This is a genomic window from Bowmanella yangjiangensis (assembly GCF_017255015.1).
Classification (GTDB): domain Bacteria; phylum Pseudomonadota; class Gammaproteobacteria; order Enterobacterales; family Alteromonadaceae; genus Bowmanella; species Bowmanella yangjiangensis.
In genome coordinates this window covers 1-113,816 of the sequence record NZ_JAFKCS010000006.1, presented here as the reverse complement: position 1 = coordinate 113,816, position 113,816 = coordinate 1, and the positions used below count along the sequence as shown (strand labels likewise).

The window sequence follows — 113,816 nt, the reverse complement described above, 5'->3', positions numbered from 1 at the left end:
TCATTCGCCAGCAGGATATTCTGTGCTTTCGCAACAGCATGCAAAATTGGCGTACGGCCTTGTTCGTCTTTATATACGCCAACACCCAGGTCAACCTTCTTAGGGTTGGTTTCCTGTTTGAACGCGGCGGACAGGCCAAGGATAGGATCGGCAGGTAACTGCTCAAGCACTTCTAACATGGTTTCCCTCAACTAATTTGTGTGCAGATGGTTTAGTGCGCAAAAGGCGTCCTATTATGACAGCAGTACGACAAATTTCGAGTGCCGTTTTATATCATTGTTGTTATAGATATTCGTCTACAGGAAAATGCTGGTTGACAGTATTGTAAAGCTCTCCTGACGGCAGAAAACTGCGCTCATGCCAACTAATTTGATTGTGCTTGTTTATCATAAGCAGAGTAGAGGTGCGGGTGCCGTATTCCTCGCTACAAATAAAGATAGAAGATAAGCGCTTTTCCCATTCTTTGGATACGCCGGTATCCGGCAGGCAAGCCTCATCTGCTGGGGTTTCGTCGCGCAGTATGTTGAACAGCATCTCAATGTCGGTGCTGCCTAGATGGCAATAGTTGGTGAGTGCCGCAACACCTTTACTGGTCTTGGGCCAGGGACTATGAATATCCGCATTCGAGAGGCCATAGACGCCGTTTTCCAATAGAGTTAGCTGGTCGGTATGGTTGTTGTATACCGACAGCGAGTGCCAATGGCCAAACAACAGGTTATAGCCGTTGTAATTATTTCTATACTGACGTAGCCATTTGGCGTAATCAGTGGCTGAGGAACCTGCCAGATAGTCGCTAACTAAGTGACCGCGGCTGGGTTTGTCGGCAACAAAGGTTGAAGGGCTGCGAATATTGGTCAGGGCGGCAATTTGTCCGCGGCGGTTAATGCCCATCCAGGTGCCGCCCCCTTGTATATCTCGTCCCGCTAAAATATCCGGCTGATCCTGCCAAAAACCAGATGCTGATGTTGGGCGACGATGAAATTCATCCCGATTGGCAGCAATCAGCAGCGGATATTCCGGATGCAGTCTCACTGCCACGAACAGGATACACATGCCAGTCCTTAGTCTTTACTGCGGCTGGCAGCGGTTTTCTGATAGGTGCTGGCCAGCCCTTCTACAAATGCTTCGGTGGATACCCCATCATTTATGGCATAGCTGTAGGGTAGCAATACAAATTGATAGTTAGGGCGGGGCGAGAAATCAGCTTGCTTGATCTCCTGCCAGCCCATCAGACAGGCAATAAGCAAAAAAGTACAGCCCAGCGCGATTCGATTACGCCTATAGGTTGGTTGGTGGAAGGCAATCAATAACGTTAACCAAAGTAGGCTAAAGAACAGTACGCCCATCACTGTCAGTTCAACACCATTCCAGGCGGCAAATTGGGCGAAGTTGAATTTCAGCCACTGACTTACCAAAGACAGCCCCATACCGACTAAGACCACTAACAGTAATATTGAATACTGACTGGCCAGTCGGGCATCTTGCTTTTGTAGCCTGGAAAGTAATCCAAATAGCAAAGGCCAGACGGATAGGATCAGTAATTCGCTGACAAGCCGGGGCAGCATCTTGCCCACATCAAACTCGACAAAGGTGTGCAGGTAGGTTTGGTAAGTGAGGGCCAAGGCGTAAACAAAGGCCAGTAACAGCGTGAAACGCCAATGTGACAATATGGTCAGGCGTGATTCGATAACGCTGAGTCTCAGTGCTGGCTCTACTTGTTCGGCACTATCAAAAATACGCAGGCGGGTTTTACCCAACACCACAACATCATCTTTGCTTAGTTCTGCCTGTTGCTGTTGTTTGCCGTTGACGTGTATGCCGTTTAGCGACTGGCTGTCGCGAATATAAATGCGGCCTTCTGTATCTTGTTCTATAACGGCGTGTTCGGCGCCCACATAGGGGTCATCCAGACGGATGTCGTTATCATAACCACGGCCAATGCTGACCGAAGGCTGGGCAAAACGGTAGTGTTTTACCTGACGGTTGTTGCCGCCGAGCTTTTCAATGATTATTGCCATGCCATAGCCTCCACGAAACGATGGGTGAACGCCTGGCTCATTTGCTGAGTCACGCCTGCCAGGGTAAAGTGGCTAATCAAGCCTTGTTGGGCCTGGCCGTAACTGGCGCCAAGGATCAGTACATCAAAAAGCTGATCAAAATCTTTGTAGGCGCGGGTGCAGAACACAAATCTGAGTTTCATGCTCTGGGCATTAGTGACGCGCTGTTGCTGACACTGATAGTTGGTGATGTTTTCCTTGCCTGCATTATTACCCGGACCGGCACTTTGCATACCTTGTTCGTATAAGTTGTAGAACGCGGTGGAAGACAGCTTGTTGGAGGTTAGCCACTCGTATTCCAGTTCAAGCGTGCCGGTGCGCAAGCGCTGGTTCAAAAAAATTTCCTCGTCAAGGCGACAGCGCTTTTGCACAGTCAGGTAACGGGCGTTCTTATCATTGGCGTTGGAGTCGCCCCAGCAGGGTAAAAAGTCCACGACCTCACCCGCGACTTTGGCCTGTCCAAGGGACGCCATTGGCCATGGTGCTTGGATAAAGGGAGAGAGCAAACGTTCTTGATTGACGATTAACTGGCGTTGAATTTCATCCAGAAAACTATCCGGCAATCTATCTTGCGCGCGTTTTACCAAAGCCTGCAAAGGCGCCAGAGGCACCAGGAAACCAATCTGGTTTCCGGCCGTAGCAACGTTGACACCAACCACCTGGCCGGACGCATTCACTGTGGGGCCGCCACTCATACCAGGGTTGATTGAACCGGTAAAATGAATTTTCTGATTGAAGCTGCTTTTCTTCAGGCCATTGTAGGTGCCGGGTACCACTATCATCCCCAAATCATGGGGATTACCCAGTGAGAAAATATTGTCACCCTGCGCTGGCAGGTTGGCCGCTAAAGGGAAAAATTCAGTTCCATCGGACTCCCGGCGCACCAGGGCGAGGTCGTTTACCACATCAATATGCTGAAGTGTCAGTGGACCAGTTTCACCTGTGTGGGTTAAATATTCGATACGGTATTTTTCGCGATAAAAAACTGAATCTGAAATGACATGGTAATTGGTGACGATCAGACCATCGGCGCTAACCTGAAAACCAGAGCCTATGGAGGACTTGTTACCAGACTCCACTTCAATCATGCGAATTTGAAACAGTGCGGGTTGATAATGGCCAAAAACATCTTTGGCATTTTCTTCTGCCAATAGCGGCATGCTTGCCACTGAACCAAGCAGGGATATCAGCATCCCTATTATGAACGTCAACTTCATTGTCACACCAAAATGTCATCAATAAGGTCATTCTGCCTGAGCAAACAAGGCTTTGCCATGCTTTCTCTTGTTTGAATTTGTGCAAATACGCTCGACAAGCAGTAGGAGGTCGGAGAACATTAGGTACATTGAAGTTAAACACGTGAATTTATGCAATCTTCACTGAATATGCCGCTAATTGGCGATAAAGTGCCCAGAATAGGCAGCCGCTTTACTTTTTGGCTTGGCTGTAAAGTCTTGGCCATGAAAGGTTGGAAAATGGAAGGGGAGTTTCCCAACCTGAACAAAATGGTGGCCTGTGTGGCTCCGCATACTTCTAATTGGGATTTCGTTGTGGGTCTGGCGACTGCTTTTGCGCTTAGATTGCGGGTTTCCTTTTTAGGTAAACATTCTTTGTTTAAAGGCCCGTTGGGCTGGTGGATGCGAAAAATAGGCGGCATCCCAGTTGAGCGCAGTGCACCCCAGGGCTTAGTTCAGCAAGTGGCAGATGTATTTGCCCGTCAGGATATGGTGTTGGGCGTGGCACCCGAAGGTACACGCAAGAAAGTTGAAAATTGGAAATCCGGATTTTTGCATATCGCCCGTGCTGCCAATGTTCCAGTGCTGCTTATATACTTGGATTATAAAAAGAAAGTAATTGGATTTGGTCCTTTGATGGAAATCGGCGATGATATAGCCGTAGAGATGGCTAAAATCAGAGAGTTTTACGCTGGCGTCGCAGCCAAGTATCCTGAATTGGCATAACAGTTCGTACAGGGAACGCTTAACCTTAGGCAGCGGTCCCATTGGGCAATGATGAGGTGATTTTTGGATTTTAAAGGTTTTACCACCAGACTGGTACACGCTGACCGACTGCTTAACCACCCTGAAGACGGGGCTGTGCATCAGCCTGCCACTAAGTCTGTGCTGTTCGAATATAAACAAGTAGAAGATTTGGTTGATGTGTTTCAAGGCCGCAACCCCGGGCATGCATACTCACGTCAATCATCTGCTTCAATCAACGCGCTGCAGAATATGCTGACGCAGTTGGAAAACGGTGTAGGCGCACTGACTTTTGCCTCGGGTATGGCAGCGATTACTACGACCATGCTGGCTTTGTTTAAGCAGGGCGATCATCTTATTTTCAGCCAGTTTTTATTTGGCAACACCAACAGTTTTGCCAATACCTTGCGTGGTTTCGGCATTGAGGTCACCTTAGTAGATACCACTAAGGCGGGCAATGTGGCGGCCGCTATTCGGGAGAATACCCGCGCGGTGTACCTGGAGACTATTGCCAATCCGGTGACGCAGGTTGCCGATCTCGCCGCCATTGGCGATTTATGCGAAAAGCATGGTTTGTTGTATCTGGTGGATAACACTATGACCCCGGCCAATTTGTTTGATGCGAAGTCAGTAAAGGCGTCCATGTTACTGGGGTCACTGACTAAGTACATTGCCGGACATGGTCATGTTTTGGGTGGTGCGGTGATTGATACCGGGTTGTTCGATTGGCAGGCGTTTCCTAATATTAATGATTCTTACAAGTCACAGCCAAGCCATCTTTGGGGGTTACTGCAAATCAAAAAGAAGGGGCTGCGTGATATGGGCGGCTGCCTGACCCCTGACTCGGCACATTTGATTTCGGTCGGTATGGAAACCCTGGCGCTGCGAATGGACAAAATTTGTAAAAACGCCTTAACCCTGGCAACCTACCTGGCCAGTCATGCCAAGGTGGAAAAGGTCTATTATCCAGGCTTAAGTGACCATCCTCAGCATGCTTTGGCCAGTGAGTTTTTCAGCCAGTATGGCGGTATTTTAAGCTTGGATCTCAAAGATGGCGCAGACTGTTTCGCGTTTTTGAATGATCTTAAGCTGGTGCTAAATGCCACGCACTTAGGTGATACCAGAACACTGGCTATTCCTGTCGCCCACACGATTTATTTTGAAATGGGCGCTGAACAGCGTGCCAAAGCGGACATCAGTGACAATATGATTCGTCTGAGTGTCGGTATTGAAGATATTGACGACATTATCGCTGATTTTGATCAGGCGCTGGATAAGATCTAAAGGGTCGAGGTTGAGTAAGGGCGCGTATTTACGCGCCTTTTTTGTTTGAAAAGGCGAACCGGAGACAATCCAGGCCGGAGTTAATTCATGCAATTTGTGCCATGTGTTAACCTTATTTTTTAGTTAGCCGGGGAAAACGCCATGAATGAAGTGATCGGCATTATGCTGTTGGGTGGGGCGTTACTGGTTTTCAGCATTCTTGCCAGTGTCCTGTCAAATCGCCTGGGAGCGCCACTGCTGCTGGTATTCTTGTGTATAGGTATGCTGGCAGGAGAAGACGGCATATTGGGGGTAGAGTTCGACAACCCCCAGCTTAGTTTCTTTATTGGCTCTCTGGCGCTAGCCATTATTTTGTTTGATGGCGGCATGCGTACCCACAAGGAACGATTTCGGGTAGCACTATGGCCGGCTATTAGTTTATCCACCCTGGGTGTTGCCCTCACCTGTACGATCACCGCGGCCGGGGCGGTCTGGTTGTTCGAACTACCCTGGCCGACAGCGCTGCTGATTGGTGCATTGCTCAGTTCAACCGATGCCGCCGCCGTGTTTGGCATTTTTCAATCTCGCGGTGTGACCCTTAAACAGCGAGTGGCGTCGACATTGGAAATTGAATCCGGTACCAACGATCCCATGGCTGTTATTTTGACCATGACCCTGACAACGGCCCTGGCCACTGGCGCTTCTCTGGACCTGCTGAGCCTTGGCACAGATGTGTTATGGCAGTTAGTGATTGGACTGATTGCCGGTTGGTTGGGCGGGCAAGCCTTTATCCAATTGGTCAGGCGTATTCCGCTGGATTTTACTTTTGTACCACTGCTGGCTGCTGCCAGTGCCATTCTGGTGTTTTCCTTAACCGCCAAAGCGAACGCCAGCGGCTTTCTGGCGGTGTATTTAATGGGCTATCTCATCGGTAATGCGCGGTTGCCTCAGATTGTGCATATATTACAGGTTCAGGACGGCCTGACCTGGCTGGGGCAAATACTGATGTTCCTGATCCTGGGGTTATTGGTCACGCCTTCACATTTGATGGATAACGCCGCGTTATCGCTATCCATCGCGCTGATATTGATTTTTGTCGCCAGGCCTATTGCTACCTTGGTGTGCCTGTTACCTTTTGCCTTTCCGTGGCGCGAACAGCTATTTATCAGTTGGGTTGGGCTGCGCGGCGCCGTACCTATCATCCTGGCCTTGTATCCCTGGCTATCCGGACTCGAAGATCAGGCCTTGTATTTCGATGTGGCGTTTTTCGTGGTGTTGATTTCCTTGTTGGTACAAGGCTGGACAATGACACCATTGGCGAGATGGCTGGGGTTGGAAGTACCGCCTACGCCAGAGCCAACGCAGCGTTTGCCACTGGAAACCCTGCCAAGTGGTGACCCGCTGGAAGTCTGGGCCTTTCCCATCAACAAGGACAGCCTGGCGTTCGAACATCGCTGGGAGGAGCTGAGTTTTACTCACCAGCCCTGTTTTGTCGGCATTATCCGCAACCATGCATGGATTCAGGCTGAGCATACCCAACAATTTGTTGAAGGCGATTGCGTGCTGGTGATGGGGCGCGCTGCGGATATGGACAGTGTCAGTCGCGTGCTGGCCAGCAGCGACAAAGCCAGGCAGTTACAGGAAAGTGACTTCTTCGGTGCATTCAGCTTGCATGCCAGCCTGTCACTTGGTGAAGTGGCGCAGTTCTATCCATTAGGTGAGCTGACACAAGAGAAAGCCGCCTTGAGTCTGTCGGACTTCTTTGCCCGTAAGTTTCACCGCCGTGTGGTGGTTGGAGACTACCTGCATGTGGGAAGTGTGACACTGACAGTGCGACAGGTGGATAGCAACGGCAATATTGAGAGTGTGGGTATAAAAGAAAGCTAAGTTAAGGGGCGGCCAGAATAGGCCACCCCTTGAGCTTTAAGGTTGGCTGTCATCCAACAACAAAACCTGTGGTGGTAAGCCGCCCCCGGTTGCATCTAGTGCAACAGCGGTAAAGGCTTGCCCAGCCATTAGGTCTAACGCCAGTGGTCCGATGGCAGGTTCTTTACTACCTGCTGGCGTGACTGTCACGTAGTAGCGACCTTCTGCGAGTTCTACATAGCCAGTGTTCGCCAACTCAGGGGAACTGAAGGGAATATCCGAGAAGGCGGCAGACGCGTTGCTGATGTCATCACTGTCTGTTACATAGATATCAACACGTCCGGCATTGGGTGATGCATGCACAATGCGCACTTTAGCGGCGGTGGCTAGAGGTCTTGGGGTATCCACTAATACACCTAAGGCAATATTAGCCAGATTATTGTGAGCAATGGCAGTGTAAATTGCACCTTGCTCCAACATCAGGGGGGCATCATCAATAACCACAACACTGTTGTCTGCGTCCGCAGCGACATCAATCAGATAGTCACCATCGGCTAAGGGGAGATAACCTGATTGCTGCAGAAATGCAACGCCGTCAAGCCCAGGGGCAGCAGGCGTAGAATTATTGTTCACTAAAACATCCACAGCAGGGCCGTCTGCTACGCCGTGCACAACACGAAGATGCGCGCCAGCATCAGCATCCCAAATCAAACTTGAAGATTCTGCCGTTGACAGTAATAAGGTCACGGGGGAGGTACCTGCACCGACATTATCCGTTGCAGTGACCATAGCATCCAAGCCATCAGACAGGGACACTGTGCCGGAGTCAAACACCACATCCTGGCTGCCTGCAGGGGTAATTCTTACCTGATAGTCACCGGCTGATACTTCAACTTGTGCGGTATGCTCTTTAAACGACAGCGTTGCTAACGCTTGCGCGCTGCTGAGGTCATCGCCAGGTGCCGTGACATAGATGTCCACCATAGGGGCATTTGCCGCCCCGTGTACGATCTGTACTCTGGCATTGCCTGCTGTTACCTGGCTGAAGTCGTTTTCAATTATCAACGGCTCGATGGTAGCAACTGTGCCTACGGCCAAAATATCGTAGGTCTTATCTCCTGCAAAAGTCAGCTCTGCTGGCCCGATTACCGGAGTTTGGGTGTTCATCGGCAGTTGTGCATCGACTTGAATGGTGTATTTGCCTTCGTCCAGGGTAATCCAAGGGGAAGACACCTGATAATCGACATTTTCCAACTCCGCCAGTATGCTGTCATTCGCAAGTATATTAACCTTCGGCGCATCAGATACCGCATGGGTAATACGCACGTATGAACTGACTGGTGCGGGTGGTTCAGGTTCTGGTGTTGGGGCTGGCGTGGTTGAATTATCATCATCAAGCCAACATCCCGATAGTGCTGCAGTCATCATTGAGATCGTCAAGAGCTTTGTGATCCCTTGCATGGTTTTTTCCTCATTGTTGTTTAGGCAAATTCAACTACGGGCAAAAGTCTGCAGGGGATCACATCCCCTTAACATTAGTCTTTTCTTTCACTTTATTAGAATGTTTTAGCGTATTTATTGCGATTTTCTTTCGTAATGATGAGGTCGATAATTAGCTCGTGTTCTAAATTAACTGACTGGAGAACGAGCCATGAAAAAGCTGTTATTAATCAATACAAGTCTTAACGGTAAGCAAGGTCATTCCTGGCAACTGGCTGAAAAGTTCGTTGACCAGTTAGCGGCCTCCGCCGATATCAATGTTACGCTGCGGGATCTGGATAGCTTAAACCTGCCTCATCTGAGCAGCAGCGAAATGGCGGCCTGGATGACTCCTGCTGATGAGCGTTCGGAGCAACAGAAGGAATTGGCTGCGATTTCAGATGAGTTGGTGGCAGAGATTAAGGCCCATGACATTATTGTGATTGGCATGCCCATGTACAATTTTGGTGTTCCTTCGGTGTTCAAATCCTGGATTGACAGGGTGGCTCGCGCTGGCGTGACGTTCCGCTACACGGAGAATGGTCCGGTCGGATTGTTGGAAAATAAAAAAGTGTATGTGGTGGCAGCACGAGGCGGCCTGTATCAGGGCACGCCGAAAGACAGCCAGACTCAATATCTGAAAGATGTACTGGCATTTTTAGGTATGTCAGACGTTGAATTTGTTTATGCAGAAGGCCTGAACATGGGGCCTGACGCGGCGAATAAAGGTTTTGCACAAGCCGATGAAAAAATTTCTGAACTTATTGAAAAAATGGTTGCCTGAATAAGTGCAGTGAGTGAGAGCCGAGCTCTTACAAATGTGTGTTCCTAGTTGAGTGTGCTCTTTATGCCCCGCCCTCGAGCGGGGCTTTTTTATGCCCGCGAGTTACCGTATCCGCTACCCATTGATTTTCTCACTATCAGCATATCTATGCTAAACCTTGATAGTCCGGGCTTATTTTTAGCCTTGGATAAGGCATGGAGGGAAGTTGGCTATGCCTTTTGTTATCAATGCGCACCGTCGGCAGATGCCGCGCATTGATACAACCATAATCAAGGGAGCACAGTATGAAAAAGAGCACAATCAGCATGGCCGTGGCGACCATGTTTGGCATCTTACCTGTTTCTCAACTCACCGCACAGGAGCAGGGGGCTGAGCAGGTCGAGAAAATAGCCATAGTGGGCAGTCGAGTGTCGGGGCGTTCGGCAGAAGAGTTACCGGTGCCTGTCGATATATTAGACGCAGAAGCCCTGCAGAACACCGGGCAAACCGAAGTGGGCAGAATGTTGCAGGCGGTCGCTCCATCCTTTAATTTCTCCAGTTCCTCCATCAGCGATGGTACCGATGCCTTAAGGCCTGCCACGTTAAGAGGCTTGGGACCCGACCAGACACTGGTGCTGATAAACGGCAAGCGTCGTCACCAGGCGTCGCTTATTCATATTAATACCTCAGTGGGTCGTGGTACTGCAGGGACTGATATGAATGCGATTCCCGCTGCTGCCATCAAACGCATTGAAGTTCTGCGCGATGGTGCGGCCGCACAATATGGTTCAGATGCCATTGCCGGGGTAATTAATCTGGTACTTAAGGACAGTGCCGAACAGGGCAGCGCGGGGCTCTCGTATGGCGAGTATTCAGAAGGTGATGGTGAGACCATTAACCTGGATCTGAATAAAGGCCTGGCACTGGGGGATGATGGCTACTTGAATTTAACCTTTAACTACCGGGATCGTGGGCATACCAACCGGGCCGGACTGCACGGCTCCTGCCAGTTCCCTGGCTGCACAACGTTGGCGGACGGCACCTTGTTGGCGGGGGATCCCAGAGAACTGACCGCACCACGCGATACCTTCAGGATTGGTGACGCAGATTCTCGGCAAATTGCCTTAACCCTAAATACGGGTTATCAGTTGGGAGAAGGGGAGTTATATGCTTTCTTAACCTATTCTACCCGTGACAACGAGTCGGCTGCGTTTTTCCGTCATAATGCCAATGCAGATGGAAATACCCCACTGCAAGACGGCGATGCCACTATTCAGATGGGATTCCTGCCCAAAATAAATTCGCAGATTGATGATCTGTCTTACAACCTGGGTTACAAGGTGGATTTTTCCAACCAGGCTAGTTTGGATTTGTCCTATACCTGGGGGGAGAACCGCATTGACTATGAGACCAGTGACTCAATCAATGCGTCTTACGCCAACACCCTGCGTTATGAGCAGGGCATGAGCGCTGAGGAAATTCGTTCCAGTATTCCCCGTGAGGCAGATGCTTATGGTCTGGAACTGTCTCTGCAGACCCTGAACCTCGATTACAGCAAAGAATTTGACGACTTCTCGTTGGCATTGGGAGCGGAAGTGCGTGAAGACGGCTACAAAATTCTGCCCGGTGAAGAATACGCCTATCGTGATTACGATACGGTAAATGGTGTGAGTATCTACAGTGGTTTGAGTGGTGGTTTGGGTAGCGAAGATGCCGGTGGCGGTATTCAGGGCTTCCCAGGTATTGCACCGGCCTCATCGGTAGATGAAACCCGCAATGTTATGTCGTTTTATGTGGATGTCGAAACTGACCTGAGCGAAAACTTACGTGTCACAGGTGCACTGCGCTACGATGACTACGACGGTTTTGGCCATACCACCAACTATAAGCTTGCCGCTAACTGGTTTGTTACCGACAATCTGAGTTTACGTGGTGCGGTAAGTTCCGGCTTTCGCGCTCCGTCCATGCAGCAGTTGTATTTCAACAATATCGGTACCCAGTTTGTCGTAAACAGTCAGGGAGTGTTGGTGGCTCAGGAAGTGGGCACGTTCAGAAACGACAGTAATCTGGCGCAAGCCATCGGGATCCCAGAATTGACCGAGGAGAAGTCCCAGAACTGGAGTGTTGGGGCCATTGTTAAGCTGTTTGATGAGATCAGCGTAACGCTGGATTACTACGCCATCGATATTGATGACCGCATAGTCATCAGTAACCGCTTAGGCAAAGGGCTGTCGTCTACTCTGGATGCGGCTTTGGATGCATCGGGCGCCGGTGCCGGCCAGTTCTTTTTAAATGGCGCAGATACCGAAACCCGCGGGCTGGATATTGTCAGTACCTGGAATACCGATCTGGCCGGTGGTGATTTGGACTTAACCCTGGCGGCTAACTTTACGGATACCGATGTTGTTCGGCTGTTTACCCCGCAAGGCAGTGGGCTGGAAACTGTCTCTGTGGATCAGGTGTTTTCCGAGCAGGATATTTCCATCATTGAGGAGTGGCAACCTGATAGCCGGATCAGTCTCAGTGGTTTATACCGCCAGGATAACTGGGATATGACCCTGGCATTTAACCGCTATGGTGAATACACAGTGACGGACGGCGGCAGCCAAACCTATGGTGCAGAAGTGTTAACCGATGTGCGGTTGCGTTATCACCTGAGTGACGATTTTAGTATCAGTTTGGGCGCCAACAACCTGTTCGATGTGACCCCGGATGAAAACCAAATCGGTAACTCCCGCGGCGGCACTATTGTGGACGGGCAGGGCAATGTGGTGGTATCCAGCCCCGGTATTTTTAAATACTCGCGTCGTTCGGCGCCGTTTGGTTTCAATGGTGCCTACTATTATCTGGGCTTGGAATACCGGATGTAGCGAAAGGCTTCCCCGGTCAGATTCTGACCGGGGAATGGCTGTTATTCACCAGCCAGGGTTTTTTCCAGGGTCTGAATAAAATCTTTGTCCTGAGGTTTGGTTCTTGAACCGTAAGACTCTACGACATCCCCTTTGCTGTTGACTAAGTACTTATAAAAATTCCACTTTGGCGTAGTGCCGGATTTTTTCGCCAGCATCCGATACAAAGGATCGGCATCATCGCCACGTACCGCAATCGGCTCAAACATAGGGAATTTAACCCCGTAGGTTAATTCGCACAGCTCGGCGGTTTTCGCTTCATCGTTATCTTCCTGATTAAAATCATGAGAAGGGAAGCCCATCACCACCAGGCCCTTGTCTTTGTAATCGGCATACAGCTTTTCCAGGCCTTCAAACTGCGGGGTGAAACCGCAATAACTGGCGGTATTCACAATCAGTAAGGTCTTACCCTGGTAGGCCTGACACAAGTTGACCTCTTCCTGAGAGTTCAGTTTGCGCTTAACAAATTTGAGCAAATCAGGGCATTGGTCGGCCATGGCACTGCCGGCTACCAAACTGAATAACAAAGCAATCAAACGCGTTTTCATGGTGATCCTTATCGAAATGAGATATTAAAATCTGTTGTATAACAAGAACTGATAATACGCCATCGTCTTTCAGTCAGATCATTTATCGTAGCGATAAACGGCACTTTAGGATTTAATAATCGGTTTATTACCCCAGGCAAAACGGGAACACTATAACAATGCACAAGACGACAAAACGTTATCTGGTGCTGCTTATGTGCGCAGGCTTAAGCGCATGCAGTACCACCTCACAAACATCTTCAGGTCCTGCAGTACAGAACAAACCGCTGCCGCAGCCGGTTCAGGCCGAAGCGGCGCTGGCTGCCCAGGGTGACAAAATCAGCCTCGAACAAATCATGGCAGATCCAGATTGGATGGGACGCTTCCCGCAGGACCCGTTCTGGGGGCTGGATAGTCAGAGCATACGTTATGCCCGTAAGCGTGAAGGCAGCCCAGTGATGGACTTGTGGCAAACCTCTGTTCAGCAAGGTGGCAACGGTGCTTTACTGCCGCTGGGTGAGCGTCACCTGACGGACAATGGTGAGCGCATTTTTAATGCTGATGCCAGTAAGGCGGCTTGGTTATTTGAAGGAAACTTGTTCGTTAAAGACCTATCCAGTGGCAAGGTGACACAGCTTACTCGCTCCAGCGAGCGCGTCAGCCGCCCGATGTTTATGAATAACGGTAGCCTGGCTTATCAAGCAGGCAATGCCTTGCTGGCAATTGATCTTAGCAGTGGTTTAACCCGCCAACTGGCCAGTTGGAAGTTTGCCGACAAGCCTAAAGCTGTTGAAGCGCCGAAAGACTATCTGGCTAAAAAACAGTTGGAATTGATCCAGTACGTAAATAAAGAACGTGCGGATCGTCAGGCCAAGTTTGACCACAAACAAGCGCTGATGGCTGAAAATGCCAGCTTAACCCCTGAGCCATTCTACCTGCCAGCTAACTATCGCACGGTGGAAGCTAGCCTGTCGCCAGATGGCAAAAGCTTGGTACTGGCCATAGAAAAAGATGAGCCGGGTCGTGATGATAACGACATTATGCCCAACTACATTGGCGAAGACGGTCGGATTAAATCTGAAGCCGTGCGGCGTATGGTGGTGGATGCAAAGCCTCGCGCCCAGGAACTGTGGTTACTGGATTTAAGCAAAGGTACCCAGGTGGCCCTGAGCTATCAAACCCTACCTGGCTACAATGACGATGTACTGGCCGAGGTAAAAGCCGAAAATGCCAAGGCTAAGGGCGAGAAATACGAAACAAACCGCCTGCCGCGGGATATTGGTCTGATTACCGACTGGTACTGGAGCGAAAGCGCTATCAAGTGGCACAGCAGTGGTAAGCAAGTGGCTGTGATGCTCAAAGCCTGGGACAATAAAGACCGCTGGATTGCCACTGTAGATCTGGCCAAAGGTAAACTGGTGAATCAGCACCGTTTGCACGACAAGGCCTGGGTAAACTACCGTTTCAACAGCTTTGGTTGGCTGAACCACAGTGAAACTTTGTATTTTCTGTCTGAGCAGTCGGGCTATGCGCAGTTGTATCGTCAGGAATTGGGCGGCAAAGAGTTGGCCCTGACCTATGGCGACTATGAAGTCGACAAGCTGACGCTGACCCGTGATGACAAGTTCATCTACTTCAGAGCCAACATCAAGCATCCTGGTATTTACGAAATTTACCGGGTGAATCTGCAAAGCGGCGATATTGAAGCCCTCACCGATATGGGTGGTGATAATGAATATGTGCTTAGCCCGGATGAGCAAAAACTGCTGCTAACCCACAGCCAGGTGACTCGTCCGCCTGAGTTATATGTGCAGGAGGCGCAGGTCGCGGCCAAGCCGGTGAAACTGACCGATACTGTCAGCGCAGCCTTTAAAGCCATGCCCTGGGTTGCACCCAAAGTGGTGCCGGTACCGTCCAGCCATTCTCAATTGCCGGTGTATGCCAAGGTTTACTTACCCGAGGATTACCAGCAGGGTCAGAAACGCAAAGCGGTAATCTTTAACCATGGCGCCGGTTATCTGCAAAACGCCCATTTGGGGTGGTCAGGTTATTTCCGTGAATTTATGTTCCACAGCATGCTGGTGCAGCAAGGCTATGTGGTCATGGATATGGACTATCGTGCTTCCGCGGGCTACGGCCGTGACTGGCGCACCGCCATTTACCGTCAGATGGGGACCCCGGAAATTCAGGATCTTCAAGACGGGGTTAACTGGTTAGGTGCCAATGCCAACGTAGATACCAAGCGTATCTGTACCTATGGCGGCTCTTATGGCGGCTTTATGACCTTTATGGCGCTGTTTACCAACCCTGAGCTGTTCCAATGTGGTGCGGCGCTGCGTCCGGTGACTGATTGGGCTTATTACAACACGCCTTACACCGCCAATATTCTGAACACCCCGCAAGTAGACGATCTGGCCTATAAGCGCAGCTCGCCAATCTATTATGCAGAAGGCTTGAATAAGCCACTGCTGATTAACGCACCTATGGTGGATAACAACGTGTTCTTTGTTGATGTGGTGCGCCTGGTGCAGCGTTTGATTGAACTGGAGAAAACCGATTTTGAAACCGCTATCTACCCGGTTGAGTCGCACGGTTTTCGTCAGCCCAGCTCCTGGCTGGATGAGTATCGTCGTATCTATAAGTTGTTTGAGGACAACCTCAACTAACAGCTGTGTCACTTAAAGAAAAGCCCCGTTGGTCGGGGCTTTTCTTTTGGCTTTCGCTACAGTAATTTAGCTGCGGTTGTTTGCGCGGCAAAGGAGCCAGAATATGAAAATCGCCTTGATTGGGTTAGGAGATATCGCCCAAAAAGCCTATTTGCCGCTGTTGCAGGAATGGCCCGAAGTGGACTGGCTGCTGTGCAGTCGCAACCCTGAGGTACTAAAGCGGCTGACCAGGCAGTACGGGGTTGCCGAGGCGTGCATGGACTACCGCCAGTTACCGGCTGTGGATGCGGTAATGATCCACAGTGCCACGTCCAGCCATTTTGATATTGCCCGCTACTTTCTGGCTCGCAAAGTGGCGGTATTTGTGGATAAACCGCTATGTGACAATTATGCCGATTGCGAAAGTCTGCATGAATTGGCTGCGAAGCAGGGCACATCGTTGTTTGTTGGCTTTAACCGCCGCTATTTACCCATAGTGCAGCAGGAAGCCGGCAGCCCACTGACTGAGCTGCAAAACTTGCAGTCTCTGCGCTGGGAAAAGCACAGGCATAACCTGCCCGGTGATACGCGCACTTTTGTGTTTGACGATTTTATTCACGCGCTGGATGGGGTAAACCTATACGGCAACGTTAATCCGGATGATATTCAACTGCAAAGTCAGTTTCAGGGCCTGCAACTGAGCCGTTTACGTTGTCAGTGGCGAGTTGGCGAACGCGATTTTGAAGCCAGCATGGACCGGCGCTTTGGCATGACCTGCGAGCGTATCCAGCTTTGTCAGGACAACCATACGCTGGAATTTGACAGTTTTACCTCGGGGAGAACCTTGTCAAACAACCGCGCATTGCAATTCAATCTGGCAGATTGGACCCCCATGTTACACAGCAAGGGTTTTTACGCCATGCTGGCGCACTGGTTGTCTGTGGTAGAGCAGGGCAAGCTGGACGATGCCAGTATTGCCCGTAATCTCAACAGCCATTTGTTGTGCGAAGAAATCTGCCGTCGTCTGGGCGCCTGAAGGTCAGCTTGCTCAGTCTTGCGTAGCAAACTGAGCAAAGACTTCTGCACCCGTCATATTGTGTGTCTGGTTGGCAAAGCTATAGTAATGCGGTTTTTCATCAATAAAGATTTGATGATCCAGGATTAGCCCCTCCAAGTCGCCAAACAAACCCGCCGAGACGATATGCTGATTGTTTTGCTTTAACCGGTAAAACAGCGCACTGCCGCACTTTTTGCAAAAGGCGCGTTCCCCCCAATCAGACGAATCAAAGCGCTCGACAAATTGCTTGCCGCTGATTGTCAGATCCGTGCCGCCATCAACGGCCAGAAAAGGGCCGCCCACCCATTGCCTGCACATACTGCAATGGCATACACCCACTTTATTTTCTACTTCGCCACTTAGTGTCACTGCGCCGCAAAGGCAGCGGCCGTCTGCATGAATTTTCATTTCATTTTTCCTTATGTGAAAAATGCCGAAACAGCGCAGGGAAGGCCAGTACAGTCCCTGTTGCGGCACCGAATAAATGGGCATCAATGGCGACATTCGCGCCGATCAGCTCAGCTACCTCAGCACTGGGGCCGACCCATTGCTCATAAAGTACTTTGACCCATAAACCGAGGAGGAGTAGCCAACCTGATTTTATACCATGGCGGATATCCATGGCGGCTCCCCAGGCAAACAGCCCATGCAGCACGCCGGATAATCCCACGTACCAGATTAACTGCACTGAAAACAGATACAAGCCCAGACTGCAGCCCAGGCCGCAAATCAGCATAAACATCAGGTAGCTGCGGTACTGATAATACTGGCCATGCAGCGCCCAGAGTAACAAGACGCCGGCGCTATTTAGCAGCAGGTGGTTGAAATTGGTGTGCAGCAGATGGCCGGTGAGCAAACGCCACCACTGTCCATCTTGAATCAGTAGTCGGTCATACTGCAGATATTCCTGGCTCCAAGGCTCCAGGCCATATAGCAGGCCAGCCAGCAGCAGGATCAGCAGCGGCCCGGCATAGTGCTGGAAGTGAAGCGGTAATCTTGGCATAAGGTATTACATCCTCCGTATTGCGACTATGATACCGTGCCGGGGAGCGAAGAGGTACGCTAATTGGCGCTGGCTGCGATTTGTACAAGTGCCCGTATTGCGATAAGAAAATCAGCCAGAAACTGGCCCGGGAGGCGCGGGGACTGGTAAAGTGGCGAAAACGTCTGGAGAAAGTAATGTCTTTTATCGAAGTGTTGTACGAACAGCATGTGCTGAAGATTCAGTTAAATCGTGCTGATAAGAAAAATGCCCTGTCAACGCAGATGTATGGGCAATTGGCGCAGGCGCTTGAAGACGTGAAAGAAAACCCAGCGGTTAGAGCAGTGTTGCTGTGCGCGGCCGGCAGTGATTTTACTGCCGGTAATGACCTGGCCGATTTTGCCGATTTTTCTGGTCGCGACATGCTAAAAGACACCGAGCGTTTTATGCATGCTTTACTGGAGTGCCCATTACCTGTGGTGGCACAAGTGCAAGGTATGGCGGTGGGGATAGGTACCACCTTATTGCTGCACTGTGATTTAGTTTATTGCTCACCCGACAGCCGCTTTGCCTTACCCTTTATCAACCTGGGCTTAGTACCAGAGTACGCCTCCAGCTATTTGTTACCCAAGCGGGTCGGTTACGCCAAAGCGGCCGAATGGCTGATGCTGGGGGACGCCTTTGGCGCCGAAGATGCCAAACGTCATGGCTTGGTAAATCAGATTGTGGACACGCCGCTATTGGCTGAGGAAGTCAATAAGGTGCTGGCCAAGCTGGTAGCTAAACCCCGTCAGGCGCTGGCGTTGACCAAGCAATTGATGAGAGGGGACATCGACGAGACCCGTCGGCAAATGGGTAAGGAGCTGGCCTGCTTTATTCAGCAACTGGATTCACCAGCAGCCAAGGAAGCTTTTGCGGCATTTTTGCAAAAGCGTAAGCCTGATCCGGCCATTTTTAACTAGCCACACAAGAAGACGAGCGGCTTTGTCAGGCCCAGGGGCCTGCTGGCATAATTAGCGTGATTTGCGCATTGAGGGGAATTGATTTGTATAAAGCGGCGTTATTATTGGGATGGTGTTTATTGGCCTGGCCCGCTGTGGCACAGGACAAAGTAAGAGAAGACCGAGAGCCTGAAGCTGCCACCGGATTTGCCAATAAAACGGCCGTCAGTGGTGAGAAGTTTATGGTCAGTGCGGCCAATCCTTATGCCGCCTGGGCCGGAAAAAAGGTACTGATGCAAGGTGGTACGGCCATTGACGCCGCCATTGCTGTACAAGCCATGCTGACCTTGGTTGAGCCACAATCGTCCGGCATTGGTGGTGGTGCCTTTATGCTGTACTGGGATAACAAAAAACAAGTTCTTTACAGCTATGACGGGCGCGAAACCGCGCCGCGAGACACTAATGCTGCGCACTTTATCAAAGACGGCAAGCCTATTCCCTGGCGCGAAGCCATTGTGGGAGGCCGCGCCGTGGGGGTTCCCGGCGTACTGCGAGCGCTGGAAACTGCCCACAAAGAACATGGCAAATTACCCTGGATAAGCTTGTTTCGTGACGCCACTATTGCCGCCGAAGAAGGGTTTAAAGTCTCACCTCGTTTGGCCAAATTGGTCGAATTGGAACTGCATCCCGGTCTAAAACAGTTTATTGCCAGCAAAGCCTATTTTTATCCTGATGGTAAGCCCATTAAGGCCGGTTTTTTGCGCAAGAATCTGCCGCTGGCCCGCACTTTTAATACTATTGCACAAAAGGGGGCAGATGCCTTCTATACGGGGGATCTGGCCGACAAAATAGTGGCAGCCGTACAAAAAGCCAGTATTAACCCAGGTACTATGACGACCCAGGATCTGGCTGCGTATCAAGCCAAAAAACGCACCCCGGTATGTGGTGGATATCGCCAGTACAGGGTCTGCGGTATGGCCCCGCCCAGCTCTGGCGGGGTAGCCACCTTACAAATCCTGCGTTTGCTGGAAGGTTTTGATATGGCCAGTTTTGCGCCAAACCAGATTGAGGGGCTGCATTTGTTTACCCAGGCCTCGAGACTGGCCTTCGCCGACCGCGAAACCTTCTCGGCTGACCCAGACTTTTTCCCCCATCCCGTGGCGGCGATGATCAGCGGCTCTTATATCAAAGAGCGCGCAGAGTTAATCAATAAAGCCCAGGATATGGGGCGTGCGTTTGCCGGTAATCCTTTCCCGCATCAGCGTTTGGCTGCTGATAATGCCTATGAATTGCCTAATACCAGCCATATTTCTATTGTCGATGCAGAGGGTAATGCCCTGTCTATGACCACCAGTATTGAAATGGCCTTTGGCTCAGGACTGATGGTGGAAGGCTTTTTGCTGAATAACCAGATGACGGATTTTTCCTTTGTGCCTGAGGTTAACCGTTCCCTGGTGGCCAATCGCGTTGAGCCTGGCAAGCGCCCGCGCAGTGCCATGAGTCCGACTATGGTATTTGATAAACAAGGTGCGCTCTACTTGGTGGTCGGCTCCCCCGGTGGCAGCCGTATTATCGACTATGTGGCACAGACTCTGGTAGGGGTGCTGGACTGGAAACTGGACATTCAACAGGCCATCAATCTGCCGCGTATTACCAACCGTAATGACTATACCGCGCTGGAAAAAGACAGTGCTCTGGAAGCCTTAGCACCCGAATTTGAAAAGCTGGGCCATCAGGTCAAAGTACAAGAACTTAATAGCGGTCTGCACGGCATTATGATTAAAAACGGCAAGCTGATTGGCGGCGCCGATCCCAGAAGGGAAGGGGTCGCTGTCGGTTTGTAGTAGGTGTAATATTTAGCTGACCCGCCGCTGGCGGGTTCAGTGCTTTTGTTTAACGCTCCAGCTTTATATGGCGCATCATTTATGATGCGCCAGTCCCATTTACAACAGGCCTCTTGTCTGTTGGCTTGTAGGTCTCATAAAATTGTTACTCCGCTACCTTAGAATTTTATGCTGGTAGAGTGGTGATAGGCATCAGTATTGCGGTGATACGGCATTCTGCTTACATAGCAAAAATACCGCCGCAAGGTGATTGGCGAAAGCAGAGGGCGAGCGCAGAATAGGCTCCTTTTTTATTTACCTACTCTTTCTATGCAAAACCCGGTTGTTATTTGTGTACTGCTGCTGATGTGCAGCAATCTGTTTATGACCTTCGCCTGGTATGGTCATCTCAAAGGTATGACCAGCAAGCCCTGGCTAATTGCCGCACTGGTAAGTTGGGGCATCGCTTTATTTGAATACCTGTTGCAGGTGCCGGCCAATCGTATTGGCTATACGGTACTGTCGGTGGGGCAGCTTAAGATTATTCAGGAGGTGATTACCTTAAGCCTGTTTGTGCCCTTTGCGGTGTTTTATTTAAAGGAGCCGCTAAAGTTGGACTATCTGTGGGCAGGCTTGTGTCTGATGGGGGCGGTGTTTTTTATGTTCCGCGATAAGTTGGCTTGATGTCGTAAAAAGGGGCCTTATGGCCCCTTACATAAATTTGTCGACTTCGATTTCGTCAATTTTCCAATCACCGCCGATTTTAAGCAGGTTGACGGTACGCAAATCCTCTTTCTTGTCGCCGTGATCGGTACCCGTGAAGAAAATCACTACTGAGGCCTTATCTGAGAACTCTGAACGCATTTTGTTGTTGCCAGAGTCCACCATCATTTCCACTTCCTGGTAGGTCAGGTTCATAACATGGCGTTGGAAGTTACGACTGGTTTTATAGTTTTTCAGCAGGCGCGCCATTTTTGGCGAACTGAGCTTAAGTACTTCCTGCATATTTTCGTCATGGTAGAGATGATCGAAAAACTCAATGGCCGCATACTCGGGTGTACCCTTGGCGAGCATACCGTAACGGCCCACGCCGTCAGATTTCTTCCCATCGCTGCAACCGCTTAATAATACTAAGCCGGCCAGCAAAACACTGGTTAACAGGGTTCTCAACATCTTCTTCCCGTGCATGGCAGTAATTGGAATTGTGAGTCTGCAAGCTTGCCTGCAAAAAGTAAAGTTTGCGTGCGCTAACCTTAGACTGCTGCCTGATACCCAGATAAAAAAAGCGCTCGGGAGAGCGCTTTTTCTTAGAGGCTGATGAGGATTACTGTTCCAGTTCAGCGTCAGTAAATGTACCGGCAAACAGCGGGCTGGACAGGTAACGTTCAGCCGAGCTTGGCAGAATAACCACAATGGTCTTGTCAGCATTTTCCGGCTTTTCGGCCAGGCGCTTGGCGGCTACCACCGCGGCACCAGAGGAAATACCGGCCAGAATACCTTCTTCACGCATCAGGCGATGGGCCATTTCCATGGCTTCGTCGTTACCAACCTGTTCAACTACGTCCACTAAGTCCAGATCCAGGTTACCTGGAATAAAACCGGCACCAATCCCTTGAATTTTATGAGGGCCTGGGGTTAATTCCTGACCGGCTTTGGCCTGGGTGATAACAGGTGAATCGGTAGGCTCTACGGCCACAGATAATATCGCTTTACCCTGAGTGTTTTTCAGATAACGGCTGACACCTGTGATAGTACCACCAGTACCTACGCCCGCGACGAAGATATCGACTTTGCCGTCAGTGGCATTCCAGATTTCCGGACCGGTGGTTTTTTCATGGATTTCAGGGTTAGCCGGGTTATCAAATTGCTGCAGCATCACGTACTTGGACGGATCGGAGTCAACAATTTCCTGGGCCTTGGCGATAGCGCCTTTCATACCTTTGGGGCCTTCGGTCAGTACCAGATTGGCGCCCAGGGCTTTTAACAGTTTGCGACGCTCCAGGCTCATGGTGCTTGGCATGGTCAGGGTCAGTTTGTAACCGCGCGAGGCCGCCACAAAGGCCAGGGCAATACCGGTATTGCCGCTGGTCGGTTCGACCAACTCTTTACCTTTGGTCAGCACGCCGCGTTTTTCGGCATCCCATACCATGTTGGCGCCGATACGGCACTTTACGCTGAAGCTCGGGTTACGGGCTTCGATTTTGGCGTACACGTTACCGCCGGTAACGCGGTTCAGTTTAACCAGCGGGGTATTACCTATGGACTCAGAATTGTCTTTAAATACTTGCATGGTGATTCCTTGCGTAACGGCCGTCGCTCAGGTCAATTTGCCCAGGCGCCGGCTGAAATTTTGCCCCTGTTTAGGGGAATGTGTAATAGATTAAGGCTCTGAGACTAAAAACAAACTGCTTTTTCGCTATATGATATTGTGAATCATCACAATCATTCAGAGTAGTCTATGTCCTTTACCGGTACCGATAACTATATCGCCAGCCAGGAATTGCAGTTGGCCGTTAATGCCGCCATTTGTTTACAGCGTCCGTTGTTGATCAAAGGAGAGCCGGGTACGGGAAAAACCCTGCTGGCCGAAGAGGTGGCGAAAAGCCTGGATACTGAGCTGTTTGCCTGGCACATCAAGTCTACCACCAAAGCCCAGCAAGGCTTGTATGAGTATGACGCGGTATCGCGGCTGCGTGACTCCCAACTTGGCGATGCCAAAGTGCAGGACATCAGCAATTACATAATGAAAGGCAAGCTATGGCAGGCCTTTGAAGCCCCGAAAAAACCGGTATTGCTGATTGATGAAATCGACAAAGCGGATATTGAATTTCCCAACGACCTGCTGCTTGAGTTAGATCGCATGGAGTTTCATGTTTACGAAACCCGCCAGACCATTAAAGCCCGGCAGCGCCCGGTGGTGATTATTACCTCCAACAATGAGAAGGAGCTACCCGACGCTTTCTTGCGCCGCTGTTTTTTCCACTACATCCGCTTTCCTGAGCATGAAGAAATGCGCCGCATTGTTGAGGTGCATTTTCCTAAATTAAAACAGGAGTTGCTGAATCAGGCGTTGGAGTCCTTTTTTAACCTGCGTAATATGCCGGGCCTGAAGAAAAAGCCATCTACCTCTGAATTGATTGACTGGCTGAAATTATTGGTGGCCGAAGATATTCCACCCGAAGCGCTACGTAATAAAGACGCAAAACAGAGTATTCCGCCGCTTTACGGCGCGCTGCTGAAGAATGAACAGGACATTCACCTGTTTGAAAAGCTGGCGTTTATGGCCAAACGCTGATGCTGATTACCTTTTTCTTTCGTCTGCGTGCCTATGGCCTAGCGGTTAGCTTACGGGAGCTGCTGGACTTGCTGGGTGCGTTAAAAGCCGGTCTGGTGTTTGCCGATATGCAAGGCTTTTATTACCTGGCCCGCACTATATTGGTCAAAGACGAAAGCCAGTACGATAAGTTTGATCAAGCCTTTGCCGATTATTTCGATGGCGTACAAAGCCTGGATTTATTCGCCGAGGTTCCTGAAGACTGGTTGCGTAGGGAGTTAGACCGGCATTTTAGCGAAGAGGAAAAACGCCGCATTCAGGCCCTTGGGGGGCTGGAAAAGCTGATGGAGACCTTGCGCGAACGCTTACAAGAGCAGCAAAAGCGTCATCAGGGGGGCAATAAATGGATTGGTACTGGCGGTACATCTCCCTTTGGCGCCTATGGCTATAATCCTGAAGGGGTGCGTATTGGCCAGGACGGCAATCGTCAGTTTAGCGCCGCGAAGGTGTGGGATAAACGCGAGTTTCGTAATCTGGCCAACGATGTGGAACTGGGCACCCGTAACCTCAAAGTGGCACTTCGTAAGCTTCGTCAGTTTGCCCGCACCGGTGCCAGCGAAGAGTTGGATATGCCGCAGACCATTAGCGGCACGGCCAGAAATGCCGGGTTGCTCGATTTGCATATGCAACCGCTTCGACACAACAGTGTGAAACTCTTGATGTTTTTTGATGTGGGCGGCTCAATGGATGAATATATTCAATTATGTGAGCAGCTCTTTTCGGCAGTCAGAAGTGAGTTTAAGCACCTGGAATACTTTTATTTTCATAATTGTATCTACGAAGGAGTATGGCAGGATAATGTGCGCCGCCATGAACGTTTGCCGGTGTGGGATATCATTCATAAGTATGCGGCGGACTATAAGGTAATTTTTGTCGGCGATGCCACCATGGGCCCGTACGAAATTACCTATCCCGGCGGCAGTGTCGAGCACTGGAATGAAGAGCCTGGTGCGACCTGGATGCAGCGCTTGCTGGGGCACTTTAAGCATAACGTGTGGCTATGCCCGCAGCCGCAGGGGTATTGGCATTACTATGCGTCTATTAATGTGATGCGGCAATTAATGGGGGAGCGTTTTTACCCCATGACGCTGGAAGGCGTTACGCAGGCTATAAAAAAATTGCAGGAAAAACAATAATGCCGTCACAAGTAATGACACAGCAAGAAACCCGCGAAATTATTACCCCTTATGCCTTTAAGGTGGCCGACGATCTGCTTGGTACCCCGCTCGCCAGCCCTACCCGGCGGGGTATTGCACTCTTGTTGGACTTATTGCTGGTTGCCATGCTGGCAACAGTGAACAGTTTGATCCTGGCGGCGCTGTTCTGTTGGATGTTTTGGCATGCCAGCAGTCGTTTACATGCCCGCAGCCCGGAGAAACGCCGTAGCAATCTGGCATTGAGAATCGCCTCACTGTTTATGCTGTTTATTTTTGCCTTTGGGCTGTTTGAGGCGCTGGCGCCTGAAGATGAAAACAGTGGCGGCAGTACAACGGTTATGAGCGCAGCCCAGGGGCTGGCGGTGGTGGCGTTAACCACTAAACATCTGACAGGTATTGCCAGTTTGAAAGATGATATTGCTGGCGGTGTTTGTCAGCCCGCGCTGAACTGCTGGACAACGGCCGGTCAGGCGTTGGCCGATGATTTAGCTGACGCTGAGCTACCTAAAAGTAGCGCTAAGGAGCTAATTAAAGAGTTTGTGCGTGCGACCTCTGACAGCCTGGACAAGCCTGAGCGAAAGCAATTAGAGACCGATTTATTGGCCCGTTATACAGAAAAGTTTCAATCCGCCGAGGTTGAAACTCAAACAGCAGATACCTCGGTGACGGCTGATGAAGCACCGAGTGAGCGAGCTAATGAGGTGATTCATCAGAAGTCCGCCGAAGACTACAGTGTGATTAAGTGGGCGAAAGGGCTGGCTGAAGATCTTGGCCTGGGTTTTGGTTGGGCAGCGTTTTATTTTTCGGTGTTTACCGCCTGGTGGCAAGGCCAGACGCCAGCCAAAAAACTGCTGGGTATTCGGGTTATCAAACTTGATGGTAAGGGCTTGAACCTATGGGAAAGCTTTGGTCGCTATGGCGGCTACGGTGCCGGTGTGGCAACAGGTTTGCTGGGTTTTTTACAGATATATTGGGATGCCAATCGTCAGGCAATTCAGGATAAAATATCAGAAACGTTGGTTGTTGATTTACGCAAACCCAAAGTAGTGTTGAGTGAACAGCAGGTTGCCACGTTGGAACATCAATCACAGGCAGCAAACTGAGCGCTGCATTCGCATCAAAAAGGAAGAAACGATGAAAACCAAATCTCTACTTGCTCTGGCGGTAATGGGCCTTGTCAGTTTGGGCGCCAACGCCGATAGCATGATCACTGTCGTTAGCCAGGACATGGATGGCACTGAAACCACCAAAATCTATGTGGCAGATGGAAAGACTGTGGCGGTAAATGCGCAGGGACAGGCAGATTTTATATTTGATACTAAGAAGAATCTGGCTGTCGCGTTAAATCATGACGAGCAGCAATATGTGCATGTGAATTCTGAGCAAATGCAAAAGATGGCCGAAGGTATAGGCCAGATGCAGCAGCAAATGCAAAGCATGATGGAACAGCAGATGCAAGGTATGAGCGAAGAAGAAAAGGCACAGATGCGTGAGATGATGGGCGGCTTTATGCCCGGTGCCAAATCTAACCAAGAAGTGAGCCTTAACGAAACCGGCAAGTCAGACAAAATTAATGGTCAAAGCTGTAAATGGATTACCCTGAACCGGGGCGACGAGCTGGTCAGCGAGGCCTGTGTGGTCAGCGTTAAGGATGTAGATATCGCCGACGATGACTTCGCGACCTTAATTGGCTTTTTAAATAAAATGCGCGAATTTGCCAGTCAAATGGGCGATAACGACGAGATGATGCTGAACCAACACTTATTGGACAAAAAGTTGTTGCCGGTGCAGATCAAAGATTACGAAGACGGCGAAACCGAGATTAGCACGCTAAGCTTTGCACAAAAGTCGGCACCGAAAGGAGTGTTTGCTATACCTGATGGCTACCAGGAGATGCAAATGCCGGTAATGGAAGATTTCTAAGTCAGACTAAGACAGGTCGCATTGGTATTGCGGCCAATTCCACCGACATATGCCGTATTGCTTGTTAGGATGAGTTTATCCTGCAGGTGTGCGGCATTTTCACCTGCGTTAACCAGGGCAAGTTGCCCTTACTAAATAGCAATAAGAAAAATTATGTTAGCAACCAGAAAACTAGCAACACCGGCCATACTGCTCTGCACCCTGATCTTCAGTCAGTTGGCACAAGCCAATAACCGTGAAATTGAAGTTGACCACAAAGTGGTCACCGAACATAAAACCCAGATTGAAGGGCAACGGGTGGCTTACTCAGCCACAACCGGCACTCAGCCTGTGTGGGATGACGAAGGCAAAGCTATTGCCACCTTGTTTTACACTTACTATCAACGCACCGATGTTAAAGACCAGGCATCCCGGCCTTTAGTGATTTCCTTTAATGGTGGCCCCGGCTCAGCGTCGGTATGGATGCATATTGCCTACACCGGTCCGCGTATTTTGAAAATTGATGACGAAGGCTACCCGGTCCAGCCTTATGGCATAGATACAAACCCCTATTCGATCCTGGATGTGGCGGATATTGTGTTTGTGAATCCAGTGAACACCGGTTACAGCCGCGTACTGAAAGACACTGATGGCAAAATGCCCGCCAAAGATAAGCAAAAAGAGCAGTTTTTTGGGGTTAATGCCGACATCAAATACCTGGCTGAGTGGGTGAATACCTTTGTTACCCGCAACAACCGCTGGTTATCGCCCAAATTCCTGATTGGCGAGAGCTATGGTACCACTCGGGTGTCCGGCCTGGCGCTGGCTCTGCAAAATAACCAGTGGATGTATTTAAATGGGGTGATTTTGGTGTCGCCTACGGATATTGGTATTGAACGTGACGGCCCGGTGAAGGCGGCGAACCGTTTACCCTATTTTGCTGCGACCGCCTGGCATCATGGCAAACTGGATAAAGAGCTGCAGGCACTGGATTTGGATGCGCTGCTACCGCAAGTGGAAGAATTTACCTTGAATAAGCTGATCCCTGCGCTTAGCAAAGGCAGCTTTATTGATGCGGCAGAGAAACAGGCCGTTATTGCTCAGATGGCGCGTTATTCGGGCTTAAATCCCCAGGTCATAGCGCAAAGCAACCTGGATGTCAGTACGGCATTCTACTGGAAAGAACTGCTGCGCGACGAGGGCAAGACAGTGGGGCGTTTGGACAGCCGCTACCTGGGCATAGATGAAAAGGACGTGGGTGATAAGCCGGATTACTGGGCAGAGCTGACGTCCTGGTTGCATTCCTTTACTCCGGCCATCAATTATTACCTGCGTGAAGAGCTGAACTATAAAACCGACATTAAATACAACATGTTCGGTCCGGTACATCCCTGGGATCGCAGTGATAACAAGACCGGTGAGAACCTGCGTTTGGCCATGGCACAGAACCCTTATCTGAAAGTGTTGATCCAATCCGGCTATTACGATGGTGCCACCAATTATTTTGATGCCAAGTACAATATGTGGCATCTGGACCCCAGCGGTAAGATGAAAGAACGATTGAGCTTCAAGGGCTATCGCAGTGGGCATATGATGTACTTGCGCCGTGAAGACTTAAAAGCCTCTAATCAGGACTTGCGAGAGTTTATCCGCTCGGCATTACCGGGCCAGCAATCCGCTCGCTATCCTCGATAAAAAAAGCCCCGATAATCGGGGCTTTTTTATACGCAAGCCGTGCTTTATTGCATGTGTATGAATAATAGGTATAAATGAACATATACAAAACGCCATTACAGTCCTTTGTCACAGATTTGCTACATTGTAAGCTGTAGCGCTCTCATTCAGACGAGGACGGTCCGGCATGCCTGGACGATTTATGTACTTAACATCAGTTCGTAAAATGCTATGGCTTGCCTTGTTCAGCCCATTTTCTTACGCCACATCGGAGTCGGCGACCATGTTGGATCCTCAGATCACCCAGATTCTTCTTGTTGTTGTGTTAGTAGTTGCACTGACCATGGCCGGAGCCTGGCTGTTGGCTCGTCGTCGGGTTGCCCAACAACAAACCGAGATCGCTGAACAAACCGCGCAGATCAACAACAAGCAAGCCTTGTTGGATGGCTTTAACCTTGGCATGTTGCATCTGGATAGCCAAGGCAATGTGCTGTATGTAAACCGTATCGCCGCCTATTGGTTAGGTGGTAAGGCTGATTCGCTAACTGGCACCGCCCTTAGTCGTTGGGTGCAGGGGGAAGCGGGGGAGCGATTAATTAGTGCGCTTTCCAGTTTGGTTGATTGCAAAGTGCAGTGGTTTAGCCCCAAGGCTGAGCGACACATTTTGTTGAGTGCTCACCCTCTGAGCAAACCCAAAGATGAGCTCGCCATGCTCGTCACTTTGCAGGACATCAGCAGTTATCAGCAGCAGATCACCGAATTACAGGATGAGGTGGCGTGTTTTGATGGTCTGCGAGGTCAGGCCGGTTTGGCGCAGCTAAGTTTAAATCTCAAAGACAAGCAGGCCATTTCGGATCCACTACTGCAAAGCTGGCTTGGCCTGACACAGGCAGAGTGCAGCCTGGATGGGTTTAAAAACAAGGTGCTCAGCAGTGACTGGGCTAACTGGATGCTGGCCATTGAGCACAGTATTGATAACAACGAGCTGGAGTTAACCGGCAGTCTGGAAACCCCGCAGGGGCCAAAGCCTGTCAGAATGTTGGGCCGCATAGTCCAACGTGATGACGGCAACAAGCCGCAATTGGTGCAGTGTCAGTTACAAGACCTCACCGATATTAGCCAAGCCAAGCGTAATCTGGATGCATCACAAAGTCAGTTTAAGTCGCTGTTAACTGCCAGTAGCCAACCTCTGTATTTGTTAAATGCCCAGGGCGAGTTTGTTGACTGCAACCTGGCATTTCAGCGCTTGTTTGGCGTCAGCATGATGCAATTGCAGGGCAAAACGGTGGAGCTGGTCGGGCTCTTTGATGATGCTATTTGTAGCTTGCATCAATCCGGCGATCTGGCTATGTCTTCTCTGGCCGGACAGGGCCGTGAGTTTAACCTGGCATTTAAGGACGGCAGTTTACGCCCTCTGCGTTTTCGTTTGCAGCCACTGAAAGATGGTGAAGGCAACAGGCGTGGTACCCTTGGGCAGATTGAGGATATGTCTGAACTGAGAGGCATACAGGCAGATCTCAGAGACAAGCAACAACAGTTCGACCGCTTTATGAATGCTTCACCCCTTGGCATTGTGCTGATGGACGCCGAGGAACATCTGCGTCAGGCCAATCAACCTATGCTGGAGCGTTTTGGTTATAGCGAACTTGAGCTGAATAAAATGTCGCTTTATCAGTTGTTCGCGGAGCCGGGCCAAGCGGCCAGAGCGGCCAAACAGTTACAACAGGGTAAACTTAGCGCCTTGCATGTCAGCCTCAAAGACAAGCATGGCAAAGTGCATCCCAGTGAATTGCATGTGCATGCCATAGGTGAGGGGCAGTACTTGTGCTGGATTGCCGACATGAGTGAGAAGGCCTTTCAGCAAGATAAGTTCGACAGCTTGTTGTCGCATAGTAGCCTGGCCATGGCGGTGCTGTCTGACAGTGGTTTTACCCGCCTGAATCCAGCGGCTTGCGAGTTTTTCGGTATTGAGGATGAGCAAAAATTGTTTGGCTTCTTCCCTTATTCAGAAGGACTGAACCCGGATACTGACTCAGCAGAAAAGCTAAAACACAAATTCCAGCAACTGCGCACAGACGGCAAAGCCTTATCGCTGGTGTGGCAGCACCAGCATGGTAACGAAGCGCTACCCTGCCAGGCCACTTATGTGCCGATGTTTAAAGGCGGGGTATTGGAATCCGTACTCTGTATCTGGATGGATATGCGAGCCATTAATCAGGCGGCCGCCGAGCGTCTGGAAGCCATTAATCTGCGCCAGGCCGCCGAGCGGCAAATGGCAGAGCAGCAGCAATTGCTGCAAAACAGTCAGGACCAATTGGCCAGCAAAGCCAAAAGTCTGGTGGATGCAGAAAGCAAGTTACAGCGCGCCGAAGAAAGCCTGTCCGAGCAGCAGAACAAAATAGAAGATCTGGAGCAGGCTCACCAGGACGTTACGGCGCATTTGCAGGAACTGCAGCAGGAATACACTGACAGCTGTAAGCAATTGGCGGATAGCCAGCAGAATAATGCCGAACTGGAAACCCAATTACAGCAATTTAGTACCAAAGTCGGCGCGCTGGAGAAACAACGCAACCAGATTGCGGATGCCTTGCAGCACAGTGAGCGTCAGTACCGCCGTACCCAGCAACAGTTGCAGGAAAGTGAAGAAGCGGGTCAGAAATTGCGTGAAGAGCAGGATGCCCAAGCACAGAAGATGCAACAACTTATTGAGCAGAATAGCAGCCTTAAGAGCTCAATACAGAGCAAAGACAAGCAAATTGAGGACGTCAGTGGGCAAATCAACACCCTGCAATCGCAACTGCTTAGTTCCGCAGAAGCCAGTGAATCCTTACGTACCCAGTTGGCTAATCAGCGTAAAGCCAGTGAACAGGCCCAACAGTTGCACCGTGAAGTAGAGCAGCGTTGCCGTCTGGCACAATCCGAGCTGAGCAACAAAGCCCGACAGATTGAACACCTGCAATACGAGATGCAAAAAGTCGAAGAGATGTCTTCGCAGCAGCGCGATGATCTCGAAGAGCAGCACAAGCTATTGCAGCAGGAGCTGCAGGCCAAGCATCAGCAATTGCAGGACACTCAGAAGGCACTGGATGAAACCCGCCGCCAGTCTGAACAAGAAAAAGCCGAAAAGCAGCAGCAACAGGAACACCTGACCAAGTTGCAGCAAGAACTGAGTGAAATGGAACAGCGTGCCGCCGAGCAGCAGCAACAGGTGGCGTCGGTTGAACAGGAGTGGCTGAATAAACAAGCAGCCCTGCAGCAGGAACTGGCCGATAAACAGCGCCAGTTACAGCAAACCGAGCAGATACTGCAAGATGCTAAACAGCAAACTGAAGCAGAAAAAGCCGAGAAAGCCCGTCAACAGGAAATCTACGACAAATTGAAGAGTGAGCTTGCTGAGGTGGAACAACGTGCTGTCGAGCAGCAATCGCAGATGTCACAAAGTGATGAGCAGTGGCAGGCCAAGCAACAGGCTATGCAGGATGAACTGGTTGCCAAGCAGCAGCAATTGCAGCAGACCCAGGAACGTCTGAACGAGTATCAGCGCCAGGCGGACGATGAGAAGCAGCAGCGCCAGGAACAGCAAATGAAGCTGGACCAGCTTAAAGTGGAACTTCAGGATGTGGAAAGCCGTGCCAGCCGTCAAAAAGAATTGATGGAAGGTAGCGACGAGCAGTGGCGTCAGCATCAGGCCGAAATGGATGAGCAAAAGCAGCAATTACAGCAAGCTTTGGAACAGGCGCGTAAGCAAAACCAGGAAATGGAAAGCCAGTTAAAAGGCAAATTGTCTGAATTGCAGCAAGCCGAGAGCCAGGTGCAGAAAACCCAGTCTGGCGAGCAGAAATTGCTGGAAGAGCTAAATCAATCCAGACGGGATGCCGAGGCCCTGAAGAAAAAGCTCCAGCAGCAGGAGGCTCAGGAAGCCAGCTTGCAGCAGCAATTGCAGGCCCAGCAACAAATTCTCAAAGACAGCGAGAGCAATATTCAAAAATTGGAGGATGCGCAAAGTGCGTTAACCTCGCAGTTGCAGTCCGTGCAAAAAGAGTACGAGCAGAGCCGTCGCCAGTTGAATGATCAGAGCAGTAGCCAGTCCGATCTGAGCAGCCGCATGCAGGCCTTGGAACAGGAACTTGAGCAAAGCAGGGCACAGTTGGACGATAAAGAGTCGGCGTTGCAGGATGCACAAAAAGCCCTGCACAGCAGCCAACAGAAACTGGCGGAGCAGGAACAGGCGCTGGTTGAAGCGCATCAGCAAGAGCTGCAACAAGCCAGGGTCGAGCAAGCTGAACAGCCGCAAAAGGCCAAACCCGCTTTTGCCGAGCAGCCCATACCAGATAATCCCAAGGTATGGTTTGATTTGCTGCCTTACTTACAAAAAAATCCCCATACCGGTTCTCTGGCTGGGGCGCTTAATCAGTTAATGCAGGCGCTGGAGAGTGCCACAAACCAGGCCGATGCAGCGATTAATGAGGAAGATACCCGATTGATGCTGCAAGCCACTCGTCAACTGGTGAAGTTGGCTGAACAGATAAATTCAGAGCCACTGATGGACCTGACCAGTCGCCTGGAAGCCGCCGCGAAACTGGGGCATCTGGACAGTATTTCTATCTTCTGGCCTAACGTAAAACGTTCATTGATGATGACACTAAGGGTGATTTACTCGCATTTAGATGGGTAAGGGCTGTTTCTGATAGGTGAAAGGTGCATCGGGCTCCCTTACTTCCTGCATGGCAATGATGTCGAGCGGGCTAATTGTGCCAGCTCTTCTGTTGCCAACAACATGGGTATAGATTTCTGTCGTTCTTAAATCGGTATGACCAAGCAATTCCTGTACTGTTCGAATATCCGTGCCTTGTTGAAGCAGGCGTGTGGCGAACGAATGTCTGAAGGTATGCGCAGTGACTCGTTTACCAATTTGAGCTTGCACGACTGCTGTGCGGAGATTTTTACTGTAACTTGATGAATGCAAATGATGCCGGCAAATATAACCGTCATGTGGATGCCGACAACGTGTGACTGAAGGGAATACATACTGCCATGAAAAATCTTTAAGGGTGTTGCCGTATTTTCTATGCAGTGACGGGGGGACAGAAGTTGTGCCAAAGCCTTCAGCTAAATCTGCCTTGTGTATGTACTGAGCGTGTTGAATCTGTGCCTGCAGGTCAGAATGTAAACCCTGAGGAAGTAGAGTGTATCTGTCTTTACTGCCTTTTCCCCGGAAAACAAACAAGGAATGATCAAAGAAGTTAATATCTTTTACCCTCATTCGCAGTGCCTCGTTAATGCGTAAACCTGCGCCATAGAGTAGTGCTGTAATCAATCTGGTTTGGCCTTGCATAACCGACAATATGCGTTGTACTTCTTGCGGGCTTAACACCGTTGGCAGGTTGCGGGGTGCTCTGGCGTAACCATACTCAAGCCCAACCAATTCTCTGTGCAAAAGGTGGCGATACATAAAAACAATGGCGCAAAGCGCCAAATTTTGTGTGGCAGGGCTAACAGCTTTATCTAAGGCCAGGTGATTTAAGAAAAGCTCAATATGCGTGTTGTTCATTTGTTCCGGGTGAAGCATGCCATTGAACCGGATCAAACTGCGCACCCAGTACATATAGCACTTTTCAGTGCGAAGACTGTAGTGACGGGTACGTAATTCTTTGCGCAAGGATTCCATAAAAGGTGAGCCACCCATCATCGCCTCCCAAACAAGATATGTATATGCATACAGTTATAATGTGAAAGTCGAGTTTCTGCCAATGAATCGGCACATTATCGTGAACTCATTCTTACTTTCACCATGATGGGAGAGTGCAAGCTTTTGAAAAACATTAAGAAAGTTAAATTGTTGTGTGTTTATCGAGACCTCGTTTACACTGCATTCTTACTTTCCCCCCAAACGCGCCACGCGCGAAGTCGTCAAATATCGCGTTAACTTCTTGAAAATAAGGGATTACGGTGAAGATTACAGAGCAAAGCACCCTAAGCAGATGTGAACATTATCGCGAATTCAATATAGTAAGCTGTTATACAAAAAGGGAAAAATCATGCCAGATATAGCATCTATTGGAGCAGCTCTAGCTAGCATAAAAACAGCAACGGAGATTGCAAAGCTTATCAAAGATAGTGGCGCTTCGTTGGAGCAAGCCGAAGTAAAGTTACAGATAGCAAATTTAATCAGCAGCCTTGCTGATGCGAAGATTGAGCTTGCGGAGCTACAGACAGAAATGAATCAGCTTAAGGATAAACTGAATCAAAGGGTATCAGTAAAATGGGTCAAACCTTATTACATGATGCAGTCTGATGCTGAAATGGAAGGTCCATTTTGCCCAACTTGTTACGATAATAATGAGAAAATGATTAGGCTGCAGGGATCTGGGCCTAAAGGTTGGTCTTGTTTAACTTGTAAAGGGTTCTTCAAAGACTCTGAGTATGTTACTCCCGCACCGATTAGGTTCAGCTAGCAAATGTATAACAAGCGCAGTCACAATCGGCCACTGTGTGGCCTGGACCTCAACCGCTACGCGGGTTTCGGCCTGTGCTGCGAGCGTTATATTTTACGGAGAATATCGTGTTTAAAAATTGTATTGTAGCTGCAGTGGTGTTTGTCCTTGCTGCTTGTGCATCAACAGAACAAAAACAATCTAAACCGTTGCTAACATATGGGCTCATATACGGTATCACATTGGATGAAAATAAAACTGTAATAAATATACGCCTTGCTAGGGTTGAAGATCCTTATAAAAAACAGCAAATCGAATTTACGCCAACACCAGAATACTCGGCGAATGCAGAGCGTCAATTAAAAGTACGTGATTATGGTGATGCCGAAGTAAACAAAGAGTTTTTTGTTATCTGTGGTTACGCTGACGTTAGGCCTGATACCGCTTTATGTGGTGGTGATTTGTAAAATATAACAATCGCATCAAAATGGACGTCTAACGCTTGGCTGACGCTCATTCTTCGCGCAATTTAGTCAAGCGTTATCCGCAATTTATGCGGGCGTTAGCCCTTTTGAGACTATGGATAAACTATCTGGAAAAGCAGCAGATTTAACCCGAGCGGAATGGCGCGAGTTGGGGTTTTATTATGTGTCTCACGAGGATGAAAAGAAGTGGGAACTTCACGGCTCAAAAAATGGACTGCTCAAACTTTGCGATTTGATCAAAAAGTTCGCTGACGAAAATCGAGAGTATGGTGATCATGAGCATTTATTGCCACATTGGTATTTAACATTAACGGCACTAGATTCTTTCTCTCTTGACGAGCGAGGTATAGGTGGTACGCCAGAGCAACTCCGAAACTTTGCTCACTTCTTTCAAAGTAAAGTTTTCAGCTCTAAGGTCGGTTCGACGAGCAGCGTACCCAAAGAGGCTTTTTCCACGGACTACGGCATAGAATATACCGTGCAAGGAGATAACTTTGATCCGTCTTCGCAAGACCCTCAGTTGTAGGGCTAACAAGCGGCTGTTGTCGCGCCTTCGGCGCTGGGACGGTCTTTCCGCCGCTGCGCGGCTACAAGCCCGCCCCAAAGCCGGGCGTTAGGTACACATGGATAAGTTGAGCATATTTGCAAACATCGGAAGAAGCATAGCTGCGCTTTGTATAGCTCTCTTTATCGTTTTCTGGTTTCCAAGCCCTGCTTTCGATGCGTGTTTTCCTGACAATTCTTCTTACGTGTGCGGTCAATGGCCTAATTTATTTGCTGGCTTAGTCTTTGTTTTAGTTGGTTACTATTTAGGGCCTAAATCTAAATACCATTACATTCCCGGGTTGTTAATATTTGGCTTTCTAGGTAGTGCTGAACACATTAGGTTTGGTGGTCAATTATTAGAAATACTTGCAGAGGCACCTTTCCAATCATTTTATTACGGTGGTCTAGTGTCACTGCTGATTATCGTTGCTATAAAGTATGTTAATAATCGCTGGGTGCAAAGTGTACCTAACAAACTAATTAATAAGGACAAATAACAGTTGGCTATTTGCTCCTTCGTCGCTATTTTAGCCAACAATTATTTGCCCATTATTAGGGCGTTATACAAAAAGGGAAAAATCATGCCAGATATAGCATCTATTGGAGCAGCTCTAGCTAGCATAAAAACAGCAACGGAGATTGCAAAGCTTATCAAAGATAGTGGCGCTTCGTTGGAGCAAGCCGAAGTAAAGTTACAGATAGCAAATTTAATCAGCAGCCTTGCTGATGCGAAGATTGAGCTTGCGGAGCTACAGACAGAAATGAATCAGCTTAAGGATAAACTGAATCAAAGGGTATCAGTAAAATGGGTCAAACCTTATTACATGATGCAGTCTGATGCTGAAATGGAAGGTCCATTTTGCCCAACTTGTTACGATAATAATGAGAAAATGATTAGGCTGCAGGGATCTGGGCCTAAAGGTTGGTCTTGTTTAACTTGTAAAGGGTTCTTCAAAGACTCTGAGTATGTTACTCCCGCACCGATTAGGTTCAGCTAGCAAATGTATAACAAGCGCAGTCACAATCGGCCACTGTGTGGCCTGGACCTCAACCGCTACGCGGGTTTCGGCCTGTGCTGCGAGCGTTAGAACTCTCGTTAACGTCAGTCGTTATTTTGGCGGTTAACTGTCGGCGCTTTGTCGTATGAAAGATACAAAAAATATTCGACTATCTTTCGTATTCAATGGAAACAGGAATCAATAGTGAAAATTAATGCTGCTTTAGTTATTCAAAACAGAATGCTCAAAGCATGGACGCAAGAACAGTTAGCTATTGCATCTGGGTTAAGCCAAAGAACCATTCAAAGGGTAGAAAGTGAAGCAAATGCTTCTTTGGAAACTAAAAAGGCATTGGCAGCTACGTTTAACATTGATATTACCAGTTTAGAATATGAGGAAATCGAGACAGTGAGTAAATATGAATATAAAACAGTAGAGCTACCTTTCAAGCTTCGATTCTTTAAATCTGGCACTCCAGACGTCGAATCACTATTAAACGCGGAAGGTCAACAAGGCTGGCAATTAAAGCAAATAGTGATTCCTGCATCGGGGTTTGGTGAATCGGACTCTATGGTGGTTATTTTAGAACGACAGGCGGTATGAAGAGCTCTAACAAGTTGCTGTTGTAGCTACTGTCGTGGCTGGGGCGGCCTACGCTGCGCTTCAGCCGCCCCAAATCTTTGCGTTATACATACTTATCAACATGGAGGTTTTCTTAAAAGTTCGAACAAAAATAACCAAGCAAAACTTCGAATTGACCTTCTCCCCAGCTTTTTTAATTCCATGGCCCAGTAGTGGGCGGCACAACAGGCTTCTAACCCTACCAGACCAACAGGCAGATTTGCCATTTTCTTCAACAACTTGGTACGGCTCACTGTTTTGTGAATCAGTGGCTTGCCATGGCGGTCTTGGCCGTGGATACTGAAACTCAGTTTGGCTAAATCAATGCCATAGAAATAGTTGAAATCAGACATGGGCAGTTCTCCTCAATGGTTGCCATATAAGTTTGGCAAAACTCCGGGAAGGGGGAGTCCATATCATTCGTTATGTGATTGATAGACATTCCCGATTAAAAGCGGTTAAAATGCGTTCTCGCGGCTGCACATCACTTTCAGTCAATTTCAGAGAAAACGCGATGATTGTAGAGAATGTGCTTCCTGAAAATTACGCAGAAATGCTTAATGTTTGGGAAAATTCAGTCCGAGCAACTCATGACTTCATAACAGAAGAAGATATTGAGTTTTTTAAACCAATTATCATTGAGCAGGCTTTTCCTGCTGTCACGTTAAGATGTGTGAAAAATGAAAGTGGTTCAATTTTAGGTTTCGTGGGTATCCACGATTCAAAGGTTGAAATGCTGTTCATCTTAAACGAGGCGAGAGGGCAAGGTATTGGTAAGGTGCTACTGCAATACGCAATAACGCAGCTAGGTGCAACCAAAGTCGATGTAAACGAACAAAATCCACAAGCAGTAGGTTTTTACGAGCATATGGGTTTTAAAGTTGTTTCTCGCTCACCACTTGATGATATGGGAAAACCTTTTCCGATTCTGCATATGACACTTTAAAGCTCGGTTTGTCGTAACCAGTTTGCTAGAAGAAACGCCCAAAGCTAATAATTTTGGGCGTTTCCGTATCTGGTGAAAAAAATCACATAACAAACGCCATCAAAAACGCGCCCGTTGGACGCTCGACTCGTAACAAGGTGCTCGCGTTTGTGGCGGGCGTTAGGCTTCAAGGAGTAACTATGAGATATATTTTCGCTCTCTCAGTTCTTTTATTAACTGCATGTAGCAGCACAGGTGTAGTTCCAATGGATGATAGTGTTTTCATGATTGCCCAAAGGAGTGCTCAAGTTGGTTTTGGACCTCCAGATGGAGTCAAAGCTGATGTGTATAAAGAGGCCAACGCATTTTGTTCAAAGACAGATCAGAAGGTTGAAACGGTAAAACTTGATATAACCGACTCCGGTTTTGCCAAACCCGGCAATGTGTCTCTGGAGTTTCGGTGCAAATAAAGCCTAACAAGCACCTGTTGTTGCTCGTAAACTTGCTGGGACAAATTTTCGCCGGCTTGGCGCTTCGCGCAAGTATAGCCCTCTCAATCTGCCCCAAAGGTGGGCGTTATGCAATTGTGAAGTCATGAATAAATATATACTTTTAGCTTTAATGTTTTTGTCCCATTTTTCCCATGCAGGGGAAGATGGCTCTCTTTGGGTATGGCAGAGTAACAATGACGAGAGAACTTTTTCAATAGTACTCAACAAATCTGCTCATGGTTACAATGGTACTTATTGTGCGGTTGCTATGTCTGGACGTAGAGTTGATTGCTCACCTAAGTCAGCGACACCATTTTTTACCAGAATTAATGGCGAGGCTTTTAAGTTCAAAACTAACTACAGTTCTGTGTTTGGTGAAGCCAGTCTCACTCTAAATGGTGAAGAGCTTCACTGGGAAATACTTGTGCCGCCGAGAGGTGAACACTATGCACCCAAAAGCGCGGTGCTCAAGAGGCACCAGTAATGCATAACAATCGGCTGTTATCGTCCCTTCTGGGCTGGGACGGCCTTTCCGCCGCTGCGCGGCTACAAGTCAGCCACAAAGCCAGGCGTTAGATTACCTGAGGAATAGCATTGGTAGACATTTTAACAGCAAGTTCTGCACACGCAGGTAGTATCCAGATTCTGCTACAGCAACTTGGATATCAATGCGAGGTTGCAGAAATAATCTCAGCCATTGACACGCCAGATGCTAATTCAGATTTATTTGTTGCAATAAATCATGGCGAGGTAGTCGGCTTTATGTCACTTATTTATTTTTTCTATTTTCCTCTTCAAAAGCGTAATTGTCGTATAACCGCGCTGGTTGTAGATGAACATGCTAGAAGTACCGGCGTCGGGAAAAAATTAATTAACCATGCGCTAGGTCAAGCAAAGAAGCTTTCCTGTGCGCAGTTAGAAGTAACCACATCTTTAGCTCGCGAAGCAACACAGGCATACTATGAGCGCGTTGGTTTTATCAAGTCTTCGTTCAGGTACTACTTGGACGTTGGTATCTAACAATCTGCTGTAGTTGCCTGCAGGCTCGCTGGGACACAAAAACATGGGCTGCGTCGCTCTGCTCCTCGTTTTAGCCCATGTATTTGTGCCCCTAAGCAAAGCGCCGGGGGTTCCTCAATGCCTTACCATAGAGATGACAGACAATGAAAAACCGTTACAGCGGCTCCTGTTTATGCGGTGAGGTGCGTTTTTCCGTCAGTGGTTTTAGCCAGCAAGCGGCTAACTGCCACTGCAGTATGTGCCGCAAGTTTCATGGTGCCGCCTTCGGTACTTTGGTAGGTGTACAGGACTTAACCTGGTTGTCAGGTGAATCTCAGTTAAGGGAGTATGCTGCGCCCAATGGTACGGTGCGTAGTTTTTGTGGTTATTGTGGTTCCAGCCTGGGGTTTAGGGCAAAGGATATGCCGCGCAACCAAATGGAGCTGGCCATTGCTGCTTTTGATGACGAGATTCCAGTTCGGATTGATGCACAAATTTATACCAAGTATAAGGCCGTTTGGTGTGAGTTATATGGCGATGTTCCTGTGTTTAAAGAGGGGCGGGAGCCTTGATTTTTGAATGCCTTAAGAGCGAATAACTAAAAAGCCATTCAGTGTTCTGAATGGCTTTTTAGTTCAGGCAGGTTAATTGCCGTCTATCAATAGAAGTTCATTTTAAACTCAACACCGACAATACGGGGTTCGTTCACAAATACGGTGTTGTTGTTAAAGTCCACAGCACCTTTGATATTGTCTTCATCGGTAATATTGCGTCCGAACAGCGCCACGGTGAAATCGTGACTGAAATTCTCATAGCCAATACGCAGACCGCCCTCGAAGTTGTCCTTGGTACGGAATTCCACTGCGTCATAAAGGAACAGGTTGGTCTTACCCTGGAATGCCCAGTCAGTGAAGACAAAAAACTCGCCGTCATCACCCATTGGCACAGCATAGCGAGCGGTAAAGTTAACAATCTGTTTAGGCGATTGCGGGAAAGGGTTGCCGTCAATCAGTGCCTGGCCATTCACCATAGGATCCAGCACGGTACATTGACCTGCGCCACCACAGGGGGCCACAGTTTGGTCATCATCCTGTAATTCGGTATCGCTGTAGCCATAACCTGCGGTCAGGGTCAGATTGTCAGTGGCCAAATATTCCAGGTCAATTTCAAAGCCTTTGCCTTCGCCACTGTCGGCATTCAGTAAGCTGTTGCCCTGAGCTTCACCACCGATAGCAGATATTTGAATATCATCAATTTCATAGTAGAACAGCGCCACATTTAAACGCAGGGTGTTGTCGAGTAAATCCGATTTCATACCCACTTCGAAGGAAGTGATGGTCTCAGCATCCGCTGTGGTAGGTGCCCCTTCAAAAGCTACGTTTCGGCCTTGAATAGTTTGCGCCCTGAAGCCACTGGCAAGCCTGCTGAACAGGCTGGTGCTGTTGGTCAGGTTATAGTTCAGGGCAAGTTCCCAACTGAGCTGGCCATCGTCCACATTGATGTCGTCATAGTCCTGAATTTGACATTCAGTGATGCCATCGCCATTAAAATCCAGGAACAAACAGGCTCCACCCACATTTTGGGCACCTACGCGAAAGTCTTTCTCATCGTAGGTATAACGTAAGCCACCGGTCAGGCTTAGCTGCTCTGAAAGGTCATAGGAGCCCTGGCCAAATACTGCCCAGGTGTAGTTGTCGTGGTAGACAGTGGAGGCACCATAAAGACCGTCGATACTGGTAACACCAAAGGAGGAGTCAAAGAAGAAGGCGCCAAACTGCCAATCGTAACCCCGGGTTCCCTCACTGGCGACGCGTAGCTCTTGGGTAAATTGTTTGAGATCGTTAAGCTGGTCTTCGGTGACAGCATCAAAGGGGATAAGGCCAGGACCCACACCTGCGACGCCGCCGTCTACGTCAGCTTTACCGCGGCCATCAGCTGTTTCATAGGCCGTTATAGAGGTAAGACTGAAGCCGTCGAAGCCTTTTTCAAGCTTTAACGATGCGCCGTGGCTACGGTATTTCTGGAAATTATTATCGCCTTTGTCGTAGGACACGCGGTCTCTATCATAGCTGCTGTTCAGGTCGTTACTGCCGGTGCTGACCGCATTGGCGCGGAATATCGAGGCGGTACCGTCTAAGTCTCGGGTGTGCAGGTTTAGCAGGGCACTAAAGTCATTGTTTTCATACAGAAGTTGCAGGCGTCCGGCATTTTCATGATGGCCACCCATAGCATCTTCTTCGCCGGTGAAATCGTTAGCTACCCAGTCATCACGGTTTTGCGATAGGCCAGATAGGCGAAATGACCACTCATCGTTAATGGCATTACCCACAGCACCTTCGAAGTTCATTGTACCGTAGGTACCACCAGCGGCTTTGACAAAGGCATCGAAGCTCTGACCGGGTTTAGCCGTATCAAACTTAACAATACCGGCTGTGGTGTTGCGGCCGAATAAACTGCCTTGCGGGCCACGGATCACTTCTACCCGCTGTACGTCAAACAGTGGGAAGCTTTTCAGGATCACGTTTTCCATTACCACATCGTCCATGATAATCGAAACTGGCTGGGAGGCGGCCAGGTCGAAATCGGAGTTGCCCAGGCCGCGAATATAAAAACGTGGCGCTACACGACCATTAGAGGACTCCGCGTACAAACCGGGGATCCGATTGGCCAGTGCCTGCACGTCATCACCGGCTGAGAATATTGCCTGTAATCTTTCGCCACTTAGCGCTGCAATGGAGATAGGAACTTCCTGAATGCTTTGGGTACGCTTTTGCGCGGTGACTTCAATTTTTTCCAGTGTATTGGTTTCTTTTTTGGCGCTTTGTTCCTGGGCCATCAAAGGTGCGGAGAGCAGGGCAGCCTGTACAGCCAGGCCTACCAAGGCTTTATTCATGGTTTTCATTGTGTGTACTCGTTAGTGTGCGTCTGTAGGCATTTAAAAATGCCGCTTATTATTTCTTAGCCTAAAAATGCCGTAGCGCAATGTCATTGCACAGGATCGGCATGAAACGTCCTTTACTACTCAGGTTTATATTAGGAACCGGAGCTATTTATAAAGTCCCAATCATTTTATTAGATTAAGTTTTTTTATTTAATTGATTTTTGCTTTTTAAAAAGCCGGGTAAGCTTAAACCCTGAATCGGACTATGGGAACAATCAATGCGTAAAACCGTTACATTTGCCGTCCTTCATTTCGGGATAGCCTTTACTATCACTTACCTGCTGACCGGAGATGTGTTGGTAGGTGGTTTGGTGGCATTGGTAGAGCCAGCAGTCAACACCCTGGCCTTTTATTTCCATGAGAAAGTCTGGCATCGGATTGAGGCCAAACGCAGTCAAGGCCGGATGCAGCAACTAGTTGTCTAATGCTTATGATGTTCCAGCCAGGCTTTTAAAGCGGCAGGCTTAATGGGTTTGGCCAAGAAGCTTACGCCCATGTTCTGCGCTCTTATTTTCAAACTCTCATCTTTCGCTGCGGTAACCAACAAGGCGGGCAGGGGGCTTTGCCAACGATGGCGAAGTTTCTCTATCAAGGCCAAGCCATCTGTCCTGTCATCATCAAGTTGGTAATCGATAATCAGCACATCTGGCGCCTGGTGGCTGTGCGCATGATCCAGCGCGTCGTTAACGGATTGCAAGTATTCACCCTGGCATCCCCATTTACCTAACAAGGTTTGCAGGGCATCCAGATTGGTTGGGTTGTCATCTACACACAGCGCCATGGTGCCGGTAAATTGCTGCTTGCTGGTATCGACCGGGCTTTGATTTTTCAGCATCATGCTGTTGCCAAGTGGCACAGTCACACTGAAACAGCTGCCTTTGCCAGGTTCCGAGCGAAGTTGAATCGGGTGGTTAAGCTGCTCGCTCATTTTCTTCACCACACTTAAACCTAACCCAACCCCTTTGACTTCGCCGCGGTGCGCCCGATAAAAATCAGAGAATACATCGGCCTGTTCGGTTTCGTTAATGCCAAAGCCGGTGTCCCACACCTGGATAAGCAGATTTTCACCGCGCTTACGACAGCCTACCAATACTTGGCCGTTGGGGCTGTATTTGATGGCATTGGATATCAGATTCTGCAGAATGCGCCGCAGGTAGGTCGGGTCGCTATATACCACCATAGGACAAGCCCGAATAGTCAGGGTCACCTGATTCAGCTCGGCTTGCATGCGGAATTCCTGCTCCAGTGGCCGGATTAAATCCATCATGCTGATATGCGATAGAGTAGGCGTGAGTGCACCTTGTTCCAGCTTGGCTATCTCCAGCAAGGTGGAAATAAGCTGTTCACTGGAGGTCAGTGAGGTACTGAGCTTATGCACTATTTGCTGATTGTGATCAGAAAGCTGTTCTTCATCCAAAGAAGACAAATACAATCGTGCCGCATTGAGCGGTTGCAGAATATCGTGACTGGCCAGGGCCAAAAAACGGGTTTTAGACTGATTAGCCTGTTCGGCCACTTGCTTGGCCTGAGTTAGCTCTGCATTGATTTCGCGGATCTGACGAGTACGGTGGTCTATGCGTTTTTCCAGGTCGATATTGGCGTCTTCCAACGCCTTTTGGATTTCAACGTGCTCGGTAATATCGTTGAAACTGGTAACAAAGCCACCATTAGGTAATGGGTTACCATTCATCTCAATCACCCGTCCATCGGAACGGCGTCGAATAAAGCGGTGCGGTGAGCCTTGCTGCATATGGTCAATACGCTTGCACACTAGCTCTTCAACATCCCCCGGTCCACATTCACCATTAACGGCATTAAAGCGCACCAGATTTTCAATGGGCTGACCAATTTCCACCATACCCGGAGGGTAGTTAAACAGATCTAAATAGGCTTTGTTCCAGGCAACCAGTTTAAGATCGCGGTCCACCACACTGATCCCCTGGCTAATGTTTTCAATACTGGAAAAGAGGATGGCTTGGTTAGTTTTAAGGGCTTCGGTGGTATCTTCAAAGAAGTTGAAAACCTCTTCTACATCCATTTGCTGACCGGATACCAGCACTTTAATCAAGGTACGCGCGGAACTGCCGCCCAATACCCCGGATAAGGAGCGTTCACAGAACTGAATAAAGTCGTCACTGGGCAGACTGCCCCCGTCGAGAGGCTCCTGATGCTCCCTGGCGTAGCGTTCCATCAGTTGTGCCGTTCTGTTGTGTCCGATAAAAGTATTGAGCAGTTCCTGTAAATCCGCTACCCGGATTTTGCTTTGTGCGGTAACCCTGCGGGTTGCCGGTGTCAGGGCGTTAGGCGTAACAAAGGCACTGGCCTGCATACGCTCGAGTAAACTGTGTCCTGCACTTAATGAAAACAGCAGGTAGCCAGCCAGGTTTGCCATCCAACTAATAACAACGCCCTGAGTGATAATACTGACGCTGTTATCAGCATGTTGCTCGGCCAGCGGGAACATCACGAACAATACCCAGCAGCCTATGCCCAGGGCCAATCCGGCCAGCACACCGCTGGCATGGCCCTGCCGCCAATACAGGCCGCCTAAGATGGCTGGCATCAACTGCACCACCAAAGAAAAGGCTAATAAGCCCATGCTGGCCAGCGCGCTTTGGTCGGCCCAACTGCTGAAGTACACATAGGCCATCAGCAGGATCAGGAAAATCACTAAACGACGAATGTTCAGCAATTTCTGTTTATAGGTTTTATCTTTCAGCCAGCGCTGTGGTTGATTGCGCAGCAGCAATGGCACAATTACATCGTTGGTCAGCATAGTGGAAAGGGCCAGACTGGATACCACTATCATGGCGGTAGCGGCAGAGATGCCGCCCAAAAAGATAAGCAGGCTGAGTAAATGTTGCCCCTGCGACAATGGCAATTGCATCAAAAAGGTGTCTTGATCCACGCCACTGCCAGCAAACAGCAGATTACCGGTTATCGCGACCGGCACAATGGCCACTGCGGTTAACAACAGATAGAGCGGAAACAGCCAGCGGGCCATGGCCATATGCGACATCTTATGGTTGTCGACGATCATGACGTGGAACTGACGAGGCAAACAAAATATGGCCGCCGCGGCCATAGCAGCTTGCACCAGAAAGTCGAAGGCCGACCCTTGCCAGTCTTGCCACCCTTCTAATTGTTTTTGTACTGCCTGGGTGGAGATTTCAGGGCTAGTTAGTAAACCGAAGGCGAACAGGGCGGCGCAGCAAAGGCCAAACAATTTGACCAGAGATTCGGCACCAATGGCCAGCATCAAACCAGAACGGTATTGAGTAATATCTGAGTGACGGGTGCCGAAAATAACCGCAAATACCGCCATAATTAGCGTGGCAACCAGGGCTTTGTAATCCCCCCCGGATTGCGCATTAAATCCCGCAAACACGCTGAAACTGGCGTCCACCGCCTTAAGTTGCAGGGCAATATAAGGAATAGTGGCTAGCGTCATTAACAAGGTGACCAATACAGCAATGCTGCGCTTTTTGCCGTAGCGAGAGGAAATAAAGTCAGACACCGAGGTGATATTTTGTTTCTTGCTCACCAGCAGCATCTTTTGCAGCATGGGATAGCCGAACAAAAACAGCAGGATAGGCCCGAGCAAGATGGGTAGATACTGCCACTGGGATTTGGCAGCCTGACCGACTGCACCATAGTAGGTCCATGACGTGCAATAGATACCCAACGCCAGGCTGTAAATTACAGGTTGGCGTGCCAGGCTATTGGCTTTGGAGCCGGACTTGTCACCTTTTTGAGCCAGCCAGAACAGCAGCCCAACATAGGCCAGTGCAGCAAGGATCCAAAAAATTGTCATGGGCAGGTTACATCGTCGTCCATTTCCTTGCGCCTACTCTAGCACGGACCACCATTTTTTTTCCGGCATATTCGACCAAGGTCGATTGTGCTAACCCGGCATTAAATATGGGCTACGACCATGGTCTAAGTTTTTTCGATATTTTTTAACAGAATCTTTACCTTGTTGAGCGGCTAAACCTGCTGCTCGCATCTTCCCTAAAAGCCAGTCCGTCGCTTTGTTTACCGCATCTGGCCAGGGATAGCTGGCTATTCCCCGAGGTCTGTATCCGATCTTATAGCCGTACAAACTGAACCGTATTAATACCAGGGGTTCGACTAAAGTCGGGCTACCAGGGGCAGGTGACACTGCTAAATTAACAACTGTTTTACAACAAGAACGATAGGAGTAAACAAATGGCGGACGACAAGAAGATGGCTGAAGCCTATTGGCAAGCTAACTTACGTTTGATCGCCGGCTGCCTGGTTGTATGGGCACTGGCGTCCTATGGATTCGGAATTTTGCTGCGCCCTATGCTGTCAGGTATTAGTGTCGGCGGCACGGATCTCGGTTTCTGGTTTGCCCAGCAAGGGTCAATCCTGACTTTCATTGCGTTGATCTTTTTCTATGCCTGGAGAATGAATCAGCTGGATAATAAATACGGCGTACACGAGGAGTAGGGCAAATGAGTCAGTTTGCAATTAACCTTATCTTTGTTGGTGCGTCCTTTGCCCTCTATATTGGCATTGCCATTTGGGCCAGGGCCGGATCGACGCGAGATTTCTATGTAGCTGGTGGTGGCGTACACCCGGTAATGAACGGCATGGCAACGGCCGCTGACTGGATGTCTGCGGCATCGTTCATTTCTATGGCGGGTCTTATCGCTGCTGGTGGCTATGCAAACTCTACCTTCCTGATGGGATGGACAGGTGGTTATGTATTGTTGGCCATGTTGCTTGCACCTTACCTGAGAAAATTCGGTAAATTTACTGTACCGGATTTCATCGGCGATCGTTTTTACAGCTCGGGTGCCCGTTTGGTGGCGGTAGCCTGCTTGATCATTGCCTCGGTTACTTATGTTATCGGTCAGATGACAGGTGCCGGCGTGGCGTTTAGCCGCTTCCTGGAAGTGGATAGCAGCACAGGTCTGATGATTGCCGCTGTGGTGGTGTTCCTGTATGCCGTATTGGGCGGTATGAAAGGTATCACTTACACTCAGGTTGCACAGTATGTGGTGCTGATTATTGCCTACACTATTCCTGCGGTATTTATCTCTTTGCAGTTAACCGGTAATCCAATCCCGGCTCTGGGCCTGTTCTCTGAACATACTGAATCCGGCATGCCTTTGCTGGCTAAGCTGGACATGGTTGTGCGTGACTTGGGCTTTACCGATTACACCGCCGATGTGTCCAATAAGCTGAACATGGTGCTGTTCACTCTGTCGCTGATGATCGGTACTGCAGGTCTGCCACACGTTATTATTCGTTTCTTCACCGTACCTAAGGTTGCTGATGCACGTTGGTCAGCAGGATGGGCGTTGGTGTTTATCGCTTTGCTGTATCTGACTGCACCTGCTGTTGCTTCTATGGCGCGTCTGAACCTGCTAAACACTATTTATCCGGCTGGACCAACCGCTGATGCCATTCAATATGATGAGCGTCCAAACTGGATCCAAACCTGGGAGCAAACTGGCCTGATCAAGTTTGAAGACAAAAACGGTGACGGTCGCATCCAGATGTATAAAGAGTCTCCTGCTTTTGCTGCAACGGCTGAGTCCCGCGGCTGGAAAGGTAATGAACTGACAGTTAACAACGACATCCTGGTACTGGCAAACCCTGAGATTGCTAATTTGCCTGGCTGGGTTATAGGTCTGATTGCTGCGGGTGGCTTGGCAGCGGCACTGTCGACGGCTGCAGGTTTGCTGCTGGCGATATCCTCGGCGGTCAGTCATGACCTGATAAAAGGCTCGATAAATCCGCAAATCAGTGAGAAGAATGAGTTGCTTGCCGCCCGTATCTCCATGGCGGTGGCCATTGTAGTGGCAACCTATCTGGGCATGAATCCGCCCGGCTTTGCTGCGCAGGTGGTGGCACTGGCCTTCGGTATCGCGGCGGCGTCAATCTTCCCTGCTTTGATGATGGGTATCTTCTCCAAGCGCATCAATAACAAAGGTGTGATTTGTGGCATGCTGGCAGGTTTGATTTCTACCCTGGTGTATATCTTCTTGTACCTGGGCTGGTTCTTCATTCCTGGCACCAACTCCATGTCGAACACCCCGGATAACTGGATTCTGGGTATCTCACCCTTGTCCTTCGGTGCAATAGGTGCGGTAATTAACTTTGCGGTCGCCTTCGCAGTGTCTGCGGTCACAGAAGAGCCACCAGAAAGTATCCAGGAACTGGTTGAAAGCGTACGCTACCCAAGAGGAGCGGGTACTGCGGTCGACCACTAAGGTTTCCTCGAAACGGATATTCGACATAAAGTAGTTAGGCGGGCTGGTGACAGCCCGCTTTCATAAGTAAAGATGTTCAAAGAAGGAAGTACCTATGTTGTGGGAGTTTGTTGCAACCCTGATAGCAGGTATCGGCGCAGCGGGTATCGCGCTGATGATTCGTAAGCTGAGCAAAAACAAGACACCCAAGTGGTTGATTCCTGTGTTTGCCGGACTGGGAATACTGGGCTTTCAGGTACAAGCCGAATATAACTGGTACGCACATCAGACAAGCTTATTACCGGATGGTGTAAAAGTGGTACGCAGTGTCGATGAGCAAGCCTGGTATCGTCCATGGAGCTTTGTGTGGCCGCAAACCGTGCGTTTTATGGCGGTGGATACCAAGAATGTGGCGACCAATGACAATCACGCCGATTGGCTAATGATTGATCTCTATCTGTTTGAGCGTCGCATGGCAGCCAAAAGGGTAACCCAGGTGCTCAGTTGTCAGGCTAAAGCTATGGCGCCATTTTCCGACAAACTGTCGGCTCCCGACGCAGGACTGGGCCTTAACCGGGACTGGGTAAAACTGGCATCCGATGACCCTCTGCTTGCGCTGCTTTGTAGAGAGTAGATTATGAATGAATCCACCCTGGCATTTTTACATCGCTGTGCCCCTTTTGATCGCCTTCCCGACGTTTTGCTTCAGTATTGTCAGCGTCATCTGACCTTACATTACCTGTGTCAGGATAATGTGCTGGAAGTCGTACCCAGGGATAAACCCCAGTTATATCTGATCAAACAGGGGACTTTTGACTTGATTGGCAGCAATCGTCAACTCATCGAGCGACTAGAGCCGGGGGATCTGTTTGGTTATCCGTCATTGATGACCAAACGCGCTATTACCAACACCGTTAAGGTGTTAGAAGAAGGTTTTCTGTTTGCCTTAGGTCAGGCGCATTTTGATTACCTGTGCCAACACAACAAAGAGTTTGCCGATTACTTTGCCCGCGCACTGGGCGACCGTTTGCTCACCGAAACGCGCCGGGATATCAGCACCGACTGGACTCAATTACCTATTGCCGACATCATTGAAAGGCCGGTTATTCGTTTAGACGGTCATCAAAGCATGGCGGAGGCTGCCGCGCTGATGACCGAGCAAAAAGTGTCCTGTTTGTTGATTTGTGAACAAGAAGAGCTGGTGGGTATTGTTACTGACCGGGATATCCGCAGCCGTGTAGTTGCTGCCAGACAATCCTTTGATTTACCCGTCAGGCAATTTATGACCTCACCTGTCATCAGCATTGAAAGCGAAGCGCCTCTGTTTGATGCCATGCAACTGATGACCAGTCACAATGTCCATCATGTGGCGGTGGTAAATGATAATCAGCCGGTTGGGGTGATCACCGCCACCGACCTGATGCGCCAGCAGCGCAGCGAACCATTATTTTTAATTAACCGTATTCGTAAAGCAGAGAATGTTGACCAGCTTGAGGCCATTGCCGAACAGGTGCCTGAGCATCTGAATCAGTTTGCCAACCGGGTCGTGGATGTGCGTTTGGTAGGTGATATGCTGGCTACCTTTACCGATGCTTTTAATGTGCAATTGATTCGTTTGTATTTGCGTGAGCATGGGCCGGCCCCTTGCGCCTTTGTGTGGCTGACCTTCGGCTCTCAGGCCCGTCGCGATCAGTCCATGAGTTCAGATCAGGATAACGGTCTGCTGCTTGATGATGCTGCCGATGAGCAAGCCAGGGCCTGGTTTGCCGAGCTGGCTGAATTTGTCTGCCAAGGCCTGGCACGCTGCGGGCTGACCTTATGCAAAGGCAACATCATGGCCAGCAACCCTGACTTGCGTCAGCCCTTGGCGGCCTGGCTGGAAAAGTTCAGGGGCTGGACCCAGGAGCCGGACCAAAAGGCACTGCTGCACAGCAACATCTTTTTTGACCGGCGTATGCTGTATGGTGACAAATGGCTGTTTGAGCAATTTGATAAGCAAATCGCCGGTTTTGCGCAAAATCAGATCTTTTTGGCCAATTTGGCTGCCAATGCTGCGGATTTGGCGGTGCCCATCGGCTTGTTTAATCGCTTCCGAACCCGGCAGATTGGTAAACATCGCGAAGTACTGGATATCAAGAAAAGCGCCATTGCCATTATCAACGATATTGTCCGTATCCATGCCTTAAATGCAGGAATTCGCCAGTGCAGTACCCCGGAACGTTTACTGGTGCTGGGTGAAAACAAAAGTATGAACCGCAAGGATTGTCAGGATCTGTTGGCAGCCTGGCGATTTTTGGTGCAACTGCGCTTGCAGCATCAGTTGGGGCAGGCTGAGCCGGATAATTTTATTGCCCCGGATGGGCTCGACTCCCTAGCTCGTCGTCAGCTGAAAAGTGCGTTCAGACTGATTAAGGATGCACAGGAAGGATTGGCATTGAAGTATTCCCGGGGGGCTTTTTGAGTAATCTGGCCAGACATATCAAGCAGTGGTTTGCGGCCAAACCAAAATTGGCTGATTGGCGGGAATATCGTTATTTGGCACTGGATTTAGAGCTCTCCAGCTTGGATCCGAACCAGGGCGAGATATTGTCCATCGGCTGGGTGGCGGTTAAACCACCGACCATTTATCAGCAACAAGGGGTGGAGTTGTTGATTAAAGATCCAGGGGATTTGGGCCAAAGTCCGGTTATCCATGGGCTTACCCGTAAACAACTGAACAGTGGTATCTCACTGACAGACGCATTGGGGCAACTTTTGCAAGCGACATCCCAGGACAGTGACAACCTGTGGTTGTTACATCATGCTGGACTTGATGTTGCGTTCTTACGTAAAGCCTTTGAGAATTGTGGTTTACCTTTTGAGACACCACGTATAGTGGATACCTTCAGGCTGGAGCAGCGCTTGTTAATGCGCCGAGGCAAAGAGCCCCAGTTTGAGGGGCTCACGCTGGATAAATGCCGCCAGCGTTATGGTCTGGACGCGCATCCCGCGCACAATGCACTGGAAGATGCGCTGGCTACCGCCGAGCTGTTTCTCTGCCATGGCTATCAGAATTTCGGCAAGCATGGGCGCAGTTTGTCTGACTTGCTTTCCCGGCCTTAAGATTGGCTCGCTAATCCACGCATAATTCGCGCTCGAGGCGAACCTACCAAGCTAACTAACGACATGAGGCATGACGGCAGAGTACTTTCTGCACTATATATTGCATTATGTTGATTCGGCATGGCGCTTTGCTTGTGTAAAAGACGCGCTAAAACAACCATGCCTTTATATTGGTCCGCTCAGATAAATTGGAATGTCGGCTAATAGGTGCCAATTGGAATTTCAGCTATGATGCGCCAGCTTGATATGCAGATGGAGCCTTAATGAGCATTGTATATTTGAACGGGCAGTATATGCCCATGGAACAGGCCAGCATTTCTCCGCTGGACAGGGGTTTTCTGTTTGGCGACGGAATTTATGAAGTGATCCCTTGTTTTAATGCCAAACCTGTAGGTTTTGCCTTGCATATGCAACGCATGCAGGACGGTTTGGCAGAACTGGGTATCAAGCTGTCTACCACGCTGGCTGAATGGCGAGAGATTGTCGAGCAGCTACTGGAAGCCAATGGCAAAGGCAACCTGGGCGTTTATTTGCATGTGAGCCGGGGAATGCAGCCAAAACGCAGTCATGCTTATCCGTCAGAGATTACGCCTACGGTTTTTGGCTTTGCCTTTGAGATAGGTGATTCGCCATCGTCAAATCCGGCACAAGTGAAGACCTTTCGGGCAGTGACTGAACAAGACAGACGCTGGCGACGTTGCCATATAAAATCTACTGCGCTGCTCGGCAATATTATGCACTACCATCAAGGGCAGCAGCGCGGCGCAGATGAAGTGCTGCTGTTTAATGAAGACCAACAGTTAACCGAAGCGGCGTCTTGTAACGTATTTATGGTTAAGGACGGTGTGATTGCTACCCCTGAGCTGGATCATCAGATACTGCCAGGTATCACCCGCCACCTGTTGCTGGCCATTTTGCGTAAAGATGGCCGTTTTAAGGTGGAAGAGCGTCCCATCAGTTTGGATGAAGTGTTAAGCGCTGATGAACTATGGTTAACCAGTTCCAGCAAAGAAGTCGCACCAATCGTCAGCCTAAATGGTGGACCTGTCGGCAGCGGTCAGCCCGGCCCAGTGTGGGAGCAGGCCCAAACACTATTTTCCGCACATAAATACGACTACTGATTAATAGCTAGTGATATAAAAAAAGCTGCCTAGGCAGCTTTTTTTACGGATAGCGAATATCACTCGCCGTCGTTGCACACGGGATCACAGTATCCGTATAGGTACAAGCTGTGATGGGTGAGTCTGATGTTATTTGCTTTGGCAACCTCAGCCTGACGTTGCTCGATGATTTCGTCTTCAAACTCCACCACTTTGCCACATCTGAGACAAACCAAATGGTCATGATGTTTCTTATGACCGATCTCAAATACGGATTTGCCGCCTTCGAAATGGTGGCGATCCAATAAACCAGCATCGTCAAACTGGTTTAGCACCCGGTAAACCGTGGCCAGGCCAATCTCTTCACCTTGTTCCAATAGGATCTTGTATACGTCTTCAGCACTGATGTGCTGGTTTTTAGGATCCTGCAGTATCTCGAGGATTTTGATACGGGGTAAGGTGACCTTCAGGCCAGCTTTTTTCAACTCTTGGTTCTGATCCATGCAACAGGTGCCAACATTGTTCTAGGTGGTCTCATTATAGGGAAGTCGGGCAAGATGAAAAGCCATTCCATGGCAATTGTCTAACCGCTCAACGACGAGCGCATGTGTTTTACCCATCTGTTGGCGTAGAGGAATCAACCATTGGCAAGTTGTTAAGCTACTGTTAACATCCTGGTCAGACCAGGTGGCGCAGGGAAATGCCTGACGTTCTCGGTGTTTGAGGTCGTCATTTAGCTATCCATGGACTATATAAAATAATCAAAGAGGGTGTGAACTCTCAAATAATCAGGTAGTTATCCATGCGAATAACCGTTGTTGGCAAAATCATTACCGGCTTTGTGCTGTTTGGCCTGCTGTTATTGTGCACCAGTATCCTGTCTTACTGGGGGTTATCCAGTATCCGTGATTCGGCCCAATTGGTGGCTAAAGAAAAAATGCCGGTTCAGGCGAAAATGTTGGCTGCGCAAACTCAGATCCTGAATCTGGATAAAGTCTCCCTGCAAGGTTACTTTCTTAATCAGCCTGACAGGCTGAACACCAACTTTGATGAATTCAGCCGTCTGTCCTCACAGTTTCGGGACTTGTTGACGCAACTTGACACCTTGCCTTTGGCTGATGAGGAAAAGCAAAGTCTGCAACAGGCCGTGCAGGCGTCATCGCAATACCTAACGGCATCCACGGCTATGTATGAATTACGCCGTCAGGCACTGCAGGCTAAACAACAAATCAGTGAATACTATAAAGCGTTACAGTTCAGCGGTGGCGATGCTGGTGCAAACTTGCTGGATATGGCAGAGCTGGATGGTGCCGAAGAGGGACGTTTGGCTTCCGTGGTCGGGGCTGGCGGACGCATAGACAATATCATCATTACCTTGCTGAATGCCTCGAAAGAGTATCTGGTCGCCACCGACGCAGAACTGAGTACCAATATTGAAGAAAATCTGGTGCTGACCCTTGGGGATCTGAATAACAACGTTGATTACATAAACAGATTGGCCGAGGGCGTGGATACGGACGGCCTGATGGCTGCGTTTAATGAACAGTATCAGATCTTCGTCAATCAGTTTAACGGTGAAGAGGGATTAATCTCGCAGCAGCGTCATCGCATCCAACTGATAGTGCAGGCGGAGCAGCAAATGACCCAGGCCGATGAGAGCGTACAACTTGCCAGACAGCACCTGGCGACGTTATTCGCTAAGGTTAATGGCGATACGCTGGACGGGCAAAATGCCATACTGGATGTGGTGCAGAGCAATATCGTCAAAACTCTGGTGATTCTGGGGTTAGCACTGGTGCTGGTGGTAATTATAGGTACCATGGCGGCGCGCAGTATCTCTCGTCCGCTGGAAAAAATCCGTGCTAGCCTGAGCATTATCAGTCAGGGCGATTTAACCCACAAAGCCGATACTACGGGCAACGATGAGTTTGCGGCCCTAGCGCAGGATGTCAATCAGCTCAGCGCCAGTCTGCACCAGGTGGTAGAGCGTATTACCCGTCAAGAGGGGCTGTTGAATGAAGCGACGCGCAGCAGCCAGACCTTATCGCAAAAGACCCTGCAGCAAGTTGAGCAGCAAACCCGCCAGATCAGACAAACTGCTACCCACACTGAGCAGGTTAGGGCAACCAGTAAGAGCAATCTTGGCCAGATTCAGGAAAGCCAAGAGCGCCTGAACCGGGTGCTGGAGCAAACGGCCAGAGCCAGTGAATTGGTTGGCGCCTCGCATCAGCAAATTCAGGCTCAGGCCGAACAAGCCGTGCATTCGGGACAGATCATTGAGCGGCTGGATAACAACAGTCGTAATATAGGCGGCATTTTGGATGTGATTAAAACCATCGCGGCCCAGACCAATTTACTGGCGTTAAATGCAGCTATTGAAGCAGCCCGGGCTGGAGAGCAGGGAAGAGGCTTTGCGGTGGTGGCCGATGAGGTTAGAACCTTAGCCAATCGGACCCATCAGTCCACCGAAGAAATTGAACAGATGATCCTAAGCTTACAATCTGACGCGGGGCAAGCGGTGGCAGCCATCGAAACAGGGCAGAGCCAGGCTCAGGCAAGTGTCGGTTTGATTGAAAAGGTTAATGATGAAATAGGCGTTATTCGAGAGATTATTGAAGCGCTGGCGAAGGTGAATGTCGAGATAGTCAGTGACACGGAAAATCAGGATGAACTGTTAGATGCGGTGACAAGTAGCTTGCAACAGATTGTGGAGCTGACCGAGCAAAGTGGACAATCTACCCGCCAGTCCAGCGATGCTATTGCCGAAGTGGGCGAGTTGATGCATCAGCTAAACCAGGCCGTCGCGCGCTTCAAGTTGTAATAAAGGGGCCATTGAGCCCCTTTGTCGCCTCTCTCAGCCCAAGTAGGGCTTAAGTTCAACTGGCCAAGTTAGAAGCTGTAGTTTATCCCGGCGCCATAAGTCGCGGGTTCTCCGACTAATCTGGCTCCTGCATTCAGCTCCAGAAAATACTCTTTATCCAGAATATTACGGCCATAGGCATATAAGGTCATGCCGTTATTCATGGCCAGTTCCAGACGCAAGCCCAGTAGGGAATACGCGGGGGTCAGGTTTCCTTCACCAGCGTTTAGGCGGTTTGACTCTTCATCATGGAAGCTGTACTCCAGGCGGGCACGCAGTTGTGAGTCTGACAAGAGGTGCAGATACTCAAAAGCGGCATTGCCACTCCAGCGTGGAGAGCCGGGCAGGGGATCGCCCAGGGTATTTTGCACATCATTGACCCGGTTGGAGTGGAACTCGGTGATCTCTGAGTCCAGGTAGGTTACCGCTGCATCCAGGCTGAATGACTGATTGTCTCCGTGCCAAACCGGCAACGACAGGGCGGCTTCGCCTCCTTTGACTTCAGCTTTACCGACGTTGGTACGGCCGTTGGTGTCGTTAGCCAGGCGCGCCGTGGCTTGCAGCTCTTCAAACTCATAGGAGAACAGGTCCAGGCTCAGGTTCAGGCCTTCTTCATGAACGTAGCGCAGACCCGCTTCATAGGCCAGAACTTCCTCTGAGTCAAAAGGTTCTGTCTCTTCCAGAGTAAAGATAGACGTACCGTCAAAACCGCCGCCACGATAGGCTGTACCCACGGAGGCAAAAACGTTCAGACGGTCAGATACATAGTAAGTGGCCGAGAGCTTGCCTGACAGGTTGTTGTCGGTGAACTCTTTGTCCCAGGAGAAGTTTGACGGAGATTTGAAGTAGTCTTCATACACCGACACGCCCCAAGGATTGTGGTCGATGTTACTACCTCGAAACTTCACTTGGTCACTGGTGTAGCGAAGACCGGCATTAATGCTCAAGTCATCGGTCAGATACCAGTCCAGATTTCCAAACAGAGCAGAGCTGTTGCGGCGCTGGTTATAAGGCGAGCTGTACTGTGACATCACCGCATAGCTGGTCCAGTCGCTGATAAAATCGACGCTGTCGCTAACAATAAAGGCGCCGACCAACCAATCCACTTCACCGCCGCTAACATCGGACAGTCGTACTTCCAGTGAACTTTGTTCCAGCTCTTCATCAAAATCGTAGCGGAACTTAGGGAAAGGCGTACCGTCACCATTACCGGACACGTTACGTTCGCTTTTTTGATAGCCAGCCAGCACATCCAGGCTCATTTGATTGGGGAGTTGGTGAGAAAACTCGCCGTTAAAGCCGCTGACATCGATTTGATGCGAGTAATACTCGGACGCGTAGAAACGATAAGGATCGCTGTCTTCACCAGCGTTCAGGGCCGGTTTGTCGTCACTGAAGGCGATACGGTCATACTGGCGGGTATCACCGTTATTGGCGCTCATAAAATAACGCAGAGTTAGTTCAGTAAGCGGGCTGAATGCATATTGCAGGGTACCGCGCATGGCAAACAGGTCGGCATCTCCAAAGCCTTCACGTTTGCCCGGATCGCTGACTGGCGGGATGATGCCTTCAAAGCCTTCAGGTACATATCCGGCAAAGCTTCCAGCCCCTTCACCGTCCATAAAACCGCCGCCCTGACGCATGGTTACCGCTACACGGGCACCCAGCTTATCGGAAAGTGGACCGCCTACTGCAAAGGTGCCTGAAATATGATCATATGAGCCGTACTCCAGTTCAGCATATCCTTCGAGGCTATCTGTGGCACCGCGGGTAATGGCGTTGATGGCACCTGCTGTGGTGTTACGGCCATACAAGGTGCCTTGTGGGCCTTTAACCACCTCAATACGCTCTAAATCAAATAATGGCATGCTCAGGTAGGCATTGGAGGTTTGGTAAATGCCATCCACATGCAAGGCCACTGAAGGGTTACCGTTGGGTTTGTAATCATCGGCGCCACCAATACCGCGAATGGTGATAAAGCTGTTTTCCGGGCCGCCAAAGGCCGAGTTAATAGATACGCCTGCCAGGCTGTCCACCAGATCGGTGAAATCACTGATGCCCTTGTCACGAATCGCCTGCTGACCCAATACCGACAGTGCTACCGGCACGTCTTGCAGAGTGCTTTCCCGTTTCATGGCGGTAACCACGATTTCATCCATGCTCTTAGTGGAAGATACCTGTTGCTCATTAGTCACCTGAGCATTGGTTTGACCTGCTTTGATCACTAAGGTGCCGTTATGGTTTTGTTGTACCTGTAGGCCACTGCCTTTAAGCATTTGGCGCACTTGCTCCAATGGTGGCAGGGTGCTGTCGGCCGTTGCGGCGGTTTTGTCCCGTACCAGCCGAGTTGGTGCAATGATCACTAAGCCCAATTGCTGTGACAGCGAGTTGAGCGCTTGCCCTAAAGGCAGGCCGGTGAGCGTTGTCGCTTCGCTTTGTGCAAAACTGACACTAACAACACCCAAAGTCAGGGCGGAAACAACGGCCAGGTGGCAAAGAGAATGTTTAACAGGCGCCGGTATGGCTTTCATGTGCAAATACTCCAGTGGTTAGTTTGTGTGACGTCTGATGTCACTCAAAGGAGTCCGGCGCGGCGGATATTTTCCAGGAAAAGGCTAAATGTCATGGAATCTTCATATAACTGGACAGGATTTATTCAGACTGCTGGATTAGTGTGCGGCCTGATTGTTGAACCAGCCGCAGGTCGTGAGCCAAGAGTAAACCAGATAGCATCTGCTCAATTTGGTCCAGGCGGCAGGAGGTGGTGATTTGCAAGACAGCCAGTTCAGGGTCTTCAATCTCAATAGGAGTAGTACGGTAGCGATTTATCTCCGCCATTACCTGCGCAAGCGGTGTACCGTCATAACTCAGCCGACCTTGTAACCAGGCCAATGTACTCTTACTGTCAAATTGGCGCACTTCACCCAGCAAGCGCCCTTCGCTATTGGCCAGTTGCTGCTGCCCCGCTGCCAGCATGACCACTTGCTCAGCACGGCTGGTGTCGAGGGCGCTTAACTGAACTAGCCCTTCATGCACAGACAGTCGCATTTGGTCGTCCTGTAGGCTGATTTCAAATTCGGTACCCACAACTTGTATGCGGGAGCCTGCGCTACTGATGACAAAAGGATGCGCCACGTCATGAGCAATATCGAAGTACAGCGTGCCCGATTGCATAGCCAAGTATCGTTCATTGTCTTTACGTTCAAAGCTAAAGCGAGCCTGACCCGCAGACACCAGGCGGCTACCGTCTGACAGGGTGATTGCGGTATTGGTATGTTCAGGAGTCTGGAACTGCTGAACGACCTGCTGACTGACCGGCAGCGTTTTATGCTGCCAGTTTATTCCTGTGACCAGCAAGATGGCGGCAGCAGCCATACCCAACCAAGCCGATACATTTATACTAGGTTTGCTGCGCTGTATCGGCTGCGGCGGCAGCATGTCGCTAAGTTCGGCCAGGTTGTCCAGCAGGCCCAACTGACGCCATAGCTTTTCGCTTCTGATAAATGCCTGTCGGTGTTTGTCAGAACGATTCAGCCAGTGACTGAACTCGGCTTTTAATTGCTCGTCAGGGCTGTCATTAAAGAGTTTTATCAGCCAGGCCCGCGCCTCAGCCTCAATGGCCACCTGATTGTCATGTGCTGTCATCAATCTCTATCCTGTGGTTGACTGGCGGCTAACTGGGCGAGTGCGCTGGTCAGTTGACGGCTGATATCCGCCAGGCTCCAGCCGGTTTGTTCGGCAATCTGTGCGTAGGTTTGGCCCTTGATTCGACAGCGCAGCAAAATTTCTCGTTGTTTGTCACTTAGCTCTGCTACGGCCCGTTGCAATGCTTCCATTTGTTGCGCCTGTGCAAGCAATTGTTCCGGACATAAGTCGTTTAGCAATACGTTGTCATCTTCCAGTTGTTCGGCAAGGAATTCGCGGGTTTTGATGATATGACCAACAGACTTATGGCCAATATTAAACGCCACTTTGTATAAAAATGCCTTGGGATTAAGTACATGGTTGAGACTGTCCAATTGCGATAATCGGGTGAACGCCTCTTGGGCAATATCCTGTGGATCCGGGGGGCCTTCACCATACAGATGGCGCAATCTTGCGCATAGTTCTGGCCAGTACTGATGATAAAGTTTTTCTACCAAACGCCTCTGACGAAGTTTGGGATTATCGGCACTGAAGGTCGTGACCTTCACTGAGGGAAATGTGGGGAATGATTCTGCCTTGTTCATCCTGCAAGCCATGAAACTGGCACCGGAGGTGGTGCGGGGAATGCCTTGGGATGCGCAGCTTAGCGGTGCTTTGTTACAGATTTATGGCGACAAAAAAAGGAGCCTCAGGCTCCTTTCTTGTTTGGCTTACTCAAGTTCAGCCAGGCACATTTCTTCATGGATTTGTTTACACCAGGCTTTCACCCGCTGTTCGGTCAGTTCTGGTTGACGATCTTCGTCAATACCCAGACCCACAAAATGGCTGTCATCGGCCATGCCTTTGCTGGCCTCAAAATGATAGCCTTCGGTAGACCAATTTCCGATGATGATGGCACCGCGAGCTTCAACGATATCGCGGATCATGCCCATGGCATCCAGGAAATACTCGGCATAGTCTTCCTGATCGCCACAGCCAAAAATGGCCACCAGCTTGTCGGTGAAATCAATTTCTTCCAATTCAGGGAAGAAGTCATCCCAATCACATTGGGCCTCACCGTAGTACCAAGTCGGGATACCGAACATTAGCAGATCAAAGTTAGCAATATCCTCTTTGCTGCTTTTGGCGATATCGTGGACTTCGATTAAGTTCTTGCCCAGCTCTTTTTGAATCATCTTGGCAACATGTTCGGTGTTGCCTGTGTCGCTACCGAAAAATAGTCCAACACTTGCCATATGTCTTGATACCTCTGTTTGACGTGGTTAGCCGCCCACGCCGGATGATTGCCAAAATACTTGAATCAGCCCCTTTGCCAGGAAACCTGCGGCGCCAAGAAACAGCACCAGATAAACCACGGCCCGACCTACCATAGGTACGTCGTTTTTTTTCAGCACATCGTGCACTGCAAAGCCCATCAGCAGGAACAGGGCAACCAAGGTCAGGTTGAGGACAATGGTTTCAATCTGCTCATAATACTGGCTCAACATGGCTTTGATACCTCATGAAAACGGCGCGGACTATAGCACAACACCGTTCTATATGCTAATTAGTCTCATTTGCGCGAATGAAATCGCGAACAATCTTGCAAAAAGCGGCGGGCTTTTCTGCATGTAGCCAATGACCAGCATCGGCAATAATGCGCCCCTGACTACGCGGAAACTGCGCGGCGATTGTATCCTTATACGCAGCCTGGAGATAGTCTGATTGACCACCTTTAATAAAAAGCGTTGGTCCGTCATAGCGAAGCGCACTAAATGGCCAGTCGGTAATCTTGCTGTAATCCCGCTGTAGTAAGTCTAGATTAAAGCGCCAATGCCATTTTCCTTGCTCCTGAGCCAGACTTTTCAGCAAAAACTGTCTGACCCCGGGCTCTTTTATATGCACCGCCATTTGTGCATCTGCCTGCCGTCTGTCTTGCAAGGTGGGCAAATCTACCTGATTCAGCCCGGCAAAAATACCGCTGTGTCTGTCATGATAGGCAACCGGGGCAATATCTGCGACTATCAGTTGGGCAACCTGATTAGGTGCATGCATTGCCAGGCTCATTGCGACCTTGCCGCCCATGGAATGTCCAAGCAGGGTGACATTGGTTAAATCCAGACTATTTAACAGCTGCAATACTTGCTCGCTGTAATGCACATAGCTGAATGCTTGGCTATGTGGAGAGCGCCCATGATCAGGTAAGTCGATGGCAATGATTTGAAACTGGTTTTCCAGTTCACGTTTGATTCCGCCCAGATTTTCCAGGCTGCCAAACAAACCGTGTAGCAATACTACCGGGCTGCCCTGGCCACTGATTTGATAGTTCAAGGTCATGGGATTGGATTGCACGAAAATATAAAGCGCGCCGTTATAACATAAACAGACTATGTAGCGCGAGACTGTACCCGAAAGCCAGGCCAAGTATAATGAGCGCCAGGTGAATAATCAGCAGTAGAAAAAATGAAAAATATAGAAATTGATGAAGAGCTGTATCGTTATATTGCCGCACAAACCCAGCATATTGGTGAAAGTGCCTCGCAAATCCTGCGCCGCTTGTTGTTTAGTGACGGCGCTGTAAAGCCTGCCACGACCCAGGTAGCTGCCGTTAAAGAGGAACCTGCGGCTGTTGCACCTGTTAAGGTGGCACCTGTTGCAAAGTCGGCGTTGCCGGTTCAGGAAGGGGCACTGTTTGATTTTCTTGAACAGGCTGGTGTCGCTGAGATGGGCAGTGTAGTTGAGCGCTTTATTGAAGTATTGGCGGCGCTGGCACGTTTTCAGGGCAAAGAATTTGCCAAGGTGCTTGAACTTAAAGGCCGCAACCGCACCTATTTTGCCATTAGCAAAGAAGAACTGTTGGCCGCAGGCAGCAGTACCAACCCCAAAATGTTGCCAGGTAGCTGCTATTGGGTGGTGACTAACAACAATACCCGTAAAAAGCTGACAATGATTTTGGAAGTGGCCAAGCTACTGGGATATAGCACGCAGGACGCAAATCGACTTGCGCGTTTCCTTGACCCTGAGTTTCAAGGTGACGCAGAGTAAACTGTAATTTTAAAGCGCTGAAGTAAGGAAAACCGATGGCACTCCACCCTCTGGCAGGACACCCCGCCACTGAAGAACAACTGGATAACATTCCCCGGTTGGTTGCGGCTTATTACACTAACAGGCCCGACAAATCTGCTCCGGAACATGCTGTCATGTTCGGCACCTCCGGGCATCGTGGCAGTTCGTTGAATTGCACCTTTAACGATGCGCATATAGCGGCTATCTGTCAGGCACTGGCTGAATACCGTTTGGCGAATAACATTGATGGGCCACTGTTTGTGGGCATGGATACCCACGCGCTATCGGAGCCTGCTTTTATTACTGCGGTAGAAGTGCTCAGCGCTAACCAGGTACAGTTAGTGGTAGAAGCTGGCCGTGGCTATACCCCAACACCAGCGGTTTCTCTGGCGATTTTGAATTACAACCGTGGCCGAACCAGCGGTTTTGCTGACGGTATTGTTATCACGCCGTCACATAACCCGCCTCAGGATGGAGGCTTCAAATACAACCCGCCCCATGGTGGTCCGGCAGATAACCAGGTTACTGATCAGATTCAAACTCGAGCTAACGATCTCATCGCTAAAGATTTGCAGGGGGTAAAACGCCTGGATTTCAATCAAGCGCTACGCAGTGGCTATGTGCATGAACGTGATTTTGCCGAGGATTACGTTCTGCAGCTTGATCAGGTTGTGGATATGCAAGCGATAGCTTCGGCGGGCCTAAAGTTAGGCACGGATCCCCTTGGTGGAGCAGGTTTGGCGTATTGGGATCGCATTGCCGAGCGTTATAAGCTGGATATTCAGGTGGTTAACCGCCGAGTCGACCCCGCCTTTTCGTTTATGCATTTGGATAAGGATGGCAAGATCCGTATGGATTGTTCCTCTCCTTATGCCATGGCCGGTCTTATCAGTATGAAAGACCAGTTCGATTTGGCCTTTGGTAACGATGCCGACTTCGACCGTCACGGTATCGTGTGTAAATCCTCCGGCCTGATGAATCCTAATCACTACCTGGCGGTAGCGATTGATTACCTGTATCGCCATCGTCCGCAGTGGAGTGATAAGCTCAAAATAGGCAAGACCTTAGTGTCATCCAGCATGATTGACAGGGTGGCCGGGGCCTTGAATCGTCCTTTGGCTGAGATGCCGGTGGGCTTTAAGTGGTTTGTGCCTTATATGCTGGATGGCAGCATGGGCTTCGCTGGTGAAGAAAGCGCAGGCGGGATTTTCCTGCGTCGGGACGGTACAAGTTGGGCTACCGATAAAGACGGTATCATCTTGTGCTTACTGGCGGCAGAAATTCTGGCTGTGACCGGAAAAGATCCAGGCCAGGCCTATCAAGGGCTGACTGATAAGTTTGGTGCGCCCAGCTATAAGCGTATTGACGTAGCGGCCAATGCCACGCAGAAAAAACGTCTGTCCAGCATGACACCTGAGGTTGTGATGTCAAAGCAACTCGCCGGTGAAACCATAGAGCAGATCCTGACCCGAGCGCCAGGCAATGATGCGGCCATTGGTGGACTGAAAGTGGCGACCCAAAACGGCTGGTTTGCAGCCCGTCCGTCCGGCACTGAATCGGTTTATAAGATTTATGCGGAGAGTTTTAAAGGCGATTCACATTTGCAGTTGCTGATTGAAGAAGCCCAAACTCTGGTAAATCAGGTGTTTGACGCGGAAAGTTAAAAAATTGATCCAGTATTCCCGGTTGAATGTTGATTAAATGTATGTGGTGCCCGGTTTATCCGGGCATCGTTTTTTTGATTAACTTGTCAGCAACAAAATTGCCATTTTAATTCCGTTCAAAAACATTACACTCAAAGTGAATTTTGTAATTTAATTACAAAACAATCAGGCTGCATTGGCTAAACTAATGTTTCTGCTTGATATCCATGTGCAGCCTGGTAGTCGGGAATGAGCACTCGGTATTTGACCAATAAGAATAGAATAGTTAAACAGACCTGCCTTTTCGCCTTGGCAGGTGGTGTATTCCAAAGGGGATAACAATGAATACGACGGGCAACTCCGCATTACATCCGCAGCAGGCAAAAGCAATAACGGAATTGGATAAGAACGACATTAAGCAAGCCATTATCCGTCATTTGCATTGTTCCCTGGGAACCGATGAGAACAAGGCTAATAATCACGCTTGGTGGAAGGCCACCTGTGCTGCTGTTCAGGAACAGGTGTTGGAGCGTTTGCGCATCACGCAAAAAACCCACTATATGAACGACACTCGTGCGGTGCACTATTTCTCAGCCGAGTTTTTAATGGGCCGCCTAATGTCTAACAATCTGCAAAATCTCGGATTGTTTGATGCAACCCGTCAGGCCTTACTTGAGTTAGGTGTAGATATTAACGATGTGATGGAAGAAGAGCCGGACATGGCCCTGGGCAATGGCGGCCTGGGACGATTGGCTGCGTGTTTTATTGATTCGCTGGCCACCTTACAACTACCGGCAATTGGCTATGGTCTGCACTATGAGCATGGCTTGTTTCGTCAGGAGATTCAGTCCGGCGCGCAAATTGAACGGCCAGATAGCTGGCGTGATTACGGTAACCCCTGGGAAATATGCCGTCCTGAGTCAATTCAGGAGGTTTCCTTATATGGTTATGTGGAAACCAAATACGGTGACAATGGCCAGATCCACAAAGAATGGCACCCAGGCTCTATTGTTCGTGGTGTTCCCTGGGATATTCCCGTGGTTGGCTATGGCGGTAAAACCGTTAACGTTTTGAGGTTATGGGAAAGCCGGGCATCCGGCTACTTTAACTGGGATGTGTTTAATGCCGGTGGTTATCTGGATGCACAGCGCGAAAACGTGCAGGCCGAAACTATCTCCAAGGTTTTGTACCCCAATGATGAAACCGAAGCTGGCAAAGAGCTGCGTTTAATTCAGCAGTACTTTTTCTGTGCCTGTTCACTGAAAGACATCATCCGCCGTTACAAGCGGGCCCATGGCGATGACTGGAGTCGTTTCGCCGAGCAGGTGGTTATTCAGTTAAACGACACCCATCCGGCAATCGCCATTGCCGAGCTGATGCGAATCCTGGTGGATAGGGCGCAGATGAACTGGGATAAAGCCTGGGAAATTTGTACCCATTCCTTTGCATACACTAACCATACCTTGTTACCTGAAGCGTTAGAGCGCTGGCCAGCCCGTATGCTGGAAAAAATTCTGCCGCGCCATCTGGAGATTATCTACGAGATCAACCATAGATTTATGGCGCTGGTGGATAAGACCTGGCCGGGTAACGATGTGATCAAGCGTAAGCTGTCCATCATCGAAGAAGGCAGCGAAAAGATGATCCGCATGGGCAACTTGTCGGTGATAGGTTCATTCGCGGTAAACGGTGTCGCGGCCATTCATTCTAAGTTGGTCAAGGAGCAATTATTCCCCGAGTTTGACCAGCTTTGGCCAGGTAAGCTAACCAACGTAACCAACGGAATTACGCCGAGACGATGGCTCAAAGCCTGTAACCCCAAATTGTCTGAGTTGATCAGCAGTAAACTGGGTGACGAATGGCCACTTAAGCTTGATCAATTGCAAGGTTTGGCAAGTTTTGCTGATGATAAAGCCTTTCAGCAGCAGTTTATGCAGATTAAGCATGCAAACAAACTGCTGCTTGCCGAGGAGGTAAAGCGTCTGACGGGGGTTGAGTTGGATGCCAATATGATCTTTGATGTGCAAATTAAACGTCTGCATGAATACAAGCGCCAGCATCTTAACCTGCTGCATATTTTGGCCTTGTACCGGCGTCTGCTTGAAAACCCCGACTATGATATGCATCCACGCGCATTTTTATTTGGGGCTAAGGCCGCTCCGGGCTATAAGTTGGCCAAAGACATCATTTATGCCATCAACAAAGTGGCAGACAGAATCAATAACGATAAGCGGGTAAACCACAAACTGAAGGTGGTATTTTTGCCTAATTACCGAGTCAGCTTAGCGGAGAAGATGATTCCGGCTGCGGATATTTCCGAGCAGATTTCAACCGCAGGCAAAGAGGCTTCCGGTACCGGCAATATGAAATTGGCGTTAAACGGTGCAGTGACGGTCGGAACGCTTGATGGTGCCAATATTGAGATTGCCGAGGAAGTTGGCGAAGACAATATTTTTATTTTTGGCCTGACAGTTGAGCAGGTACACAAGATGCAAAAGGCGGGGTACAGCCCCTATGACTACTACGATACCAACCGGGAAATTAAAGCCGTATTGGATTGGCTGGAAACCGATTATTTCACACCCGGTAAACCTGGCGAGCTGGTCAGTGTTAAACAGAGCTTGTTGGACGGTGGTGACCCTTATATGGTGCTAGCCGATTTTGAAGCTTATTCCGATGCACAAAAGAAAGCGGATAGGGTCTATAGGGACAAAATTCGCTGGGCACGCATGGCAATATTAAATACTGCCAGAATGGGTAAATTTACCTCAGATCGCTCTATTAGAGACTATGTGGAAAAAATTTGGCGCTTGTCTTCCTGCAAGGTAGACTAGCCCGAACAACCAGTAGGGTAAGCACTACACTGGATCAGTTCTTGTGCTGCGCAAGGTTGACTAAGGAAGCGTCTGGCAGATTGCCTCGCTTCCTGACGTTTTTGGCTGTATGAGGCGGCATGAAAATGGTGGTGCGTACTGCACCAAGCCGGTGTCTTGTGGATAACGGCTGTTGGTAATTCAGAGGTGAAGCAGTACTCAATGAGTGTTTCATACCAATCCCTGGCAACTATTCCCAATCGCTATGCGTTTTTTCATCGCATTGAACAGGCTGTTGAGGCCGATGCTCAGCTGTCTCTGTTATTTATTGATGTGGTGCGTTTCTCCGATGTCAGCAGTAGTTTTGGCTATAAAGTCGGCGATTTAATTCTTGAGGAACTGGCGCGGCGTATTAATGCCTTGTTTGGTCCTCGTTGCTTACTGGGCAGGGTTAGCGGTGATATTTTCGGCCTGATGATCCCAGGTACCCACAGTGATGCGCAGTTAAGGGGCTTTTACAGCCATTTAATTGAGCACTTCAAAGCGCCTATCGTATTTGACGATAATGCCTTTGTGGCTGATTTTAATGTCGGTGCCGTGGCGAATTTGCCTGGTAATGAGGATGCTTCCCGGCTGTTTTCCGGCGCTGAAATGGCGCTAAAGCAAGCTAAGCAAAACAAGTACGATAACTTCCAGATCACCCGTTTGCAGGAAAAACCTGAAACGGGGCGTTCCCTGGCACTGAAAGCCGATCTTAAACGGGCCTTTGCTAATGAAGAGCTGGAGCTGTATTTCCAGCCCAAGGTGGACTTGGGTACCTTCAAGATAGTGGGAGCGGAATGTTTGCTGCGTTGGAATCACCCATTAGATGGCATCATAGTGCCTGGCAGTTTTATTGAAGCCGCTGAGTCCTACAACATGATGAATGAAGTCGGCTACTGGGTGCTGGAGAAGGCCTTTGAAACAGCGCTTTGTTTAGAGAGCCTTGGTCTTAATATCCAAGTCTCAGTAAATATATCTCCCACACAGTTATATGACTCTCAGTTTGTCAGTAAGGTAAAACGTCTGGCCGATAAGTACGCAGTCGATCTGTCTCGTCTTGAGCTGGAATTAACCGAAGACGTGGCACTATCCAATTCGTTATTGGTGAAGCGACAGTTGTCACAGATAAAAGCTCTGGGATTGTCTATCGCGGTGGATGATTTTGGCAAAGGCTACTCAAATCTGGCCTATATACGTGATATCGAGCTGGATACCATTAAAATTGATAAGACCTTTGTGATGGGACTGGACCGAAATCCGGTGAATAAAGCCATTATTCAGGCTTCTCAGCTTATTGCAGGGGCCCTAGGCTGCCAGGTTATCGCCGAAGGGATCGAATCGGTGGAACAACTACACGCATTGCGTGAAATTGGGATTAGCAAAGGACAGGGCTTTTTGTTTTCCAAGGCGGTACCTTTTGAGCGCTTGGTGGAATTTATTCACAGTGATCTGATAGTCGGAGACTCGCTGGCTTATCGTGACAGGGTTAGCTGATCCTCTGCACCCGACTAAGTGATTCTGGTAGTATAAGCGACCAAATTCATTAGCCAGGAACCCTATGTCTATCGAGTTGTTGCGTTCGCACGGTCAATTTCTCTCTCTTAGCCGCCAATCTCCCGCGCTTTTTACTGCGCCTTTTGCATTCACTTTAGACAATGGCACCGAAGTGGAAATCAGTGCGCCAGGTATTATCAGCTTTACGCCCGTATCTCCCAAAGGCAAAGACATCGTGTTGTCCAGCGGCGTGCACGGCAATGAAACGGCGCCCATTGAGATATGTGACGAGCTGGTTCAAGCTTTGCTAACGGAAACACTGACCGCTTCTCACCGGGTGTTGTTTTTGTTCGGTAACCTACCTGCAATGGACTTAGGTGAGCGTTTTGTCGAAGAGAACATGAACCGCTTGTTCAGCGGCGCTCACTCGTCAGGGCCTGGCCTTGTTAATCAGGAACGTGTGCGAGCTAAAGAGCTGGAATTGGCTGTTGGGCATTTCTATCGACAAGGTGAGAAATTGGGCCAGACCTACCGCTGCCACTACGATTTACATACCGCTATCCGCGGTTCGAAGAATGAAAAATTTGCCGTTTATCCCTTTCGTCATGGTCAGCCTTGGAAGCAATCGCAATTACAGTTCTTGTTTGCCTGCGGGGTAAATACGTTCTTGTTATCCAATAGCCCGACCACCACCTTCAGTTATTTTTCCTCCAATGAGTTTGGTGCTGATGCCTTTACCGTAGAATTGGGTAAAGTGGCGCCATTTGGGCAAAATGACATGCAGCGCTTTCAACAGGCCAGAGATACCTTGCTGGCATTGATAAGCCAGGAGGCGTTGTCACTGCCCGAGTACAATCCTGATGCTGTGCTGGTATATAAAATCAATCAGATTATTAATCGTACACAGGAAGACTTCCGCTTGAATTTTGCCGATGATGCGCCCAACTTTACTGATTTTCCCAAAGGTTATTTGTTAGCGGAAGAAACCGGTGCTCAGTATTTTGCCGAGCAGGAAGGGGAGGCCATAGTGTTTCCTAATGCTAAGGTGGCCTTGGGGCAACGTGCGCTGTTAACTGTGGTGCCAACCAGCATCTGACTTACAAATCGTCGAGGGAAAAATCCTGTTGATAAAGTGACAGTCTGAGCTTCTCTACCAGACTGTCGCTCGTATCCAAACTGGCAGCCAGATAGGTAAGCTGATCCAACTCTGGGATCATGTAAACGAACTCCACGTCTTGCTGGGTTAGTTTCAGGTTGTGTAGCATCTCGTCAATGACATCCGGGTCTTCAATAATCAGATCGACTTTGCCTTTACGCAGCAATTCCCAGGATTGCTGGATGTCGGCGGTGAGAAATAGTTGCTTGCCTTGTTCGAAGCCGCTTTGCATCAGTACATCTACCGCCACATCCTGACGCTGTACCGCGGTGATGTAGCGCCGCCCCTGTTCTAACTGCGTGATGGTGATATCTTGGTTGCGTTTGAGCTTAAGAAAGCCAAGACGATAACGGCCGACTGGGCCTATCCACTTAAAATGAGCTTCCCGCTCGGGCGTTTTCGCCATCGCATAAATTAATATGGATGGTCCTGCCAATGCCTGTTCATAGGCTCTGGCCCAAGGGTAGGCCTGAATCTCGGCTTGGAATCCGGCACCACTGACCACCTTACGCACTCGTTCGGTCACTATGCCGCCTACCTGATCTTCTTCCCAGGTTTGCGCTGGCGGCGATATCTCGGTAACCACTCTTAAACTGCTGGCTTGCGCATGAAAGGAGAGTAACAAGGCAAGCAACAGAAAAAATCCTGGTCGTTGGCAAGCGGTGTAAATTGAGTTGGTCAGGTGCAGCACAATTGGGTATCTTTGAATGCATTCTGTTTAAGGCTACTCATTTAATTAGCATGTTTCAACTTGATCACCGCCTGCAGCAGGATTGCCTGCTGGTTACCGAGCTCCCCTTAAGTCTGGTTTTGTTGATGAACGATAGCCAATATCCCTGGGCGATACTGGTTCCCAAAATCCACGGGGCAAGGGAAATTCTGGATCTGTCCATTGCTCAGCAACAACAATTTTGGGTTGAGTCAGCTTGCCTGACCCGGGCCATGCAGAAACGTTATCAGCCCGATAAAATGAATCTGGCTGCACTGGGAAATGTGGTCGAGCAACTGCATGTGCATCATATTGCCCGATTTCGTCATGATATTGCCTGGCCTGCTCCCGTGTGGGGGAGGCATCCTGCTATACCTTATAAGCCAGAACAGGCAGCCGAGGAATGCCAAGCGATTAGTCAATTGTTAGAGGAGCTTAAAGCATGATCATTACGACCACGCACCATTTAGAAGGAAAGGAAGTTGAGGCCTATCTGGGTATTGTTGTCGGCGAAGCCGTGATGGGGGCCAACTTGTTCTCTGATCTATTTGCCTCAATTCGCGATATTGTGGGGGGGCGCAGCGGCTCATATGAAGATGAGCTGACCAAGGCCCGCAAAATTGCTTTTGCTGAGTTGGAAGCGGAAGCCCGATCACTAGGTGCAAATGCCGTCCTGGCGGTAGATTTAGACTATCAGGTGGTGGGCAGTAAAGGCAGTATGCTGATGGTCAGTATCAGCGGCACTGCTGTTCGTTATCGAGGTTAGCTCAATAGGATGACTTAGTCGTCATCCTCATCCCAGGCCGATCCCTTATGGTTTTCCGTTTTGTCTTGTGGTTGTTTATCCTTGAGGCTGGGAAGTTTGTGATTGGCACTTTGCTTGAGCAGCAGTAAGTTGCTGACGATAACACCAAGTACCAACAGGATAATCAGAGCGACTGTCCAACTCATGGTTAATTTGCCTCTGTGTTTAATTGGATGAAGCGGTAGTAGATGTCTGGCAGATTAGCCAAAATGACTTCTTTGCCCAGAATATCCAGTTCTTCAATGCATTGCTGTAATGTCATCAGGCTTAGCTGAGACTGCATCTGGTCGGCACAACGACGATGGCTCAAATGCCAAGGTTCGGTGGCGATGCCACCGGTGTATTGCTGATATGGTTGGAAAAATCCCAAACGCTGGGCGTTTTTATCCAGCCAGCAGGCTAACTTATGGCAAGGACCGCCTTGGGCATATTCTTGCGGGATTAACTGAAATTTTTCAGGCCAGTTATTCACCGCAGCCGCATCATACACATCTAAATCCGTGCCCCAATGATGACGGCTGGCCCCAGGCAGGGCCGACCAGGTCAAAATAGCAAAGAGTTTTTGTTGTTCTGAGAGCTGATTGATATCCATCGGTCTGCTGTGAATATCCAGAATCGGTCGTTGCCCTAGCCATTTGGCATTCCAAATAGCCAACTGGCGGGCACAATCACGAAAGCTGCTGACCGGCTGTAAGTCGATACCCTCATTATTAGCAGCCTGAGTCATATGTTCCATGGCGTCGGCAACTTGCGGTTGCAGCCAATGGCCGGGGCGCCACTCAATCAGGTGGCTGCGATCCCGACCGGTTAGCTGCAAGGCGCTTAGCATAGCAAGCCTTCTAGCAACGCTTCGTACGTGTCAGCCAGTTTATACAGATCCTCTATTTTTACACACTCATTGACCTTATGAATGGTGGCGTTGATCGGTCCAAGTTCGATGACCTGCGCGCCGGTTGGGGCGATAAAACGTCCGTCCGAGGTACCGCCAGCGGTGGATAATTCGGTTTCCAGTCCGCAACCTTTGCGAATTGCCTCCCGGGTAGCGTCTACCAATTTGCCGCTGTCAGTTAGAAAGGGTTGGCCGTTAAAGGTCCATTCCAGATCGTATTCCAGTGCATGTTTGTCCAAAATCGCACGAGTACGTTCAATCAACTGCTGATCGGTTACTTCGGTGCTGAAACGGAAGTTAAACTGAACAGCGAGTTCGCCGGGGATCACGTTACCTGCGCCAGTGCCGGCTTGAATATTGGATATCTGGAAACTGGTGGGGGGGAATGACGCATTGCCCTTGTCCCATTCGATGCCGGACAATTCGGCCAGCGCCGGTGCTGCTTGATGCACTGGGTTACGCGCCAGATGAGGGTAGGCCACATGTCCTTGAATCCCTTTTACCTGCAGGTGACCGGTTAACGATCCGCGGCGGCCGTTTTTGACGATATCGCCTACCTGGTGTGTGCTGGAAGGCTCACCCACAAGGCACCAGGTAATCTTTTCATTGCGGGCTTCGAGCGTGTCAATGACCCTTGTGGTACCGTTAATAAATGGACCTTCCTCATCGCTAGTAATTAAAAAAGCGATGCTGCCCAGATGTTCAGGGTGTTTTTCCACAAAGCGTCTGGTGGCAACTAACATGGCTGCCAGGCTGCCTTTCATATCGGCGGCACCTCGGCCGTACAAGTAACCGTCTTTCTCCGTCGGTTTAAAAGGCGGGAACTGCCACTTATCCAATGGCCCGGGTGGTACCACATCGGTATGACCGGCAAAACAAAACAGCGGGCCTTGTTTACCCTTGCGTGCCCACATATTCAGGGTGTCTTCGAAATGCATCATTTCGATATCAAAACCCAACGGACGCAGAAACTCCGCCATTAACGTTTGGCAACCGGCGTCTTCCGGGGTAATGGAGTCTTTTTCTATCAGCGCTTTGGCTAGCGCCAGTACATCATTTTGCATTGAACAGGCTCGCGTAATCATCGGCTTTAAAACCGACTTGATAATCTTGGTTGTGTTGCAGTAATGGCCGTTTGATCATGGCTGGGTACTCACACATCAGCGCAATGGCTTTGTCTGCGTCCATATCGGCCTTCTGAGTTTCATTTAGTTGACGGTAGGTGGTGCCACGAGTGTTGAGCAAGGTTTGCCATCCCACAACTTCGGCCACCTTGCGCAGCCATTCGCCATCCAGCCCCTGAACGCGGTAATCGTGAAATTCATAAGGGATGTTGTGCTGCTCCAGCCAGGTTCTGGCTTTTTTGATGGTGTCGCAGTTTTTAATGCCGTACATGGTGGTCATGGGATGAGTCTTGTTCGAAACTAAGGGGCTGCAAGCTTAGCTTAAAGTGATGCGCGATTGAACCATCTGCCCCTGTCTGGCTATACCAAATACTGCCAAATCCATGCGATTTGGAATTAGCCTTGACGCCCGCCAGCGCTAGCGAAAATGCAGCGTCATGCAAGGCTCTTGCCCCGCCAACATACTGTGGCAGTGAGCCTGGATGCCGCTGAGTTTGCTGGTTTGTGAAATCAGCACCAGACAATGAGCGACACCAAAGCGTCGCTTGAGTAAATTCAGATCAAAGTCCATCAGTGCCTGACCCTGCGTAAAAGCCTGACCACTGCGCAGCTTAGCCCTGAATCCTTCGCCCATAAGCTTGTGGCTGTCTATCCCTAACTGGATCAGCAGCTCTAGTCCCTGGCGGCTACGCAGGCGCAATTGTTCACCGCTGGCGGTTTGGTCTTGCAAAATACCGTCGAAAGGGGCTTGCAGGCGATGGCCGGCCATATCTATGGCGACCCCAACACCAAAAAGCCCATTGGCATAGGCTGGGCTTGGCACATCGCCTAGCAAGCCGACTTTGCCGCTAACGGGAGCCAATACAGGCAATTGCAAGCGCGAACCCTCGGGGGCGCTGGAGCTGACTAAGTTGCAGGGATTCCACATCTTAGTCGACCTTATAGCCATCTTGTTGTAACGCCTGAATCCCCCGCTCGAGATCAGGCTGTTTTACCAAAAAGTAATCAGTTTCGAAGGTTGAAACGACAAAGATGCTGACCCGAGCTTTAGCCAGAACTGAACTTATACTGGCCATGATGCCCACCATAGAAAGCTGCAGCGGGCCTAAAACCTCCAGTATTCGCCAACCTGCATCACAGCTGTCAGATGCCAGTGACAAGGTATCCGGCACCACAATGGATAACTCGGTGAGGGTTTGTTTAGACATGGCGCTTCCTTTGTGGCCAGAGACCGGATCGTTATTGTGCGCAACGGCTTGAGTGGGTGCAAGTTAGTAGATCTGGCTATTCCGACAAGGTTATCCACGATATCTGTGGATAACCTTGTTGAGTTCTCGTTATAATCTAATTATCTTATTGATATTAAAAAGAAAAGTTATCCTGCTCGGTTTTTCTACAGTGGCGATAAAATCAACGATTATGGCTGTTTTTTACTAAAGTCAACCTTAAATTAGTGATTTTAAAGCCTTGACGAGGACGCCTGGCATACGTAAAAGAGGCGGTCTGTGAATAACACCCAACAGGTACCTTGATGTCGGTATTGGAACTCTATGCCGGGCCTGCGGCCTATCGGCAAATACAAGATGAAGGACTGCATGCGGATCTGTTTGATTACATGCTCGGCGCGTCGGGCGGACCAAAGTGGTTTGTGTTGGCCGGACTGGACAGGGTGATTTTTCCACAGTTATTTGCGGGGCGTGACAGACCCATCCAGGCTATTGGCTCGTCGGCTGGTGCATTTCGCTTTGCCTGTTTTGCTCAAAACGACTCGCTGGCGGCAATAAACAGACTGGCTGAGCGTTATTCCCACACTGTCTATTCGACTAAACCTGATGCAAGAGAGATCAGTCTTAAAGGTAGGGAATTGCTTGATTATGTACTTGGCGAATCGGGAATCAGCGAGATACTGACTAATCCGATCGTTAAAGCGCACTTTATCGTGGCTCGGTGTCGTGGCTGGTTAGCGCGTGAGAGCAAACCTTTGCAAATGAGCGGGTTGCTGGCCAGTGCCGGTGCCAATCTGATAAGGCGTCGCTGGCTGTCAGGTTTTTATCAGCGTTATAGTTTTGGCGCGCCAGGCAGCGAATTACATATTCAGGACCCAATGGGAATGGCCAGTTATCAGGTGCCGCTCAGTCATGCCAACCTCAAAGCTGCGCTGATGGCATCGGGATCTATTCCGCTGATACTGGAAGGGGTTCAGGATATCCCCGGCGCTCCCCCTGGTATGTATAGGGATGGCGGTATCATAGACTATCATTTTGACCTGTCTTTTGGTCCGATGCCGGGCTTGGTGCTTTATCCACACTTTAATCGTCGTGCAGTCCCAGGCTGGTTTGATAAGTCCCTTTCTTATCGCCGTCCTGCCCACTCGAGCTATGACAAGGTGTTAATGGTTGTGCCTTCCGCCGAGTTTATTGCGTCGCTCCCCTTTGGCAAAATCCCGGATCGCAAAGATTTTGAACAAATGCCTGCTGAGCAGCGCATTCCCTACTGGCAGAAAGTGTTAAGTGAATCCGACCGTTTGGGTGAGGCCTTTTCGCAGTTGCTGGGCAAGCGGGATATCGCCAGCCAGATCCGCCCAATTGGCTTTACCCGCTAGTGGTATAGAGTGGACCTGACCTATATAGACCAGGAGGATTTATGAGTGACTTAGATCACAAGGTTGGCGTAAAGGAAGCCAATCTGGTTAAGTGAGCCTTGGCACTGACAGGACGCTACAAGCCCCTTTGCTGTAGGCAGATAGGCATGTATCGCCTTTATGTTGGGATCTGCTTCCAACAACAGGTTTATCATCGCATCGTTGATGGGGTGGCAATAATGTTCAATCTTCATATTTGTGAATAGAGCAGTGAGGGGGTGTTCAGATGGGGAGCAATGCTAAAAACTGCTTTCCTGATTCGCTCAATAGCCAAAAAAATGCAGCCAGATTGACCACTACTGTGGCCCAGTACATACGCTTAAAGGACGCTTTGCTAGACTTATGCCTGAGTTTGTTTTGTGCATAAAAAGCGCCTGGCCAGCCACCAAGCAGCGCACACATATGCAGGGAACTTTCAGGCGTACGCCAACGGTTATGTTGGGCGGCGGATTTATCCAGGGCATACATCACAAAGGCTATCAGGCTGGCCCCGAGATAAAGCAGTAATACTTGGACAGGCAGTATTTTCAGCAGGGTAAAGGCGGTTAAAAGTGCACAGAAAGCTAGCACTACAATAGTTCCCAGCTTCCGCGTTCCTGGTGCAGAATGCTTTTTTGCCTTGCGATCGATGGCCAGACTGATATTAGTGGCTTTGTATTTACCCGGTGATTCCAGCACCGGCTCATAAACGATCACGTCGCCTTCCATTGGTCTTCTGGAAGTCCGAACAAAGGCTTTGATATGCACAAAAGCACGGTTTCCTCCACCGTTGGGTTCAACAAAACCAAAGCCTTTCTCATCATTCCAGTTTGTCAGCTTTCCTTGGTATTTCAAAATGTCTTCCCTGCCCGCAAGTTCAGAAGTTGTCGTCTAGGTTTGCCTTGTAAAAGCCCAGACCAGTTTCTGTTTAACACGGGAAGGATTCATTTCCCAGCCTAACTTGCCACTTTTCATGGAAATTTCCGTACTATCAGAGGTTAGCGCGCAGCTTGTTTACAAATAAAACGCCGCCAGGTTGCTTGCTGCTTAAAGCGCTGACTCATTGACTTGTGGATGTGACAGACGCAACAAGCGTAAGCCTTCATCGAGTTTTATCATGGCGTCTCGCGCCGAAGGTCGGTTGCGGCTGAAAGCCACATGGATATTGCTGATGTGGTTGAGAGGGCCTTTGCGAATACTATCTTTAGGCAGTTTCAACTGTTCAAGGTGATACTCCGCCACCCTATCGAACATAATGGCGGACTGTACCCTGTTACGTCTGAGTAGCTGAATAATCTGTTTCTGGCTGGTCACCGCCACTTCACTAAATCGGTAGCGCTGTTTGTCGTAAAGGTCGCCGTACTCATAGCCGATGATGATCGCCACACTCATTCTATTGGGCGCATCCAATATAGAATCAAAATTGAGATTCGAGTCAGGGGGAAAATAGAAAGATGCCGCGGCTTGCAATAATGGCTCTTCACCAAACAGAAAGTCACGTTCGGTGGACTGCTGGCGGGTCACGTTAAAGGCACCGTCTACATCGCCTTGCTTGGTTAAATGCAAGGCTCGTGCGTAGGGGACGATAACAAAAGTGACTTTCATGCCAACCAGCGCATAGGCTTTCTCGATGATCTCGCGTGAAATACCTTGTCCATCCTCTTTGGCATAAGGTGGCCAGCTGCTCTCGGCAGCCAGAATGAACGGCTCTTTCGCAAAGCTCAATTTTGTGGCTAACAACAGCACGCTGAACAAAATTAAACGCATGAAATCCTTCTCCCTGAGAGCCCTAATCTAACCACAATAACCAACTTTGAGCCACAAGACTTTGATTTACCTCAGAGATTCTTAACTTAACCCAATATCAGGCTCAGCAAATAAATACATTTGCAAATGATAGTGATTGTTATTTGATTTGTGGTTGCTTAAAATCCGCGGCAAATAACAACTTGCACTCAACACTCAGGAATACCTATGACCTTAATAAAGCGCGTTACGCCCGTAAGTTTAGCTGTACTGGCCGCTCTCTCTGCTCATCAGACGGTGGCACAGGATAACCAGCTTGAAAGGGTAACGGTAACAGGCAGCCGTATTGTTGAAAGTCTGGATGAAGTGCCAGCCAGCGTAACACTTATCGATCAGCAAACGCTGGTTGAAAACCTGAATGTCAGCGCTGAGCTACAAAACCTGTTGGCACTGGCTGTGCCCGGTATGGCTGCCAGTACCGGCAGTACCAGCAACTTTGGCCAAACTCTACGTGGCCGTAATGTGCTGGTCATGATTGATGGCGTACCTCAGGACACGCCGTTGCGTAATGGCGGTTTGGGTATCCGTACCCTGGATGCGGCCAGCATTGAACGTATTGAAGTGGTTAATGGCGCGACCTCAATTTGGGGTAACGGTGCGGCTGGCGGGGTGATTAACTACATCACCAAAAAGCCCGGCGACGACAAGGCCAATGTTACCTTGAGTCAATCTGCACGTACCAGCTTGGTCAAGTTGGAAGACAGCTTGGGTTACCGTACTGTGCTATCTGCCGATGGCCAGCTTGAAGGGTTGGGCTATGTGGTAAAAGCCTCACAGGAACGCTACGGTGTGCAACGTGATGCCGATGGCGACATTTTGGGCCTGCAATACGGATTGTCTGATAGCGAGCAGCGTGATCTGTTTATCAAGCTGAACTATCAATTAGATGCACTAAGCCGGGTGCAACTGACCTATAACTATTACGATTCCGATCAGGATGCAAACTATGTGGATATGCCGGGTAATATTGACCTTGGAACAAAAACCTATGCAGTAGCGCTTGCAGATGGTGTGAGGCCGCGTGGTGAAGCGCAAGGTCCCAATGGTAATCACAACCTGATGTTTAAGTACGAACATGATGAAGTGTTCGCCAATACCGCGTTAGTTGTGGATGCCTATCAACAGAAAATTGATAACGTGTTTTTCTGGTCTGCGACATTAGCCAATCCAGAGCAGGGATTTGACGGAGGTCAGTCAGCCATTTTGTCGGAAAAACGCGGACTGCGCTCGGTACTGACCAGCCGTTTAGGCTTTGATGGCGTGGATGTCACCTTAATCTACGGGGCGGACGTATTGGAAGATGTTACATCACAGCCGTTTTTGGATGGTCGTATTTGGGTGCCGGAAATGGATATGGGCTCTCGCGGCCTGTTTCTGCAAAGTAAGTGGGAATTGGGTGACGATTGGGTGGTTAAAGCCGGGGCTCGTCGCGAGTCTATAGACGTAGAAGTGGATGATTATCAGACCTTAAGGCTATGTCGCAATGCGACCACCTGTTCAGTACCTAAAGAGGTGGCAGGCGGTGAACTGAGCTACAACGCAACCACCTATAATCTGGGGGTCAGATACAATGCTGATGCCGCCTTCTCACCTTTTGTCAGCTACTCAGAAGGTTATGAAGTGCCGGATTTGGGCTTGTTACTTCGCACTGCCACTGTTGATGATATTAACCGTATTCAAAGTGAAGCCTCGGTAGTGAAAAACTATGAGGTGGGCTTCTCCAGCCAATTGGACAAACTTTATCTGAATATGGCGGTATATCGCAGTACCTCAGAGCTTGGCACTGGCAGCCAGTTAGACGCTGCAACAGGTATCTATCGGCCAGTGCGCGCGCCACAAAAGATCTGGGGCTACGAGATGAGTGCCGAGTACCGTATCGATGATGCTTGGCGCATCAATGCCGCCTATGGCTATACCGAAGGTAAGGACACCCAGAATGATGTGTATCTGGGGGGCAGGCAGATCAGCGCACCCAAGTTAAGTACGGCCGTGCGTTATCAGCCTCAGCAAGCGTTGTCGGTTAGCCTGTATTGGTTGCATGTCTTCTCTCGTGATCGTTTCTCCCCTAATGCGGATGGCTTGTACACGGGCGACCAAGGGCCAATTGATGCTTATGACGTGTTAAATCTGTCGGCGAGTTATCAACTCGGTAACTGGCAGGTGTTTGGCGGAGTCGAAAACCTGCTGAATGAAGACTATTTCCCGGCACGTTCACAAGCTTTCCGTTATGGCAGCGGCTATGCGGTTAAAGGCCTTGGCACGACATTGAATGTCGGGGCCAGCTATCGTTTCTAGAATGGCGCGGCGTGGAAGGGCAACCATCCGCCGCCTGAGGTTTACGCCTGATGCTGTAAACCTCTTCGCCTTCACTGTTGGTACTGCGAAGTACTTTTTAAACCAAATAAGGAAGAGTTATGGGTAAGAAATGCGTTAAGCCACTGGCTATGGTGGTGATGCTGGCCTGCAGCGCCACTGTTTTTGCCAGTGAGCGTCCTGACCACTATCAGGGGCAGACAGCCGAAAGCCTGGAACAGGCACTTGCCAACCTGACCACCTACAATGCCAAGCTAAAAACCGTGCTGGAAAAATCAGAGCTGTCTTTGCAGGATATGGCGCATATCCATGAACTGACATACAGTCTGGAAAATGCGTTGCAGCGGGTGGATGTGGAACTGGACAGCCTGGCGGCAACGCTGGAAGAGGTGCACCTCAGTTCGGAAAAGGCCCATGGTGAACAGGTAAAAACTCAAGGAGAGAAGTACCTGAAACACGCAGAAACGTTACTGCAATCAGGGCGTTAAGTACTGTTTTGACAAAGAAATGGCCGGATTCCTTATAGGAATGCCGGCCTTTAACTTATTTAGGCTGCCCCTGCTACCGCAGCAGGATCCATCCAGAATGCTTCCCAAATATGCCCATCTAGATCGGCTAGCGCTCTGCTGTACATAAACCCCATATCTTGCATCGGATTCACATCGGCCGTGCCGCCATGTTTGCCGGCCGCCTGGTTCATGGCATCAACACTGGCATGACTGTCACAGGTGATGGCCAGCATCACTTCGCTCGCCCCTTTTGCCGGCAAAGGCCGACTGGTAAAACTGGCCCACTTGGCATGGGTCAGCAGCATGACGTAAATACTCTCACTCCACACCATGCAAGCGGCGGTCTCGTCGGTAAACTGGGGATTGTTGGTAAAGCCCAGCGCAGTGTAAAACGCCATTGAGGCACTGAGATCGCTGACCGGCAGGTTCACAAAAATCATCTTCGACATAGTATGCTCCTTGTTACATTGAGATTAGATAGGGTTTGCGTCTTATAGTCGTAAACCATGTTGCACAATCGACAACAGCGCTGATTTTTTGTGAAGTACACTTCAAGCATTTAATCATTCCATTTCCCACCAGCTTTGCTGGTGGTTTTCACCTGCTGTGATACATAAATCTGTCACAGATCAGACATAAAATGACTGGCGGAAATTGCTCTGCCAGTCGTCTTGTTCTGGATGAGTGAATTTTTGCAAAAGAAGCATGCCATTAGCACTGCCTTTGTCGCCATGAGATCAAGTCTTGAAAGGGTAGTAGGACGCTTTGTTCCTGCCAGAGAGATAGAAGACGTGGTACAAGATACCTACGTGCGCATTCTGCAATCAGAGCAACTCGATTGTATTAAGCGCCCTGAGTCTTATCTGTATAAAACTGCTGTGAATCTGGTTACAAGCCAGGCTTATTCTTCTGTGGAGGCGCTTTTAAGGCCTCCTCACGTTCACGCTGATATTCTGCATAAGACTTATTGGCGTCTTCAAGACATTTGTCGTTAGTGGTTGGCGGTTGCTTCATGCACTCATGACGTTGTTGTAGACGCAGATTGTCATACAGCCCTTTATTGCTGCAGGCACCTAGTGTCAGCAACAGACTTGCACTTATCAGGTCACGAATTTTCACTACAACCTCCATGAGCTTCAAAGTACCTAACTACCAGCAACATCGCATTCTGATTGGAGCTTCTATCAGCATTCGTCTGCATAAAATCAATAATCACCGGCACGTTGAAGAGGGTTTTGGGGTCTTTGCAATACAACGCGCTTAGATAATGGGTGTGCTCATTTAAGGTCGCCAGCAGATCCAGTGCGCCTCCTACGTAGGCTTGCACAGTCGGATGCTCGCGGCACTTACCCGATGCGGATTCACAGATACTAACAAACTGCGCCATGCTGAGTGCCTGACTTGGAGAAGCGGTAAACATCAGCATGGTTAATACACTGGTCGTCAATAATGGTTTGAACATGGATTTTTACTTTCTTGACAAAAATTAAAGTAAAACGATAATTTATCATTCCAAAACAATCAAATTTATTTGGGGAAGTTAATGAGTCGTCATTGTTCAATGCTGATTGCCTGGGGCTGTATGTTATTGCTGGTTATTGCACCGGCCGCGTCGATTTACTATCTGTTTGACCTGGGTTCTTTTGCTCATTTGGCCAGACAAAGTCTGAATTTGCCCATTCAGTGGCAGAGTGTCGTATCCTGGCAATGGTACGGGGTGTGGGGCATTACCGTGCTGTACCTTGGGGTTGGGCTGGTCGGATTACACTATTTGCGCCGCGCATTCAGTAACTTTGCCAGAGGAGAACTGTTTACTCTCGACAATAGCCGCTATTTACGCGTGTTCGCCGTTCTTTTGTTGATTCAAGCTGTAGTTAAGCCGCTGCATTTTGCGCTTTCAAGCCTTTTGCTGTCTTGGAATCATCCACCCGGACAAAAAGTACTGTCCTTCATGCTCGGAAGCGCAGAGGTGAAAGTGCTGGTACTGGCCATGATCCTTTGGGTGATGAGTGATTTATTGGTAAAAGGTTGTCAGTTGGACAATGAAAATAAGCAGTTTGTGTAAGGAGTCCACATGCCGATTGTGGTAAATCTGGATGTCATGCTGGCGAAACGAAAAATGCGAGGCAAAGATTTGGCTGAAGCTGTGGGGATCACTGAGCAGAATTTATCTCTGCTACGAACGGGCAAGGTCAAAGGTGTGCGATTTTCCACTTTGGAGCGAATCTGCCAGGAGCTTGATTGTCAGCCGGGAGATATCTTTGAGTATGTGAATCATGAGTGAGGCATTCCTTTAGCGGCCTCACTCTGAAAACCTCGCACTACGCCAGCGTTGAGTTGGCCCCTCTACTTAGATGACCGCTAACCGGCAGATGAATAGCTGCTAACAATAGTTGCAGACTTATCCCCCCGAGTGTGGCGATTTAATATGCCCGACTCAGATTTCTGTTTTGCCGGTTTTCGGTAGCTCATGTGGCTACTCTGCGCAGCAGAAAAGCCGGTAGCAATAGCCAAGGGTAAGTGAAATGAGCAAAGATCTTGATAATCGACCTCCGTTCGAGGCAATCGGTGGTTATATCGCTGAGTCGGTGTGGCACGCAGGAGAGCGCTATATGCACAGAAGGGCAGGTGTCTTAGACCATATGGAACGGCACGGAAGACGTGTAATTCAGGATCACTTAACATCTCAACACCAGGAATTCTATGCAGCGTTACCCTTGCTTGTGGTGGGAACCATTGATCAGCAGGGCAATCCCTGGGGTAGCATAATCGAGGGTCGCCAGGGCTTCTTATCAAGTCCCAATCCTAACTATCTGGATATTAATGCGAGTATTGCCGTCGATGATCCCGTACTGCGGGGATTCAATCAAGGAGCTGGCGTTGGGATACTAGGTATTGATTTTCAGACTCGTCGTCGTAATCGACTGAATGGCGAACTCCTGGCAAGTAACAATAGTTGTCATCGAATTAAGGTGGTTCAAGCTTTTGGAAACTGCCCTAAATATATTCAGCAGCAACTGCCGGTTTTGCCTCCTAAGCAAGCAATGACGGAGTTCAGGGAAACAGACAGCCTGGACGCACAGACCCTGGTATTAGTGAGACAGGCACACACTTTCTTTGTGGTCAGTTATGCAGACGATTCCGTTCGTCCTGCATTGGCAAAAGCCGTGGATGTATCACATCGGGGCGGATTACCTGGATTCATTAAGGCTTCTGAACACAGCTTATTCATCCCCGACTGGCCGGGGAATAACTATTTCAACACGTTAGGTAACATCCAGGTAAATCCCAAGGTAGGACTTTTGTTTGCCAATTTTTCAACGGGAGAATTGGTACATATAACAGGAAGCGCACGAATCCTGTGGGAAGAGGACCCTGGCAATTGGCCGTCAGGGGCGCAGTTAGTTTGGAAGTTTGACATAGCAAGAGTCATACATCGGCGATATGCGATGTCCAGCCGCTTTCGTTTCGCTGATATTTCACCCTATTCAACGAAAATGGGTACATGGTAGCCAGTCAACGGCTACCAATGGAAGATGATTGCATGTCCACCAATACTTGTCTGAGTCGGGGAACAATGAAATCAACAAAACGTCGGACTTTCATAGGTGTCGCACCTTGACGAATAAACACCACACTCACTGGCCAGGAAAGTGGGCGATAAGATGTGAGTAGTTCCAGCAGACTGCCATCATTAATGCTGGGAGATACCTGGTAGGAAAGTAAGCGCGTGATCCCAAGTCCTTCCTTAGCCATGGTAATCGCTGCTTCTATTGAATTAAGGCGAACTCTTGGATTCACTCTGACACTGAAGGGCTTGTCATTTTTGCTAAAAATCCACTCATTTGGTGAGTCAAGTCCTTCAAAAGAGATGCATTGATGTGTGCTCAGATCCTCAGGTTTATGAGGTGTCCCGTGGCTTTGGATATAGCCAGGGCTGGCACAAACCACCTTAGTCACTTCTCCAACTCGTTTGGCGATAAGATTACTATCCGGCAGCTTTCCTATGCGTATTGCAATGTCTACGAAATCTTCATACAGGTGCATATGCTGATCAGCCAGCACCAATCTCAAGTTAACCTCAGGATAGTGCTTCAAAAACTCGGTAACCAAAGGCAAAACGTGGCGTTGGCCAAATACAACTGGGGCGGTAATAGTTAAATTCCCTTTAGGTTGAACGTATTCACCAGAGGCCGCTCGCTCCATTTCGCCCACCAGTGCGAGGACCTGTCGGCTTGACTCAAGATAGTCCTGGCCTGTTTCCGTAAGGCTGAGGCTACGAGTAGAACGAATAATAAGTGGCGCCCCTAGATAATCCTCCAACTCTTTAACTTGCCGACTGACTGTGGTTTGAGGTTTACCCAGTTTGCGGCCGGCTGCAGAAAAGCTCCCGGCTTCTACCACAGCGTTGAACACCATCATTGCATTGATACGGTCCATCTATTTCCCCATAAATTGGCTAAGTGCTAGCTATAAAAGCCCTCTATTTAATCATTATAAGCACAACTACTATAAGGTCGACACGAATGTTTAACCAAAGAGGAGCCAATCATGTCACGTATTACTATTCCTAAATCTATTGCCGAAGCACCCGAACAATCCCAAGCCATGCTTGAAGCTGTCAACCAACAGTTAGGCGTCGTACCTAATTTGTTCCGCCTGGTATCTAAAAGCCCAGTGGCGTTGGAGGGGTATCTTGCAATGTCCGGCGCATTGTCTAAAGGCAATCTATCGGCTGCAACCCGTGAGAGGATTGCCCTTGTTGTTGCGGAAATTAACGGTTGTTCCTATTGCCTGTCTGCACATACATATTTAGCCAAAAATTTGGCCAAGTTGTCTGATGCCGAAATATTGTTGAACCGCAAAGGAGGTTCACAAGACACCATTGCCGATGCTGCAGTTAATTTCGCTGCTAAAGTCGCTCGAAACCGAGGACAAGTGAGTGCGGATGATCTTGAAGCTGTGCGCTCCGCTGGTTATAGCGAAGATCAACTCATTGAAATTGTTCAACATGTTGCTCTCAATACCTGGACAAATTACATCAATGAAGTAATGAAAACGGATATAGACTTTCCTGTTGTCAATCCAAACTAAATACTTACCCCCGTCTTTGGCGGGGGATTTCACTTTGTTTGGCGTATTTTGCACAATAATGTATTTAATCCTTGTTTGTTTCTTTGAGATGTTGAAGTTAAGTTAATGTTCATTTAAAACAATGAGATAATGCTTATTTTTCTTGGGTTTGTATTTTTTATGTGTACAGATCTGTATGCATTTTGTTAACTCCTGTTGGCTAGTTGAGGAGGGTTGTCTTGGCCAGCTTTTTTTACCTTTTTTGCCTGTAAAATGAGCAGTGGTGGCATGTCGAAACAGGTTTATGCCAATCCATACGGCGCGGACTGCCGCAGTGGGCAAGGTTATGAATCGCATAAAATGGCCAAGGTATGAGCAATTAAATAATGCCGGCCTGAAATGCTGGGCTTTATTGCAGGTCGAGCCGTAAAGGCAGTCAAATACTCCGCTCAAAACAGATGGGTACGGGTGTTCTTGCAATTTCTTAAGGTCATTTCTCCTTGGGTCAATCACCAACACAATGAATAGGTAGTGGGGATGTTGTTGTGGTCCGCGTTGCTACTGTGCTGCTAGCTAATAGGTTGATTAGTTCGCCATTAATCGTTCATCTTATCAATTTCCTTCTGAAAATAAATGTAGACAAAATTGTTTACTTGGCTAGCCATTTTTCTTGGCTTTTTCTGCCTTGATTTTATAACACATTGATATATTGGGATTTAAATTTTCGTCTTTCGCCTTTATTTATGTAGACAGGTGTGTATACTTTGTGTGTGGATTTATGAGCTTGACATAAGTGTTTATTGCCATATCAAACATTTGATGTTGCCAGGCATACTTTTTTAATAACCCCGGAAAGGGAACATGGTAAGGGGCGTAAAGTTTCTTATCGTTAGAATTAATTGAGGTTGCGGATATGGATACATTAAATGAAATCCTGAGCCAGATTTCTCTGCAAGCTGATGTGGTTTTTGCTGGAGAGTTGTATGGGACTAAACACTTTGATGGGAGTGGATTTATCCATTTAATTGAGTCTGGTTCGCTCAGCCTGACATGCCGTGGGCACCGGAAATTAGATGTGTGTAAGCCGTGTGTGCTGTTCTTTCCTTCTAACTGTATTCACACATTAGTTAGTCAGGACTCAGATCCGCCTAAATTGGTCAGTGCTGCAATTAAGCTTGATTCAATGGGTGCGGCATTAGTTAATGCTATGCCGAGTTTCATTTATTTCGAGTTATGTCAAAACAGCACAGTCACCAATACAATTCAATGGCTATTCAATGAGGTGTTCGAAGAGCGATTTGGTCGTCAAACGATGATCGAGAGACTTAGCGATATTTTCATTCTGCAGGTGTTGCGCGAGGCCACACAAAACGGTGTTATTTTGCAAGGTGTGCTATCAGCGGCGACCCATCCGCAGTTGTCAAAAGTAATAGAAGTCATACATGGCAAGCCAGCCGAAAACTGGACAGTGGAGTCCCTAGCAAGTATTGCAGCCATGTCCCGGTCTAAATTCGCAGCAAGTTTTCGGCGTGTAATTGGCCAAACACCGAATGACTATATAACCGATATTCGACTGGGGTTGGCGCAAAAGTTGTTGAAGAAGAACAAATCAATTGGATTTGTAGCTGGCGAAGTAGGTTATGAACATGGTTCTGCGTTGGCGAGGGTTTTTCGCAAGAAACTGGGGATGTCCCCCAGAGAGTGGCTTCAAACGTTACGTTGAGGATAGGAAGACCCTTACGCCGCTCAGACAATAATAGACAGGTTTGTGCTTAATGTTCCTGTGAAAATAACTGGATTTGCAACTCTAGTCAGCAAAGAAAAGCTTGGATATTTGCTTAAACTCATTCATCAAGGTTATTGTTGTGTATACTGTTCGGTGTACTTTTAATGATAAGGAAAAGGGGATGGCAGTAAAGAAAAGTAAACGGGATGAGTTGGTTGAAGTTGCGCAAAAGTTATTTTATCAGCATGGCTTCAGAATTACTGGTATAGACACTATCTTGGAGCATTCCGGTGTCGCGAAGCGAACCTTGTATAATCATTTTAAGTCAAAAGACGAATTGGTTGTCGCTGCGTTGAATAAACGAGACCTTGAGTTTATGGCGATGATTAAGAAATATGTCGCTAAATTTGAAAAACAGCAAGAGGGTGATCCGAAGTACGCAAGAATATTAGCGTATTTTGATGCGCTGTCTGAGTGGTTCAATTCGGACAAGTTTAACGGTTGTATGTTCATTAATGCCTCAGCCGAATATCCGAGAAAAACAGATCCAATTCATGTTGTTTGTGAAAATCATAAACGCTTGGTTCTTCAGTATATATCAGAGTTGATTTCTGAAATTAAACTTCGTGAACCTGATGAAGTGGCACTACAGCTTAGCTTGTTATCTGATGGTGCTATTGTCTGTGCGCATACCACCAATATGCTTAATGCTGCAGAAATTGCAAAAACAACCGCCATGCTAGTTTTAAATGCTTATCGAACTTGAAGGTGAACCAATGAGGGTTTGTCTAGAGCTTACTCATTATTGTTAGATGTGTTTAAAGGTTTGAATTGTCAGTGGATAATCTAAGTGAGATTTTAAGTAGGGTATCTTTCAAAACTGAAGTTTTTTTCAGTGGTAACATGTGTGGTATTCAAACCTTAGGTGGCAAAGACAGTGGTCATCTCCATTTGTTGCAGGCTGGTACCCTGACCATCATGACTAATGAAGGACATAAGGTAGTGATGGACAAGCCCTCTGTTATTTTTCTGCCAGGCCCAACAGTGCATAGAGTCATATCAGATGAATCCCATAGTGCTCAATTGGTGTGCGCAACGGTAAGATTCGATTCGGCGAATTATCAATCCATTGTTAGTTCACTTCCACAATTCATTTATTTCCCGTTGAAGAAGTTTGAAAAAATTGGTGGCACTGCTGAATGGCTCTTTGAGGAGGCATTTAATAATAAAATTGGACGACAGGCTGTGCTGGACAAGTTAAGTGATGTGTTTCTACTGCAGGTATTAAGAAGCGTCATGGAAAGTGGCGTATTGTACCAGGGCATTTTATCTGCGCATGTTCATCCAAAACTGTCTAAGGTAATAGATGCCATTCATGCGCATCCGAGTGAAAACTGGACGCTAGAGTCATTGGCCGATATTGCTGCAATGTCGCGATCTAAGTTTGCTGAGAGCTTTAAGTTAACAGTTGGTCAGACACCATTGGACTATATCACTGATGTTCGTCTGGCTTTGGCGCAAAATCTTCTGAAGAATGACAAACCAATTAGTATTGTGGCCAATGAAGTCGGCTATGAACATGGCTCAGCTCTGGCAAGAATATTTAGAAAGAAATTAGGTTTATCCCCCAAAGAGTGGCTTAAAAATATCCGAGACTCCTAGCTTCATTTTCCCCTCAATTCTTTTGATTAATAGTTTAAATTTCCTTTTGAATAAATTTTCATTCATATCATCCGTTTTGGATTAATGGTTAGAAAAGTAATACGGCTGGATAATTTGCTTTTTCTCTAGATGGTAAACTCAACTTATTAAATCTTGTGGTTGAGTTTGATGTTCAAAAATACTTTTTTAATTTCTCTGCTTTTTATTCCTTCTTATTTGCCCGCAAATCAGCTTTCTGGTAAATATTTTTCCATTGACTATATTCGCGGTGAGGGAAATGTTGAAGGAATAAAGTTTGCCTATCAAATTCACGGGGATTTCCTTGATGAGTATACATCTTTATTCGATGTGTATTTTGAGTCCAGTGTTAACTTTTGGGAGTATGGTGAACAAAATAAACATGACAAAAATTTTGTCCTATCTTTATCTCCTGTTTTTCGTTACGAAATGGGATTGCTCAATAATAGCCCTGTTCTATTTGAAGTTGGAGTCGGGGTTTCTTTACTCAATGATACGCAATTCGCCGGTAAAAACGTGAGCACGCATTATCAGTTTGAGGATAGGATAGGTATTGTATACAAGTATGGCTCTCAACATGAATATACCTTTTCTATAAGGTATTTCCACTATTCCAATGCTGGATTTAAAAAACCAAACCCTGGTTTGGATTTTATTGCAGTATCTATCGCTAAGAAATTTTAGTAATTGAAAATTTATAAAGGTAATGCTATGAAAAATAAACTTTTTGTTGTGTTTTTAATCTCTGCAACTATGTTAACTTCAGTTGATTTAATTGCGGAAGATAGTGATTCTATTGTGCAAACTCAAGGGTTAGACCATCTAGGTTTGTCAGTGACAGATCTAGGCGCTTCAACACGTTTTTTTACTGAGGCCTTAGGTTGGTCATTTTTAGGGGAAAATACCAAGTATCCATCAACTTTCGTTAGTGATGGTCATATTATGATCTCACTATGGCAAGTGAATAACCCTTTAACTGCACAACGCTTTGATAGAAAAAACAATGTCGGTTTACACCATTTGGCTATATCAGTTACAAGTTATGAGGCTTTGGATAATCTTTATGAGAAGTTAAAGTTGGTGCCAGGTGTTGTGATTGAATTTTCACCTGAAATTGCATATGGTGGCCCAGCTAAGCATATGATGGTGAGAGAACCAAGTGGTAATCGAATTGAATTTAAGTTTACACCCTAGTTTGATTTTTTAAATGTTTACTATTTATTTTGGCGTTTCAAGGTGAGGCGCTTTTTTTAATTTCTCCTTTTTATTGTTATTTTGATGCAGAATGATTAACTTCAAGTATTATGTTTTCTTGCAAGGCGGTCAGTAACCAATTTTGAAAAGAGAATTCCGTATTGGATATTTTATTCAAAGCCGTATCGATTGAATGTTCTCCGATCAGTGTGAGCCAGTCAAAATGGAGCTTTGAGATAGAAGAAACTTGTAAATTTCTGCCATTCTTATAAGCCATGACGTGGAACTGCATAGAAGGTTGTGTATTTTCGACAATCTGACGGAGTGCAGTTTGTCGCTGTTTAGTGGAAGACAGCATATGTGCGCTGCGAATGTCGACAATGGGGTACTCTGACGTCATTAAATAGAGAGTTGGGTTAAGGCGTAAGAACAATGTCTCAGGTGAGTATTCGTGCAGTAGCGATAGCGTGCTATGAATAAAGCTAACGTCTTGCTGTCTTAACAATTGATGACATTGGTAATCAAGTTCGGCGCAATCCACAACGAATGGGTAATTTGCAAGAGCGGGATGGCCTTTCATTATTGTAGGTAGTGTTTTCCCCCAAAGTGCCCAGTCACCATGATAAGGTAACTCTGAAGCCAGCAGCCTATCAGCAAAATACCCCAGTAGCTCTGAGCCAATTAGCTGATTGACCGTGGGAAAAGTAATACTAAGAGCGCGTTTTGCTGTGGCACGTAAGTTTGCCTGGTATATGGCCAATCCGTTCGCATCAAAGATGCTGTTTGGTTGAGGCTTGAAGATATCAGTAAGTAATTGATGTTGCATTTGATTCAGGTTATCCATGGTTTAAAACCTCATAAGCAATGGTTCTTGCATGCATTGCTTGGTTTACCAGAACCTGCCATTCAGGCAGTGCGTTGTCCCATTCTATAAGTGTGGGAATGGCACCATGATGAGCAATGGTGGCAGCATACAGCGACCAACAGGTTTCAGATACGGCGCAGGCATGGTCATCAACGGCCATGTTTCCCAAGATAGGCGAGCTGAATCCCGCGAGATGAATTTCTTTGATGACATTATGGGGAATGGACTTTATCCAATGTATGCCTGTTTCGAGAGGGGACTCGTCTTTTGCATTGAATGCGTTAACCAATATGTTATTAAGATCCACGAGCAAACCACATTGAGTACGCTCATGTAAACACAATAGAAACTCAAGTTCTGTCATCGTTGAACCTGGCAAGGTCAGGTATGTAGACAGGTTTTCGATGTGTACGGCCCGTCCTAGCTGTTGCTGTATACGATCCAGATTGCGAACCATTATTTGCAAATTTTCCTGGTTGTACACCAAGGGTAATAAGTCACCACTATGTACAGGGGCACCATTAATACTTCCCCAACAGAAAGCGGCATGATCAGATACTAAGATAGGATTTGTTAACTCAATTAAATGACTGAGTTTATTCAGGTAATCGTCGTGCATCGGTGTTGCTGAACCAACACCCATTGCTGTGCTGTGCAAACTCAGTGGATAATGATGAGCAATGTGTTCAAGTTGAGCGTGTAGAGGGCCACCCTGAGCAAAGTAATTTTCAGAGTGAACCTCGACAAAATCCAATTGAGAAGGAGTGTCCAGTGCCTCCTTTAAGTGAGGATGTCGCAAACCAACACCAATCAGCGGTTGCTGTGCAGGTAATTTACGCGAATTCATTTGGACACTCCTTTATACCCCAAGAGCTACGAGTTTTTTTGCGAGGCCTTATACTTTTGCTTCGCTTCATCCTTTAACATGCCACCCAGATCTTTACAGGTGCCTTTGGCGACCAATTTCCATTCCCCCGGATCATTGTCGATGGTTGACTGACCGGCACAAGAGTGCGTGCCTGCCAAGTTGCCACAGTCATTTTGACCGGCTTTGGAAATGCCGTAGCATTTTTCTTTACCAGATGCCTGAGCTGGGGCAGTAAATCCAGCAGCTAAAACTGCTGTTAACGCCGCTCCAACTAATAGTTTGTTATTCATACGATTAACTCCAAATAACTATGGTTAGTAAACAAGAACGTTGCTCATCAACCAACGACTTACTGTTTCATAGGATTGAGTTCCAACCATACCTTCGACGGCGTTACCATTTTCCACCATAAGTAAGGTTGGAACAGAACGCACTTTAAAGTTTGCGGATACTTCCGGTATCTTATCTACGTCTACTTTGACCGTTGTTAAAATACTGGTAAATGCATCCGATACTTTTTCCATCACGGGGGAAAAGCTCTTACATGGGCCGCACCAGCTTGCAGTTAAATAAACCAATAGCTGATTGCGCTCAGCAGATAGAGTCTTAAACTCTTCGTAACTTGTGATCTCTCGCATTCTTTTGCTCCTTAGTCGTTGGTTGACTAGATTAATCTGCGTTTAACACTTCAGCATCTTTGCGCTTTATGTCGACCCAAATGTTTTCTGCTGAATTAATGTATCCAGGAATGTCAGTCATCCACTTTTGCTGAACTGTTTTGTTGAGATTCAAGTACAGTTTTCCATCAACAACCTTGAATGCGGTCGGATCGGTATCCAGTTTTTTCTCCAGGGCTACACCCATTGCACAGTAGCCACCAAACTGCGGAGCGTAACGTTCTGGCGCACTGCGGAATAGATCACGGTTTTCTGCCGATGAAAAGTGATAGATAGCGCCTTTATGTGTTGCGGTGAACTTGTTGGAGCCTTGTACTGCCTTACCCTTTGTGAAATATGCAACGGTGTCATATCCCTTGATGGCAATGTCATTAGCGTCAGCATTCATGCCAATGTCCGCAGCGAAGGATAATGTTGATGTAGCCATGCCAGCGGCCAGGAAAAGAGCTTTTGTGATATTCGTCAGTTTCATTTTTTGTTCCTCAGTATTTTAACCATTTATTCTGCTGACCAACGAGTGTTGCAGCATTGAGTGTTAATTTACTTTGCTTTTTATGAATGAAATGACTCAATAGTCTTTTTATTAAAACCTATCGTCCATTTCAAATGATGGGTTTATGTATGTTTTAGTAATAGAAATAGAGAAAAGTAGATTGGTATGCTAGTGATTAGAAAATGGTGAGTTTTAATAGAATGATTAACTCACCATTGGACATATATTACCGAGGGAGATTAGTTAAGTATTCTGCAACTGTATTCCATTGAGGATCTTCAGGGTCAGATTGCATTGTTGCGCCTAGTATTTTTCCATCAGGAGAAACAAATACCGTAGTTGGTGTTCCAGATATGGAAAATTTATGTAATCCAAGATCGTCACCATCAATAAGGGTTTTAAGTTTCAAGCCTCTTTCTATCAGAACAGATTGGGGCATAGCTCCATTTTTTTCCGATAAACTAACGGCAATAACCTGCAGCCCTTTATCTGCATATAACTCTGCTAACCGATCCAGTCCAGGCTGAAGCCGCTTGCAGTATGGACACCATGTTGCCCAGAAATGCAAACTGTTCTGACGACACTAGTTTGCCATCCTGCGTGTAGAGTTCCCACTTTGGCATCCTATCCGGCAATACAGACTCCTGTGCCAGAACCTGAAATCCCATCATTGCGTAAAGCAGTAAAAGAAGTTTTTTCATCATAATCTCTACTTAAAAATAATATGGTTGGGTTAATTTGTTGGGGGGTATACCTGTCTAATGGGCTAGAATATTCTTCTAGATTCACTCTAATTGCTCTGAATTTGTTTTGTCAACAAGGCATTTTAAAATTGCTTTAAGGGTGGGTTTTGGTGTGTTTTATGGACGGGGGGTTTTAAATTTTGGACGTTTGGTTTTTAAAGTTTAATAAAATTTTTGAATAATTTTCTTTGTTGTTTTTTTGTTTTAAAGGGGCTGGTAAATGAAAGCTAAGCATGTGTTGTTTGGTCTTTTTGGGAATGAGAAGAAGTGTCGAGTTAGCAGTGTTTTTGGCCATATGAGTTGTCTGATTATTCTTATACTGCCTGGTAAAATAATGGCAGAGCCAATAGCCGTAGCTCCGGCCCCCTATTGTGGTTCTTCCGATGTCCATTATGAACCTGAACAGTTTGCCCAGGTGCTCTATCAAATCGTTTCTGGTTATCCTGGTGACAGCAGGAATTGGAAACTGATGCGCGAACTTTTCGCACCTAGCGCAATGATTAAGCCTGTTTTTCATGGCCAAGACGGTCATCGAATTGTTGATATGACGGTAGAGCGTTTCATTGAACTAAACAAAAAACTGTTCTCTGATATTGGTTTTTTTGAAACTGAAACCGAGTCGAAGGTTTATAGAGTAGGGCATTCAGCGACTATTATCAGCGCATATGAATCCAGAACGTCGCCAGCCTCGGCACCTTATTCGAAAGGCATAAACTCTTTTCAACTAGTCAATGATGGTTACCGTTGGTGTGTGATATCAGTAACCTGGGATAGTGATAAGGGAGGGCATGAATTCATGCCCCTCCAATAAGCATAAGCAGTTTGAGAAAACTCCAGGTTAACCTAATGCATAAAGTAACCGCTGATTACCCGCTTAAATGCCCGGGAAAGGCGGCTTATGAGTCACTTCCGGCTTGAAGATGTTGAGCCTCATCTTGTTTACATTTTCAGGTCGGCCAATGTGGATAAAATTTGGCAATCAATTGATGAGGTGTTGCTCACTAAGCGAATTGAACGAATCAACGCCACAAATCACTTCCGTTTCATTGCCACTGCCAGAAAGTCGGTTGCTAATTCCACATACTTTTCGTTACCACAGTAAATATAACAATGGCCTTGGGTGACAAGGTGAAGCATTAATTGTCCAGGTATCGTCGGCACTCGCGGCCCCTAGGGGAAAGAAAGAGTTGAAAAGCACAACAAACAGTTTTGCGTCTGCAACGGGTTAAGAAAGATTGAAAAGATGCCTTTAGGGTTCGGAAATTTAAGGATGCCGTTGTTCAAACTCTCCATGAGCCGATGTTTATTTTGGTGTTTCCCTTAAATTTATGTCACTGAGACGCTTTGTTGCAATATATGTACGATTGGCAGACTAGGGGGTACCCGTTATTGGTAACGTATGTCCGGTGATGTTTTCACTGAATACAGGTGATTTTTGGTAAACCATAGGGGGTATATATGAATAGTTATTTAAGCAAGTTTTTAATTGGCTACGACTCTTTCGTAAAACATTTTAATGTGCTGCAAAGTGTGTTTTTAGCATTTTCTAGGTTTTATGTTGGATGGATCTTTTTTTCTTCTGGTTTAACCAAGTTGGATGACTGGGAATCGACGCTTTTTCTGTTCGAATACGAATATCAGGTTCCAGTTTTAAACTTTGTTATTGCCGCGTATCTGGCAACCGTGGGCGAAATCATTTTACCTGTACTGCTCTTTTTGGGCTTAGCTACTCGTTTTAGTGCAATAGGATTGAGCATAGTTAATGTCGTTGCTGTCATTAGTTTGGAAGAAATTGCCCCGGCAGCATTGAATGGTCATATCATCTGGGGGCTGCTGTTACTTCAAGTTGTTGTATGGGGAGCAGGTAAGCTCTCTGTTGACAGGCTATTGAAAGTACAGATTAACAAAAACCGCAGTCAACTGAATGTTCTTGCCTGTGAGACTCATTAATTCCGATGCTGTACGTACTTAATGATGGGGAAAAGCCAATGCAGCAAGCCCCGATTGTAAAACTCAAAACAGGGGACTGCTGCATTCCTCAACATTACCTTGACTATGAACATAAATTGGAAACTGTTCAAAAAGTTGCAGCCGATTGTACCTTTGATCCTCGTTTTCCAATATTTGTCGGTGAAGAAAATGGTGCATTATATGTGCAGGTTGGGATAGTCGGATATGACAATTACAGAAAGATTTCAAAACAGAGTAAAAGGAAAATTGTTTACGGAAGAAAGTGGCGAATTGAAAAAAACATTCCAACCTCGGAATTAGTTCAAACAATATTTTTAGCCATAAAAAAGGCTCGTGAACATGAAGTACGTGAGTTATTTAAACTGAACGTTGGTGGAAAAACAGCAACACCTTTTAGTAGCCATCAGGACTTACCGTTAATGTCCAGGCATGCAAATAGGCTGCAGAGTAAGCATAGACAAAAAAGTATCTCAGTCTTTTCTAAATCAGCCAGAATGCTGTCAGACAAGATCTATTTTGATGGTCATTATATTCGTTTTTTACATATTGAAAAACGTTCAGGTAATCAGGTACTTATTGAGGGCCGTTTAGTTTTCCACGAGGTAAGCCAATTACCTGAAAATAAGGAAACTTCCTTTTTACTGGTGTTAGAAAAGCCAGATATCAATGTCTTATTTCACGAGCTTATCAACAAATTTATACAAAGAAGTGATCGCTACGTAGAAGAGCTGTTTGCATATAAAGGATATCGGCGTTTTAGTCGTGATACTTGTATTCAAGCCGTAGCGGAGCTCTCACTGGATACAAGGGATAAAGGACATGTCAAAGACGCCGAGTTTTTTCATGTACTTAACGCTGCAAATTATGCAAATGACAAAACTCGAATACCTTGTCTGGGGAATAGTGATTACGCCAAGTATGTTGTCCAACATCTATCCAGATTCGGCGAACTTGAAGGTATTTTGCCACAGATAGATGTATCTGTGAGGAAGCTAAGGAGTTTATAAAATTGGTTTACGCCCTTAGTTTGTATCTTTTAAGCTATGTGTCCACTTCCGCTAAGGTGAAACAGGTCTAATTGTCATCCCCTGCTTTCATCATTGCAGAAAACTCTAATCAAATCTGTCTCATCTTCAGGGGCGTGGACAGAACAACTCCTTACATGAACATCGATAGGTCTTCTGGTTTCAACAACCATTGTCTGGCTTTTTGCTGATCCTGCTGATTGGCCTGTACCCAGTGCTCATCTTTGTCATCCTGTTCTTTTTTCCAAAATGGTGCGCGTGTTTTAAGCTGATCCATAATGAATTCACAGGCCTGAAATGCATGGCCACGGTGCCGACTGCTCACACCGACAAACACTATCTGTTCTGAAGCTTGTAAGGCGCCCACGCGGTGAATTAGCCTGACGCGGCTAATAGGCCACAGACTCCTGGCCTCTGTTACTATTTTCTTAAGGGATTTTTCCGTCATGGCCGGATAGTGTTCCAGTGTCAGTTTTTGTACCCGGTGCTGCGAATTAATATCTCTTACCAGGCCAACGAAACTGACGATTGCGCCGTCCTGACGATTACCGGCACACAGTGCCAGGTATTCTTCGGCCTGACTAAAGTTGGCTTCTTGTACCGAGATAAAGTCAGATAATTGCTTGGCTTGCATGTTAGCCTCCGGTAACAGGAGGAAAGAAGGCCACCTCGTCACCAGCGTGCAAGGGGTGGTTATCATCCACTAAGCACTGGTTGACTGCTGCCAGAGAATGGGCAGGGGACAGATAGTCCTGCCACTCTCTATGCTGTGCCATCAGGTATTGGCGAAGTGCACCAAGGTCGGCAAAGGCATTTTGCAGCGCCAGCTTTTCATGACCCATCTGTTCGCGCAATTGGGCAAAAAACAATACTTCAATCATGCTCATCTCTCGTTTGCCAGTAGCCGCTTTTGCCACCGGACTTATTGACAACGCGTATGCCGTCGATCCGCATGGCGGGATCGATAGCCTTACACATATCAAACAGGGTGAGGGCGGCAACGGATACTGCCGTTAGCGCTTCCATCTCCACCCCGGTTTGTCCTGCCACTTTGCATATGGCCTGAATACCTACTCTGACGTTGTCGGCATCCACCTTAAACTCCACCTGAATATTGCTCAGCATCAGTGGATGGCATAGAGGAATTAAATTGGCGCATTGCTTGGCAGCCTGGATCCCGGCGACTCTGGCTACGGCGAACACGTCTCCCTTAGGTAGCATGCCTGCGCAAATATTCGCCAAGGTGTCAGGCTGCATTTCCACATAGCCGACGGCCATAGCCTGGCGGGCGGTGATCTGTTTGTTACCTACATCCACCATGCTGGCTTCACCCCTGCTGTTCAAATGCGTCAGACCCGTCATAGCCGTTGCTCACATGACGTGGTTACACAAAGGTGGCCAAGAAAATTGCATTTACCTTCACGTGCATCCAACTGGGGGCCAATCAAATGCTGCCAGGCGGTGGCGCAGGCATTGGCTGAACCCGGTAGACAGCAAATTAAGGTATGGTTAGCCAGTCCAGCCAGGGCGCGGGATTGCAGTGCCGATGGACCAATATCCTGATAGGAGAGCTGCCTGAACAGCTCGCCAAACCCGGTTACTTCGTGGTCAAACAACACGGATACCGCCTCAGGCGTGCAGTCCTTAGCATGAAACCCTGTGCCACCGTTGATAAGAACGACCTGTACCTCACTGCTGGCAATCCAGGCGGATACCTGGGCACGAATAAGATAGCGATTTCTTGGCAGTAGATGTCGCTCGGTTAGCTTATGTCCGGCGCTTTGCAGCCTTTCTTGCAGATACTGCCCGGCGTTGTCCTGCTCTTGAGTGCGGCTGTCTGAAACGGTCAGTATGGCGATATTCAATGCGGCTTTGGGTGGCAAAGGTGCTGTATTCATAGGGAATGTCCGTTAACCCGCAATGGCAGATTGCCACTGCTCAGGGGTATTCAAATTACGTAGTCTGTGTCTGGCTTTGCAAGGCAGGGCACAAGCCTGCAGATGCGCCAGCATATGGCGCACCGAACCTTGTCCTTCGTTATCCATCAGTTGCTTAAGATAATCGCGCAAAACCTCAGTGATGGGTAAATATAGAGGCAGAAAACAGTGCTGGAAATAATACGGACGGCCATTTTTGCGCCCATAGCGGTACAAGTCATGTAGCAGAGATGGCAGCAAAAATGGCATATCTACAGGTACAATCAACAACTCATCCAGGTTGTTGGCTTGGGTGAGGGCGCTATAGATGCCGCCAAGTGGTCCGGCATCTTTTACCAGATCTTGCACAAATCCGAGCTGATTGCGGCTAATTAATACCCGTTCGCAGCCACTTTTTTGTAAAAGCTGCTGCGCTTGTTGTAGCAGGCTATTGCCATGGTATTCCAGCAATGCTTTGTCTTGCCCCATCCGGCTCGAACGCCCGCCGGCCAGCACCAATCCAATCAGCATTTAGCCTCCCAGCATGGCTAGTTGTTGGGTGGCACCGGTCAAACCTTGTTGTAACCAATGACGGCTGTGTTTTTGCCCAAGCAGTTGCAACATATGTTGCTGCAAACCGGCAATATCGCCGTCCTGCAACCAGGGCGCCAGAGACAACCCCTGCTCTGCAAATAAGCACAGATGCAGATTGCCCGTGGCAGACACCCGCAGCCGGTTACAACTGGTACAGAAGTCTTTGTCATATGGCATGATTAAACCAATATTCCCTTGATAGTCCGGGTGGCTAAACTCCTGTGCGGGTCCGGCGGTTTTACCCCGCATTATGGGTAGCCAGCCACTGGCCAGCAATTCGGCTTTTATGCTCTGGCCGCTCAGGTGGTTTTCGGCAAAGAAGGCCTGATTGTCGCCAGTTTGCATCAGCTCAATCAGTCGGAGTGTGACCGGCGTATTTTTCAGCCAGTTTAGCGCGTGTTTAAGCAAGGTCTGAGAGTAGCCTTTCAACAGCACGCTGTTCACTTTGACCTTAAGCCCCAGCGCGAGGGCACTTTCAACTCCCTGTAGCACGGTATCTAGCTTGTTGTGCCCGGTAATGGCATGAAATTGTCTGGGATCCAGACTGTCGATACTGACATTCAGGGCGCTCAGTCCGGCGTCCTTCCATTGCTTAACCTGGCCGGGTAATTTGAAGCCATTGGTGGTTAGCGCGACCTTGTCAATGCCCTGAGTTTGGGCACAGATGGCAATAATCTCCGTCAGATCCTTGCGCAGTGAAGGCTCCCCGCCGGTTATACGGATTTTTCGGGTACCCAGTCCGGCAAAAGCGCCTGCCAAGGTGGCGATCTGTGGTTGACTGAGAAAGCGCGTTTTGCCGTTACCCTGATAGCCATCCGGCAAACAATAGGTGCAGCGAAAATTGCAAACATCAGTGATGGACAGTCGCAAATACTCAAAGCGCCGGCCAAATCTATCTTCCAACATGATTCCTTACCTTTCCAAACAGGGGAGGCTGACAAATTTCTCCATCAACCCTATAGGCCGTTACCCCATGCCTGAAGGTTTAGCGATAACGGCTCGGCAGGCCGGGCATTGTCCCGACGTATTAATGCTACGGCAAACCAGACGCCAGGCTATTCCCCAAAAGGGATAGACCGGCGGTGCATTGGGATAATTACCAGTTGGCGGCGACCATTAACCACAATCTAATTGCGTGAGTCCGTAGGTGGCATTGTCATCAATGGGCTGCTCGGCATAGTCCTGCTGGCGTGCCAGACTCAAGGTAAAATGCATTGCGGGAAGACAGCCTTGATAACGCAAGCCAAAGGTTTTATTTGATAGTTGCGGCGCTTGTTCAAAGTCCATCCAGTCAAGCAATGCGCTACCCATAAGCATTCATGCCTCGTCTCTAAAGGGGGAGAGGCGAATGTCAGGGGATATTGAACGGGGTCACTCAGTCCCTGGCGTCGCCTTTGCTTTGTTGGTTAACCATCCACACTGCGGCTTCGACCCGCGAGCGCAAATCGAGCTTTTTCAACAGGTGTTTTACATGCACCTTTACTGTGCCATCTGAAATATCCAGCTCCCTGGCAATCAGCTTATTGCTCAGCCCCTTGGCGATAAGCTTAAGGATGTCCAGTTCCCGGCTGGTGAGGCTAGCCAGTGCGCGGTTGGTCTGTCGCTGCGGTCGGCGCAAGGCTGTTGCCAGAATTTCGGTGAGCTTGGGACTCATCACCATTTTGCCCAGTACCGCTTCTTTGAGCTTATCGATCAGGGCGTCGGGATCCATATCTTTCAGCAGATAACCGTCTGCTCCCAAGCGAATGGCTTCCACCACATCCTCATCGCTGTCTGACACCGTCAGCATGATGATGCGCGCATCCACGCCACGTTCGCGCAGGGCTTTTAAGGTCTGCAGGCCATCCATGCCCTGCATATTCAGATCCAGGGTAATCAGATCCGGGTCTAGGGATTCAGCCAGCTCAATAGCCTGCTGACCGCTACTGGCTTCACCTACCACTTCCAGGTCGTCTTCCAGTTCTATTAGTTGTGTGAGCCCTTTACGCAGCAAAGGGTGATCATCGACCATTAATACGGTAGCGGGGGTTAACTCAGACATTTCTGTCTCCGGCTTTTATCTGAATAGTTATCAAAGAGTAACGTTTAGGGGTAGGGATTCCAACCAATCTCAGGAGATAGGTGAGTACCTCTAAGTGGGTAGTTGTTTTTGGGGGCATGTATCCTGTTGCCGCACTATGCTGGTCACCTTGCTCCACATAAGTGACTTTTCTTATTGCCATCCTTGCTGCATGTGAATAATCCTCTATTCGGGCGTACAGCAAACCAGCCCTTTATGATTAGATGTGTAACTGACTGCGCAATGCTCAAGTTTGTCCTAATCATTATGCATAGGTTGATATAACTACAATATCCCTTAAAGCCCAACCACCTCATCTTTGCGCTGGGCATAATATTCAGGTTCAAATTCAAAGCTGACCAGGGTGCCACCGGCAGGATGGCGCTGTACATTCAACTCACCACCTAAGTTGCGGCTGCGCTCGCGCATGATGGCCAGGCCATAGTGATTTAGCTTGCTTGGGTCGTTTTCAATGCCAATGCCGTTATCACGAATACTCAGTTTGATATGTGACGGACTATCGACAGTTCGCTGTAAACTCACCACCACTTGATTGCCTCCGGAGTGATGCAGAGCGTTTTGCAGCGCTTCGCGGGTGATTTGCAGTAGGTGGATCTCTTCATTGGGGCTAAAGGGCAGGTTATCCACATCAAATTCCAGCGAGAAGCGAATACTGTCGGAACGCTCCTGCAGTTGTAGCAAGCTTTGTTCCATGGCTGCGCGCAGGCTTTGGCCGTCCATTTTCAGTCTGAAGGTGGTAAGCAGTTCACGTAACTCCCGATACGCTGAGCTCAATCCGGTTTTCAGCTCGTCAATAACCGGGGCGGCTTTATCGGCACCATTAGGCTGTTTAAGTAGCTTCTCCAACCTGGCTACCTGAATTTTCAAATAAGACAGGGCCTGCGCCAATGAATCGTGTAGTTCTCTGGCAATAACAGTACGTTCATGCATTAGCACGAGTCGGCGACTTTGTTCCTGCTGGTCGCGCAGGCTCAAACTTACAGCAAACTGATCTGCTACGGACTTGAGCAGGCGCATCTGCCAGGTTTCCAGCTTTTGTCCTGGCTGCAACTGACATACCAGCACGCCATAGTTAGTCGAAGCGCGGGTCAGGGGAAAGGTCAGTTTATTCTCTGCTGGTGGGTTGGTATTCATACACCCATTACAATCTTTATTGATGCAGCGCGAGGGTAAAATTTTATCCTTGGTCATCAGGTGTTCGTAAGGTGTATTGCCTGAAGCCGTCATCATGCATAGGTCCAGATCCGAAAGCCCGGTGATCTTCGCCAGGCGATTTAGCAGTGGGCCAAACTCCGACGGATGACTGAGTGACTCCTGTAGGCTGTTACTGATGTTGTAGAGCAGTTCTACCGACTGATTACTTTGTTGCAGGCGGATGGTTTTTTCCTGCACCTTCTTTTCCATCAAACTGTGGGAACGACTGATGGCATCTGACATGTGATTAAGGGTATGGCCCAGCAGCGCCAGTTCATCATGGCCATGGTCGGGGGCACGACCAGTAAAATCCCCTCTGCCTATTTGCCGGGCGATCTGGGTCAGCTGCGCCAATGGCTGCTTAATATGCCGGCTGATGATAAACATGGCCACTATCATTAACAGCGCGGTTAGCAATAACGCAAGGCCCTGAATCAGGCGAATCGTGGCCACATTTTGCTCCGCATGATATTGATGGAGCTTTACCAGATGGTCGATGTCTTTTACCAATGCATCGGTTTCATTCAGCAGCGTTGGCAAAGCTTCAGGCTCTAGAATAGCGGCCTCAATACCCGGTTTGATGCGTTCTTGCCAGCGCGCCACAATAGACTCGTAAAGCTCAAAATGCTCGCTGGCTCGCTTGGCCATCGCCGGGCGTTGCAGGGTGGGTAATTGCAGGGTTTGGTCAAACTGATGAATCTGCTTAGTGAGGCGTTGCTGACGCGCTTCAGCCTCGAGGTCATCACGCATTAGGCTGATAGCTATCTGATAGCTTTGCATCCGCAAGGTGCCGGACAGATTGATGGCGTAGGCATCATTCTCGGCGCTGTCGCTAATAAATACCGAACTGGCCATGCTGACCACCGCTAGCAGGCTGATGGCAAACATCATCAGACCAACTCTGAACACAATTGAACGATTAAGTTGCTTTAACATCACCTTACCTGCCAGGGGCACAGGTGGTACTCACAATAAACAGGGAGTAGTGTTCGCTCCCGGCTTTTTGAATTCACCTGCCTTTCATCCCGCGATATTACTGATTTTTGCCCAACTTAACAGCTACCCATTATTGGGTACTTGCCTTTAAGCCCTTACCTGACAAGGGATTGCGGGGCTGTTAGCGATCTATTTAACTAGTTTTAGAGCGAGTATTTCGCCAAGACCAGTAGCTAATTTATCAACAGGAGTCCGGCATGAGTCAATTTCTGGACAGATTGCAGTATTTCAAACGTATAAAAGGACAGTTCGCCAATGGCCACGGTGTGACCACAGACGAAGATCGGAGTTGGGAAAATGGGTATCGTCGTCGCTGGCAACACGACAAAATAGTGCGCTCCACCCATGGGGTGAATTGTACCGGCTCCTGCAGTTGGAAAATTTATGTTAAAGACGGCCTGGTGACCTGGGAAACCCAACAAACCGATTATCCTCGTACCCGGCCTGACTTACCCAACCATGAACCCCGTGGCTGTCCCCGTGGTGCCAGTTATTCCTGGTATATCTACAGCGCCAATCGCCTCAAGTACCCGAAGATTCGTAAGCGCCTGGTGAAGCTGTGGCGTCAGGCCAAAATGCAGCATAAAGATCCGGTTGATGCCTGGGCGTCCATCGTCGAAGACCCGGTCAAAGCCAAGGACTACAAGCAGCAACGGGGCTTAGGTGGCTTTGTGAGGGCGCGCTGGGATGAGGTGAATGAAATCATCGCCGCAGCCAATATTTACACCACCAAAACCTATGGACCGGATAGGGTAACCGGATTTTCGCCTATTCCAGCCATGTCCATGGTGTCCTATGCCGCCGGAGCCCGTTATTTGTCATTGATAGGTGGTAACTGCCTGAGTTTTTACGACTGGTACTGCGATCTGCCACCGGCGTCACCGCAGGTGTGGGGGGAACAGACCGACGTACCCGAGTCGGCGGATTGGTACAACTCCAATTACATTATTTGCTGGGGCTCGAATGTACCCCAGACCCGCACCCCGGATGCGCACTTCCTGACCGAGGTCCGTTATAAAGGCACAAAAGTTATCAGTGTGACGCCGGATTATTCCGAGGTCGCCAAGCTGACGGATCAGTGGCTGGCACCCAAGCAGGGTACAGATGCCGCGCTGGCGATGGCCTTTGGCCATGTGATCCTCAAAGAGTTCTATGTTGACCGTCAGGTAGAGTATTTCACTGACTATGTTCGTCGTTACAGTGATATGCCCATGTTGGTGTTACTCGACGAGCAGGAAGACGGTAGTTTGGTACAAGGGCGTTTTCTGCGCGCGTCCGACTTGCTGGACAACCTGGGGCAGGAAAACAATCCTGAATGGAAGACCATCGCGCTGAATGAAGAAAGCGGTGAATTAGTGTCTCCCACCGGTGCCATAGGTTATCGCTGGGGCGAGGCACAAAGTGGTATTGGCAAAGGTAAATGGAACCTGACCCAGCGCGACGGCAAAACTGGCGAGAACCTGCATCTGCAGCTTAGCCTGAAAGCCGGTCATGACGAGCTGGCAGCGGTGAATTTTCCTTACTTTGGTAGCCGCGAACACGAATACGGGTATTTCCAGCATACCGAACATGACGCGGTGATCCCGCGTAAGGTACCGGTCAGGCTGGTGACCCTGGCGGATGGGCGTCAGGCCAAAGTAGCGACGGTGTTTGATTTGACCCTGGCTAACTATGGCGTGGATAACGGCTATCAGGATCCCAACTGTGCCAAAACCTTCGAACAGAACCTGCCTTATACCCCGGCCTGGCAGGAAGCCATCACTGGCGTGAAGGCCGCCGATGTGGTGAAAGTGGCCCGTGAGTTTGCTGACAATGCGGCCAAAACCAAAGGTCGCTCGATGATCATTGTCGGCGCGGGTATGAACCATTGGTACAACATGGATATGAACTACCGCGGCCTGATCAATATGTTGATCTTGTGTGGTTGCGTAGGGCAAAGCGGCGGCGGCTGGGCCCATTATGTGGGCCAGGAAAAACTGCGTCCGCAAACCGGTTGGACCCCATTGGCGTTTGGCCTGGACTGGGTGCGCCCACCCCGTCATATGAACGGTACGTCTTTTTTCTATAATCACTCCAGCCAGTGGCGCTATGAAAAACTGCATATGCAGGAAGTGATTTCGCCGCTGGCGGATAAGAGCAAGTGGACCGGAGCTATTATCGACTACAACACCCGTGCTGAACGCATGGGTTGGCTGCCGTCGGCACCGCAACTTGGTATGAACCCGCTGCAGCTTTGCCGTGAGGCCCGAGAGGCCGGTATGTCAGCCAAAGATTATGCGGTGCAGCAATTAAAAAGTGGCGAGCTGGAATTTGCTTGTCTTGATCCGGACAACCCGAAAAACTTCCCGCGTAATATGTTTATCTGGCGCTCCAACTTGCTGGGTTCTTCCGGTAAGGGCCATGAATATATGCTGCGCCACTTACTGGGTACCAAGCACGGCTTGATGGGTAAGGATTTAGGTGAAGAGGGCGGTGACAAGCCCGAAGATGTGCATTGGCGTGATGACGCGCCGGAAGGCAAGGTGGATTTATTTGTCACCTTGGATTTTCGTATGTCCACCACCTGTTTGTATTCCGACATCGTGTTGCCTACTGCGACCTGGTATGAAAAAGATGACCTGAATACCTCGGATATGCACCCCTTTATTCACCCCTTGTCCAGAGCCGTGGACCCGGTTTGGGAATCGCGTAGTGACTGGGACATCTTCAAGGGTATTGCCAAGTCGTTCTCAGAGCTCTGTGAAGGACACCTTGGTCAGGAAGAAGATCTGGTGACTCAACCAATGCAGCATGACAGCCCTGGAGAGCTGGCACAGCCCTTTGGCAGCCAGGCTTGGTGGAAAGGCGAGTGCGATCTGATTCCGGGCAAAACCGCGCCGAATATGATTACGGTAGAGCGTGACTATCCCAATACCTATGCGCGATTTACCTCCCTTGGTCCACTGCTGGACAAGCTGGGCAATGGCGGAAAGGGCATTAGCTGGAATACCCAGAAGGAAGTGGATTTTCTTGGTGAGCTGAATCAGCGTCATATCAAAGCTGGTGCCAATCAGGGCCGGCCAAAAATTGACACAGCCATTGATGCAGCCGAGGTGATCTTATCCCTGGCGCCAGAGACCAACGGCCAGGTAGCCGTCAAGGCCTGGGATGCGCTGTCGCAAATTACCGGCTTAGACCACCGCCATCTGGCGCTGCCTAAAGAAGAGGAGAAGATCCGTTTTCGCGACATAGTCGCGCAGCCGCGCAAAATCATCAGCTCGCCTACCTGGTCGGGCTTGGAAGACGAGCATGTGTCCTATAACGCCGGTTATACCAATGTGCATGAGTTGATCCCCTGGCGCACCATCACCGGTCGTCAGCAGTTTTATCAGGATCACGAATGGATGCGTGACTTTGGTGAAATGCACTGTCTGTACAAACCACCGGTTAACCTGAAAACGGTGCGGCCGGTGCTGAACAAGAAAAGTAACGGTAACAAAGAGCTGGTACTGAACTGGATCACGCCACACCAGAAGTGGGGCATTCACAGTACGTACTCGGACAATCTGCTGATGCTGACCTTGTCCCGTGGTGGCCCTATTGTGTGGCTGGCCGAGCCAGACGCTGCCAAAGCCGGGATTGAAGATAACGACTGGATTGAGGTGTTTAACGTCAATGGCGCCATCGCTGCCCGGGCCGTGGTGTCACAGCGGGTGCCGGAAGGGATGAGCATGATGTATCACGCTCAGGAGCGGATAGTGAACGTACCTGGCGCTGAAACCACAGGCACCCGTGGCGGTATTCATAACTCCGTGACCCGCGCAGTGTTAAAACCCACGCATATGATTGGTGGCTACGCCCAGCAGGCTTACGGCTTTAACTATTACGGCACCGTGGGCTGTAACCGCGACGAGTTTGTGATTGTGCGCAAGATGAGCAAAGTGGACTGGTTGGATGACGACAGTGTCGACGACCAGGATGCCACAGAGTTCCGGGGGGTTGAATGATGACCTTCAGAGCCTTCTTGAAACCCGCTCAGTCCAGGCATGGCTGTGCAGGAATATCGTCAATCTTTCAAGCAGACATAACGCAGGATGAGTGGATTTCAGGTGGCTCCCGCAGGGCGGGGCTGAAATGTCCTCTGTCTGTCTTACACCTCGAAGGACGTCATTTCACTGGCAACATAAGAAAATTTGATTTGTCTGCAAAAATTTCAGCCTACGCTGGTGGGGATTATTCATTCCCCCGGAGCTCTCAGGAACAGGAGAAGTAACATGAAAGTCAGAGCGCAAATAGGCATGGTACTGAACCTGGACAAATGCATTGGCTGTCACACTTGTTCGGTTACCTGTAAAAACGTCTGGACCTCCCGTGAGGGGATGGAATATGCCTGGTTTAATAACGTTGAAACCAAACCTGGCATAGGTTATCCCAAGGAATGGGAAAACCAGGAAAAATGGAACGGCGGCTGGATCCGCAGCAAAAACGGCAAGCTGGAGCCCAAGCAGGGCGGCAAGCGCCGCATTCTGGCCAACATTTTTGCCAACCCGGATCTGCCGGATATCGACGATTATTACGAACCTTTTGATTTTGATTACCAGCATCTGCACCGCGCCGGGGAAAGTAAACACCAGCCGGTGGCCAGACCCCGCTCGTTAATCAGCGGGCAGCGTATGGAGAAAATCGAGTGGGGGCCGAATTGGGAGGAGATCCTCGGTACCGAATTTAGCAAACGCCGTAAGGACAAAAACTTCGATAAGGTGCAGGCCGACATTTATGGCCAGTTTGAAAACACCTTTATGATGTACTTGCCGCGTTTATGCGAGCACTGCCTGAATCCAGCCTGTGTGGCATCTTGTCCCAGCGGCGCCATCTACAAACGCGAAGAAGACGGCATTGTGCTGATTGACCAGGACAAATGTCGCGGTTGGCGTATGTGTGTATCGGGTTGTCCATACAAGAAAATCTACTACAACTGGAAAACCGGCAAATCCGAGAAGTGTATTTTCTGCTACCCGCGTATTGAGGTGGGCCAACCCACCGTTTGCTCGGAAACCTGTGTGGGCCGTATCCGGTATTTGGGTGTACTGCTGTACGACGCCGATAAGATAGCCGATGCTGCATCGGTGCCGAATGATCAGGACTTGTACCAGGCGCAGTGCGATATCTTCCTGGATCCATTCAACAAAGACGTACAAGCCGCGGCAAAACGTGAGGGGATCCCGGATGCCTGGCTGGAAGCCGCGCAGCAATCACCGGTCTACAAAATGGCCATGGAGTGGAAGGTTGCCCTGCCTTTGCACCCTGAATACCGCACCTTACCTATGGTTTGGTATGTACCGCCTCTGTCACCTATTCAAACGGCGATAGAGTCAGGGCATGTGGGCATGAATGGCGTTATCCCTGATCTTAAATCCCTGCGCATTCCGCTTAAATACCTGGCTAACCTGCTCACCGCGGGTGACGAGAAGCCCGTGGTTCGTGCCCTGGAACGGATGCTGGCGATGCGTGCTTATAAACGAGCCCAGCAGGTGGAAGGGGTGAAAGACGATGAGGTCATAGCTGCAGCCGGATTACAGGATTGGCAGGTGGAGGAAATGTACCGGGTGATGGCCCTGGCCAATTATGAAGACCGCTTTGTGATTCCCACCAGTCATACCGCCTATGCCCAAGATGCTTACGACATGAAGAGCGGTTGTGGTTTCAGCTTTGGTAACGGCTGTGGCAGTTCTTCCGAGGTGAATCTGTTTGGTACTAAGAGCCAGACCGTTCGCCAGGTTATCCCCGTTGAGATTCAGGAGTAGGCCATGAAAATACTGACGTTACTGGCCAGACTACTGGATTACCCACAGGCCGGCTTGTTTGCCGCCCGGGACGAGGCCTTGCAGGTGATTGCCAGCGCCGACTTAACCTCTAGCACACAGCAGGCGTTAAGCCAGTTTGTGTTGCGGCATATGGACGGCGACCTATTGGACTGGCAGGAGGAATACGACGGTTTGTTTGAACGGGGACGGTCGCTGTCCTTACTGATTTTCGAGCATATTCATGGTGAATCCCGCGACCGCGGGCAGGCCATGGTGGAATTGGTGGCGCAATATCGCCAGGCCGGGCTTGAAATTGCTGAACATGAGTTGCCTGATTATCTGCCTTTGTACCTGGAATTTGCGGCTACCCAGCAGCATCAGGCCACCGGCTGGATTGCCGATATTGCTCCGGTGCTTGGGTTGCTGGCGGTGCGTTTGCAAAAACGTCGTTCGGATTATGCCGTGCTCTGTGAAGCCTTGCTGGAAGTCGGTCAAGTGTCTTTGGACCTGGATGCCTTGCAAGTGCAGATCGCCTCTGAGCAGGCAGACCATACGCCGAAGGCGCTGGATAAGGTGTGGGAGGAAGAGGCGGTGACTTTTGGCGGCGATGCCATTAATGGCGGTTGTCCCAGTCAATTGAACCGTCCCGAGTCCGGTCAGCGCCGTGACCAGCATGTGCCCATCGAATTTGTGGATGCTGCCGGGTGCGATAGCGCCCGGCTGAACTGAGGAGCGGACTATGTCGTTTATCAATCATTTGCTGTTTGGCATTTATCCTTACATCGCGCTGGCGGTGTTTGTACTGGGTAGTCTTATCCGTTACGACCGCGAGCCCTATAGCTGGAAGACCGGCTCCAGTCAGATGCTGGAAAGTAAACAGCTACGCAAAGGCAGTTTTGCCTTTCATATCGGTATCCTGGCGATTCTGGCCGGCCATTTTGTTGGTTTGCTGACCCCTCACCAGGTGTGGGATGTGCTGGGTATTTCCCCGGCAACTAAACAAATGGTTGCCATGGGAGCAGGGGGCCTGTTCGGGCTGATATGTCTGTACGGCATGACGATTCTGCTTAAGCGCCGGTTACATAATCCGCGTATCCGCGCCACCAGTACGCGTATGGATATAGTGATCCTGGTTCTACTCTATGCGCAGTTGATTCTTGGCCTGCTGAGTATTCCGTTTTCCATGGGCCACCTGGATGGCTCGGAAATGCTTAAGCTGATGGCCTGGGCGCAAAATACTGTGACTTTCAATGCGCAGGCAGCATCTCTGGCTATTGCTGACGTGGGCTTGATTTACAAGCTGCATGTGCTGCTGGGTATGACCTTGTTTCTGTTGTTCCCGTTTAGCCGTTTGGTGCATATCTGGAGCGTGCCGGTGAAGTACATGCGCCGCAATTACCAGGTCGTGCGTCAGCGTTAGTTTCACTCAGCAGACACAAGGATGTGTCCTTTTTCACAGGTGAGAAATGATGGTTATAAGTGATATTCCAGCAGTGACGGTGAATCAGCAGGTGATCAGCGCCGAGCAAATCAGTGCTGAAATGCAGTATCACCCGGCTGCCAGTCGCCGAGAAGCGGCGGTTAAATCTGCCCAGGCACTGATTATTAACGAAGTGGTGCGACAACGAGCTGTTGCGTTGGGACTTTATTCAGGCGAGGCCCCCCTTGATGGTCAGCAGGAACAACTGGTGATGGACAAGCTGCTGGCCGCCGAATGCCCGCCGGCTCAGGCCAGCACAGCCGAGTGTCGTCAGTATTTTGAGGCCAATCGTGGCAAATTTGCCACCGCGCCATTGCTGGAAGTCAGGCATATTCTGCTGGCTGGCGATCCTCGAGATCTGCAGGAAAGGGACAGGGCCAGGCAACTGGCCGAGCACATATTGCAAAGTCTGGGCAATGGCGAAGGGGATTTTGCCAGCCTGGCGTCAACGCACTCCAACTGTCCGTCGGCCAGACTGGGGGGCAATCTTGGTCAAATCAGCAAAGGTCAGACCGTACCAGAGTTTGAGCGCCAGCTGTTCGGGGCAGCCCAAGGCGTCATGGCTAAGCCGGTGGAAAGCCGCTATGGCTTTCATGTGGTTGAGGTGGTCAGACGGGTAGAGGGAAATCCTTTGCCCTTTGAGCAAGTGCGGGCGGACATTCAAAGCTACCTGGATACTAAAGTCAGGCGCAAAGCCAGTGCTCAGTATATTACCAGGCTGCTCAGTGAAGCGGATATTCAGGGCTTTGATTTTGGCCTGGATGGTTCGCCGCTAATGCAATAATCACCCCGGATAACCTAGTTCTTGGATATGCAGAATAATCCCTTCACCGCCAAGTGGTCTGCACAAGGTCATACCTTGTGCCTGGGCCACTGGATTATTCATTATCAGGGCCTACCCCTGAGCCTGCCTGATAGCAAGGCCGAAAACGATATGGATACCCGTGGCAATTTCAGTTACCTCTTCCCTGATGAAGACGACTTTGTTGAAGGCACAGCCGAAGACGATTGGATAGTGGCCAATGTTGATTGGCTGGCGGAGGTATTTGAGCAATATCAGATCCCACTGGATGAGCCGCATCTGCGCTGGTTTTATCGTGCCGTGAACGCGGCAGACTGGCGCTGTGGTAGCTGTGGAGGCTGTATTTAACGCCTTTTTAGGTCCGCAAGGCTTTTTCCCCTCTGTTGCCAACTAGCCCTTTTACCCCCCTTGGCTAACCACTAAGGGGTATTTCAGCGCCCCCCGGTCAGGGCCAAAATAACCCTATCCATCAATGCCTTGGAACATTTGTTCAAAGCGGAGAAGAAACATGACGCCTATCAGGCAATGGCCAATAATTAAAGGTTGTTATTGGTGCTGTCTTGCTGTTTGGCTGCACCTTGCAGTCTTGTGCCTACCTTTTGCGGCGCATGCCGCTCCATTTGACGATATTGGCTGGCAGCGTGTTGGCCAGATTTTCCCAACCGCCAGCCGTTGGTCTGAGCCCGAAGGCGAATTTCAGGTTCGTCGATTGCTGGCCGGTGACAGCTTAGTTGGATATCAGTTCCAAAGCCTGCAAGTGGTGGATATTCCCGCCTATTCAGGTAAGCCAATTAATCTGCAAATACTCCTGGATCCTGATGGCCGCATAGCCGATGCCTATGTGCTGGAGCATCACGAGCCGATTTTACTGGTGGGCATCCCCGAGCAAAAGCTGCATGACTTTAGCGCCAAATATCAGGGCGTTATGGCCGACCAGCGAGTGGTAGTGGGCAATACCTCAGATCCTGATGTCGTTACTGTGGATGCGGTAACTGGCGCTACCGTGACTGTGATGGTGGTCAACGAAGTCATCATGCGTTCTGCCCATGAAGTGGCGGTGTCTTTGGGGCTTATCGAGGATATCAGTAATCGTCCTCACGCCCCTGCGGTGGTGAAAACCGATGGTTTTACTGAGGCCGACTGGCAAAGCCTAACTGGCGATGGATCGGTGCGACGCTTACACCTGACCTGGGAGCAGGTTGATGAGGCTTTTGCTGATATTGAAGATAAAAATGCACAAGGGCACAAAAAAGGTCGTGGGGAAGGGCAGCATCAGCACAGGCAAGGGGGGCAAGGCAAACAAGGCACCTTTATCGATTTGTATGTGGCGCAATTAGACCCTCCTAGTATCGGTCGAAACCTGTTGGGTGAGCGTCAATATGGTTATCTGCAGGAGCAATTAAAAGACGGCGAGTTTGCCATAGCGGTGCTGGCCAGTGGCGATTACTCCTTTAAAGGCTCCGGCTATGTGCGCGGCGGTATTTTTGACCGCATCCAGTTGCGTCAGTTTGGTGACATCATCAGTTTTCGCGATTTAGACCAGCAAAGGTTGTCGGATCTTTATATCGATGGTTTGCCGGAATTAAGTGAAATGTCCATTTTTACTATCCGTGACCATCATCAATTCGACCCCGGTTCGCCCTGGAGTCTGGAGCTGTTAGTACGGCGTCAGACCGGTCCGGTGGATGGGGTGTTTACCAGCTTTGAACTGGGCTATCAGCTACCCGAACGCTATGTTGAGCGTCCGGCTCCTACCGCAGCACAGCTGGCGGCCATGGAAGCGGCTAACCGTCCCATGTGGGTCAACATCTGGTATCAGAAGAGCTTCCAAATTGGCGTGGTGCTGATTGCCCTGTTGGTACTGATGGTGATCTTGTTCCTGCAGGACAAATTCACGCAAAAGCCGCAATTCTTGCATTGGTTGCGCCGCGGCTACCTGGTGTTCACTGTGGTGTTTAT

The 113,816-nt window shown here is 48.9% G+C and carries 114 protein-coding genes, 1 pseudogene and 1 riboswitch (1 of these 116 running past the window's edge); of the genes and pseudogenes, 65 read left to right on the top strand and 50 right to left on the bottom strand.

The window, feature by feature from the left end:
* The 4 genes from J0A65_RS08490 to J0A65_RS08475 all read right to left on the bottom strand — a co-directional run.
* A protein-coding gene (locus J0A65_RS08490; RefSeq protein WP_206593738.1) for an amino acid aminotransferase crosses the window boundary here: on the bottom strand, positions 1-179 show its 5' portion. Its footprint begins 1,009 nt before the window's first position; 179 of the gene's 1,188 nt are visible here — the first part of the coding sequence; its start codon is at positions 177-179; its stop codon lies off the left edge, out of view.
* A gap of 103 nt (positions 180-282) precedes the next feature.
* Positions 283-1,053: an NRDE family protein gene (locus J0A65_RS08485; RefSeq protein WP_206593737.1), complete on the bottom strand. Its 771-nt coding sequence runs from the start codon at positions 1,051-1,053 to the stop codon at positions 283-285.
* 8 nt (positions 1,054-1,061) lie between these two features.
* Positions 1,062-2,018, bottom strand: coding sequence for an FHA domain-containing protein (locus tag J0A65_RS08480; protein WP_206593736.1), 957 nt, complete (start codon positions 2,016-2,018; stop codon positions 1,062-1,064).
* A complete protein-coding gene (locus J0A65_RS08475) occupies positions 2,009-3,274 on the bottom strand; it encodes a S1 family peptidase (protein ID WP_206593735.1) in 1,266 nt (421 codons plus the stop codon). The genes J0A65_RS08480 and J0A65_RS08475 overlap by 10 nt, the downstream gene beginning before the upstream one ends.
* Positions 3,275-3,517: 243 nt before the next feature.
* On the opposite strand from J0A65_RS08475, the gene J0A65_RS08470 reads away from it, so the two are divergent.
* From J0A65_RS08470 to J0A65_RS08460, 3 genes are all read left to right on the top strand, one after another.
* Positions 3,518-4,018, top strand: a complete 501-nt coding sequence (locus tag J0A65_RS08470; protein WP_232849821.1) for a lysophospholipid acyltransferase family protein — start codon at positions 3,518-3,520, stop codon at positions 4,016-4,018.
* 63 nt (positions 4,019-4,081) lie between these two features.
* Positions 4,082-5,320 (top strand): cystathionine gamma-synthase family protein, encoded by a 1,239-nt coding sequence (locus J0A65_RS08465; protein WP_206593733.1) that lies wholly within the window; start codon positions 4,082-4,084, stop codon positions 5,318-5,320.
* A 141-nt stretch (positions 5,321-5,461) separates the two neighbouring features.
* Entirely contained in the window at positions 5,462-7,186 is a 1,725-nt protein-coding gene (locus J0A65_RS08460; protein WP_206593732.1) for a potassium/proton antiporter, read from the top strand.
* Between the two features lie 36 nt (positions 7,187-7,222).
* On the opposite strand, the gene J0A65_RS08455 is transcribed toward J0A65_RS08460, so the two are convergent.
* Entirely contained in the window at positions 7,223-8,626 is a 1,404-nt protein-coding gene (locus J0A65_RS08455) for a DUF4397 domain-containing protein (protein WP_206593731.1), read from the bottom strand.
* A gap of 190 nt (positions 8,627-8,816) precedes the next feature.
* On the opposite strand from J0A65_RS08455, the gene J0A65_RS08450 reads away from it, so the two are divergent.
* Positions 8,817-9,428, top strand: coding sequence for an FMN-dependent NADH-azoreductase (locus tag J0A65_RS08450; RefSeq protein WP_206593730.1), 612 nt, complete (start codon positions 8,817-8,819; stop codon positions 9,426-9,428).
* A gap of 284 nt (positions 9,429-9,712) precedes the next feature.
* Positions 9,713-12,277 (top strand): TonB-dependent receptor plug domain-containing protein, encoded by a 2,565-nt coding sequence (locus J0A65_RS08445; protein WP_206593729.1) that lies wholly within the window; start codon positions 9,713-9,715, stop codon positions 12,275-12,277.
* Positions 12,278-12,318: 41 nt separating this feature from the next.
* Here the strand turns inward: J0A65_RS08445 and J0A65_RS08440 are convergent, their stop codons facing one another.
* Positions 12,319-12,864 (bottom strand): glutathione peroxidase, encoded by a 546-nt coding sequence (locus J0A65_RS08440; protein WP_206593728.1) that lies wholly within the window; start codon positions 12,862-12,864, stop codon positions 12,319-12,321.
* A 158-nt stretch (positions 12,865-13,022) separates the two neighbouring features.
* Here J0A65_RS08440 and J0A65_RS08435 point away from each other — a divergent pair, with 158 nt between their 5' ends.
* A complete protein-coding gene (locus tag J0A65_RS08435; RefSeq protein WP_206593727.1) occupies positions 13,023-15,509 on the top strand; it encodes a S9 family peptidase in 2,487 nt (828 codons plus the stop codon).
* A gap of 103 nt (positions 15,510-15,612) precedes the next feature.
* Complete coding sequence (locus tag J0A65_RS08430; protein ID WP_206593726.1) at positions 15,613-16,524, top strand: Gfo/Idh/MocA family protein; 912 nt, start codon at positions 15,613-15,615, stop codon at positions 16,522-16,524.
* Positions 16,525-16,536: 12 nt separating this feature from the next.
* On the opposite strand, the gene J0A65_RS08425 is transcribed toward J0A65_RS08430, so the two are convergent.
* Positions 16,537-16,953: a GFA family protein gene (locus J0A65_RS08425; RefSeq protein WP_206593725.1), complete on the bottom strand. Its 417-nt coding sequence runs from the start codon at positions 16,951-16,953 to the stop codon at positions 16,537-16,539.
* Position 16,954: 1 nt separating this feature from the next.
* A complete protein-coding gene (gene rrtA / locus J0A65_RS08420) occupies positions 16,955-17,548 on the bottom strand; it encodes a rhombosortase (protein WP_206593724.1) in 594 nt (197 codons plus the stop codon).
* A 176-nt stretch (positions 17,549-17,724) separates the two neighbouring features.
* Between rrtA and J0A65_RS08415 the strand changes: the two genes are divergently transcribed.
* From J0A65_RS08415 to J0A65_RS08405, 3 genes are all read left to right on the top strand, one after another.
* On the top strand, positions 17,725-18,489 hold the full coding sequence (locus J0A65_RS08415; RefSeq protein ID WP_206593723.1) for an enoyl-CoA hydratase: 765 nt from the start codon (positions 17,725-17,727) through the stop codon (positions 18,487-18,489).
* Positions 18,490-18,608: 119 nt separating this feature from the next.
* Positions 18,609-20,312 (top strand): gamma-glutamyltransferase, encoded by a 1,704-nt coding sequence (gene ggt / locus J0A65_RS08410; RefSeq protein WP_232849820.1) that lies wholly within the window; start codon positions 18,609-18,611, stop codon positions 20,310-20,312.
* A 309-nt stretch (positions 20,313-20,621) separates the two neighbouring features.
* Positions 20,622-20,975 (top strand): DMT family protein, encoded by a 354-nt coding sequence (locus J0A65_RS08405; RefSeq protein WP_206593722.1) that lies wholly within the window; start codon positions 20,622-20,624, stop codon positions 20,973-20,975.
* A 27-nt stretch (positions 20,976-21,002) separates the two neighbouring features.
* On the opposite strand, the gene J0A65_RS08400 is transcribed toward J0A65_RS08405, so the two are convergent.
* Both J0A65_RS08400 and cysK read right to left on the bottom strand, forming a co-directional pair.
* Positions 21,003-21,464, bottom strand: a complete 462-nt coding sequence (locus J0A65_RS08400; protein ID WP_206593721.1) for a hypothetical protein — start codon at positions 21,462-21,464, stop codon at positions 21,003-21,005.
* Positions 21,465-21,615: 151 nt separating this feature from the next.
* Complete coding sequence (gene cysK, locus J0A65_RS08395) at positions 21,616-22,581, bottom strand: cysteine synthase A (protein ID WP_206593720.1); 966 nt, start codon at positions 22,579-22,581, stop codon at positions 21,616-21,618.
* A gap of 168 nt (positions 22,582-22,749) precedes the next feature.
* Here cysK and J0A65_RS08390 point away from each other — a divergent pair, with 168 nt between their 5' ends.
* The 6 genes from J0A65_RS08390 to J0A65_RS08365 all read left to right on the top strand — a co-directional run bounded on the left by J0A65_RS08390 (position 22,750) and on the right by J0A65_RS08365 (position 33,033).
* Positions 22,750-23,586, top strand: a complete 837-nt coding sequence (locus J0A65_RS08390) for an AAA family ATPase (RefSeq protein WP_206593719.1) — start codon at positions 22,750-22,752, stop codon at positions 23,584-23,586.
* Complete coding sequence (locus tag J0A65_RS08385) at positions 23,586-24,761, top strand: vWA domain-containing protein (RefSeq protein WP_206593718.1); 1,176 nt, start codon at positions 23,586-23,588, stop codon at positions 24,759-24,761. The genes J0A65_RS08390 and J0A65_RS08385 overlap by 1 nt, the downstream gene beginning before the upstream one ends.
* Entirely contained in the window at positions 24,761-25,885 is a 1,125-nt protein-coding gene (locus J0A65_RS08380) for an RDD family protein (RefSeq protein WP_206593717.1), read from the top strand. The genes J0A65_RS08385 and J0A65_RS08380 overlap by 1 nt, the downstream gene beginning before the upstream one ends.
* Before the next feature lie 31 nt (positions 25,886-25,916).
* Positions 25,917-26,705 carry a hypothetical protein gene (locus J0A65_RS08375; protein WP_206593716.1) on the top strand — a complete coding sequence of 263 codons (789 nt, stop codon included), beginning with the start codon at positions 25,917-25,919 and terminating at the stop codon, positions 26,703-26,705.
* Positions 26,706-26,858: 153 nt separating this feature from the next.
* Complete coding sequence (locus J0A65_RS08370) at positions 26,859-28,379, top strand: S10 family peptidase (RefSeq protein WP_206593715.1); 1,521 nt, start codon at positions 26,859-26,861, stop codon at positions 28,377-28,379.
* A 181-nt stretch (positions 28,380-28,560) separates the two neighbouring features.
* Positions 28,561-33,033: a PAS domain S-box protein gene (locus J0A65_RS08365; protein ID WP_206593714.1), complete on the top strand. Its 4,473-nt coding sequence runs from the start codon at positions 28,561-28,563 to the stop codon at positions 33,031-33,033.
* Here J0A65_RS08365 and J0A65_RS08360 read toward each other — a convergent pair.
* Positions 33,022-34,044, bottom strand: a complete 1,023-nt coding sequence (locus J0A65_RS08360) for an integron integrase (protein WP_206593713.1) — start codon at positions 34,042-34,044, stop codon at positions 33,022-33,024. The two genes, J0A65_RS08365 and J0A65_RS08360, sit on opposite strands and share 12 nt — an antisense overlap.
* Before the next feature lie 352 nt (positions 34,045-34,396).
* On the opposite strand from J0A65_RS08360, the gene J0A65_RS08355 reads away from it, so the two are divergent.
* From J0A65_RS08355 to J0A65_RS08330, 6 genes are all read left to right on the top strand, one after another.
* Complete coding sequence (locus J0A65_RS08355; RefSeq protein ID WP_206593712.1) at positions 34,397-34,813, top strand: hypothetical protein; 417 nt, start codon at positions 34,397-34,399, stop codon at positions 34,811-34,813.
* A gap of 107 nt (positions 34,814-34,920) precedes the next feature.
* Positions 34,921-35,259 carry a hypothetical protein gene (locus J0A65_RS08350; protein WP_206593711.1) on the top strand — a complete coding sequence of 113 codons (339 nt, stop codon included), beginning with the start codon at positions 34,921-34,923 and terminating at the stop codon, positions 35,257-35,259.
* Positions 35,260-35,371: 112 nt separating this feature from the next.
* Positions 35,372-35,803, top strand: coding sequence for an Imm32 family immunity protein (locus J0A65_RS08345; RefSeq protein WP_206593710.1), 432 nt, complete (start codon positions 35,372-35,374; stop codon positions 35,801-35,803).
* 97 nt (positions 35,804-35,900) lie between these two features.
* Positions 35,901-36,320, top strand: coding sequence for a hypothetical protein (locus J0A65_RS08340; RefSeq protein WP_206593709.1), 420 nt, complete (start codon positions 35,901-35,903; stop codon positions 36,318-36,320).
* Positions 36,321-36,323: 3 nt separating this feature from the next.
* Positions 36,324-36,821, top strand: a complete 498-nt coding sequence (locus tag J0A65_RS08335) for a hypothetical protein (protein WP_232849819.1) — start codon at positions 36,324-36,326, stop codon at positions 36,819-36,821.
* A gap of 204 nt (positions 36,822-37,025) precedes the next feature.
* Complete coding sequence (locus tag J0A65_RS08330) at positions 37,026-37,424, top strand: DUF4177 domain-containing protein (RefSeq protein WP_206593708.1); 399 nt, start codon at positions 37,026-37,028, stop codon at positions 37,422-37,424.
* A gap of 161 nt (positions 37,425-37,585) precedes the next feature.
* On the opposite strand, the pseudogene J0A65_RS08325 reads toward J0A65_RS08330, so the two are convergent.
* Positions 37,586-37,795, bottom strand: a pseudogene (locus J0A65_RS08325) (IS110 family transposase); the annotation flags it as partial.
* Positions 37,796-37,956: 161 nt separating this feature from the next.
* On the opposite strand from J0A65_RS08325, the gene J0A65_RS08320 reads away from it, so the two are divergent.
* The 5 genes from J0A65_RS08320 to J0A65_RS08300 all read left to right on the top strand — a co-directional run bounded on the left by J0A65_RS08320 (position 37,957) and on the right by J0A65_RS08300 (position 40,429).
* Complete coding sequence (locus J0A65_RS08320) at positions 37,957-38,388, top strand: GNAT family N-acetyltransferase (protein ID WP_206593837.1); 432 nt, start codon at positions 37,957-37,959, stop codon at positions 38,386-38,388.
* Between the two features lie 179 nt (positions 38,389-38,567).
* On the top strand, positions 38,568-38,837 hold the full coding sequence (locus J0A65_RS08315) for a hypothetical protein (RefSeq protein WP_206593706.1): 270 nt from the start codon (positions 38,568-38,570) through the stop codon (positions 38,835-38,837).
* A 124-nt stretch (positions 38,838-38,961) separates the two neighbouring features.
* Entirely contained in the window at positions 38,962-39,342 is a 381-nt protein-coding gene (locus J0A65_RS08310; RefSeq protein ID WP_206593705.1) for a hypothetical protein, read from the top strand.
* Positions 39,343-39,452: 110 nt separating this feature from the next.
* The gene (locus J0A65_RS08305) at positions 39,453-39,878 is read left to right on the top strand and encodes a GNAT family N-acetyltransferase (RefSeq protein ID WP_232849818.1); all 426 of its coding nucleotides are present in this window, start codon (positions 39,453-39,455) and stop codon (positions 39,876-39,878) included.
* 143 nt (positions 39,879-40,021) lie between these two features.
* Positions 40,022-40,429 carry a GFA family protein gene (locus J0A65_RS08300; RefSeq protein ID WP_232849817.1) on the top strand — a complete coding sequence of 136 codons (408 nt, stop codon included), beginning with the start codon at positions 40,022-40,024 and terminating at the stop codon, positions 40,427-40,429.
* An 86-nt stretch (positions 40,430-40,515) separates the two neighbouring features.
* On the opposite strand, the gene J0A65_RS08295 is transcribed toward J0A65_RS08300, so the two are convergent.
* On the bottom strand, positions 40,516-42,759 hold the full coding sequence (locus J0A65_RS08295; RefSeq protein ID WP_206593704.1) for a TonB-dependent receptor: 2,244 nt from the start codon (positions 42,757-42,759) through the stop codon (positions 40,516-40,518).
* Between the two features lie 257 nt (positions 42,760-43,016).
* Here J0A65_RS08295 and J0A65_RS08290 point away from each other — a divergent pair, with 257 nt between their 5' ends.
* Complete coding sequence (locus tag J0A65_RS08290) at positions 43,017-43,223, top strand: DUF2061 domain-containing protein (protein ID WP_206593703.1); 207 nt, start codon at positions 43,017-43,019, stop codon at positions 43,221-43,223.
* On the opposite strand, the gene J0A65_RS08285 is transcribed toward J0A65_RS08290, so the two are convergent.
* On the bottom strand, positions 43,220-46,612 hold the full coding sequence (locus J0A65_RS08285) for a hybrid sensor histidine kinase/response regulator (protein WP_206593702.1): 3,393 nt from the start codon (positions 46,610-46,612) through the stop codon (positions 43,220-43,222). The two genes, J0A65_RS08290 and J0A65_RS08285, sit on opposite strands and share 4 nt — an antisense overlap.
* Positions 46,613-47,007: 395 nt before the next feature.
* On the opposite strand from J0A65_RS08285, the gene J0A65_RS08280 reads away from it, so the two are divergent.
* The 6 genes from J0A65_RS08280 (at position 47,008) to J0A65_RS08255 (ending at position 53,245) form a co-directional block, all read left to right on the top strand.
* Complete coding sequence (locus J0A65_RS08280; protein WP_206593701.1) at positions 47,008-47,271, top strand: DUF4212 domain-containing protein; 264 nt, start codon at positions 47,008-47,010, stop codon at positions 47,269-47,271.
* A 5-nt stretch (positions 47,272-47,276) separates the two neighbouring features.
* The gene (locus tag J0A65_RS08275) at positions 47,277-49,043 is read left to right on the top strand and encodes a sodium:solute symporter family protein (RefSeq protein WP_206593700.1); all 1,767 of its coding nucleotides are present in this window, start codon (positions 47,277-47,279) and stop codon (positions 49,041-49,043) included.
* Between the two features lie 94 nt (positions 49,044-49,137).
* Positions 49,138-49,656 carry a hypothetical protein gene (locus tag J0A65_RS08270; protein WP_206593699.1) on the top strand — a complete coding sequence of 173 codons (519 nt, stop codon included), beginning with the start codon at positions 49,138-49,140 and terminating at the stop codon, positions 49,654-49,656.
* A 3-nt stretch (positions 49,657-49,659) separates the two neighbouring features.
* The gene (locus J0A65_RS08265; protein WP_206593698.1) at positions 49,660-51,483 is read left to right on the top strand and encodes a DUF294 nucleotidyltransferase-like domain-containing protein; all 1,824 of its coding nucleotides are present in this window, start codon (positions 49,660-49,662) and stop codon (positions 51,481-51,483) included.
* Positions 51,480-52,124, top strand: a complete 645-nt coding sequence (locus J0A65_RS08260; protein ID WP_206593697.1) for a 3'-5' exonuclease — start codon at positions 51,480-51,482, stop codon at positions 52,122-52,124. Before J0A65_RS08265 ends, J0A65_RS08260 begins: the two co-directional genes overlap by 4 nt.
* Before the next feature lie 263 nt (positions 52,125-52,387).
* On the top strand, positions 52,388-53,245 hold the full coding sequence (locus tag J0A65_RS08255; protein ID WP_206593696.1) for a D-amino acid aminotransferase: 858 nt from the start codon (positions 52,388-52,390) through the stop codon (positions 53,243-53,245).
* 59 nt (positions 53,246-53,304) lie between these two features.
* Here the strand turns inward: J0A65_RS08255 and fur are convergent, their stop codons facing one another.
* Entirely contained in the window at positions 53,305-53,727 is a 423-nt protein-coding gene (gene fur / locus J0A65_RS08250; RefSeq protein ID WP_206593695.1) for a ferric iron uptake transcriptional regulator, read from the bottom strand.
* A 299-nt stretch (positions 53,728-54,026) separates the two neighbouring features.
* Here fur and J0A65_RS08245 point away from each other — a divergent pair, with 299 nt between their 5' ends.
* Positions 54,027-56,045: a methyl-accepting chemotaxis protein gene (locus J0A65_RS08245; RefSeq protein WP_206593694.1), complete on the top strand. Its 2,019-nt coding sequence runs from the start codon at positions 54,027-54,029 to the stop codon at positions 56,043-56,045.
* A gap of 68 nt (positions 56,046-56,113) precedes the next feature.
* Here the strand turns inward: J0A65_RS08245 and J0A65_RS08240 are convergent, their stop codons facing one another.
* The 6 genes from J0A65_RS08240 to J0A65_RS08215 form a co-directional block, all read right to left on the bottom strand.
* Positions 56,114-58,615, bottom strand: coding sequence for a TonB-dependent receptor (locus J0A65_RS08240; RefSeq protein ID WP_206593693.1), 2,502 nt, complete (start codon positions 58,613-58,615; stop codon positions 56,114-56,116).
* 121 nt (positions 58,616-58,736) lie between these two features.
* Complete coding sequence (locus J0A65_RS08235) at positions 58,737-59,729, bottom strand: FecR family protein (protein WP_206593692.1); 993 nt, start codon at positions 59,727-59,729, stop codon at positions 58,737-58,739.
* Entirely contained in the window at positions 59,729-60,313 is a 585-nt protein-coding gene (locus J0A65_RS08230) for an RNA polymerase sigma factor (protein ID WP_206593691.1), read from the bottom strand. Before J0A65_RS08230 ends, J0A65_RS08235 begins: the two co-directional genes overlap by 1 nt.
* 126 nt (positions 60,314-60,439) lie before the next feature.
* Positions 60,440-60,964 (bottom strand): flavodoxin FldA, encoded by a 525-nt coding sequence (fldA, locus tag J0A65_RS08225; protein WP_206593690.1) that lies wholly within the window; start codon positions 60,962-60,964, stop codon positions 60,440-60,442.
* 27 nt (positions 60,965-60,991) lie between these two features.
* Positions 60,992-61,216 (bottom strand): DUF2788 domain-containing protein, encoded by a 225-nt coding sequence (locus J0A65_RS08220; protein ID WP_206593689.1) that lies wholly within the window; start codon positions 61,214-61,216, stop codon positions 60,992-60,994.
* A 55-nt stretch (positions 61,217-61,271) separates the two neighbouring features.
* Entirely contained in the window at positions 61,272-62,045 is a 774-nt protein-coding gene (locus tag J0A65_RS08215; protein ID WP_206593688.1) for an alpha/beta fold hydrolase, read from the bottom strand.
* Positions 62,046-62,171: 126 nt separating this feature from the next.
* Between J0A65_RS08215 and J0A65_RS08210 the strand changes: the two genes are divergently transcribed.
* From J0A65_RS08210 to astE, 5 genes are all read left to right on the top strand, one after another.
* Positions 62,172-62,753, top strand: coding sequence for a hypothetical protein (locus J0A65_RS08210; protein ID WP_206593687.1), 582 nt, complete (start codon positions 62,172-62,174; stop codon positions 62,751-62,753).
* 35 nt (positions 62,754-62,788) lie between these two features.
* Positions 62,789-64,438 (top strand): phosphoglucomutase (alpha-D-glucose-1,6-bisphosphate-dependent), encoded by a 1,650-nt coding sequence (gene pgm / locus J0A65_RS08205; protein ID WP_206593686.1) that lies wholly within the window; start codon positions 62,789-62,791, stop codon positions 64,436-64,438.
* A 320-nt stretch (positions 64,439-64,758) separates the two neighbouring features.
* Positions 64,759-67,251 carry a glycogen/starch/alpha-glucan phosphorylase gene (locus tag J0A65_RS08200; RefSeq protein WP_206593685.1) on the top strand — a complete coding sequence of 831 codons (2,493 nt, stop codon included), beginning with the start codon at positions 64,759-64,761 and terminating at the stop codon, positions 67,249-67,251.
* Between the two features lie 201 nt (positions 67,252-67,452).
* Positions 67,453-68,766: a putative bifunctional diguanylate cyclase/phosphodiesterase gene (locus J0A65_RS08195; protein ID WP_206593684.1), complete on the top strand. Its 1,314-nt coding sequence runs from the start codon at positions 67,453-67,455 to the stop codon at positions 68,764-68,766.
* A gap of 70 nt (positions 68,767-68,836) precedes the next feature.
* Positions 68,837-69,862: a succinylglutamate desuccinylase gene (gene astE, locus J0A65_RS08190; protein WP_416135304.1), complete on the top strand. Its 1,026-nt coding sequence runs from the start codon at positions 68,837-68,839 to the stop codon at positions 69,860-69,862.
* A 1-nt stretch (position 69,863) separates the two neighbouring features.
* Here the strand turns inward: astE and J0A65_RS08185 are convergent, their stop codons facing one another.
* Positions 69,864-70,556, bottom strand: coding sequence for a substrate-binding periplasmic protein (locus tag J0A65_RS08185; RefSeq protein WP_206593682.1), 693 nt, complete (start codon positions 70,554-70,556; stop codon positions 69,864-69,866).
* Between the two features lie 107 nt (positions 70,557-70,663).
* Between J0A65_RS08185 and J0A65_RS08180 the strand changes: the two genes are divergently transcribed.
* Together J0A65_RS08180 and J0A65_RS08175 are read left to right on the top strand one after the other, a co-directional pair.
* Entirely contained in the window at positions 70,664-71,077 is a 414-nt protein-coding gene (locus tag J0A65_RS08180) for an HIT domain-containing protein (protein ID WP_206593681.1), read from the top strand.
* Positions 71,074-71,397 (top strand): heavy metal-binding domain-containing protein, encoded by a 324-nt coding sequence (locus J0A65_RS08175; protein ID WP_206593680.1) that lies wholly within the window; start codon positions 71,074-71,076, stop codon positions 71,395-71,397. The genes J0A65_RS08180 and J0A65_RS08175 overlap by 4 nt, the downstream gene beginning before the upstream one ends.
* A 14-nt stretch (positions 71,398-71,411) precedes the next feature.
* Here J0A65_RS08175 and J0A65_RS08170 read toward each other — a convergent pair whose 3' ends face one another.
* From J0A65_RS08170 to J0A65_RS08145, 6 genes are all read right to left on the bottom strand, one after another.
* Positions 71,412-71,582, bottom strand: a complete 171-nt coding sequence (locus tag J0A65_RS08170) for a DUF2897 family protein (protein ID WP_206593679.1) — start codon at positions 71,580-71,582, stop codon at positions 71,412-71,414.
* A gap of 2 nt (positions 71,583-71,584) precedes the next feature.
* Positions 71,585-72,265 carry a M15 family metallopeptidase gene (locus tag J0A65_RS08165; RefSeq protein ID WP_206593678.1) on the bottom strand — a complete coding sequence of 227 codons (681 nt, stop codon included), beginning with the start codon at positions 72,263-72,265 and terminating at the stop codon, positions 71,585-71,587.
* Positions 72,259-73,389, bottom strand: a complete 1,131-nt coding sequence (gene dapE, locus J0A65_RS08160) for a succinyl-diaminopimelate desuccinylase (RefSeq protein ID WP_206593677.1) — start codon at positions 73,387-73,389, stop codon at positions 72,259-72,261. The genes J0A65_RS08165 and dapE overlap by 7 nt, the downstream gene beginning before the upstream one ends.
* On the bottom strand, positions 73,379-73,729 hold the full coding sequence (locus J0A65_RS08155; protein ID WP_206593676.1) for an ArsC family reductase: 351 nt from the start codon (positions 73,727-73,729) through the stop codon (positions 73,379-73,381). Before J0A65_RS08155 ends, dapE begins: the two co-directional genes overlap by 11 nt.
* Positions 73,730-73,867: 138 nt before the next feature.
* The gene (locus J0A65_RS08150) at positions 73,868-74,377 is read right to left on the bottom strand and encodes a PTS sugar transporter subunit IIA (protein WP_206593675.1); all 510 of its coding nucleotides are present in this window, start codon (positions 74,375-74,377) and stop codon (positions 73,868-73,870) included.
* Between the two features lies 1 nt (position 74,378).
* On the bottom strand, positions 74,379-74,657 hold the full coding sequence (locus tag J0A65_RS08145) for an ACT domain-containing protein (RefSeq protein WP_206593674.1): 279 nt from the start codon (positions 74,655-74,657) through the stop codon (positions 74,379-74,381).
* A 323-nt stretch (positions 74,658-74,980) separates the two neighbouring features.
* Between J0A65_RS08145 and J0A65_RS08140 the strand changes: the two genes are divergently transcribed.
* A complete protein-coding gene (locus J0A65_RS08140; protein ID WP_206593673.1) occupies positions 74,981-76,051 on the top strand; it encodes a patatin-like phospholipase family protein in 1,071 nt (356 codons plus the stop codon).
* Positions 76,052-76,312: 261 nt separating this feature from the next.
* Here J0A65_RS08140 and J0A65_RS08135 read toward each other — a convergent pair whose 3' ends face one another.
* Together J0A65_RS08135 and J0A65_RS08130 are read right to left on the bottom strand one after the other, a co-directional pair.
* Positions 76,313-76,924 (bottom strand): DUF1294 domain-containing protein, encoded by a 612-nt coding sequence (locus tag J0A65_RS08135; protein WP_206593672.1) that lies wholly within the window; start codon positions 76,922-76,924, stop codon positions 76,313-76,315.
* Positions 76,925-77,116: 192 nt separating this feature from the next.
* Positions 77,117-77,836 (bottom strand): substrate-binding periplasmic protein, encoded by a 720-nt coding sequence (locus J0A65_RS08130; RefSeq protein ID WP_206593671.1) that lies wholly within the window; start codon positions 77,834-77,836, stop codon positions 77,117-77,119.
* Between the two features lie 207 nt (positions 77,837-78,043).
* Here J0A65_RS08130 and J0A65_RS27645 point away from each other — a divergent pair, with 207 nt between their 5' ends.
* Both J0A65_RS27645 and J0A65_RS08120 read left to right on the top strand, forming a co-directional pair.
* Positions 78,044-80,170 carry a TonB-dependent receptor gene (locus J0A65_RS27645; protein WP_206593670.1) on the top strand — a complete coding sequence of 709 codons (2,127 nt, stop codon included), beginning with the start codon at positions 78,044-78,046 and terminating at the stop codon, positions 80,168-80,170.
* 119 nt (positions 80,171-80,289) lie between these two features.
* Entirely contained in the window at positions 80,290-80,676 is a 387-nt protein-coding gene (locus J0A65_RS08120; protein ID WP_206593669.1) for a DUF6746 family protein, read from the top strand.
* 59 nt (positions 80,677-80,735) lie between these two features.
* Here the strand turns inward: J0A65_RS08120 and J0A65_RS08115 are convergent, their stop codons facing one another.
* Positions 80,736-81,146 carry a VOC family protein gene (locus J0A65_RS08115; RefSeq protein ID WP_206593668.1) on the bottom strand — a complete coding sequence of 137 codons (411 nt, stop codon included), beginning with the start codon at positions 81,144-81,146 and terminating at the stop codon, positions 80,736-80,738.
* Between the two features lie 231 nt (positions 81,147-81,377).
* Between J0A65_RS08115 and J0A65_RS27905 the strand changes: the two genes are divergently transcribed.
* Complete coding sequence (locus tag J0A65_RS27905) at positions 81,378-81,692, top strand: sigma factor (RefSeq protein ID WP_416135302.1); 315 nt, start codon at positions 81,378-81,380, stop codon at positions 81,690-81,692.
* Here the strand turns inward: J0A65_RS27905 and J0A65_RS08105 are convergent.
* Both J0A65_RS08105 and J0A65_RS08100 read right to left on the bottom strand, forming a co-directional pair.
* Positions 81,586-81,816, bottom strand: coding sequence for a hypothetical protein (locus tag J0A65_RS08105; RefSeq protein WP_206593847.1), 231 nt, complete (start codon positions 81,814-81,816; stop codon positions 81,586-81,588). The genes J0A65_RS27905 and J0A65_RS08105 overlap by 107 nt on opposite strands.
* Entirely contained in the window at positions 81,803-82,159 is a 357-nt protein-coding gene (locus J0A65_RS08100) for a hypothetical protein (RefSeq protein WP_206593666.1), read from the bottom strand. Before J0A65_RS08100 ends, J0A65_RS08105 begins: the two co-directional genes overlap by 14 nt.
* 81 nt (positions 82,160-82,240) lie before the next feature.
* Between J0A65_RS08100 and J0A65_RS08095 the strand changes: the two genes are divergently transcribed.
* The 3 genes from J0A65_RS08095 to J0A65_RS08085 all read left to right on the top strand — a co-directional run bounded on the left by J0A65_RS08095 (position 82,241) and on the right by J0A65_RS08085 (position 84,209).
* Positions 82,241-82,762: a DUF2975 domain-containing protein gene (locus J0A65_RS08095; protein WP_206593665.1), complete on the top strand. Its 522-nt coding sequence runs from the start codon at positions 82,241-82,243 to the stop codon at positions 82,760-82,762.
* Positions 82,763-82,771: 9 nt separating this feature from the next.
* Positions 82,772-82,981 (top strand): helix-turn-helix domain-containing protein, encoded by a 210-nt coding sequence (locus J0A65_RS08090; RefSeq protein ID WP_206593664.1) that lies wholly within the window; start codon positions 82,772-82,774, stop codon positions 82,979-82,981.
* Positions 82,982-83,222: 241 nt separating this feature from the next.
* Positions 83,223-84,209: a pyridoxamine 5'-phosphate oxidase family protein gene (locus J0A65_RS08085; protein ID WP_206593663.1), complete on the top strand. Its 987-nt coding sequence runs from the start codon at positions 83,223-83,225 to the stop codon at positions 84,207-84,209.
* Positions 84,210-84,213: 4 nt separating this feature from the next.
* Here the strand turns inward: J0A65_RS08085 and J0A65_RS08080 are convergent, their stop codons facing one another.
* Positions 84,214-85,137: a LysR family transcriptional regulator gene (locus tag J0A65_RS08080; protein ID WP_206593662.1), complete on the bottom strand. Its 924-nt coding sequence runs from the start codon at positions 85,135-85,137 to the stop codon at positions 84,214-84,216.
* 111 nt (positions 85,138-85,248) lie between these two features.
* On the opposite strand from J0A65_RS08080, the gene J0A65_RS08075 reads away from it, so the two are divergent.
* The 6 genes from J0A65_RS08075 (at position 85,249) to J0A65_RS08050 (ending at position 90,370) form a co-directional block, all read left to right on the top strand.
* A complete protein-coding gene (locus tag J0A65_RS08075) occupies positions 85,249-85,791 on the top strand; it encodes a carboxymuconolactone decarboxylase family protein (protein WP_206593661.1) in 543 nt (180 codons plus the stop codon).
* A gap of 892 nt (positions 85,792-86,683) precedes the next feature.
* Positions 86,684-87,493, top strand: coding sequence for a helix-turn-helix domain-containing protein (locus J0A65_RS08070; protein ID WP_206593660.1), 810 nt, complete (start codon positions 86,684-86,686; stop codon positions 87,491-87,493).
* Positions 87,494-87,677: 184 nt separating this feature from the next.
* Positions 87,678-88,262 (top strand): TetR/AcrR family transcriptional regulator, encoded by a 585-nt coding sequence (locus J0A65_RS08065; protein WP_206593659.1) that lies wholly within the window; start codon positions 87,678-87,680, stop codon positions 88,260-88,262.
* 71 nt (positions 88,263-88,333) lie between these two features.
* The gene (locus tag J0A65_RS08060) at positions 88,334-89,158 is read left to right on the top strand and encodes an AraC family transcriptional regulator (protein WP_206593658.1); all 825 of its coding nucleotides are present in this window, start codon (positions 88,334-88,336) and stop codon (positions 89,156-89,158) included.
* Positions 89,159-89,326: 168 nt separating this feature from the next.
* Complete coding sequence (locus J0A65_RS08055; protein ID WP_206593657.1) at positions 89,327-89,860, top strand: acyloxyacyl hydrolase; 534 nt, start codon at positions 89,327-89,329, stop codon at positions 89,858-89,860.
* A gap of 27 nt (positions 89,861-89,887) precedes the next feature.
* The gene (locus tag J0A65_RS08050) at positions 89,888-90,370 is read left to right on the top strand and encodes a VOC family protein (protein WP_232849815.1); all 483 of its coding nucleotides are present in this window, start codon (positions 89,888-89,890) and stop codon (positions 90,368-90,370) included.
* A gap of 76 nt (positions 90,371-90,446) precedes the next feature.
* Here J0A65_RS08050 and J0A65_RS08045 read toward each other — a convergent pair whose 3' ends face one another.
* The 7 genes from J0A65_RS08045 to J0A65_RS08015 all read right to left on the bottom strand — a co-directional run bounded on the left by J0A65_RS08045 (position 90,447) and on the right by J0A65_RS08015 (position 94,062).
* The gene (locus J0A65_RS08045; RefSeq protein ID WP_206593656.1) at positions 90,447-91,214 is read right to left on the bottom strand and encodes an HvfC/BufC family peptide modification chaperone; all 768 of its coding nucleotides are present in this window, start codon (positions 91,212-91,214) and stop codon (positions 90,447-90,449) included.
* On the bottom strand, positions 91,207-92,082 hold the full coding sequence (locus J0A65_RS08040; RefSeq protein WP_206593655.1) for an MbnB/TglH/ChrH family RiPP precursor modification enzyme: 876 nt from the start codon (positions 92,080-92,082) through the stop codon (positions 91,207-91,209). The genes J0A65_RS08045 and J0A65_RS08040 overlap by 8 nt, the downstream gene beginning before the upstream one ends.
* A gap of 26 nt (positions 92,083-92,108) precedes the next feature.
* Positions 92,109-92,393, bottom strand: coding sequence for a BufA1 family periplasmic bufferin-type metallophore (locus J0A65_RS08035; protein WP_206593654.1), 285 nt, complete (start codon positions 92,391-92,393; stop codon positions 92,109-92,111).
* Between the two features lie 24 nt (positions 92,394-92,417).
* Positions 92,418-92,741 (bottom strand): thioredoxin family protein, encoded by a 324-nt coding sequence (locus J0A65_RS08030; protein WP_206593653.1) that lies wholly within the window; start codon positions 92,739-92,741, stop codon positions 92,418-92,420.
* Positions 92,742-92,772: 31 nt separating this feature from the next.
* Positions 92,773-93,252 carry a YHS domain-containing (seleno)protein gene (locus J0A65_RS08025; RefSeq protein ID WP_206593652.1) on the bottom strand — a complete coding sequence of 160 codons (480 nt, stop codon included), beginning with the start codon at positions 93,250-93,252 and terminating at the stop codon, positions 92,773-92,775.
* 247 nt (positions 93,253-93,499) lie between these two features.
* The gene (locus J0A65_RS08020; protein WP_206593651.1) at positions 93,500-93,841 is read right to left on the bottom strand and encodes a TlpA disulfide reductase family protein; all 342 of its coding nucleotides are present in this window, start codon (positions 93,839-93,841) and stop codon (positions 93,500-93,502) included.
* A gap of 56 nt (positions 93,842-93,897) precedes the next feature.
* Positions 93,898-94,062 (bottom strand): hypothetical protein, encoded by a 165-nt coding sequence (locus J0A65_RS08015; RefSeq protein ID WP_206593650.1) that lies wholly within the window; start codon positions 94,060-94,062, stop codon positions 93,898-93,900.
* Positions 94,063-94,236: 174 nt separating this feature from the next.
* On the opposite strand from J0A65_RS08015, the gene J0A65_RS08010 reads away from it, so the two are divergent.
* The 3 genes from J0A65_RS08010 (at position 94,237) to J0A65_RS08000 (ending at position 96,994) form a co-directional block, all read left to right on the top strand.
* Entirely contained in the window at positions 94,237-94,827 is a 591-nt protein-coding gene (locus J0A65_RS08010) for a hypothetical protein (RefSeq protein ID WP_206593649.1), read from the top strand.
* Between the two features lie 647 nt (positions 94,828-95,474).
* Positions 95,475-95,966: a DoxX family protein gene (locus J0A65_RS08005; protein ID WP_206593648.1), complete on the top strand. Its 492-nt coding sequence runs from the start codon at positions 95,475-95,477 to the stop codon at positions 95,964-95,966.
* A gap of 38 nt (positions 95,967-96,004) precedes the next feature.
* Positions 96,005-96,994, top strand: a complete 990-nt coding sequence (locus J0A65_RS08000; protein ID WP_206593647.1) for a hypothetical protein — start codon at positions 96,005-96,007, stop codon at positions 96,992-96,994.
* Positions 96,995-97,145: 151 nt separating this feature from the next.
* Here J0A65_RS08000 and moaE read toward each other — a convergent pair whose 3' ends face one another.
* From moaE to J0A65_RS07955, 9 genes are all read right to left on the bottom strand, one after another.
* Positions 97,146-97,646, bottom strand: a complete 501-nt coding sequence (moaE, locus tag J0A65_RS07995) for a molybdopterin synthase catalytic subunit MoaE (protein ID WP_206593646.1) — start codon at positions 97,644-97,646, stop codon at positions 97,146-97,148.
* A 1-nt stretch (position 97,647) separates the two neighbouring features.
* Positions 97,648-97,899: a molybdopterin synthase sulfur carrier subunit gene (moaD, locus tag J0A65_RS07990; RefSeq protein WP_232849814.1), complete on the bottom strand. Its 252-nt coding sequence runs from the start codon at positions 97,897-97,899 to the stop codon at positions 97,648-97,650.
* Positions 97,886-98,374, bottom strand: a complete 489-nt coding sequence (gene moaC / locus J0A65_RS07985) for a cyclic pyranopterin monophosphate synthase MoaC (RefSeq protein ID WP_206593645.1) — start codon at positions 98,372-98,374, stop codon at positions 97,886-97,888. Before moaC ends, moaD begins: the two co-directional genes overlap by 14 nt.
* A complete protein-coding gene (gene moaB, locus J0A65_RS07980) occupies positions 98,371-98,910 on the bottom strand; it encodes a molybdenum cofactor biosynthesis protein B (RefSeq protein ID WP_206593644.1) in 540 nt (179 codons plus the stop codon). The genes moaC and moaB overlap by 4 nt, the downstream gene beginning before the upstream one ends.
* A 12-nt stretch (positions 98,911-98,922) precedes the next feature.
* On the bottom strand, positions 98,923-99,459 hold the full coding sequence (gene mobA / locus J0A65_RS07975) for a molybdenum cofactor guanylyltransferase (RefSeq protein WP_206593643.1): 537 nt from the start codon (positions 99,457-99,459) through the stop codon (positions 98,923-98,925).
* Positions 99,460-100,428, bottom strand: a complete 969-nt coding sequence (moaA, locus tag J0A65_RS07970) for a GTP 3',8-cyclase MoaA (RefSeq protein WP_206593642.1) — start codon at positions 100,426-100,428, stop codon at positions 99,460-99,462. It abuts the gene before it with no gap.
* Positions 100,419-100,539, bottom strand: a riboswitch (molybdenum cofactor riboswitch). Its footprint overlaps the gene before it by 10 nt.
* 99 nt (positions 100,540-100,638) lie before the next feature.
* Positions 100,639-100,839, bottom strand: coding sequence for a hypothetical protein (locus tag J0A65_RS07965; protein ID WP_206593641.1), 201 nt, complete (start codon positions 100,837-100,839; stop codon positions 100,639-100,641).
* Positions 100,840-100,897: 58 nt separating this feature from the next.
* Complete coding sequence (gene narL / locus J0A65_RS07960) at positions 100,898-101,563, bottom strand: two-component system response regulator NarL (RefSeq protein ID WP_206593640.1); 666 nt, start codon at positions 101,561-101,563, stop codon at positions 100,898-100,900.
* A gap of 315 nt (positions 101,564-101,878) precedes the next feature.
* On the bottom strand, positions 101,879-103,732 hold the full coding sequence (locus J0A65_RS07955; protein WP_206593639.1) for a type IV pili methyl-accepting chemotaxis transducer N-terminal domain-containing protein: 1,854 nt from the start codon (positions 103,730-103,732) through the stop codon (positions 101,879-101,881).
* Between the two features lie 257 nt (positions 103,733-103,989).
* On the opposite strand from J0A65_RS07955, the gene J0A65_RS07950 reads away from it, so the two are divergent.
* The 7 genes from J0A65_RS07950 to J0A65_RS07920 all read left to right on the top strand — a co-directional run.
* On the top strand, positions 103,990-107,778 hold the full coding sequence (locus J0A65_RS07950) for a nitrate reductase subunit alpha (RefSeq protein ID WP_206593638.1): 3,789 nt from the start codon (positions 103,990-103,992) through the stop codon (positions 107,776-107,778).
* Between the two features lie 267 nt (positions 107,779-108,045).
* Complete coding sequence (gene narH, locus J0A65_RS07945; protein ID WP_206593637.1) at positions 108,046-109,575, top strand: nitrate reductase subunit beta; 1,530 nt, start codon at positions 108,046-108,048, stop codon at positions 109,573-109,575.
* Between the two features lie 3 nt (positions 109,576-109,578).
* Positions 109,579-110,304, top strand: coding sequence for a nitrate reductase molybdenum cofactor assembly chaperone (narJ, locus tag J0A65_RS07940; protein ID WP_206593636.1), 726 nt, complete (start codon positions 109,579-109,581; stop codon positions 110,302-110,304).
* 10 nt (positions 110,305-110,314) lie between these two features.
* Positions 110,315-110,995 carry a respiratory nitrate reductase subunit gamma gene (gene narI / locus J0A65_RS07935; RefSeq protein ID WP_206593635.1) on the top strand — a complete coding sequence of 227 codons (681 nt, stop codon included), beginning with the start codon at positions 110,315-110,317 and terminating at the stop codon, positions 110,993-110,995.
* A gap of 46 nt (positions 110,996-111,041) precedes the next feature.
* A complete protein-coding gene (locus J0A65_RS07930) occupies positions 111,042-111,839 on the top strand; it encodes a peptidylprolyl isomerase (RefSeq protein WP_232849813.1) in 798 nt (265 codons plus the stop codon).
* A 27-nt stretch (positions 111,840-111,866) separates the two neighbouring features.
* Entirely contained in the window at positions 111,867-112,205 is a 339-nt protein-coding gene (locus J0A65_RS07925) for a hypothetical protein (RefSeq protein WP_206593634.1), read from the top strand.
* A gap of 160 nt (positions 112,206-112,365) precedes the next feature.
* The coding region (locus J0A65_RS07920; protein WP_206593633.1) for an FMN-binding protein at positions 112,366-113,816 on the top strand (1,451 nt) is incomplete at its 3' end.

Excerpts from the sequence above, each read along its gene's own strand:
- J0A65_RS08485 (WP_206593737.1), bottom strand. The coding sequence starts at position 1,053 with ATGTGTATCCTGTTCGTGGCAGTGAGACTGCATCCGGAATATCCGCTG.
- J0A65_RS08480 (WP_206593736.1), bottom strand. The coding sequence starts at position 2,018 with ATGGCAATAATCATTGAAAAGCTCGGCGGCAACAACCGTCAGGTAAAA.
- J0A65_RS08475 (WP_206593735.1), bottom strand. The coding sequence starts at position 3,274 with ATGAAGTTGACGTTCATAATAGGGATGCTGATATCCCTGCTTGGTTCA.
- J0A65_RS08470 (WP_232849821.1), top strand. The coding sequence starts at position 3,518 with ATGAAAGGTTGGAAAATGGAAGGGGAGTTTCCCAACCTGAACAAAATG.
- J0A65_RS08460 (WP_206593732.1), top strand. The coding sequence starts at position 5,462 with ATGAATGAAGTGATCGGCATTATGCTGTTGGGTGGGGCGTTACTGGTT.
- J0A65_RS08455 (WP_206593731.1), bottom strand. The coding sequence starts at position 8,626 with ATGCAAGGGATCACAAAGCTCTTGACGATCTCAATGATGACTGCAGCA.
- J0A65_RS08450 (WP_206593730.1), top strand. The coding sequence starts at position 8,817 with ATGAAAAAGCTGTTATTAATCAATACAAGTCTTAACGGTAAGCAAGGT.
- J0A65_RS08445 (WP_206593729.1), top strand. The coding sequence starts at position 9,713 with ATGAAAAAGAGCACAATCAGCATGGCCGTGGCGACCATGTTTGGCATC.
- J0A65_RS08440 (WP_206593728.1), bottom strand. The coding sequence starts at position 12,864 with ATGAAAACGCGTTTGATTGCTTTGTTATTCAGTTTGGTAGCCGGCAGT.
- J0A65_RS08435 (WP_206593727.1), top strand. The coding sequence starts at position 13,023 with ATGCACAAGACGACAAAACGTTATCTGGTGCTGCTTATGTGCGCAGGC.
- J0A65_RS08430 (WP_206593726.1), top strand. The coding sequence starts at position 15,613 with ATGAAAATCGCCTTGATTGGGTTAGGAGATATCGCCCAAAAAGCCTAT.
- J0A65_RS08425 (WP_206593725.1), bottom strand. The coding sequence starts at position 16,953 with ATGAAAATTCATGCAGACGGCCGCTGCCTTTGCGGCGCAGTGACACTA.
- rrtA (WP_206593724.1), bottom strand. The coding sequence starts at position 17,548 with ATGCCAAGATTACCGCTTCACTTCCAGCACTATGCCGGGCCGCTGCTG.
- J0A65_RS08415 (WP_206593723.1), top strand. The coding sequence starts at position 17,725 with ATGTCTTTTATCGAAGTGTTGTACGAACAGCATGTGCTGAAGATTCAG.
- J0A65_RS08405 (WP_206593722.1), top strand. The coding sequence starts at position 20,622 with ATGCAAAACCCGGTTGTTATTTGTGTACTGCTGCTGATGTGCAGCAAT.
- J0A65_RS08400 (WP_206593721.1), bottom strand. The coding sequence starts at position 21,464 with ATGTTGAGAACCCTGTTAACCAGTGTTTTGCTGGCCGGCTTAGTATTA.
- cysK (WP_206593720.1), bottom strand. The coding sequence starts at position 22,581 with ATGCAAGTATTTAAAGACAATTCTGAGTCCATAGGTAATACCCCGCTG.
- J0A65_RS08390 (WP_206593719.1), top strand. The coding sequence starts at position 22,750 with ATGTCCTTTACCGGTACCGATAACTATATCGCCAGCCAGGAATTGCAG.
- J0A65_RS08385 (WP_206593718.1), top strand. The coding sequence starts at position 23,586 with ATGCTGATTACCTTTTTCTTTCGTCTGCGTGCCTATGGCCTAGCGGTT.
- J0A65_RS08380 (WP_206593717.1), top strand. The coding sequence starts at position 24,761 with ATGCCGTCACAAGTAATGACACAGCAAGAAACCCGCGAAATTATTACC.
- J0A65_RS08375 (WP_206593716.1), top strand. The coding sequence starts at position 25,917 with ATGAAAACCAAATCTCTACTTGCTCTGGCGGTAATGGGCCTTGTCAGT.
- J0A65_RS08370 (WP_206593715.1), top strand. The coding sequence starts at position 26,859 with ATGTTAGCAACCAGAAAACTAGCAACACCGGCCATACTGCTCTGCACC.
- J0A65_RS08365 (WP_206593714.1), top strand. The coding sequence starts at position 28,561 with ATGTACTTAACATCAGTTCGTAAAATGCTATGGCTTGCCTTGTTCAGC.
- J0A65_RS08360 (WP_206593713.1), bottom strand. The coding sequence starts at position 34,044 with ATGGGTGGCTCACCTTTTATGGAATCCTTGCGCAAAGAATTACGTACC.
- J0A65_RS08355 (WP_206593712.1), top strand. The coding sequence starts at position 34,397 with ATGCCAGATATAGCATCTATTGGAGCAGCTCTAGCTAGCATAAAAACA.
- J0A65_RS08345 (WP_206593710.1), top strand. The coding sequence starts at position 35,372 with ATGGATAAACTATCTGGAAAAGCAGCAGATTTAACCCGAGCGGAATGG.
- J0A65_RS08340 (WP_206593709.1), top strand. The coding sequence starts at position 35,901 with ATGGATAAGTTGAGCATATTTGCAAACATCGGAAGAAGCATAGCTGCG.
- J0A65_RS08320 (WP_206593837.1), top strand. The coding sequence starts at position 37,957 with ATGATTGTAGAGAATGTGCTTCCTGAAAATTACGCAGAAATGCTTAAT.
- J0A65_RS08315 (WP_206593706.1), top strand. The coding sequence starts at position 38,568 with ATGAGATATATTTTCGCTCTCTCAGTTCTTTTATTAACTGCATGTAGC.
- J0A65_RS08310 (WP_206593705.1), top strand. The coding sequence starts at position 38,962 with ATGAATAAATATATACTTTTAGCTTTAATGTTTTTGTCCCATTTTTCC.
- J0A65_RS08300 (WP_232849817.1), top strand. The coding sequence starts at position 40,022 with ATGAAAAACCGTTACAGCGGCTCCTGTTTATGCGGTGAGGTGCGTTTT.
- J0A65_RS08295 (WP_206593704.1), bottom strand. The coding sequence starts at position 42,759 with ATGAAAACCATGAATAAAGCCTTGGTAGGCCTGGCTGTACAGGCTGCC.
- J0A65_RS08290 (WP_206593703.1), top strand. The coding sequence starts at position 43,017 with ATGCGTAAAACCGTTACATTTGCCGTCCTTCATTTCGGGATAGCCTTT.
- J0A65_RS08285 (WP_206593702.1), bottom strand. The coding sequence starts at position 46,612 with ATGACAATTTTTTGGATCCTTGCTGCACTGGCCTATGTTGGGCTGCTG.
- J0A65_RS08280 (WP_206593701.1), top strand. The coding sequence starts at position 47,008 with ATGGCGGACGACAAGAAGATGGCTGAAGCCTATTGGCAAGCTAACTTA.
- J0A65_RS08275 (WP_206593700.1), top strand. The coding sequence starts at position 47,277 with ATGAGTCAGTTTGCAATTAACCTTATCTTTGTTGGTGCGTCCTTTGCC.
- J0A65_RS08270 (WP_206593699.1), top strand. The coding sequence starts at position 49,138 with ATGTTGTGGGAGTTTGTTGCAACCCTGATAGCAGGTATCGGCGCAGCG.
- J0A65_RS08265 (WP_206593698.1), top strand. The coding sequence starts at position 49,660 with ATGAATGAATCCACCCTGGCATTTTTACATCGCTGTGCCCCTTTTGAT.
- J0A65_RS08255 (WP_206593696.1), top strand. The coding sequence starts at position 52,388 with ATGAGCATTGTATATTTGAACGGGCAGTATATGCCCATGGAACAGGCC.
- fur (WP_206593695.1), bottom strand. The coding sequence starts at position 53,727 with ATGGATCAGAACCAAGAGTTGAAAAAAGCTGGCCTGAAGGTCACCTTA.
- J0A65_RS08245 (WP_206593694.1), top strand. The coding sequence starts at position 54,027 with ATGCGAATAACCGTTGTTGGCAAAATCATTACCGGCTTTGTGCTGTTT.
- J0A65_RS08240 (WP_206593693.1), bottom strand. The coding sequence starts at position 58,615 with ATGAAAGCCATACCGGCGCCTGTTAAACATTCTCTTTGCCACCTGGCC.
- J0A65_RS08235 (WP_206593692.1), bottom strand. The coding sequence starts at position 59,729 with ATGACAGCACATGACAATCAGGTGGCCATTGAGGCTGAGGCGCGGGCC.
- J0A65_RS08230 (WP_206593691.1), bottom strand. The coding sequence starts at position 60,313 with ATGAACAAGGCAGAATCATTCCCCACATTTCCCTCAGTGAAGGTCACG.
- fldA (WP_206593690.1), bottom strand. The coding sequence starts at position 60,964 with ATGGCAAGTGTTGGACTATTTTTCGGTAGCGACACAGGCAACACCGAA.
- J0A65_RS08220 (WP_206593689.1), bottom strand. The coding sequence starts at position 61,216 with ATGTTGAGCCAGTATTATGAGCAGATTGAAACCATTGTCCTCAACCTG.
- J0A65_RS08215 (WP_206593688.1), bottom strand. The coding sequence starts at position 62,045 with ATGACCTTGAACTATCAAATCAGTGGCCAGGGCAGCCCGGTAGTATTG.
- J0A65_RS08210 (WP_206593687.1), top strand. The coding sequence starts at position 62,172 with ATGAAAAATATAGAAATTGATGAAGAGCTGTATCGTTATATTGCCGCA.
- pgm (WP_206593686.1), top strand. The coding sequence starts at position 62,789 with ATGGCACTCCACCCTCTGGCAGGACACCCCGCCACTGAAGAACAACTG.
- J0A65_RS08200 (WP_206593685.1), top strand. The coding sequence starts at position 64,759 with ATGAATACGACGGGCAACTCCGCATTACATCCGCAGCAGGCAAAAGCA.
- J0A65_RS08195 (WP_206593684.1), top strand. The coding sequence starts at position 67,453 with ATGAGTGTTTCATACCAATCCCTGGCAACTATTCCCAATCGCTATGCG.
- J0A65_RS08180 (WP_206593681.1), top strand. The coding sequence starts at position 70,664 with ATGTTTCAACTTGATCACCGCCTGCAGCAGGATTGCCTGCTGGTTACC.
- J0A65_RS08175 (WP_206593680.1), top strand. The coding sequence starts at position 71,074 with ATGATCATTACGACCACGCACCATTTAGAAGGAAAGGAAGTTGAGGCC.
- J0A65_RS08170 (WP_206593679.1), bottom strand. The coding sequence starts at position 71,582 with ATGAGTTGGACAGTCGCTCTGATTATCCTGTTGGTACTTGGTGTTATC.
- J0A65_RS08165 (WP_206593678.1), bottom strand. The coding sequence starts at position 72,265 with ATGCTAAGCGCCTTGCAGCTAACCGGTCGGGATCGCAGCCACCTGATT.
- dapE (WP_206593677.1), bottom strand. The coding sequence starts at position 73,389 with ATGCAAAATGATGTACTGGCGCTAGCCAAAGCGCTGATAGAAAAAGAC.
- J0A65_RS08155 (WP_206593676.1), bottom strand. The coding sequence starts at position 73,729 with ATGACCACCATGTACGGCATTAAAAACTGCGACACCATCAAAAAAGCC.
- J0A65_RS08150 (WP_206593675.1), bottom strand. The coding sequence starts at position 74,377 with ATGTGGAATCCCTGCAACTTAGTCAGCTCCAGCGCCCCCGAGGGTTCG.
- J0A65_RS08145 (WP_206593674.1), bottom strand. The coding sequence starts at position 74,657 with ATGTCTAAACAAACCCTCACCGAGTTATCCATTGTGGTGCCGGATACC.
- J0A65_RS08140 (WP_206593673.1), top strand. The coding sequence starts at position 74,981 with ATGTCGGTATTGGAACTCTATGCCGGGCCTGCGGCCTATCGGCAAATA.
- J0A65_RS08130 (WP_206593671.1), bottom strand. The coding sequence starts at position 77,836 with ATGCGTTTAATTTTGTTCAGCGTGCTGTTGTTAGCCACAAAATTGAGC.
- J0A65_RS27645 (WP_206593670.1), top strand. The coding sequence starts at position 78,044 with ATGACCTTAATAAAGCGCGTTACGCCCGTAAGTTTAGCTGTACTGGCC.
- J0A65_RS08120 (WP_206593669.1), top strand. The coding sequence starts at position 80,290 with ATGGGTAAGAAATGCGTTAAGCCACTGGCTATGGTGGTGATGCTGGCC.
- J0A65_RS08115 (WP_206593668.1), bottom strand. The coding sequence starts at position 81,146 with ATGTCGAAGATGATTTTTGTGAACCTGCCGGTCAGCGATCTCAGTGCC.
- J0A65_RS27905 (WP_416135302.1), top strand. The coding sequence starts at position 81,378 with ATGAGTGAATTTTTGCAAAAGAAGCATGCCATTAGCACTGCCTTTGTC.
- J0A65_RS08100 (WP_206593666.1), bottom strand. The coding sequence starts at position 82,159 with ATGTTCAAACCATTATTGACGACCAGTGTATTAACCATGCTGATGTTT.
- J0A65_RS08095 (WP_206593665.1), top strand. The coding sequence starts at position 82,241 with ATGAGTCGTCATTGTTCAATGCTGATTGCCTGGGGCTGTATGTTATTG.
- J0A65_RS08090 (WP_206593664.1), top strand. The coding sequence starts at position 82,772 with ATGCCGATTGTGGTAAATCTGGATGTCATGCTGGCGAAACGAAAAATG.
- J0A65_RS08085 (WP_206593663.1), top strand. The coding sequence starts at position 83,223 with ATGAGCAAAGATCTTGATAATCGACCTCCGTTCGAGGCAATCGGTGGT.
- J0A65_RS08080 (WP_206593662.1), bottom strand. The coding sequence starts at position 85,137 with ATGGACCGTATCAATGCAATGATGGTGTTCAACGCTGTGGTAGAAGCC.
- J0A65_RS08075 (WP_206593661.1), top strand. The coding sequence starts at position 85,249 with ATGTCACGTATTACTATTCCTAAATCTATTGCCGAAGCACCCGAACAA.
- J0A65_RS08070 (WP_206593660.1), top strand. The coding sequence starts at position 86,684 with ATGGATACATTAAATGAAATCCTGAGCCAGATTTCTCTGCAAGCTGAT.
- J0A65_RS08065 (WP_206593659.1), top strand. The coding sequence starts at position 87,678 with ATGGCAGTAAAGAAAAGTAAACGGGATGAGTTGGTTGAAGTTGCGCAA.
- J0A65_RS08055 (WP_206593657.1), top strand. The coding sequence starts at position 89,327 with ATGTTCAAAAATACTTTTTTAATTTCTCTGCTTTTTATTCCTTCTTAT.
- J0A65_RS08050 (WP_232849815.1), top strand. The coding sequence starts at position 89,888 with ATGAAAAATAAACTTTTTGTTGTGTTTTTAATCTCTGCAACTATGTTA.
- J0A65_RS08045 (WP_206593656.1), bottom strand. The coding sequence starts at position 91,214 with ATGGATAACCTGAATCAAATGCAACATCAATTACTTACTGATATCTTC.
- J0A65_RS08040 (WP_206593655.1), bottom strand. The coding sequence starts at position 92,082 with ATGAATTCGCGTAAATTACCTGCACAGCAACCGCTGATTGGTGTTGGT.
- J0A65_RS08035 (WP_206593654.1), bottom strand. The coding sequence starts at position 92,393 with ATGAATAACAAACTATTAGTTGGAGCGGCGTTAACAGCAGTTTTAGCT.
- J0A65_RS08030 (WP_206593653.1), bottom strand. The coding sequence starts at position 92,741 with ATGCGAGAGATCACAAGTTACGAAGAGTTTAAGACTCTATCTGCTGAG.
- J0A65_RS08025 (WP_206593652.1), bottom strand. The coding sequence starts at position 93,252 with ATGAAACTGACGAATATCACAAAAGCTCTTTTCCTGGCCGCTGGCATG.
- J0A65_RS08010 (WP_206593649.1), top strand. The coding sequence starts at position 94,237 with ATGAAAGCTAAGCATGTGTTGTTTGGTCTTTTTGGGAATGAGAAGAAG.
- J0A65_RS08005 (WP_206593648.1), top strand. The coding sequence starts at position 95,475 with ATGAATAGTTATTTAAGCAAGTTTTTAATTGGCTACGACTCTTTCGTA.
- J0A65_RS08000 (WP_206593647.1), top strand. The coding sequence starts at position 96,005 with ATGCAGCAAGCCCCGATTGTAAAACTCAAAACAGGGGACTGCTGCATT.
- moaE (WP_206593646.1), bottom strand. The coding sequence starts at position 97,646 with ATGCAAGCCAAGCAATTATCTGACTTTATCTCGGTACAAGAAGCCAAC.
- moaD (WP_232849814.1), bottom strand. The coding sequence starts at position 97,899 with ATGAGCATGATTGAAGTATTGTTTTTTGCCCAATTGCGCGAACAGATG.
- moaC (WP_206593645.1), bottom strand. The coding sequence starts at position 98,374 with ATGACGGGTCTGACGCATTTGAACAGCAGGGGTGAAGCCAGCATGGTG.
- moaB (WP_206593644.1), bottom strand. The coding sequence starts at position 98,910 with ATGAATACAGCACCTTTGCCACCCAAAGCCGCATTGAATATCGCCATA.
- mobA (WP_206593643.1), bottom strand. The coding sequence starts at position 99,459 with ATGCTGATTGGATTGGTGCTGGCCGGCGGGCGTTCGAGCCGGATGGGG.
- moaA (WP_206593642.1), bottom strand. The coding sequence starts at position 100,428 with ATGTTGGAAGATAGATTTGGCCGGCGCTTTGAGTATTTGCGACTGTCC.
- J0A65_RS07965 (WP_206593641.1), bottom strand. The coding sequence starts at position 100,839 with ATGCTTATGGGTAGCGCATTGCTTGACTGGATGGACTTTGAACAAGCG.
- narL (WP_206593640.1), bottom strand. The coding sequence starts at position 101,563 with ATGTCTGAGTTAACCCCCGCTACCGTATTAATGGTCGATGATCACCCT.
- J0A65_RS07955 (WP_206593639.1), bottom strand. The coding sequence starts at position 103,732 with ATGTTAAAGCAACTTAATCGTTCAATTGTGTTCAGAGTTGGTCTGATG.
- J0A65_RS07950 (WP_206593638.1), top strand. The coding sequence starts at position 103,990 with ATGAGTCAATTTCTGGACAGATTGCAGTATTTCAAACGTATAAAAGGA.
- narH (WP_206593637.1), top strand. The coding sequence starts at position 108,046 with ATGAAAGTCAGAGCGCAAATAGGCATGGTACTGAACCTGGACAAATGC.
- narJ (WP_206593636.1), top strand. The coding sequence starts at position 109,579 with ATGAAAATACTGACGTTACTGGCCAGACTACTGGATTACCCACAGGCC.
- narI (WP_206593635.1), top strand. The coding sequence starts at position 110,315 with ATGTCGTTTATCAATCATTTGCTGTTTGGCATTTATCCTTACATCGCG.
- J0A65_RS07930 (WP_232849813.1), top strand. The coding sequence starts at position 111,042 with ATGATGGTTATAAGTGATATTCCAGCAGTGACGGTGAATCAGCAGGTG.
- J0A65_RS07925 (WP_206593634.1), top strand. The coding sequence starts at position 111,867 with ATGCAGAATAATCCCTTCACCGCCAAGTGGTCTGCACAAGGTCATACC.